We start from the raw sequence: 112,974 nt of genomic DNA, 5'->3' as shown, positions 1-112,974 counted from the left end.
CAGGCCGACGACTCGTGCACCGAAACGTTCTTCCCAGCTGCGCAGCACCGCGCTGAACTGCGCGGTGTCGTTTTCGTAGTTCAACGGGCCACCCCACGCCAGATCGGCTGGGGCGTCGGCACCGCGGGCACTGGCACTGAGCCCGAGGCGCGGTGCGGTCAGCCACGACTCGGCGACCAGATGGTCCGCGAACTCGGCAGCCCGAACCGCGGGGTCTTCCTGCAACGTTCCGGCAGGCGCGAGCCCAGGCCACTGATCGCCGAACGGCGCCGTGACGGCCAGCTGCTCCGGCGCGCTGAGCGTGTCGTCGTCCTCATCCACCGTCGTGTGGGCGGACCACCACCCAGCCAGCAGCACGGCGGCGTCATGATCGCCCGGCCTGGACTTGATCAGACCCGGGAAGAGTTCACCGGTCGTCCAGGGGCTACCCGGGTCGTACGAAGCCCCTCCGAGCAGCAGGGGCCACAGACCCGTCTGGCCATGGCGCGCCTGAAGTGATCCCCACAGACCCGGGTCCGGACAGGTGTCGCTGATCCACAGGACCGGCTCGTCGAGGACCCCAGCGTCGGTCTCGTGCACGGCCCGCCCCGGCGGAAGGTCAAGGCTGAGGGAACCGCCGCCCGGGTCGTGTCGAAGGTACGTCAACGGATTGCGTGCCATGGGGCGCAGGGTACAGACCCGCCAAGACAATCAGGGTCAGTCGCCTCGTCGCGAGCTGTCGGTGCTGGACCCAGTTCGCTTCACGAGATCCCCGGAGAACTCGTGAACGTATGCCGAGATTGCCACATCGCGATCATCCGGTAGGACGCTGGCGAGTGCACGGATGGCGTCGGTTTCTGGCCTCGGTGCGCCACACCGGGGCATGCGGCAGGCGGGGCAAGTCAGTGACGGGCAGCCAGTGAACGTCCTCGCCTATCGCTCCGTGCGGCAAAGATGTCCGCATTCCGAACAGTGCGGATCGCACCCTTGCGAGGGCCCTAGGTAGACAACGGTGGCGCTTGTTTCCTCAGCCAGCTGAGTCGCCAGCGATCGGCCGTGCTCCCGCCATTGGTCCCACTCCGCGTCGGTTGCCGATGGAACCGGGTTCTTCGGCGGGGCGCCGGCGGTTTGCTGATGGGCATCCTGCCAATCCGCCCAGCTCTGAAGTGCTACGGCGAGTGCGGCCGTGAGCCCAAGAGCGCCGGGGCCGATGCACCCGTGCGCCTCTCTGGCCGGGTGCCCGCCGTGGGCTGGCAGGCTGAACCAGCCCCACACCGGGAAGGCTCCGCAGTCGCCGCGTACATCGAGCCGCCGACCCGCGAGACGCCCACGCGGACAGGCGGGCGCATGCAGAAGAGGGTCTCCCGTGGACTCCATCGAAGAACGGTAGCCGACACCCCGCACCGGACGTTCGCGACGCTTGAACCCGCGCCATTGCGTCAAAGGACGAGTTTCATCCGCGGGGCCGAGGTCTTCGTGAAGCCGAGCTTTTCATAGAGGCGCTGGCCCTCCGGCGTGGCGCTCAGGTCGACACCGCATCCGCGGGGGGCTCGCCGAGCAGGAGCGCGGCGACGGCCTCTGGGGCTTCGTGCATCGCGTCGTGGCCGGTTGGGAGGTCGTGGACCTGCCAGTCGGGATCGGCGTCGAGTCGGGCACGCAGGTCTGCGAAGGGTGTTCTGCTCCATCCGGAGCAGTAGATGAAGTCGCGGCGGCGGACCTGTGTGAGCGTGCCGGTGAGCCGGACCGTTTGCAGGAACGAGGCGAGGGGGTGGGGACGGCGGCGGGGATCGCCGCCGTTTGGCGGCTGGACGGCGTAGCCGGTGGCCGCGGCGCCGGCGGCGAACACTTCTCGGAAGTATTCGTTCGTTGAGGACCAGCACGACTCGCCGTCACGCGGTACGTAGGCGTCGAGATGTACGAGTCGTGAGATCCGGCCGTTGGCGCGATCGGCTGCGGCGGCGATCACCATCCCGGCGTAGCTGTGGCCGACCAGCGTCGCGTTGGTGATATCGGCGCGGTTGAGGAGCCGCAACACGTCGTCGGCGTGGGTGTCCAGGTTGGCGGTCGCGACCGTCGCGTTGTCGTCGGCTGGCCGTAGACCGGTCAGGGTCAGGGCGTGAACCGTGTGACCGGCACGCTCCAGTAGCGGAACTACCGCCTCAAACGACCAGGAGCCTTTCCAAGCGCCGGGCACAAGGACGAACGTCGCCATGTGTTTCTCCTTCTTTCCCAAGCCGCGCGGCTGAACCTCCGCGTGGGGAAAGTGTCGCCAGATCACGGGATGGCTTGCTACCGATACGTTGCCAGCCGATACCCGTTCGCCGCCAATGAGGTCACAAAGCGACCCACGCGGTTGATCCACGGGCCGTTCATGTCGATGGCGTGCGGTCGCGCCTTCCACGCCTGGCCAGGAGTCCGTTCGGGCGCACCGACAGGACCGGTGACGGGCGTGCCGCGTGCCGAGCGAGGATCTCGTTCGCGGCGAGCAGGCCCGACGAGGCGGCGCGTTCCATCAGCGCGCACGGGAAGGGCATGCGAACCCAGTCGCCGGCGAGGTAGAGGCCGGCGACGTCGGTCTGGACGGACGGGCGGGTGGTGTCGCTGCCCAGGTCGAAGGCGGGGGCGTCGTGTCCGACCCGGTGGTCGCTGTCGACTATCGACAGGTTGCGCATCTCCGGCCAGATCGTGGTGAGTTCCGCGTGCATGCGATCGGCCAACGTCGCGGCGTCGACCTGGGTCGGTGCCGCGTACGCGTGAAGTTCCAGGACGCTTCCGCCGGTGCGGGCCGCCCATTGACCCGATTCCCGTTCGGCCCGGTGGTAGAGGGTGACGGAGTCGAGGGTGGCTTCCCCCGAGATGCTCGTGAACGGGGCGCGGTCGGCCGCGACGTCGCCGTCCAGCCAGATCCGGGCAACCGCGTACGGTGCGGCGGTGCGCAGCGCGGCGACCCGCGCGGCGAACCGGGGGCTGGTGCGCACGACGTCTGGTGACGCGGCGACGATCTCGCGCGCTGCGGCGGGGTCGACAGCCAGCACGACGTGCTCGGCCGCGATCCGCGAGCCACCCGTGAGGCAGACCTTCCAACCTGGCTCGAGGTGATCGACCGGTGAATCCGTGCGCACATCCGCGCCCAACGCGGTCAACCGTGCCGCCAGCGGTGACCAGATCGCGGTCTCGTAGTCGCTGTCGGGGGCGTCCATATCCAGACCTTCGGGATTGCGAAGGAAATAGAAGTGGAACTGCATGATCATCTCTGCTGCCGACATCTCGGCCTGATGGTTGAAGAAGGAGTGGGCGAAGACGTCGAACAGCATCGCGCGCGCCCGTTGGGGAAGGCCCAGACTGTCGAGGAAGGTCGCGGCGGACATCGAGTCGAAGAGCCGGTAGGTCTCCTCGCGGCCGAACGCGAGCAGGGGGAGGGCGGCTCGGCTGTCCATCTGGCGCAGGTCGCGCCACCGCAGGCTCGGCGACCGGGCGAGCAGGGACAGGAGGTTGATCGGCGGCATACCGAACAGGCCCGTGAAATCCTCTTCGGGCCACTGGCGTGAAACGACGGGATAGCGGCCGAGCGGGCGCAGGAATGCCAGTTCCGGGTCGACGCGGCGCAGAACGTTCCGCCAGTTGTAGTACTGGCGGAAGAATCCGTGGAATCCATGCTCGACCACCTGCGACGAGCCATCGCGAAGTCGTTTTGGCCACGTGGTGAGGCGACCGCCCAGTCGGTGCCCGCGTTCGAGCAACGTCACGGCCATGCCACGTTCGGCGAGCGTCAGTGCCGCCGTGACACCGGCTATGCCACCACCGATGACCACCGCCGTAGCGCGTCGGTCGACGGAATAGCTCAGGCCGTTTCGGCTGGTGTCGAACCGGTGGGGAGCATTGCCGGTGATCCGGCGAAGAAACGTCGACCGCTTGGCCATGCCGCTGACTCCCGGCCTCTTTGTCGATGATCGGCGGTCAAGCGCGCGGCCGCAGGGTCATGGAGCCTGGCGTCCACTTGCTCGTCCCGTGCGATCGAGACTGCCACGTCGCTGCCCGCCGCGCAGCGGTGGCGCGCGCTCGCGGCCAGATCGGCAATGCGTCCGGAACGGGACGCCGCCGAAACTCCGGTCGCTCTACGCTGCCCGGCATGGAACGAGGCAGGACCTGGCTGCGCGGCCCGATGTCGCTGGGTCGCCACGTCGCGGTCGTTCTGCTCGCCGCGGTCTTGGTGTTCGTCATAGCGGCCGCGGCGCTCTGGCTCGCGGTCGGTGCACCCCGCCTGCCTCAAGGCGCGGCCTTCACGGTCACCAACCAGCTTGAGTTGATCAAACTTGCGCTGGCGGTCGTGGCCGGGGTCGGCGGCGTGGTGGCACTGGTCGTGGCATATCGGCGGCAGGCAGTGGTCGAGAAGGAGAACGAGCGTGCCGTGGCGGCCGCCCGCCGAGACGACACGCGTCTGTTCAACGAGCGGTTCGGCAGCTCGACGACCCAGCTCGGCCACGAGCGGCCGGCGGTCCGGGCCGCCGCCGTCTACGCGGTCGCCGGCCTGGCCGACGACGCACCGAGCCAGGAGCTACGCCAGACCTGCGTGAGCGCGTTGTGCGCCTACCTGCGGCTGCCGTATGAGCCGGACCCGTCGGCGGCCGGCTGGATCGCGGGGGAGGACGAGATCCGCCGGGCGATCATCGGTTCGATCCGGGCCCACCTCGCGCCTGGTCCGCTACCGAGCTGGAACGGCTGCTCGTTCAACCTGCGCAACGCGGTGCTCGACGCGATCGGGCTGCCCGGCATCCACCTGACCGACGGCACCCACCTCAACTTCACCGGTTGCCGGGTCGTCGGCGGCGCGGTCGACCTGCGCGGTGCCCGGCTCGCCGGTGGCCGGATGACGTTCACCGGCCTCGAACTTGTCGCAGGTGCCCGGTTCGTGTTCGACGGTGCGGTGGCCGAGGGGACGCGGTTCGAGGGCGACCCGCTCCCGGCCGACGTAGCAGCGTTCCTCGCCGGATGAGCTGGCTCGTGAGCCCGGCACGGTTATGGACGTGCGGTCGCGATGATCTGGTCAGTATCAATTGACGGATCTATGAGTATCTTGGCGTGCGTGCCGGGCTTCGCCAGCGCCGTGAAGGCGGTCGCGACGGCGGACAACCCAACGCGTCCGGTCACGATGGGGGAGACCTCGAGGGTTCCGTCGGCGAGCGCGTGGAGACTGTCGCGGAACTCCAGCGGTGAGTATCCGACGACGAACCTGAGGTCGAGTTCCTTGTTCACGGCGAGCGCGGGTCGGAAAGCGTCGGCGCCCATGCAGACGCCGACCACGACGATCCTTGAGTGCAACGGCGCTGCGGCGACAAGGCTGTCGATCATTCCGGTTACGCCGACGCACTCGAACACGACCGGGCGTTTCGGCCGGGTCGCGCCGATCCGGTCCAGCAGTCGCCACGCGGCCCACCGACCCAATGGCAGCCGTGCCATGCCCTCGAGGGCGTCGATGCCGGCGTTGTATTCGCTGGGCATCGCGGTCACGAACCCGCGGTCGGCGCACGCGTCCCACGGCGACTCGGTGGCCGGGTCGACGACGATGTCGGCGCCGCAGCGTGTGGCCAGGGACCGTCGGCCGGCGGAGAGGTCGCTGGCCACCACCGTCGCGACACCGCGTGCCTTGAGCACGGCGATCACGGCGAGGCCCACGGGGCCGCAGCCCAGCACGATCGCGACATCTTTTCTGGTCATCTCGGCCCGGGCGACGGCGTGCCAGGCCACCGCCACCGGTTCGGTCAGCGCGGCGAGGTCCGGGCCGAGCCCGGTGGGCACGGGTAGCGCCAATGCCTCCTGCACCACGACGTACTCGGCGTATCCACCGGGCGCGTCGGCTGACAGCCCGATGCCATCGACCTGGCGGTCCCGGCGAACGAGCGGGATGGCCACCACGGGCGTGCCCGGCTTTATCCGGCCGGCGGTCGCCGGACCGCGGTCGACGACCTCTCCGTAGAGCTCGTGGCCCAGCACCACGCTCTCGTGCGAGCGCAGGTAGCGCGGATAGCCGCACAGCTCGAGCACGTCGGCCAGCTCGTCGGCGTGGTGCCGGGCGTGCAGGTCCGAGCCGCAGATTCCACATCGGACGACCTTGAGCAGTAGCTGACCAGGACCGGGTCGCGGCGTGGGGAGGTCGGCGAGGTCGAGCCGCCCGCCCGTGAGAGTCACCGCCTTCATCGGGCATCGGCTGACTGCCGTCGTCCCGTTGTCAGGCGGTAGGCATCGGCTCTCCAGCGCACGGCCTGGCGCCGGTAACGGAAGGTCCAGTCGGGGTAGATGGTGGCGTTACGGCCGTTGGCGTCCTGGTAGAACGTGCGGCAGCCGCCCACCTCCCAGACCGTGGTCGCCATCCGGCGGTCGATGTCGGCGTTGTAGGCGTCGTACACCTGCTGGGTCACCTCGATGGTCGTCGCGCCGGACCGGTCGAGCGCGCTGATGGCGTTCTTCACGTGTTCGGCCTGGGCTTCGATCATGTAGACCATCGAGCTGTGCCCAAGGCCGGAGTTGGGGCCGAGCAGCATGAAGTAGTTGGGAAAGCCGGGCACGGACACGCCGAGGTAGGCGCGCGGTGATCCCGCCCAGACGTCGTTGAGCGGTGTGCCGGCGCGGCCGTGGACCTTGTCGGCGAACGGCATGTCGGTGACGTGGTAGCCGGTGCCGAAGATGATCGTGTCGACCTCGCGTTCGATGCCGTCGGCGCCGACGACACTGTGCTCGCGGAGCTCGGCCAGGGCGTGCGGCACGAGCTCGACGGAAGGCTTCTGGAGAGCCGGATACCAGGTGTTCGACGGTAAAATCCGCTTGCAGCCGAGGGTGAAGTCCGGCGTGACCGCCTTCCGTAGCGCCGGATCGCCGACCTGCCGTTCCATGTGCCTGCGCACGGGACCCTCGAGCATCCGCATGAGCCTGGGTCGCTTGGCCATGCCGAGGACGAACGCTTCCTTGGCGGCGTACACCTTCGCGCGTTGGATCTTCTGGCGGATCGGCCGGGACCGGAAGGCGTGTCGCTCGGCGTCGGTGATCGGTCTTTTGTCGTGCGGTGTGATCCACGGGGCGCTGCGTTGGAACACGAACAGTCGGCCGACCTCGTCGGCGATCTCCGGAACGTATTGGATGGCCGAGGCGCCGGTTCCGATGGACGCCACCCGTTTGCCGGCCAGGTTGTAGCTGTGGTCCCAGCGGGCCGAGTGCATGATCTTGCCCGCGAACCGGTCGATGCCCGGCACGTCGGGAAACTTCGGCTCGGTCAGCGGGCCGACGGCGCTGACCAGCACCGAGGCCGTCCACTCTCCCTGACTGGTCGAGACGTGCCAGCGTTGGTCGCCGTCGACCCAGCGCGCCGCCGTGACCTCGACGTTGGCGCGCAGGTGCGGACGCAGCGCGAACCGGTCGACGCAACGCCGCAGATAGTCCTGGATCTCGGGCTGGGGTGAGTAGGTCGAGGACCAGTCCGGGTTGGGCGCGAACGAGAACGAATACAGGTGTGACGGGACGTCGCAGGTGCAGCCCGGATAGGTGTTCGACCGCCACACTCCGCCGACGTCGGGTTCCCGTTCGAGGATGACGAAGTCGGTGCGTCCGGACAGCCGCAGGGCTCGCCCCAGTGCGATGCCGGAGAACCCGCTGCCGATGATCAGCACGTCAATGTTCCGCGCGGTCATGCCGCGGCCTCGCCGGCGAGCATCGTTTCGCGGTCGCCCTTGACGAAGCGGGCGGCGAGGAACATGCCGAGGGCGGCGACGGCGAACGCGGCGGGAACGGCGATCATCATCGCCGTCTGCAAGCCCTGCGCTTCCGCGTCGGCGGAGGACGAGGACCCGGCCGCCAACGCGTCGCTGAGCATGCCGACCACGATCGGCCCGCCGGCGCCGCCCAGCAGGTATCCGATGGCGAACATCAGGCCCAGCGCCCCCGATCTCTGTTCGGGTCGGATGACGTCCGCCAGGACCGGAACCGCCGCGGCCAGATAGACGATGCCGAGCAGGTAGCCGAGGCTGAGGAACAGCACCAACTGCCACAACATCCGCGGGCCGGCCACGAGTCCGGCGAGGGCGAACACGGCGGCGGCGCCGAGGCTGACGGCGGCAACCCGCACCCGCGCCGCTGGGGAGCGCCTGGCTGCTCCGTCGAGCACGCGGCCGCCGAGCAGGAGCCCGATCAGGCCGGTGACGCCGATGACGACTCCGCCGACCAGGCCTGCGGCGACCAGTTCGAGGCCGTAGTAGCGCTGCAGCACGGGGGTCAGGAAAGTGCCGATGGCGTACGCCGCGAAGTTGTAACCGGCGAACGCGAGGATCAGGCCGTACATCGAGCGGACCTTCAGCAGTGACCGCAACGAACCCGCGCGCGTGGCGGCGGCCGTGACGGTGATCGGGTCGGCCGCCCCGCGCCTCGGTTCGCGGATCCGCAGCACGAGCAGCGCCACGATGACGCCGGGAACGGCCGCGATCAGGAACGGCGCCCGCCAACTGTCGAACGCCTCCGCGAGCGCACCCGCGGTGAGGAAAGCGAGCAGCGTGCCGATCGGGAAGCCGAGCATGAACAGGGCATTCGCCCGGGAACGTCGCTCGCTCGGATAGAGGTCGGCGAGCAGCGACCCGGTCGCCGGCGCGTAGCTGGACTCCCCGACACCGACACCGACGCGCGAGGCCAGAAAGCCCCAGAAGTTGGTCAACACGCCGCCCGCCGCGGTGAACACACTCCAGACGAACAGGCCCCAACCCGCCACGGTACGACGCGCCACCCGGTCGGCAAGGCGGCCCAGCGGAACGCCGGCGATGGCGGCGACCAGGACGAAGGCCGACGCCAGAATGCCGACCTGGGTGTCGTCGAGGCCGTACTCGTCCTTGATCGGCTCCAGCACGACCGACGGCAACGCACGGTCGTAGAAGTTCAGGAGATTGCCGATGAACAGCAGCGCGAGCACGTAGCCCGCCGACGAGCGGGACCGCGGCGCGTCGACCGCGGGCTCTCTGACAGAACGTGACACCGTGGGCGCCCTTTCTCTCGTAGCCAGCGACAACTTCGCCATGAGGTGCGTCACAGTGTCGTGCCGCGGAGGTGCCATGGACTACGGAGCGAACGCCAAGGTCTCCGCCGCGACTTTGTTCTCCGGAACAAATACGCTCTGTCGATGACGAGCGCGATCCCCACGGCGTGGCCGCCGCGGCGGCGGATGCCGGACCTGGCCACCCTCGACGAACCGACCCGCCATCTGGTGACGACGGCCGTCGAGCGGTTGCGCGCCAAGCAGGACGCCTTCGGTGCCCGGTTCCTCGCCCTGGCCCGTGCACATCTGCCCGGCTACGACGTGCTCACCGACGAGGAGATCCGCGCCAGTGCACAGCAGTTCATGGACACCCTCGTCGCGGAGCTGTCCGCACTCCGGGTGCCCGACGGCGCGCTGCGTGGCCTGCTCAACACGTTCGCCGTGGAGCGCGCGGGCCGCGGGATCCCACCCGAGGTGCTGGCCGTCGGCTACCAGATGGGCTCCCGCGAAATGCTCGCCCTGCTCGACGAAGTGGGCGTCGACGTCGGTCTGCCGCCTGAGCTTCTGCTCGCGATCCACGACAGCACCTGGGAGTTCTCCAACGAGGCCGCGTCGATGTTCGCCCGCGTCCAACACGACCTCGCGCTCGAGCGGGCGCAGTTCGACGCCGAACGCCGGTCCACCTTCGCCAGCGGCGTCCTCGGCGGAACGATCCCCGCGGAACAGATCAACCGCGACGCCCACCTGTTCGGACTTGACCCGCGGTCACTACACGTTCCTCTCGCCGCGCGTGCCGCGTCGCCGGTTGCCGCCGACGCGGTCCGTCGCGCCATCGCCTCCGCCCTGCACATGCCCGCCGACCGGCTGCTCTTCGCCGAAGTCGGCGCCAGCCTGGGCTTCATCGCGCCGAGCTCGCCGGAGCGCATCGCCGGACACCTCGTCGCCGTCGGCCTGCCCGTCGCATTGAACGACCTGCACAGCGGGTTCGCCGAGGCAGTGCTGGCGTTGGAGACAGCGGAATGCTTCGCGCTGACGGGCATCGTGCGACTGGCTGACCTCGGACCCCGACCCCTTGTCCTGTCGGCCCCACGGACCGCTGACCGCCTGTCCGCACGACATATGCGAGCACTCGACGGTCAAGGCCGCGCCAACCACGACATCGAACAGACCGCTCGGGTCTACCTCGAATGCGATCAGCGGGTACGCGAGACTGCCGGCCGGCTGGCGGTCCACCAGAACACCGTGCGATACCGCGTCCGTCGGTTCGAGGAGCTCACGAAGCTCGACCTCAAGCGCACTGAAGATCTGGTGACCGCGTGGTGGCTACTCAACCGTCGCGCGGTGAACCCTCCCGGCTCCTAGTCGAAAGCCGTCGTTATTTCGTCATCGTCCAACTCGGATGATCAGCCGAGCGTACTCACCTGTTCTGGCTAATTGGCCATTGATCCGGAGTCGTCGATCTGGTGCGATCCGTTCGCACACCGATCTTGCAGACCCATCCCTTTGACACCGGAGACGGTTATGTCCTTCACTGAGTCGCTCAAGTCTGTCTTTTCCCAATACGTTGGATTCTCCGGGCGCGCTCGCCGGTCCGAGTACTGGTGGTTCGCGCTCTTTGCCATCCTCCTCAACGTCGTAGCCAGGATCCTCGACAGCGTCCTGTTCGACACCAGCACCGCATCCACGGGCATCTTCGGCATCATCGTCGGCCTGGCGCTGTTCCTTCCGGGGCTGGCGGTCGCGGTGCGCCGCCTGCACGACACCGACCGCACGGGTTGGTGGGTGCTGATCGGGCTGGTGCCGCTCGTGGGTGCCATCGTCCTGCTGGTGTTCATGGTCTCGGACAGCAAGCCCGGAGCGAACCGTTTCGGCGCCAGCCCGAAGGAGCAGGCGGTCGGCGCGCCGGGCTTCGCGTGACGATCGCCGACTGACTGGCGGTTGGTGTGCTGGCCCATCCCGGCCAGCCACCACCCCGGGCGCCTCGCGCCGATCGCCCGTCGCTGCCGATCCGGTCGGTGGTCCAAATTGGATCAGGTGCGCTCGGCGCGGGCCAGGTTGGCGGCGAGTTGGTCGGCGGTCTGGTGCGCCACGGTGTAGGCGGGATCGCCGTCGCGGTCGAAGCGCCAGCTCGTGTCGAGGCCGCCGGAGCTCACCGTGTCGTAACCGAACTCGTCGTAGAACGCGGTAATGAACGCGATGGCCTCGGGGTAGTCGCTGGCCGTCGCGAGTGCCCGCCGGTTGGGTGTGCCCTTGGGCGTGCCATCGGTCGTGATGTCCGGTGCCAGGATGAGATTGAACGCCTTGACGACCTTGCTCTCGGGCAGGTGCTCTTGGAGCAGGCCGGAAACCGTCGCGGTGCCGTGGTCGATCGCGTCGATGTGGCCATCGCGGTCGGCGTCGTAGTTGTTCGTGTCAACGACGAACTTGCCGGCGAGCTGTTCGGCAGGCACCTGTTCGTAGTTCTTGAGCGGCACGGCGACCACGGCGAAGTCCGCTGCCGCTGCCGCTTCAGGTGCGGTGGCCGCCCGGGCGGACGGGCCGAGCTCGTTAACCAGCTCGGTGAGCGTTTCCGGGCCACGCGAGTTGCTGATCACGACGTCATAGCCGCGCCGCACGGCTCCGCGGGCGATCTGGCTGCCGATCTGTCCGGCGCCGATCATTCCAATCGTCGTCATGCTGAGACCTCCATGTCCAGACTAGGTAGCCGGCGGTGGCGTTTTGGGTGATCCCGCGGGCGACGCTTGAATAGAAAGGCGCACGCCGCACCACATCGTCGAAGGAGACCTAAATGTCCACCTGGTTGATCACCGGATGCTCCACCGGACTGGGCCGGGCGCTGGCCGAAGCCGTCCTCGACGCCGGCGACCAGGCGGTCATCACCGCCCGCAGCGCCGCGTCGGTCGAGGACCTGGCCGGCAAATACCCGAACACCGCACTGGCGCTGGCCCTGGACGTGACCGACCAGGAGCAGATCACCGACGTGGTACGCCGGTCCGAGGCCCGGTTCGGCGGCGTCGACGTGCTCGTCAACAACGCCGGGTACGGCTATCGGGCAGCGGTCGAGGAAGGCGACGACGCGGACGTGCAGCGGTTGTTCGCGACAAACTTCTTCGGCCCGGTCGCGCTGATCAAGGCCGTGCTGCCGGGCATGCGCGCCCGGCGCGGTGGAGCGATCGTCAACGTCTCGTCGATCGGCGCCCGCATGTGCCCACCGGGCTCCGGCTACTACGCGGCCGCCAAGTCCGCGCTGGAAGGGATGACCGGGTCGCTGCGCAAAGAACTCGAGCCGCTCGGGATCACCGCGATGGCGGTCGAGCCGGGCGCGTTCCGCACGGACTTCTCCGGTCGGTCGTTGACCCAGTCGGCAACCGTGATCGCCGACTACGCCGGCACCGCGGGCAAGCGCCGCAAGGAGGTCGACACCGTGCACGGCACCCAACCGGGCGACCCCGCCAGGGCCGCCCGCGTGCTCATCTCCGCCGTCAACTCCGACCGGCCGCCCGCACTTCTGCTGCTCGGCACCGACGCGGTCACCGCCTTCAGCGGCGTGCTCGACGCCCAGCGGGCCGAACTCGACTCCTGGCGCCAGCAGAGCACGAGCACCGACCTCACCGCTTGACGGCGCCCGTACCCGAAACGATTGAAGATCATGGAGTGGGGCCGAGCCAGAGGAACGAGTCATGGCGAACCTTCTGCACGAGGCGCGCCGACAACACCGTGAGTGCGGCACCGGCCAGCCAGCCCAGCCAGTAGAGGGACGAAGCGAGCGATGGTGTCAGGCTGGCCAGGTGTGGCAGCGAACCCAAGGTCGCCAGGATGCTGATGCCAGGAAACGAGATGAACAACGGGTTGAAAGGATGATGTCGCCGCGGAATGGCCCGGTGCGATCGTAGCCATTCTTCCCAACCCAGGCCGCCCTCGACGCGAGGGCTCAGCTCGGACCTTATGTAGGTAGCGATGCTGAGACAGGCGTAGCTGTGCGCGACATGGCGTCCGGCGAGCATGAAGGTAATCAGCGGCAGGATCAGAAGCACCGCCGACCGTCCAGGGCTTGATAATGCAAGGCTGAAGACCGCTCCGGAAACCGTCAATTGGATGGACAGGAGCTGCTGGGTGTTCGTCTGGCGACCCATGATCTCGGCACGCAGCGCGTTGAACTCGGCCAATGCCGATTCCTGCCCCAGCGCTGTGTCCTCGGACATGCGATCCCTCTCCGGCGCTGGCGGCTAGGTCGGAAGGCCTTTCTGAATGATGGGGCGTGCAGGCGAACAACCAAAGAGTCGCAGGACAAGCACTCAGTCGAAAGTCCATGATTTTGCACCGGGACCGGTCTTGTCGCAGTCCTGGGTGGACCGCGGTTATCCTGACCGCATGTGCCGGTACGCCGAGACCCCCTACAAGGTTCACTACGTGTGTGTGCCGTGCCGCAGCAGCAGCAAGCAGCCGTGGGACGGGGTGGCGCATCCGTGTACCCGCTGCCGTGCACCCATGGTGCTCGCCGGCCACGACTTCGCCGCTCCGAGGCGCCGGGACGCCTCGGGCTGGACCGCCGTGGCGGCCGTGCTTGCTGCGGGACTGCGCTACGAAGGGTTCGAGGTCTGCGGCTGCGGGCGCGAGCCGAAATTCCGGCCGCGTAGCAGCGCACAGGTGCGCCAGCGCCGCCGACTGGCCGTCCGTCGCGGCATCCCGATCGCGGACATGCTGGCGACCCGCGATCCCTATGGCGCTTCCTGAGGCCTTCCTTGCGCGCCTTGGCGATGCTGACTGATGGCGCGCCGAGCCCGGCGCGGAAGCACCGCCGGGCTCGGCGCGCTGGTTCAGTGGCTGCTGTTGGTGGCCCACCGGGGCGTCAGCTTGCCCGTGGGCGCCTGCTGGTAAATGATAAGGTTGCCGTCTTCCTGGACAGCCAGGATGGCGTCGGCGAAGCAGCAGGTGTCGGTTGCCGCCACCGGCCAACCCCAGTCGTCGTACGCGACGAGGTTGCCGTCGAAGCCCTGGAAGCCGTAGTGCGCTGCGTTGTTGAAGACCCGCGACGACCGCCAGCTCATCGCCCACCGGGCGACGCGCCTCTCGTCGTAGAGGACGAGGTTGCCGTCCGGCTGCATCTCGAGCCGCGCCAAGCCGATCTGGCAGACCTCGCCGCTCCACAGTGAACCCTGGCGGACGAACCAGGCCTTGACACCGAAGGCCGTGGTCAATTCGATGGCGGTGTCGTAGACGTTGAACATGCAACTCGGGGTGTAGTACGCCACGGACGCGGCGGCCGGCGAGGCCACGCCGGCCATCGACGCGACCACTGCGATCGCGGTGGCAGCGGCGACCCGGAGGCGCAGGCCTCTCCGGATGCCGCCCCTGGTGAAGCGGCGCGCCGACGGCGCGTGACCGGATGCCTGGACAGAAGGCGGATTCGCGTGGGGCATGATTCTCCTTCTCGGGGTAGCTGATGGAGGCGCTCAGCCAGGCAGGTTTCCGCCCAGATTCTGGTTGTAGACCCACTGCCCGGAGCCGAAGTTGAACGCCCAGTACCGCAGCGTCTGGTCGGCGCCCTCGGCGAAGACCTGGAGGTTTCCATCACTGGACGTCGTCGTGGCGATGACGTCGCCGATCACGTTGCCGCCCATGGCCTCGTTCGTGACGGTCCAGGAGCCGCGCGGGAAGTCGAACGCCCAGCGCTTGAGCGTGCCGTCGTTACCGCGAGCGAAGACCTGCAGGTTGCCGTCGTTCGACGACGTGGCCGCCGGCGTGGCGGTGATAAGACCGCCGAGGCTCTCATTCCCCGACCACCTACCCAAACCGAAGTTGTACGCCCAGTGCCGGAGGGTCTGGTCACTGCCACGCGCGAAGACCTGGAGGTTCCCGTCGCTGGAGGTGGTGACCGTCGGGCTGCTACTCAGCGAACCGCCGAGGTTCTCGTTGAGCTGCCAGCCCCCGCCGCGGAAGTTGAAAGCCCAGTGGCGCAACGTCGCGTCCCCGTCGCGGGCGAAGACCTGGAGATTGCCGTCGCTGGAGTTGGTGGCCACCGGATTGCTACCGAGGTTGCCACCGAGGTTCTCGTTGGACAGCCAGCGGCCGAGTCGAAAGTCGTAGGACCAGTGCCGCAGCGTGTTGTCCGATCCCCACGCGAACACCTGGAGATTGCCGTCGCTGGAGTTGGTGGCGGTTGGGCTACCGATGATCGAGCCGCCGAGACTCTGGTTCGAGATCCACCCACCGCCGTTGAAGTCGAAGACCCAATAGCGCAGGGTGCCATCGGTGCCGCGGGCGAACGCCTGCAGGTTGCCGTCCGAAGACGTCACCGTCGCCACGGCACCGGAGACGGAGCCGCCGAGGTTCTCGTTCAAGGCCCAGCGGGAGTTGGCGAAGTCGTAGGCCCAGTGCCGCAGCGTCCGGTCAGCACCGACCACGAACTCCTGTAGGTTGCCGTCCTTGGAGTTGTTCGCCGATCCTGCCACCGGTGCCCGGTCGACGATGTACTTGTAGCGCTTCGGCGTGTAGTTGCGCCAGTTGAAGTTGGTCGGCACGCCTTCGATGGTGTTGTCCGCCGATCCGGTCTCCTGGATCACGACAACCTTGCTGTGCGCGGTATCGGCCCATCGCACGAAAATCGCGACGTGGCTGCCGTCGGAGGTGCCGTCGTGATACAGCAAAGCGTCACCGGCGCGCAGATCGGCGGCCGCGATCGTGTAGCTCGCGGAGCCGAGGTTGCCGGTCCACCAGTCGGCGCCGTCGCCACCCAGTCCCCAGGCCATGCTCACCATGCCCGAACAGTCACGGCGGTAGCTTCCGTACGCGTTGGAGTGGCAGCCGTTCTGGCTGTACGGCGTCTTGCCGATCCAACTTCGGGCCCGGGCGACAACGTCGGCGCGCGAGGTCCATTTGCTCGAACCGTTGGCGCCGCAGCGCAGATCCTGTGCCACCGCTGACGAATCGGCGTAGTAGCTTCCGTCCGAACCGGATGGTTGAGCGTGGGCTGGCCCTGCGGCGAACGCACCGGCCAATGCGACGACCGCCAACAGTACGGCGCCGAGCGATATGCGGGAGCGGAACGGCTTGGGTACGGGCATCGGGTGTCCTTCCAGGTTTAGGGATACGCCGGCCGCCCGTGTGCCACCGCGCGGTCGGCGTGGTCAGCCTCCGGCGGCGATCTATTCAGGACCTATTGGTGGGCGTCCTCATAGGCGCGGCGCAGCTGACCGAGACAGAGCCGCCTCAACAGCCAGCCGCACCCGAACACGGCCCATGCACACCACTGGCGCCAGCCGGCGCAACTATCCGAATCTGCTCGTGCGGGAACCGCGCTCGGGATCGGCTGCGAGTGGTGAAGAATGGTGGATGTCATGGGAATGGACGCGCGCCGTCTTCGGCGCGGCGAGTTGGAGCCGCTGGCAGACCTCATGGCGCAGGTCGGACTGGCCGGGCGGTTCAGCGGTGAGGCGACCATTTTCGGGTCGGATCCGGTCATCCGCTCGCCGCACCGCCTCGCGGAGGCGTCCTGCACCGCACACCTGTTGATCGCCGCCGCGGGCGCGGCGATCTGGGAGCACCGCGGCGGCGAGCCCACCGACATTTCGATGGACGTCGTCCACGGTCTGCATCATCTGCACCCGACCCATTTCGTCGAGCAGGCCGGCTACTCCAGCAACGTCGGAGCCGAGTTCGTGCAGGTCAACGGCGTTTTCCCGACCCGCGACGGCCACCACGTGATGCTCGAGGCGGGGCCGCCCTACCAGAAGCTGCTCAACGGCTACCTCAACTTCTTCGACTGCGGCAACAACAAGAGGTCCTTCGCCCGCGAGGTCGCCACCTGGGACGCGGACGATCTGGTGCAGGCACTCTCGGACGCCGGACTCCCGGCCTGCCGGGCCAGGACCCGTGCGGACTGGCTCACCCACCCGCAGGGTCAGGCGCTCGCCGCGGTGCCACAGATCGAGATCGTCAAGCTCGCCGATGGCGACCCGGTTCCCTTCGCGGACAACCCGATCTCACCCCTGGATGGCGTACGCGTGCTCGACTTCACACACGTGTTGGCGGGCCCCCGTAGCGCCCGGACGCTCGCGGAGTACGGCGCCGACGTACTCCACATCAGCTCGCCGTGGTTCGCCGACTCGCTCGCGCAGCACCTCGGCGTCGACGCCGGCAAGTACGACGCCTACCTCGACCTGCGCTCCGACGACGACCTGGCGACGATGCGCCGGCTGGCCGCGACAGCCGACGTTTTCGCCTGCACCTACCGCCCCACCGTCATCGAGCGTTTCGGCCTGGGGCCGCAAGCGCTGGCCGCCGCCAGCGAACGCGGGATGGTCTACATGTCCGCCAACGCCTACGGCCACGCGGGCCCATGGGCGCGCCGGCCCGGGTTCGACCAGAACGGCCAGGTGACGTCAGGGTTCGCGCTGGAGGAAGGCCAGGGCGGCCCACCGAAGTTCTCTCCCGTCTTCTACGTGGCCGACCTGATCACCGGCTACTGCGCCGCCGCCGGAATGATGGCGGCCCTGCTGCTGCGCGCCACGGAGGGCGGCTCCTACCAGGTGAAGCTGTCGTTGACCCGCAGTGTCATGTGGGTCCAGGATCTCGGCCTGCTCGACGTGAGGACCCAGGACGAGGTCCCCGAAACCGACACCTACCCGGCGGAGACGTTCTCCGTCGACACCACCTACGGTGCCGTGACCTTCCTGGCTCCGGCGGTCACGTTCACCAACCTGACCCTGCCCGCAGCCGACCGCTTGGTGCCATACGGCGCCGACCCGCCGGCATGGCCGTCGGCCTGATCCTCTACCACAGCCGCTGGGTTGAAGCCGTCCGGCCAGGTGGTGGTCTCGTCAGCTACTACGCGGCCAGAGTGGAGTGCCGCAGGACAGCACGGGTGAGGTCGAGATCTTCCAAGTCGGCCGCCCGCAGGTCTACATCCTCCAGCAGGGACACCGCGCCGCCGACGATCATCAGGCGGCGGCCGAGAACCGCTAGTGCTGTGCCCACGTCGTCGGGCAGAGCGCCCTGGAGGCGGGCCCGGTCCAGGGCCAGTTCCTCCTCGGGGCGCACCGGTGGCCAGGGCGCGCGTTGACGAACGCTGTGATCAGTGCGCGCACGTGGCCGCGGTGGCGTGGGGAGAGCTGTTCCAGGGCGTACATCCCACCGTGGCGCACCGAGATCCGCTCGCTCGCGAGCTGCTCGATAGCCCTGGTGAACAGGTCGATGAGCTGGCCGTCGCGGCTGGCCCGCACCTGGCGGAGAGTCATCGCCGCGCCGAGCGCGACGCCACCGAGGGCGAGCAGCCCGACGAGGGTCTGTAGCAGGGTGGGGCACACGTCGTTCTCCGCCCGCAGGCGTTCAGCGGCGCTTAGGCACCGCGCGACGCAGGGTCGCACCATCCGACGACGCAGGAGAGGTAACACTCTTCCGGCGCTTCGTGAGGGGCTGGCCGTCGCGGGTGGTCGCCCGGCTGCGTCGGCGCCAGGGGTGCGTCACGGCAATGAGGTCAGGATCTCGAGCAGCGCGGTAGTGGCGGGCGGGTCCGGCGGGTCTCCGTACGTCGCGGCGTAGATCCGGCGAGGGCTGTCCGTGAGCGGTGTGGCATGGACGCCCGGCGCCCGGTGCGCCCGCAACGCGAGTCCGTTGACGATCGCGACACCCATTCCGGCGGCCACCAGCGCCTGGGTGATGACGGTGTCGTCGCAGAAGTAAGCGAACCGTGGAGCGAAGCCGGCGCGTTCGCATGCGGTGATGGTGGCGGCCCGACAGCGTTCGCAGCCGCCGACCCACGCGGACTCGCGGTGGTCCTCGAGGCGCTGATCGGAGTGGTCGCTGACCAGGTAGAGGGGGTCGTCCAGCAGGTGGGTGAGCCGGAACCCCTCCTCCTCGTCCGGAGGAGTGTCGGCGTTGCGGAAGATCAAGGCGATGTCGACGGTTCCCGACCGCAGCATCCGCAGGCCGTCGGCCGGATGGGCGTCGATCAAGTTCAACTCGATGCCCGGGTACGACCGGGAGAGCGCGGCGGCCGCCTTCGGCACGAGGGTGCTGAGGACCGTCTGGAAACCGGCGAGCCGTACCCGTCCGGCACGAAGCCCCACGCGGGCGGCGAGCTCGAAAGACGCGGCGTCGAGTCGCCCCAGGATCTCCGCCGCCCGTCGTGCCAGCAGCTCTCCTTCGGGGGTCAGCCGGATGCCGCGGCCCACGCGTTGGATCAGCTTGGCTCCGGTGGCGGCTTCCAGCCGCGCTAGGTGGTGACTGACCGACGGTTGCGAGTAACGCAGTTCCTTCGCGGCCTCGGTCACCGAGCCGTGGCGGGAGACCGACTCCAGCACCTTGAGCTGAGTCAGGTTCAACATGCATCAAGTTTATCTATGAGATATGAGCGAACTTGGCATTGGACGTCATGACAATGAGGCTGCAAACATCGCTGATGACCGCGAAATGACCCCCGGCGACCGAAGGAGCACCAACCATGTCCCGCGTACGCGTCCAGAACTTCTCCATCTCACTCGACGGCTTCGGCACCGGCGAGGGTCAGAGCCGCGACGCACATTTCGGTCACGCCGGAGACAGGCTGCACGAGTGGATGTTCGCCACCAGGTCGTGGGACCAGGGCGGTAGCAGCGGCGTCGACGACCTCTTCGTGCAACAGTTCGAGTCCGGGATCGGCGCCGAGATCATGGGTGCCGGAAAGTTCGGCCACCCCGGATGGCACGAGGACCCGGATTGGAAGGGGGCGTGGGGCCCCAACCCGCCGTTCCACACGCCGGTCTTCGTCCTGACCCACCACACCCGCCCGTCGATCGAGATGGAGGGCGGCACGACGTTCCACTTCCTCGACGCGTCGCCGGCCGAGGCGCTCAAGACGGCCCGCGAGGCCGCCGGCGACCGGGACATCCGCCTCGGGGGAGGGGCCACCATGATTCGCGAGTTCGTCGTTGCCGGGCTGGTCGACCATATGCACGTCGTGGTGGTCCCGATCCTGCTCGGCCGGGGCGTACGCCTCTGGGACGGGCTGGAGGGCATCGAGAAGGACTACCGGGTCGAGGCCACCTCCTCGTCCAGCGGAGTCACCCACGTGACGTTCACCCGCAACGGCGCCTGAACCGCTGTGTGTGCCGGGTAGACCAAGACTAGGGACAGTTCACCGTTGATGTACTCGTTCTCCTCGTAGACAAGGCCGATGTCGACCCGGCACCCCGCGGGCATTTGGGCATGGGCAGGATCGCCACCCAGCACTAGAGCCATGCCGGCCAGTAGCACAGCCACCAGGCCTCGGACCACAACCTTTTTCACTGGCATCCCCGATCTTGTCGTTGTGAGCCGCTGTGGTCTGTCCCGATAGATCGCGACCACGGTCAGCGGCCCGCACTAGCCGTCGACGCGGGCCGTCCGGTGCCAACGGAAACGCTGATCGACCGGGTGTGGGGGGAGCAGCCTCCGCCTCGGGTTCGGTCGGCCGTGCACGCCAACGTCACGCATCTGCGCCGGCTGCTCGTGGTGACCGGGGCGGAGCTGCACGAGCAGGCCCGACCGGTGTTGGTGCGTCAATCCGGGGGCTACACACTTCACGTCGATCAACACCAGATAGACCTGCATCGGTTTCGGACACTGGCCTCGCGCGCCCGGCATCGCAGTTGTCCGGATTCCGAACGTGCGACGATTCTGCGTGAGGCGCTCGATCTGTGGAGCGGCCAGGCCCTGTGCGGCGTCGCAGGACAGTGGCCGACACTCACCCGCAGCCGGTGGAGCATGGAACGACTGGACGCGGCCGTCGCGCTGCTGGCCGATTTCCCCTTCGCCGAGCCCCTCATCGTCGTGTTGATGCGAGCGCTTCACGCGACCGGCAGAAGGGCCGAGGCACTCGAGCGTTACGCAAGTACGCGCACCCACCTCGTTGACGAATTGGGCGCCGACCCTGGTCCAGAACTACAGGCCCTGCACCACGCGATCCTGCGCGGGGACGCGGACCCGCCCGCCTTCGGGTCCGCGCCGGTGGCCGTCCCGGCGCTGCTGCCCATGAGTATCCGAAGCTTCATCGGTCGCCGACGCGAACTCGCCTTGCTTGATGCGGCACACGCCACGTCCGGTGCGCACCCCACCGCAGTGACCGTCGCGGCCGTGTCGGGCGCGGCGGGCGTGGGCAAAACGGCCTGGGCCCACCAGCTGTCGCCATCTGCCGCACGAGCGATCTTCGGCACGGGCTCGGGCACGCCCTGAACGCGGTCGGTTGGCATCATGCGCAGCTTGGCGGCTACCACGAGGCCCTGACCCACTGCCGAGAGGCGATCGAGGTCACCCGGAACCTCAACGACCGGGCCGGCCAGGCCAACGCCTGGGACACTCTCGGGTACGCCCAACACCACCTCGGCGAATACGCATCGGCGGTCACCAGCTTCGTCGGGCTATCGACCTATTTCACGACCTCGGCGATCGATACTACGCATCCATGGCCTGGACCCACCTCGGGTCCAGGCCTGGGGGAGCGGCGAGCAGGCACGGACGGGCGAGAGGGCGTAGAAGCAAGGTCCTCAGGCGGCCCGGCGCGCGCCTTCGCGTGGCGGCAACTCGTCGTCGTATTCGCCGAGCGGACCCCGGTAGCGCCGGCCATCGCGGTACGGCCACGCGTTGGCGGTGCACCCGTGCAGGCCGAGCGTCTGCTGCTGCATGACCGGCGCCGGCTGGCCGGGTCCTGGGCACCTCTCGTGGCCCAGACCGAGCCGGTGCCCGACCTCGTGGTTGACCATGTATTGCCGGTAGGTGTTCACGCTGGCCCCGTAGCCAGGCACTCCCTTGACCCAGCGCGCGACGTTGAGCACCACCCGGTTGGCGTTGCGACACGAGGTGTAGCCGTCCGGAATGTCCTGGCACAGCTTGTCGCGGGTGCCGGGGGTGGCCAAATAGATGGTGAAGTCGGCTGGTTGGTCGAGGCCAACCCGGCGAAGTTGCCAGCTTCCGCCGGCGGTCCACCCTCGCGGGTCATTCAGCGTCGCGGTGACCGCTGCGGCCACGTCGGCCACCGGCAGTCCGGTTATGTCGCGCTCCACCGCCACGCGGTAGCGCAGCAGCTGGCCGCGGCCGGGCCGGGTCGGTGCCTCGGCGGCAGCGGTCGACCAGCGGTTGCGTCCGGTGGCGGGGTAGCTGATGGCGGCGACCGGTGACCTGGACAGCCTCGCGGCTGGCGCGCGGGCGGCCTCTTTCCGGGGCTGCCCGGCCGCCGGCGTCGTGGGGTGCGCGCCTGCCGGCGCCCCACAGCCGCCGAGCAGCATCGCTAGCAGCACCGCCTCGGTCGCCCGGCGCCGACGCGTACCCTTGCTCAGCATGTCTCTCCCTTCGCGGCGCCGTCCTACGGCTGCGCGGGAAGGGAGACGGGTGACCAGGTCGGAAAGTTGATCTCGCGGAGACTCAACCTTTCACCGTCCCCACCCGTCTCTTCCCGCGTGGAACGGGAAAGGGGCCGCGGTGACCGGGGTGACACGGAGTTCATCGAGTTCGCGCGGGCGGCGTCCGCGCGTCTGGTGCACGCCGCGTTCCTCATGACCGGCGACCACCACCGGGCCGAGGACGCGGCGCAGACGGCACTGGTCCGCACCTACGCGTCCTGGTCGCGCATCCGCGACGGTGACGCCTACGGGTACGCCCGCAGCGTCCTGGTCAACCACCTGGTCGACGGGTGGCGGCGGCCGATTCGGGAGTACCCGACCGACGAGGTCCCGGAGCAGCGGCGCGGGGACGTCGCCGACGAGGTCACCACCCGCCTCTGGCTGGTGGCGGTGCTCGGCGCGCTCAGCCCGCGAGAACGGGCCATCGTCGTGCTGCGCTACTACTTCGACCTCGCGGAGGCGAAGGTGGCCGAGGAACTCGGAGTTTCGCTCGGCACGGTCAAGAGCACCAGCTCCCGTGCCCTGGAGAAGCTGCGGGCCGCCAGCATCCGAGAGCCGCAGACCCAGGAAACGTGCCCATGAGCGAGCTACAGCGGCTGCGCGACGCCATGCGCGCGACCGAGCAGCCCACCGCCCTCGACCTGGCCACAATCATGCGCGACGGGCGGCGGCTGCGCCGGCGCCGCCGACTCGCCCGCACCGGAGGGGCGACGGTGGCCGTCGCGTTGGTCGTCGCCGTCGCGCTGGTTGCCGTCGGCAGGGACGGTCTGCCACCGCACGAGCACCGCCAAAGGCCAGCCGCCGTCGCGCCCACACCAACACCCACGGCCACCTCCGAGTCGCGCGTGCCGGTCGGCGCGGTGGTCGACACCGGCATCCGCTACGGCGCCGACCAGCGGGTCTACTACTTCGTCCCAGTCGAGGTGCCCGGTCACCCCGGAGTGACGATCGGGCTGGTTGGCGGTCGCCGGCTGGCGGGTGGCGCGCTGACCACGGACTACCTGGTCAACGACGTCGAGGGCACCGACCGCAGCGCCGGCTTCCACGCGATTGGCTGCGACGAGTCGGGCGCACCGCGGACATTCCCCCCCGTTCCGACCTTTGGCTACTTCGTCGGCCCGGCCCAGCGAATCGTCGGCACGGTCGACGGCCGGCAGGTAACCGCCCAACTGGCGCGGTGGAGCGAGGACCCGCAAGTGGTGATCTTCTGGTTCGATCCAGCCGACCTGGCGCCCGGCGTGCCGCTGGACGGGATCGTCGCCCGCGACATCCACAACCGCCGGTTGTGACGCCGGCCCGGCGGCGAGCGTGCCGTGCGAGTGCCGGATCGGGGTGGTGGTGTTCGTTGCAGGGATGGGGCCGGCCACCAGGGGCGGCGCAAGCAAGGACCGCCGGAACGGATTCGAGCGCGGCGGTTAGGCACTCGGGCGCGGCGACGACGAGACCACCGCGTTCATCAGCCAGCCCTACGAGCGCGCCGACGCGTTCCTGCTCGGCCGGCGCTCTCTCCCAGGACGAGCACTACCGAGCGCCGGAGCAGTCCGAGGCGAGGGTGCACCCCGATGACCGCCGACGACTAACTCTGCACGCTCTTCATGCGCCGACCGCGTGGCGCAGCGAGAAGATCCCGCATGGTCTGGGCGAGGTCACGACTGCCATCCGTCAATTGCATCCAGAGGTAGCGAAACGGCGCCGAGAGATGCACCCGGAGGCGCTCAGGACATCGAGGGCCTGGTGGGGTCGCCGGCGGGTGGGCCGATCCAGGTCCAGGTCGAGGCCGATGTCCGAACCCGAGGGGATCTCGTTGGCGGAGATCGTCACGAACCGGCGTCGGCAGCGCGGAGACGCTGACGTCGACAAGCAGGCGCGAGGACGTTGGTGCGGTCTGATCAGCCACGCTGCCGCGCAATTTCTGGGGCGGGCTGGTCGTGCCAGCAGACATCGGTGGTGTGGCAAGATCGCAGACCCACACCCACCGGCAGGGAGACTCGATGGCTACACCGAATCTGTCCAACAATGCGCTTCAGAAGGGTGATCGCTGGGCTGCATTCCGCGGGCTCAGTTGGTGGCAGCTCATCCTGTCGCTGCTGCCGCTGGTCCTCATTGGGCTCGGTGGCCTCGTCGGCGGTGCCGTTGGCGGCGCGGGCGCGTGGTTGAACCTGAAGGTGGCGCGCAGGTCGCTGCACCCGGCGGTCAAGGCGTTGGCCATGATCGCCGTGGTGGTAGCCACCTACGTCGTGTGGTCGTTCGTCGCCATCGCACTCAAGACGTTGGTTGCCAGCTAGATTCCGTCTCGTACGGGCGTAGATACCGCCACACGTCGCGTGCGCGACAAGGGCATCGTGAACGCGAGCGCTTCCGCGATGCCCTTGTCGAGGAATGCCGGCCGCTCCTCCGCCCTCGCCAGCTCAGACGCCGGCGTGTTGGCAACCTGGGTGAAAGTAGGCGAACCAGACCATTGCCCGGCGGGTGTTGGGGCCGTAGATGCCATCGGCAGCGGTGCCCGCGCGGCGCTGCGCCGAGACGAGCGCCGACCGGGTGCGGGGTCCGAACTGGCTGTCCACCGTGAGGCCGGCGGTGTAGCAACGGTTGAGGTTCTCCTGCAGCCAGCGGACGCCATCGCCCGTGTTGCCCTGCCGGAGCTGACAATCCCAGCTGTCCTCCCACGTGGGCCCGGAAATGGCCCACAGCGGCACGGCGCTCGCATAAGGAGTGGGGCTGGCTGTGTTGCAGGTCGGCAGCGCCGCGAAGCTGGGCGACGCGGGCACCACCACCCCGGCAACGCCGAGCGCGGCCGCGGCGATGATGCCGAGAGTTCGTGACTTGATTGACACGTGGCTACTCCGTTCCCCGAAACAGAGCGCTAGATCGCGCATTCCGGAGCGGAAGTTAGTCGATGGATATCGAAGTATCAAGGCATTCCGTTGGCGGCCTTCGCCATTCGCGAAGCGAGCAGCGCTGTGTGGGGCAGCGCTGGATTGATGGCTCAGCTGGTGCCGTCGCGCACCGGATAGTGGATGACGATCGCACCGCCGGTGGCGTAGTTGGCGACATCTGCGGCGACCTGCCGGCCTTGCGGAGACGACCTCGACGCGGTCATTGCCGCAGCGTCGGCGAACTCCGCTTCGAAGACCGCGAAGTAGGGCGGCTGTCCCTGCGTCGCGGCCACGTCGAAGCTGTAGCGCCACGCGAGCAGGCCGGGCATGAGTGCGACCAGCGGGAGGTGGTGGGTCACGTAGTAGTCGCGGAAATGGTCGGGATCGGCGGGCTCGGGATACAGGACCACCAACTTGTGCATGTTCGGTTCCTTTGCTCGCGGGTGCGTGCTATCCAGTTCGGGCTGGCGATGGCGGGCGAGCGTCAGGCTGGTCAGTGCCGTGATCGCCATCGCGGCGATGCCGACCAGTGCTGCCGTCGTGTAGGCGCCGTCGTTCGGGAAGAGCCGGCCGGTGCCGGCGCCCAGGATCAGGCCGCCTAGAGCGCTGCCCAGGGCGTACCCGACGCTGCGTACCACGTAGTTGAAGCTCATGGCGCTTGATGTTTCGCTCTTGGGGGTGACGGCCAGGATGACGCCGGGCATGGCGGCCGAGAAGCTGCCGACGCCGAAGCCCAGCACGCCCATGGCCGTGAGCAGTTCGGCTAGGTTCGACCGTTCGGCGGCGAACAGCACGAACCCGCTGCCGACCACGACGGCGCTGCCGGCCAACAGCAGGGGCGCGTCGATCCGTTCGCGGACTCGCGGCGTGAGCTTGCCGGCGACGGAGCCCAGCACGGAGAACGGCACGAGGACCAGCCCGGCTTCAAAGGTGGTCAGCCCGAATCCGTAGCCGGCGCTGTTCGGTGTCTGCGCATACCGGGTGATGAGGGTGAGCAGCAGATACATGCCGCTCCCGCCGACGAACATGGCGATGTTCGCCCCGGCGACTGCCGGGTGCCGCAAGGCCCGGACGTCGACCAGCGGTGTCCTGCTGCGCAACTCGGAGGCGACCCAGACGCACAGCAGGAGCACAGCGCCGATGGCGAGGACCACCGCCACCCGGAGGTGATGGCTCCACAGGCTCCGCTGGCTTGCCAGGAACAGGACCAGGAACAGACCCGCCGCGAGTACGAGCGCACCCGCCACGTCCACGCGAGCGGAGCGGCCTTCGGGAGCCTTGGGGATGGAGCGCCACGCGACCAGGAGTGCGGCGGCGGTGACGAACAGGCCCAGGCTGTAGGCCGCTCGCACACCGCCGAGTTCGGCGAGCAGCCCGGCGAGCGGGTAACCGACGCCAGCCCCGATGATCGAGACCACCGAGATCAGGGCGATCGCAGCCGCGCTGCGCCCCTCGGGAAGATGGTCACGGGCTACGCCCATCATCAGCGCCGTCAACCCGAGTCCGGCGCCCTGGGCCGCCCTGCCGGCTAGCAGCCAGGCGAATGGCAGCGGCAGCACGGTGAGCGCGCTGCCAGCGACAACGAGCGCCAACGTGGCGAGAATCGTGGTCCGCCGGTGTGGGCCGGCGCCGAGCCGGCCGAGGACGGGCGTCGCGACGGCGCCGCTCAGCAGCGCGATGGTCAACGTCCACTGCGCACTGTCGAGCGAGACGTGCAACGTGGTGGCCACGCTGGTGACGAGCGGCGTCCCCAGACTGCCGACCGCCGCGACGACCAGGGCTATGAACATCAGGGCGGGGACCAGCGGCCGTGCTTTGGAACTCGGCAAGACGGTCACTGATTCTGGTCTTCGAGCTCGGCCAGATGCAGCAGCGCCGGAAGGGCGCCCTGCAAGGCGTTGACTTCTTCGCTGGTGAGTTCGTCGATCAATCGCGCGAACGCCTCGACGCCGGCCTGGCGCCGCGTCCGAACATAGGACGCGCCCGCCTCGGTCAGCCACACCAGCGTCACCCGCTTGTCGGACGGGTCGCCTCTGCGCTCGACCAGCCCGGATTCCTCCATCACCCGAACCAGGACGGTCATCGCGGGTTGGGTGACACCTTCGTTCACGGCCAGGTCGGTGATCCGTCGCGGGCCGGTCCGATCCAGGGTGGCCAGGGTGGCCGCGGAGGTGATGCTCATGTCACGTGGAAGACGTCTCACGGCCCTGGTGGCCAAGCTGTAGAGGGCTGACCCGATCTCAGCGGACGCGCCACGAGCGGCGTCTTGACGGCTCATGGTCGAAGCATAGCACTTTTATATGAACCGTTTATGTATCTCGGCCCGACAAGGCGAAGGCCTGGCCAGCCGGGCTCAGGCGAACCTGAGCCTGGCTGGCCAGGCCACGTGGGCTAGTCGCGGCCGGACCCTGCCCCGGGCAGTGTCCGCACGACGGTCAGCGTCACATCGCCGTGCCGATAGGACACCCTGAACAGGTGGCGGCCCGCGTTCAGGACCCGCCGTTCCGGCAGGGAGTGGAAGTGGCCCTTGACCGAGTCGCCGCTCATGATCGTCAGAACCGTGCCCGGCGTGAGGCGCGCGCGAACGTCCAGGTCGAGTTCCCCGCCCAGCACCAGGTCACCCTCGGCCCGCACGCTCGTGTAGTCGTGGTCACCGGAGATGGTGATGGCCAGCCGACCCGCTCGGCTGACGGTCACGTCGCCGCCGACCTTCAGGACGTTGCCTGGCCCGATGTCGGTGAAGGTGAGGGACGCCGCGGACGCCGCTTCACCGGACGACAGCCCGGGCTCCAGCACACCGCTGTCGACGTCGATGCTGCGTGCCACGAAACCGGTGCCGCCGAGCGTGCCGCCCTTGACCTCGATCGAGCTCGCGTGCGAGCCGGTGATCGAAAGCTTCCCGCCTTCAACCCTCGTGCCGCCCTCGTAGGTGTTGTCGCCGGTCATGACCAGCGTCCCGCGGCCCCGCTTGGTCAGCGAAGCCGTGTAGAGGTGCTTGTCGATCTTGTGTTTGATGTACGCCGCGCGGGCGTCCATCCATTCCTTGCGCCACTTGACGGCGTCCTTGTAGCGGACCTTGTCGTACAACTCGGGATGGCCGTCAGTGAGAGCCTGGATGTAAGGATCGGCCAAAATGCCCTGAAGCACGAAGGCCTGTTCGTCAAGCGTGCCGTCCGGGTGCAGCACGTTGGGGCTGAACTCACCGGCGTAGGCGATGCCATGCCGCTTGTAGCCGGCCAGCCACTCCCGATCTTCCTTTTCTCTCGCCTTGATCGCGGTCTGGCTGATGTCGTTAGACCAGACGTCAAGAGGCGCTTTGTTCATGGTGTAGGTCATGGGGCTCAGGAACTGGCCGGGACCATACATGCCCTTGGCCAGGTCGGGAATGCCCCAGCCCCAGCGTTCGTCCGGAAGACCGTCGGGAGCGGTCCAGGCGATGGATGCCCCGGTGGGGGAGGTCTGCCCGGTGCCGAGGAATCTCACGCCGTCGGACATCTTGTTGTTAGCCGTGGTGAACATCAGTTCACGCACCTGCTTGGCGTCCATGTTGGGATAGCGGGAGAGCAGGACCCCCATCACCGCGGTGCCAACGGGCGTTGCCGGTGATGTGCCGCTCGAGTTCGAATAGTTGGTGTCGCCGGCGCTGCTCGTGGTCCGAACGCTGTTTGACGGGGTCGACACGGTCCACCATCTGGCGAGCCCGGCCTCGTTGAACCCGAACTGCTTTGTGTATTCGGAGTTGGTCGCGCTGGGCGGTTGCACCCCGCCGACGGCTACGAACTGATTTTCCGCCCAGGGATTGAAGAGGGGATACGACGGGCGGAAGAACGGGTTGCTCCAGTCGTTGTTGCCGGACGACCTTACGTTGACGGTGCCGCTGTCCTTGATGGCATCCCAGATGGCGTCCATAAAGGAACGTCCAGGGTACCTCGGATTGTATTGTTCGCCGCCTTCCGAGTAGCAGATCTTGAAGAAGAAGTACTGGTACTCCAGGTCCTTCAGATACTCGTTGGGGAGAATGGTCGCCATTGCCGTGGGACTGACGCTGTCCTTGCCGGCCACCTCGTAAGCGTTGGCGAGGTTGCCGTTGACTCCAAGATCGTTTCCGCGACCGTCGAAGCGGGCTCTGTCGATGGTCTGGACAAAAGAGCCCCAACTGCTGTTGATGACCTGGGCGCCGGCGTCGACCAGGGCCTTGTTGGCTGTATGCCAGTAGACGTAGTCGTGGAAGGGGCCGTGCGACTGGGTATCGGAGCCACCGGTCTTGGCAACATAGATCTTCGATCCAAAGGCGATGCCGTGTTGTTCTTTGCCGTCGCGGATGCCGGAGGTGACCCCGAGCATGCCGGTCCCGTGGCTGTAGTCAGTTGTTCGCGCCTGATCGGCGGCCACCGTGAACGGCTCGCCCGCGGTAAACGGGTTCCCCGGAGTTGCCGCGTTTCGATACCCGAAGCCGGACGTGCCGTAGACCCCCTCCGCTCGCACCGGAACGATCAGCCCGGTCTGAAACGCTTCGTGGGTGGGCCGGTAGCCCGAGTCCATCATGCCCAGTTCGACGCCCTGCCCGAAGTAGCCCAGGGCGTAGGCGGTGGACGCGTTTACCGCGACGAGCTGCCATGGTGAATCGATCGCGGTGCCGGGGTTAGCAGGGTTGTGCCCGGTGTAGTAACCATATTCCGGCGTTTCCCAACTGGCTTTGGCGGCAGCAAATTCCTCCGGACGCGTGGCGACAAAGCCGGGGTCTCCCGGGTAGGTCGTCGGCCGGCCACCAGGATGATCAGGCGTCAGTGTCGGACCGGTCTTGGGCGATGCCGAGGCGAACCCGGCCGGAAGGAACGCGATGCCTGCTCCGGCAGCAAGAGCGCCTCCCACTCGTCGCAGAAACTGTCGCCGACTCGTGAACCTCATGCTCATTCCGGCTCCTTCCTGAGGGGTCGAGCTATAGCGGACTGGGCGGCCTGCACGTCACACGAGGTGGATCGACCGCACCTGGGTGTTGCCCTTGGTTTCGACGTACACCTGGTAATCGCCGACTGTGTAGGTGCCAGCAGCGTTGTTTTTGATGGTGAACGAGGCCGTCACGGGTGTCTCGCTGCCATCGACATGGGTCTGCTTCACCGTGATGGTCAACGCGTTCGTGTTGCCCGTCAGCTTCTTCACCACCGCCGACGGCTTCGCACCGACGACCGCGTTGGCGACTGTCACGTAGACGGCGTCGGGAGAGGAGAACTCCGCGTTCTTCTGCCCGTCACCGAACTGGAAGAAGCCCCGCTGTTGGATGGCACCGCGGCCGGGGAACGGATCCGGGTTCGAGGCCAGGTAGGTCGGATTGACCGTGTAGAGGTCCGTCTTGGAATCCGCGAGGATGGGCTGCACCCCGGTGTAGGGCGCATCGGTGATCGCGAGGTTCACCGACAAGTAGATGGCGTCGGGGTTGTTGGCCGAGGTGCGCGAGGAGAAATACTTGTCGGCACTCTGCCCCGCGGGAACTGCCAGCGGCACAACCGTGTCGCCGACGAGAATGTTGAACTGGAAGTCGCCGTAGCCGCCGGCGACGAACTTCGCCCAAGCCGGGTCCGACATATAGCCGGGGCGCTCCACCTTGAACTCGAGCCGCATCGGCGCCACGTACGTGCTGTTCAGATACTCGGTGTCGGTCAGTGGCAGGTAGACCCCGCCCGGGGCGTGCCCCAGCGCGAAGGCCGACGCCGTCGGGGCCGAGTTTCCGCGTGCGTTCCACATCGGAACGTTGAATTTCGTGGCGCCGAGCAGGGCCTGGCTGCCCAACTGGCTCGTGCCGACCGCGGCCGACGCGTCCTTGAAGGTGCCGATCGTGACGTCGAGCAGGTCGAGGTCCGACCGGTCGGCGTTCAGCCCCGGGATGTTGGCCGACATGAACTTGGCACCGGCGGGCCCGGAGTAGCGGGCCATCTCCAGCATGCCGTCGGCCATGATCTTGGTCATCTGCACCGCCGAGTCGACCTTCATGCGCTCGTTGGCCGTGTGCCACCAGCGCTCGTTACCCGGGATCACGGCGCCGAAGGCGGTCATCTTGTTGCGGTAGCTACTGGCCAGGGTGCCGCCGGTCGTGCCCTGCGGATAGACCACGTCCTTGAGGGAGTTCGGATCCGCGAACTCCTTCGGGTTGCCCTCGACCGAGGCTCGGTAACTCCCGAACTGAAGCGCCGTCAGCGGGTTGTCGTGATCGACGTACAAGCCGGCGCCGATCGGCGAGCCGAGGTCACCGATGGTGAACCCCTTCGCCTGGAAGGCGGCCGTGACCGCCGCCGTCGCCTGGCCGGAGTCAGCCGCGGTGACGTGCATGCTGCGCACGAACATCGGCATGCTGAGGCTGCCGGTGGCGTCGGTGTAGAAGCTCGTCGGGGTCTCTGAGTTGATCCCGCCCATGAGGGCGAAGGTCAGGTTCGGCGTGCCGTTGCTCGGGTTGCGCAACAGGTTCGCCGGGATGCCCATGTACTTGCCGATATACGCTTCGCCTTCGACACCGTCGCGGAAGAACAGGTCGGCGATGCCGTCAGCGGCCTTCTTCAACTGCATGTCGGCGGCCGTGATCCCCACGGTGCCGAGGCCCTGGGAGAGCAGGAACATTCCCCACACGACGGCGTTCCTGCCGTATTGCGGTGTCGGCATCTCCATCGCCACATCGGTGTTGACCTCCAGCGTGAGCGAGTCGCCAGTGATCGTGGTCTGCACCTTGGGCGTGGTGTGGCGGGCGGCGGGGAGCCAGCCCTTCGTCTTCGCGGCACCGGTGATCGCCGACACGAACCGCTTACGCTGGGCGGAGCTGGCCCCCGCCACATCGAGGGTGAAGATGGCCCGCGAGGCGACCTGCGTGGTGCTGCCGTACGCGATGTCCTTGAGGGTCGGGTCGCATTCGCGCAGGGTGACGCCGGCGGTGGCACCCGTCAGCCGGAAGGCCTTGGAACTGTCCGCGGACAAACTCATCGCCACTGACGGGGTCACCGCTCCGGAGTTGCCGACGATGACCGGGAACCGCGAGTCCGAGGTGTAGGCCGCGATCGGGATCTCTTCGCGGTTGAGGTTCTTGTAGGCCCAGTTGTCATAGAAGGTCGGGTTCGAGTTGTAGGGGATGGACTGGAAGGTGGCCGTGTTCGTCGTCGAAGGCGTGCCGGGACCGCCGTCTTCGTAGATCCCCATGACGATGCGGATGCGTCGGTCGAGGGGCAACCCCGCCTCGAGCAGCGCCTTGGCCGCGAGCAGCGTCGCCAGCGTCGGGCCGCTGTCGTCCTGCATGCCCGCTCCGTAGACCCAGCCGTCCTGGATGTAGGGGGAGTGGTAGGCACCAGGAGTGCCGAGGTTGCCATCGGCGTCCCGCCAGCGTGCGAGCTGCGCCGGCGACACGGAGGCCGTCGGCGAGTCGAGGTGGCTCAACGCCATGACCATCTCCGGGGCGTCCGGGTCACCGATCTCCGCGTAGACGTACTTGTCGGGTTGGCGTTGCACGACCACCGGGAACCCCAGGTCGGTGGCCAGCTTGACCACCCAGGCGAGCTTGGCGACCTTGCGGTCGTACTCGTTCTGGTTGGCTTCGGTGTTGCTGACCGGGAAGGGGTAAGCGGTCGCGGCCGTGCCGCCTCGGGAGATGGAGTCATAGCTCGACCCGTCCAGCATCGCCCCGATCAGAGTGAGCGGGTCGTAGCTGCCGTCCCCCGCCCGCGCGCTGTTGACGCGTCCAGCCAACGCCTCGACTTCCGCGTGGATCGCGTCGCGCTCGGCGTCGGTCACCGACAGGTCGTAGGTGACACTCGGCTGGAAGCGCTCCTTGCCGGAGCTGGTCGCGGACGCGTTAGCCGGCACACCCATGGACAGGAGCAATGACATGGCAAGTGTCAGAGCAAGAGGCTTCTTCCGCATCTCCGCGATCTCCCTGAAATGGTCAAACCCAAAAACATCGGATGATCTTCGTCGTACGCGGCGCTGCCGGGTTCGGTGCGTCACCGGGGCCGGTCTGTCCATCGTGGACGACAACGTCAGCCTGTCGCGCTACAGAATGGACACCTCCACCCAACCCCAGACGAGCCCGCGTGGTTGGCCTCGATGCTAATGATCATTGGCGATTCTGTATCCCGGAGTTATCTCGCCGTTACCTGTGCTCACGCTGGGTGGTCGCGGACAAGATGCCGCCGGCCAGGTTGTGGGCAGTCCGAGGCTGTGCGTCTTCTAACATCCCCATTTCTCGGCGAGGGCCGAGGACGGGAGCGTGGCGCCGTCGACGAGGACCTGGTCGTGCTTGAGCCCCTGGGCCATCGACTGCTCGATGCCGCTGACGGCCGTCCTTCGCGAGGTGGTGATCGACAGCATGAACATTGCCGGTAGGGGTCCCGTGAGCGGTACGGCTTCAGATTTCCACGGTCCCGCATCCCCGATCACGAACGGACCCGTCGACCTCTGCTTCCTGGCTCCGCTCACGCTCCACAGCACGCGGCTTGTCGGCTGCACGGAGACGTCTTCTTCGTAGGGGTATTCCTCGATGGTCAGCCCCGCGACGTATTCGTCGCCGCATTGCGGAACGACTGCCGCGACCTGCCCGTCGACCGATACAACGCCCGCCGGGTCCGCCGTTGGATCGCCCATGTAGCAACCAGCCAGCAGGAGCGACGCGGCGACGGCGGCTGCCAGCAGTCGCAATGTGCGGAGGTCCAGCACCGGTAGCCTCCTCGCCTCGCCTGGGGCACTCGGGCTATGCATCGACCTTGATCACCTCGTGTCTCGACAGCCAGGCAGCCAGCCGCGAAATGAAGTCGGCAATTGCCGTCCCGCGGTCCGGGTGAACTCGCACGTTGCTCCTCACGCCGCTGAACCATCCCACTTCGGTCCCCCGCTTCCTCGAACCCCGGGTCCGCGAAGTGGCGGTCGGCTAGCTGAAGGAGCAGGACAAACGCTGACTCAGACCTGTGTTCGACGATCGAGGCAACGCGGGCAGCCGCTGCGCCAATGGCCTGCTCGGCCGTACTTTCCGTATCCATATGCACATCTTGGCTCGGCCGTCATGACCTGTCCAATGTGGATGACAGCATCTTTTGGACGAGGCACCGATGGCCGCTCTGGTCCGGTGGTCAAAAAGGTGCGGCGAATGGAGGCGGCGGCCAATATCCTGGTGGGCTGTCCAACGGAAGGCTGACCACATTGACCACGGACCGGGTCCACCTGCCCGATTTTCGGCTGCTTGCCTGGCGTGACGCCGACCCCGCCAGCCGCCCTGACTTCGACCCGGCAGCCGTCGCTGAGCTGGTGCGGTCGCTGCCGCCGGCCGCCGAGGTTCCGCAAGCCGGCACCGACTGGCGGCTCGCCGATTTCTGGTGGGATCGGATGACGGCGGCCATGGTCGAGCGCTTCGGCGCGTGGGCGGTCGGTTGGCAGCACACGGTGGTGATGGAGGACTATCCGGGCCGCGGCGTCATCCCGATCTGGTGTGACGTGGAGCTGACGATCACGACACCGGCCGAGACCCTGAACCGCCTCGCCCGAGCCCTGGTGGCCTGGCATGAACTGACCGTCGAGCTCGCCACCGACGCCCGCGGCCGGTTCGCCGCGGCAGCGCCGGCCATGACTGACAACACCGACGAGCCGGTGGCCTGGCGGGCGGTGAAGGCGCCCGGCATCAGCCGCTTCAACCCCGCGCGCTTCGCCCGCAGTGTTCCCCACCCGGAGAGCCTGAGCTGGGCCGACGTCGATCCGCGAGGGCGGGACTTCGACCGGGCGACGGTTGCGGCAATGGTCGCCGAGCTGGTCACCGCCACGAATCTCCCGGCGCAGGAGGCGGACTGGCGTTTGCGAGACCTCTGGCTGGAGAGCGTATCGATCGGCTTCACCGAACGGTATGGTCTGTGGGCGGTCGGCTGGCGCTGGTCGGTCGGTGAGGGTGACCTCGATGGCGGGCCGGTCGGCAACTGGTGCTGTTTCCGTCACTCGGTCACGACCCCGCAGGAGACCGCAGCCGTTATCTCCGCCTCGCTGATCGAGTGGCGCGACTGGTTGAACGAGCTCGCCGAACGGTTCGACCGTTTCCTCCCGCTGGCCGCCGACGACCTCGACGGCTGGGAACGCGCCGTCGCCCACCTGGTGACCGCGGTCGGTGACCGCACCCAGTACGACTCCGCCTGGTACAGCTGCTGCACCGCCGTCCTCCGCTGGTTCCTCGAAGCGGCTGGCATCGGCGCCGACGAGCACGGGAAGTTGCTCGACCACGCGGTCGGCGGCAGTTTCGCCAGCTGGGTCGAGCCGGACAGGGAACTCGTGGCTTCGGTCGCCGAACGCATTGCCAGGCGGGTGGCCGGTGCCTGACCAGCTCACAACCTGGCAGCGCGTCCGCGAGCAGGTGCGGTGGCGCGACGTCGTCCCGCACCCGCGAACCCCGCTTCGCGCTGTCCGGGACGGGTTCATCGCCCATGCGGCGATCGGCGAGGACCAACCACGGCGGCGACTGCTGCTGGCCGCGTACGACGATGTCCGGTCTGCGGCGGCGACCGGCGCCGATCTCATCCCGGACCTGACGGCCCGCTGGAACGCGATGCTGCGCGGCATCCCCGCCGCCGGTTTCCGCCGGGGCCCAGCTTTCGCCAAGAACGGCCGGGATCGATACGGGCTACACCCCGACACCCAGCAACGGTACGAGTCGTGCCTGTTGGAAGCCGCTGACCCGACGATCCCGGCGACAGCTCGCGCCGCCCGGGCCTATCTCGATGTCGCGTTCTTCCACCCTTACGACGACGGCAACGCCCGCCTGGGCGGCTTGGTCCTGCACTTCGTGCTGCTGCGTGCCGGCGTCGAACTCGACGAGGTGCGCCCCATCCTCACCACCGTTCGCCGAGCTGACGACGCCGACGGCGCAGCCGACTTCGCCCGCCTGGTGCACGGCATCGCCACCGCCACTCACCGCCGCTGGTTCCGCGCGGCATTCTCTGACCAGGGCCAACGGTCAGCGTCTGCCGGCGGCCAGGGCGACCAGAAACTGTCCGCCGCCCGCGTCGACGCTCGCGGTCACCGGCAGTCCGGGCACCAGCCGTGAGAACCGGTCGACCAGCCAGTCCGCCGCCTCCTGGGCGTCCTTCTTGCTGGGACAGCGGGCGACCAACTCGCGGCCACCCTTGCGTTCGAGCCGTTCGGCGACAGTGATCAGCGGCGCGGGCTCCACGACGTGCAGCCGCTCCGGCCAGGCGATGACCACCTTCACCGCGCCCTTGCGGGTGTTGCAGGCACGGTGCGCGAGCCGCTCGGCGACCTTGGCCTTCTTGTCGGCGGTGCGGCTGTCGACGCTGGGACCACGCGGGTCGTTCACCGACACGTCGCCGTCGACTGGCTCGTCGCACACCCAGCATCGCCAGCTGTCACGCTTCGCGACGTCATCGAGGAGACTCATCCGAGCAACCTAGCGTGTTGGCCCCCAGCGAACGACAGCGCCGCTCGGCGCGACCTGGCGACAGAGGCAGGGCGACTGCGCAGGTGCGTCTCGACGGCGGGATACAACCCACAACCGCGCACCGTGATACGGGTTTGTCGTTCAAGGTCGCGACGGGCATCCTCGAGTCGTGCAATGGACAGACGACATGACTGTGCGTCTCGCTCGTGGAACGTCGACGCGGGCTCTGGTCTCCTACCTGCGAGCGGCGGACGAGGCGGGGACGCGCCGGCCCGACGTCCTTGCCGTGTTGACCGAGCGGTTCGCCCTGCCCTTCGACGATGCGCGGCTCGCCATGGATCGTGTCGCCGGCGGAGTCGTTCGCGCCGCGTCCGGCAACCCCGCCAACGAGCCGGACCCGGTGAAGGACCCATTGGCGTGGACCTCGTACCGGATCGAGCTCGGGTTGCCCGTTGATGATGATGTTGTTGGACCATCGGCCAAGGAACGAGCGTCCGCGGAGGCGCTCCTTGAGCGAGCGAGGCGGGGCAAGCCCACGCGTGGCACGAAAGATGTCGCCGTTGCGCTCGAGGTAGCACGCTTGGCGGTCGCGTCGCAGGAGACCGGACGGACGCGCTTCCAACTCCTCCTCGAAGCGGCGACGTCACTATCGGTCGCAGCCGAAGCGTGCATCAAACGGTTGGGGCGGCGGCCTTGTGCCCCGGAGGGCTCCCAGGAATGGGTCGACGGCGTCGCGCTCGCCGAGGCCGCGCGTCAAGTCACCGCCAGTTTCGCTGCCGGGCCCGATGCGCAGCTCGAGGAGCGTGGCCTCGGGCTGGTCGGACGCATCGTCACGCGCCTGTTGGGCCAAAGTCACGCCTTCGTGGGACGAGCGATGATCGAGTCGGCACGGTGCATCCAGCGAAACGGCGACCCAGACCGGGCCGCCACCTTCGTCGAGCCGGTACTGGATGATTTCGAACCCCTCCTCGATCAGTTCCAGGACGACGCCCCATTCGACGAGTACGTCATCGCCCTTGAACACCTGCTGGCCGCGGCCGAGCTGATCATCGAGGTTAGAGGCAGTTCAACCGAGATCGAAGGACTTCGCGACCGCACCATGCAGGTGCTCGCCCGCGCATCGAGGGCAGAATCGCGTTACGGAACATGCTGACGAACTGTTCAAGTCGCTGTTCGCGTCCGAACTTCGGACCCAGCACGCCCGCTCATGCCGATGAGCGGTCGTGCCGACCGCTTCTGCCCTCCGCGACGAAACTTGGTCGAGCGGCGACCGGATTCTGTGTCAGGGTACGACGGTGATCGAAAAGCCGGATATCCCTGACTCGGTGCTGGTCGAGGGTGTGCACGACGGTTGGGGCCTGTTCGTCGATGAGGTCGTCTTCCTGCCGGTGGGTTTGGATGGGGCGGCATGGGCCTACGAAGTGCGCATTCTGGGTGGCGGGCGCCGGTTCTTGAAAGTGCGGACGGGAGAGTTCACCCGGCCAGCCCTACCTGTGCCGTCGTACCTTTTCGCTCACGGGCTGACACAGGTTGTCGCACCGATCGGCGGCGTCCACGCGGCGAGTGGGCTGCGGTTGGCGTTGTATCCGTTCATCGACGGCGAAAATTTATGGAGCCGGGGTCTGACCGATGCGCAGTGGACGGCATACGGCCGGTTCCTCGGCGCGTTGCACGCCGTGGAACTGCCGGACGAGGTCGCGGCGCTCCTGCCGATCGAGGCGTATGCGAGCACAGCACCGCACCGTGTCCGAGCGTTGGCCGACCAGGCGGCCGCCGATCCGGCGCTGGGACCGCTGTGGCGCCGGCATAGCGGGCAGTTGTCAGCCTGGGCAGACGAGGCCGAACGGCTGGAGTGTGAAGCGGCAGCTGCTCCCCGGCCGATCGTGGTATGCCACGCCGACATTCATCCAGGCAACCTCCTGGCCGACGGCAGCGACGATTTGCGCGTCGTCGACTGGGACGCGCCAGTCCGGGCCCCGAGGGAACGCGATTTGATGTTCGTCTTCGGAACCGAGTTCGGCGAGCATCCGATCAACGCTCGCAGGGAGGCACAGTTCCGCAGCGGATACGGCCCGCTCGACCTGGATGACAACATGCTTCGCTACTACCGACTGGAGCGACGGCTCGACGACGTGGCCCTATTCGCAGCGACGGTCCTCGACGAGTCGGCCACCGAGGCGGCCCGGGCCTACGAGCTTGAGTTACTCGCTCAGATCCTCGAACGCTGAGGTCCAGCCATGCGACACGATGATCCGGTGACACCCGGACCGAGCCCGGCCAACGGCGACAGGCAACCGGTCCATCGCGATCAACGAATACGGGCTGACGCTCGGGCTGCTGCCCTTGCTGGTAAGGCCACCAGACGAGGTGACCGCAACCGTCGCGCCGCAGGACCCGACGAACCCCCGATCCGAGCGCTGCTGCGGTTTGCGCTCGAAGTCCCGGGACCGATCGGGCACGCGCGTCCTGAGGCTTTCGAGTTTCGCCCAAAGAGCGTCGCGACCACCAGATCGGCGGCAGCATGGCCACGATTGCCTGGCCCGATCGCAGGGCCGACATCATCGCCGGCCTCGCGGTCCTCGTGACACTGCGCGCGCACAGTCTGATGCCCTGGCCCGGTCTGACCGAGGCGGTGCACTGGCTGGTCGACGACACCCACTGGGACCAGCTCCCACCCCTGCGCGACATCGGCACCATCCTCGCCAGCGCCAGCGAGGCCGACGCGACCACCGAGACAATCCAACCCCTGTTGGCCATTCTCGATGAGCTCGGACCCGCCGAACCTGACGTCGCGCGCGGCTGAAATGCGCCGAACGGGAACGGTCCGCTTGGCTGGCTTGACCTGCGCCGGGAGGCGATCCTCGCCCTCGAGAGGAACGGGCTATGTGCCGGCGGCCGCAGAATATCGATCCACCTGTCTGGTCAGCAGATCGGCTACGAAATCAGCGTCAGCGCTCATGAGCCCGCCCGTGCCGGACGAGATGAGTGTCGGCCCCACGATGGCGAATCCCTGTAGGACTGTCGCACCCTGCGTCTCGATGCGTACCCCGAGGCTGGCATCGCCCGCGTTCGGCAGGTTCATCAGCGCATAGGTGACCTTCTGCCCCTCCGAGGTGTCCTTCTTGCATGTCTGGAGGATCGCGGCCATCTTCTCGAACGAAGCTTTCGCCTGGTCGGCGTTGGCGTACTGCCGCAAGGAGATCACGGCGACCTCCGCATTCAGGCCGCCGCCCTTCTGGTACGAAGCAGATACTTCAATCTTCGCTGTGTACGGCTGCCGGTAATTGCAGAACGTCTTGTCGGGGCGGTCTTGGTCTTTGGACTGGTCCTCGCTGTAGCCGGTCGGCATCTCCTTGAGCGGGAGGAGCGCGTTGGTGAGGGCGGCCTTATCGAGGATTCTGTAGCTCGGTGAGGCAGGGGTGCCGGCAGGCGCCGAGTTCGATCTATCACGTGTGTTGCGTCGCCAGGAGCTGGCACTCGTCACCGCGGTGTATGAAGCTGGCGTCGACTTCGCCGAGATGACGAAGGTGCTCCCCGGGTGGCCACGTCTTTGCAGAGGGCCTTGACGCACCGGCGCTTGCCATGCTCCCGGACGGCCCGCTCCATGACGTCGGCCTCCGTCCTGAGCTGCGGCGCAACATTGTCACAACGGGTGCGCAACTGCCGGATTCTTCGATGCGGGGCAACAACGATCCCGCATCGAAGGTGAGGGCATGATGTTCAAGAGGATCGCGCGTATCGCGGCGGTCAGTGTCGTGGCGGTGGCCGGCGTTCTACACGTCGCCTCGGCGCCGGCGGCGGCCGCGCCATACGGCGGCTACCACGCGAGCTGTAGCACCGTGGTCAACCCGGGCAACGAGTACTGGTTCCACGACAAGAGCTGGTCGGAGTTCGTCGACCTCAGCGACTTCTATTTCGACAACGGATACCGGGTCACCGAGCTGGACGTGGTCGGCCATGACGTCACCGCGGTCTTCCGGCCCGGTTCCGGCGCTCAGTGGGTCCACGGCCACATGTCGATCGGCGAATTCGAGGACTGGGACGACACCTACTACGCCCAGGGCCTGCGGTTGGCCGAATTCGATCGGGACGGCGACGAGTTCTTCGCGGTGTGGCGTACGGGCAGCGGCGAGCGGTTCTGGCGGACCGCCATCCCGACGTGGACCGACTTCAAGAACCAGGACGACGTGTTGTGGGACCAGGGTTTCCGCCTCGTCGACATCGTCATCCGTGAGGATGGCAAGATCGGCGGGCTGTGGCGCTCCGACCAGGGCAGCTCGGGCCAGCGGTGGAACTACGGCATCCTGGCCGGCGGCGCTGACGCCAACAACGAGAGTGCCTTCCAGAAGCTCAACCGGGAGCGCAAGGAGGCGGGCTACGAGCTGCGGATCCTCAAGGCGTTCAACAACGACGCCTACCGGGTGGCCGTGTGGCGCTACCGGGGTGGCACCTTCAACCAGTCCACCGCGAACTTCATGACCACCGACGCCATGCGGGACTGGGAGAAGGCCTGCCGCGCTGGGGGCATGCGGATCGTGACCCTCGACGTCACCTAGGACCGTCACGCGGCACCGAGATACGTCAACACCGCGAGGACCCGCCGGTGGTCCTCGCGGTGTTGGCCAGGCGTACCTTGGCCAGGATGGAGAACCCAGACGTGGGTACGACTGCTACATCGCGGGTTTACGTCGACATGGTTGGAGACCTGTTCCACGCGGGCCACGTGTCGCTCCTGCGGGAGGCGCGCCGCCATGGTGACTGGTTGGTCGTCGGCGTGCTGGCCGACGACGCCGCAGCCTCCTACAAGCGTCGTCCCATCATGACCCTCGCGGAGCGTGTCGCCGTGATCGAGTCGTGCAGGTATGTCGACGAGGTGATCGAGGACGCCCCGCTCCAAGTGACCGAAGAGTTTCTTGCCCAGCACGGGATCACCACCGTGGTGCACGGCGACGACTTGTCGCCCGAGGGGGCCGAGTTCGTATATGGGCCCGCTATGGCAGCCGGCAAGCTCAGGTATGTTCGGCGCACGGGAGGAATCTCAACCACCCAGTTGATCCAGCGGGTGCTCGCGAGAGCTGGCGCAGGCGATTAGAACGGGACGGGCCCGCGGCCTGCCAACGACATCAACACCTGCGTGGCGAGTAGTTTGCGCATGCCGGTGACGGCGACTGTCCCCACCCGATCGTAGGGGAGTTCCAGTTGGAGCCCCTCGACGGCGTTGCGGAGGTCCGTCGTGATCTCGTCCGGACGGAAGGTGCCGCCCCAGCCGTTGAGTCCGCCGCGCTGGTTGGTGGTGAGGGAGGCCATGCCAGATATGCATGCGCCGTCGACCAGGATCAGCCTCGCAGGGCCCGAGTAGGTCGTCGTCATAGTCATGTCCTTCAGGGGTGTCGAGCCGGGCTCGTGAAACGCCGAACGGCGGCCCGCTCAACCGGGCGGGCCGCCGTTCGCAGAGCGTGGGTCAGAGCGGCCGGATGTTCTCCGCCTGCGGGCCCTTCTGGCCCTGAGTGATGTCGAACTCCACCTTCTGGTTCTCGTCGAGGCTGCGGAAGCCGCTCGCCGAGATCGCGGAGAAGTGGGCGAAGACGTCTGCGCCGCCGTCGTCGGGGCTGATGAAGCCGAAGCCCTTGTCGGCGTTGAACCACTTCACGGTGCCTGTAGTCATGTCTGCTCCTTCGCAGGCTGTTGGAGGCCGCACTGTGCGGACCCCTTACGCCGCCGCGTTGATCGCCCGCGTCGAAACGACACGAAAAACGAAAGGCGCCTGGATGGTTTCAAATACCCCATCAGGCGCCAGAAAACGTCTACGGAAATCAAAACTGCAACGCCATAAACCTAGCACATCCTCCGCCGTCGGCGCTGCCGAGGGACCTCCGGAAGGGGACGCCGGAACTACGATCAAGCGCACACATCCTTCCGCGCGGAACCGGAGGCACCGTGAAACTCCTGCTCACCTCAGGCGGAGTGACGAACCCGAGCATCCACTCGGCTCTCGTGCAGCTGCTCGGCAAGCCGATCGCCGACTGCCACGCCCTCTGTGTCCCGACCGCGCAGTGGGGGCACCCGATGTGCGGTCCGACATCCGTACGTGGCTTCGTCGCCGCCGATCCCGCGCCCGACTGGCAGTATCTGTCCGGCCTGGGCTGGGCGTCCCTCGGTGTCCTCGAGCTCACCGCACTGCCCACGATCGGCGCGGAGCGGTGGGTCCCCTGGGTCCGCGAAGCCGACGTGCTCCTGGTCGACGGCGGCGACGCCACCTACCTGTGCCATTGGATGCGCGAGTCCGGGCTGGCCGACCTGCTGCCTTCGCTGCCCGACAAGGTCTGGGTGGGCGTCAGCGCCGGAAGCATGGTGATGACACCCCGGATCGGCGGCTCCTTCGTCGAGTGGGCGTCGGCGCCGGACGACCGTACCCTCGGTGTCGTCGATTTCTCGATTTTCCCGCACTTGAACGCCTTCCCCACGAACACCCCGGCCGACGCGGAGCGGTGGGCCGCCGACATCGGCATCCCGGCCTACGCCATCGACGAACAGACGGCGATCAAGGTCGTCGATGGCTCCGTCGAGGTGATCTCCGAAGGCCAATGGAAGAAGTTCGGGTGACCGAGCCGACGTGGACGGCCGCTGACGTCGGTGGGTAGATGTACGCGCGAGCACGATGAGATCGGAAACGATGGCGACGGCACAGCGGGCGCACCTCGATCCGCCTGATGCCGGGCGAGTCGCGGCGCTGCGGGCGGTCGTCGGTTACCTGGGCGACCCGTCGGCCGCACCGGGTATCTACCTCCAGGGGCGGTCGGGCGTCGGGATGTCCACGGTGCTGTCGAGCGTCGTGCGTCGGGCCCGTCGGCGTGGGCAGCGGCCGATTGTGATCAGTGCGTCCTACGCGGAGCGTGACGTCGCCTTCGCCGGACTGCACCAGGTGCTGCACGCGTGCCGGCGGCTGACGGCCGCGCGCTCGGCGATCGAGGTGCTGACCACCGCGGTCGTCGGCGGGACCGTCGACTCGGCTGTTGTGGCGGCCACCGGATCCCTGTTCGGCGCGATCGCGGCTGATGGGCCCGCGCTGATCGTCGTCGACAACGCACACCGCCTGGATGCCCAGACGACCGAAACAATGGCCCGTACCCTCGCCGGCGTGCCCATACCGGGCTTGGCCGTGATCCTGGGCGGCCGCCAGGCGGGCGCGGTCGCCTGGCCGGCGCTGCGGATCCGGACGCTCCCTGGTCTGGGGTCGTCCGCAGCCGCGCGGCTGCTGCGGGCGCGGGCGCCCGGGTTGAACCCGTGGCTGGCCGACAGGATCCTCGACGACGCGGCCGGTCGGCCGCTCGCCCTGATCGAGCTGCCGATCGCCTGGCGCGACCGGCACACGCCCGGAGCCGATCTCCTTGAGCCGCACTCACCGCTGACCACGCGGCTGGCGCAGTCCCTGCTGGAAGACATCGCCGAACTGCCCGCGGCGGCCCGCAGGATCCTGCTGCTGGTCGCGGCCGGCGAAATGTGCCGGCCTGAGCACCTGCGCCGCCTGGAGGGTCCGTCGGCGACCGAGCACATCGACTCGCTGGTCGCGGCCGGCCGGCTGGCGAACGACACCGACGGCGTCCGGCTGGCGGATCCATTACTGGCCGCAGCGCTGGTGCAGGCCGCGGCGCCCGGCGATCTGCGCGTCACCCAGGAGCAGCTTGGCGGACCTCCGACCCACGACCACCGCGATGGGGTACGCCGCGCCTTGGCGTCGGCGCGTGCTGGCAGACGCGGTGAGCGGGCCGGCCGGGAACTCGTCGCGAGCGCGCTCGTCGCCATGGATCTCGGTCGCTTCGACGTTGTCGCTGCCTTGCTCGACGCCTTGCCCGCGGGGCTCAACCCGGTCGACGCGGTCCGGCGGGACATCTTGTCGCGGCGGATCGACGACGCGACGTGGCGGCGTTCGTCGTCGGCGGAGGCCGTGTGCGCGGTCGCCGACACCTGCCGCGCCGCCGGCGACTCGGCCCTGGCTCTGGACCTGCTGGCCGCCTTCGCCGAGACGGTCACCTGGGAAGACGTCGACGAGTCAGCGGGCCAACGGTTACTGACGTCCCTGAACGCACTCGAGGACCACCAACACGACCCGCGCTGGTTGTTGGTGTGCGCGACCGCCGACCCCGCACGGGCTGACGCGTCGGCCCGACTCACTCCCGGTGCCCTGGGCCGACTTTCCGACGACGACCTGGTGCATCTGGGGTTGGCGATGCGGCGGCTGGGCCGCCTCGAACGTGCTGCCGAGTTGCTCGGCCCGGTGGTTCCGTCGCTGACCCGAGACCGCCGATTCGGGGCGCTGGTGCCGGTGGTGGCCGCCCTGGCCGATGTCGAGCTGTTCCTTGGCCGGTGGGAGCTCGCCGACGAGCATCTGCGTTGCGCGACCGAGGCGGCCGAGCGCACCGGCCAGGTCGTTTGGCGGGCCTACGCACAGGCGACTACGGGGATGCTTCGCGCCGCAAGCGGGGATGTCGAGGCCGCCCGAAGCGTCGCCGGAGCGGCGGAGCAAGGGCTCGGCGATCGGCCGGTCTGGCCCGTGCGACTACGGGTGGCCGCCGCACGTGGAACGGCGTTCATGGCCGAGGGACGCTTCGCCGAGGCGGGTCTGGAATTCGAGGCGGTGCTCGGCGGACCGAGCGTCAGCGGGTACGCGATCGACCGCGCGATCGTCGGCAGCCTCTACGCCGAAGCCGTCAGCCGCGGCCGGCCACGCCGCGCAGGCATGGCGGTGCCCCCGGCAATCGGGGCGGCGCTGCGCCGCAGCGCGTCGGCCGATGGCGAGGCGCACCTGCGCTACCTGCGCACGTTGCTGCAACCGCCAACGGACCTGGAGGCGACCTTCACCGAACTGCTCGACCGGGCCCGGCGGCTGCCCTGGCTCCGGGCCCGGGTGCAGTTGAGCTACGGATCGTGGCTGCGACGGGAACGGCGCATCGCTGACGCGCGGGAGCACCTGGACAGCGCCCGGACCGTCTTCGCGACGCTGCCGGCGCGCGCCTGGCTTGACCACACCGAGCAGGAGCTACGCGCCGCCGGCGCGGTCGAGCCGGACGCACCACCATTGGGCGGCCTGCTCTCGCCCCAGGAGTTCGCGGTGGTCCAACTGGCCGCGACCGGTCTGTCCAACCGGGAGATCGCGGTGCGCCTGGCATTGTCGCGGCGCACCGTCGAGTCGCATCTCGCGCGTGCGTACCCGAAGCTGTCGGTCGGCTCCCGCCACCAGCTGCCGGCCCGATTGCGCGAACTGACGTGACCGGGTCGACCGTGGCGGACGAGCCGATCGAGCCGGCAGGTGGCGCTTCCGGATTGGTCGGCCGCGCTCGTGAGCTCGAGGTCATCGACGGCATGCTGGCCCGGCTGGACCAGGGCGGCGGTTCGCTGCTGCTGCGCGGCGAGGCCGGCGTCGGTAAGTCGGCTCTGCTGCGACGGGCCGCCGAGCTCGCCCGCCGCCGCGGGCACCTGGTGTTGACGGCCGGCGGCACCGACGGTGACGTCATGCCCTACGCGAGCCTGCGGCGGCTGCTGCCCCCGTGGATGATCGAGTCGGTCGAGCTGCCACCCGGCCAACGGGCGGCACTGTTCGCGGCCACCCGCCCGGACGACCCTGCCGTGGTGCCGGCGCCCTACCTGGTCGGCATGGCCGCGCTGACCGCTGTCACGGAGGCGGCCGAGAGTCGCCCGATCACGCTCGCCATCGACGATGCGCACTGGCTGGACGCCGAGTCCCGCTCCGTGATCGCCTTTCTCGGCCGCCGGCTGGCCGCCGACCCCGTGCTGTTGATCGTGGCTACCAGACCGGTCGACGATCCCGACGACGCGGTGGAAGCGACAACGACCATCACGGTCCCCGCGCTTCACGACGGCGCCGCGAACGCGTTGCTCGATGCCGTGGCGCCGGACCTGGATCCCTTCATCCGCGGCCAGATTCTGCACGCCGCGCGCGGCAATCCGCTCGCGCTGACGGAGCTGCCGCGCACCTGGGCGCACACGGCGCCCGCGCACAGGGCCGCCACCGCGAACGTCCCCGTCGGCGACCACATCCGGTCGAGCTTCGCCGGTAGCTACCGCGGCCTACCCGCTCTCAGCCGCGACGTCCTGCTGGTGGCGGCACTTGACGAGCATGCGCCGGTCGCGGAGATCCTCGAGGCCGCGGAGGTGTTCCATGGGGGACACGTGCCCGCCGAAGCGTTGGGCCCGTGTGCCGCAGCGGGCCTGATCACCGTCACACCCGCGGAGGTGCTGTTCCGGCATCCTCTGGTGCGGGCCGCCGTCGTCGGATCGGACGACGCCGAACGCGTGCGTGCCGCACACCGCGCCCTGGCGGTTGTGCTCGCGCGGTCGGACCGGCGGGGCGCCCTGGCCCACCGGGCCCAGGCGGCACACGGCACCGATGACGGCCTCGCTGACGACCTTGCCGAGGCCGCGAGGGCGGCTCACCAGCGGGCCGAGACGACCCCGGCAATCTGGCTGATGGAACGAGCGGCCCGGGTCACCGGCCAACCGGGTGTGCGCGGTCACCGGCTGCTGATGGCCGCCACCTGGGCATACGAGCTCGGCGACCGCCGGACGGTCAACCGGCTACGCGCCGCGGCGTGCGCCGATCCGCTGGACACGCTCGATCAGATCCGCGCGGCATGGCTCGCCGAGCTCTTCACCGGGCACGGCAGCGACGACGTCGGGCGCATCCTGGACCTGCATGATGATGTGCGGGTCGCGTGGCGTGCGGGTGACCTCGAACTCGCCTGGAACGTGCTCATGTCCATCGCGTCCCGCTGCTACTGGACGCGCCCCGACGCGCCGACCCGGCAGCTGCTCGCCACCACCGCGCTCGCCCTGCCGGTCGCCGGATCGGAGCATCGTCTGGTCTTCGCGTTGTCCGGCATCGACCAGGTGGGCCACACGCCCCGGATCCTGGCCGAGTGCCGGCGGGCGCTCACCCGCGACATCTCGGACGCCAACGCGCTGCGCATGTATGCGATGGGTGCCGTCGTCGTCGGTGACGCCCTGCTGGCACGAGCGTTCGCCGACGAGGCCGAGCGGCTGCTGCGGGCCCAGGGCCGGCTCGGACTTCTGCCGCACGTCCTGCTCACCCGGATCCAGGCCGACTGGTTCATCGGCCACTGGGACCGCGCCCGCACGGCGCTGGACGAGGGCCGCCGCCTCGCCGACGAGACCGGCCAGCCGACCTGGCGCAACTCGGCGCGGCTCAACGAGGCCCGGCTGGCCGCGTTGACCGGCGAGTCGCGCCAGCTCGAGCGGACGCTGGCGGAGATCAATGCCGAGGCGGTCAGACAGGGAACCACCAGCTTCCTGCCCCGGGTGCAGGTCGTGCTCGGCACGGCACTGGTGGCCCGCGGCGCGTACCAGGAAGGATTCGACGCCCTTCGCCCGGTTTTCGATCCGCAGGATCCGCTGTATGACCCGCGCAGCACGTTTCCCGCGGTGATGTTCCTGGCTGATGCCGCTGTGCACACCGACCGTCGCGCGCTGGCACGCCAGCTCATCGGCGGCGTCCGTGAAGTGCTCGGCCCGGTTGCTCCGGTCGACTTCAGCGTCGTGGACGGGTACGCCGACGCGGTGCTCGCCGACGACGACCGGGCCGAGGAGCGCTATGTGCGCGCGCTCGACGGTGACGCCACGCAGTGGCCGTGGGTGCGGGCCCGGCTCGGGCTCGCGTACGGCGGGTGGTTGCGCCGCCAACGCCGCGACCTCGATGCCGTGCCGCAGCTTCAGCTGGCCCTGGCCGGGCTGTCACGGCTGGGCGCGATGCCGTGGGTCGAGCAGGCCCGGCATCAGCTCCGCGCGGCGGGGGAGCACACCGCCCTACCCCGCGTCGTGGCACGCGAGGTGCTCACCGGCGAGCAGTTGCAGATCGCGAGCCTCGCCGCTGCCGGGCTCTCCAACCGGGAGATCGGCGAGCAACTGTTCATGTCGCCGCGCACCGTCTCGTCCCACCTCTACCGGATCTTCCCGAAGTTGGGGATCACCTCTCGCGGCCAGCTGGCCGCGGTGCTGGACGATTAGCACGTCGATCAGAAGTTGGTGTACGGGTTCACAATGGCGGCATGAATCTTGCCGCGGTCCGTGCGGACGTCGCCACCATCGACGAACTGCTGCGGGAGATCGCAGAGCGTCCGGTCGACCTGAGTGACCCGAACTGGATGGCCACGTTGCGGCAGGCGCCGGCGCCGGTGGAAGAGGCCGGGGTGACGGCCGAGGCGGCCGCCGCGTTGGAGTCGCTGTTGGACGCGTACGAGACGGGCGGTTCACCGACTCGTGCGGAGGTCCGGGACATCTTCCGGGATTACGGTTCTTTTCGGTGGGCTGCCGGCCTGCCGAACGAATGGGAGTCGGCGCGGGATTTCCGCCGCCGGCTCGTTCACGTCTCGGCGGTGGATCAGGGCTCCGATCCGCGCGACGAGCTGGTGACGATCTGGTCGCTGTGCAACCGGGCCCGCGAGCTCGGCATCGACGTCGAACCCGTGCTCCGCGAGGTGGCGGAGCTGTCATCCGATGCGGACCGCTACGGATTCGGGTCGATGCGGACGCTGATCATGCGCGGGTTGGAGGAACACGACCTCGACTAGCGGCGCCGAGCCGGCCACCCCAGGGGAAGGACCGGCTCGGCGACGCTTCAGTTTGCGGCGTGCCGCAGGGCCCAGTCGAGGGCGTGGTCGGCGACCTGTTCCCAGCCAGGTTCGGCGCAGGTCCAGTGGGAGCGGCCGGGGAACTCGTGGTAGTCGGTGACCGTACCCTCGGCCTTGTAGTGGTGGGCGTTTGATTTGTTGACCGACGGCGGCATGATGTGGTCGGCGCCGCCGGCGATGAAGAGCAGGGGAGCGCGGTCGGCGTTGCGGAAGTCGACCCAGGTTTCCTGTTTGCCCGGCGTGAAGTTGGCGAGCAGTCCGTAGGACCAGACCCAGCTGCCCGGCGCGGGGATCGCATAGCGTTCGTAGGCCGCGCGGGAGTCCTCTTCGGACAGTGTGTTGGTGAACGCGTAGTGGAACTGCTCGGGAGTGAATCCGGCGGCCTGGTGTCGCTTGGCCGGGTTGTTGAGGATCGGGAACAGCGACTTGATCTGCGATGGCGGGTTGACCCGGATGCCCTCCGGCGGCGCGGAGTCGATCACCACCCCGGCGGCGCCGTGGCCGCGGTCGAGGAGCAACTGGGTCAGCGCGCCGCCGAAGGAATGGCCCATGATGATCGGCTTCTCCGGCAGCGCCGTGATGATCTTCTCCAGGTGCGCGATGGTCTCCGGCACGGTCACGTTCGCGATCGGCGTGGGGTCGGCGCGCAGTGCCTCGACCTCGACCTCGAAGCCCGGGTAGGCCGGGGTCAGCACCTGGTGGCCCTTTGCCTCGTAGTAGCGCACCCAGTGCTCCCAGCTGCGCGGTGTCACCCACAGCCCGTGGACCAGGACGATGGTGCTCATGCGTCGTACTCCTTCAGGAAGGCGAGCAGGTCGGCGCCGAGTTGTTCCTTGTGGGTGTCGGTGATCCCGTGCGGCGCGCCCGGATAGACGATCAGATTGGCGTTCTTGACCAGCGCCGCCGAAGCCATGCCACCGACTTCGAACGGCACGACCTGGTCATCGTCGCCGTGGATGACCAGGGTGGGCATGTCGAATGCCGCGAGGTCGGCACGGAAGTCGGTGGCGGAGAAGGCGGCGATGCTCTCGTAGGCGTTGCGGTGCCCGGCGGCCATCGACTGGAGCCAGAACGCGTCGCGGATGCCTTGCGAGATGTTGGCGCCGGGCCGGTTGTGGCCGAAGAACGGGCCGTCGGCGAGGTCTCGGTAGGTCTGCGACCGGTCGGCGACCGACCCGGCCCGGATCGCGTCGAAGACCCCGATCGGGACTCCGTTCGGGTTGTCGGCGGTGCGCAGCATGAACGGCGGCACGGCGGAGACGAGCACCGCCTGCGCCACCCGGCCGGTGCCGTGCCGACCGATGTAGCGCGCCACCTCGCCGCCTCCGGTGGAGAAGCCGACCAGGGTGGCCTCGCGCAGGTTGAGAGCGTCGACGAGCGTCGCGAGGTCGTCGGCGTAGGTGTCCATCTCGTTGCCGTGCCAGGTCTGCGTGGACCGGCCGTGTCCGCGGCGGTCGTGTGCGATGACCCGGTAGCCGTTGGAGGAGAGGAAGAGCGCCTGCGCCTCCCAGCTGTCGGAGTTCAGCGGCCAGCCGTGCGACAGGACGACCGGACGGCCGGCGCCCCAGTCCTTGTAGAAGATCTGGGCGCCGTCGGTGGTGGTGACAAACATCGGGGTGGCTCCGTTCAGCGCGCGGCGGACTTGATGACGCCGAGAGTGGTGTGCGGCTGCGAGATCATCGCGACGTGCGAGGCGTTGACCTCGGTGGTGCGCGCCCCGGCCCGGTGCGCCATGAACCGCTGCGCGGCCGGGGGAATCAGATTGTCGTTGCGGGCGACGAGGTACCACGTCGGGATGCTGCGCCATGCCGGCGGCCCGGACGGTTCCAGCAGGGTGTGTACGTCGCCGGGGCGCTGCGTCGCCGCCATCACGTCGGTCGTCGCCTTCGGCAGGTCGCCCGCGAACACGTCACGGAAGACGGCGCTCTTCACATAGCCGTCGTAGCTTCCGGCGCCGTCCGCGGTCGGGTAGGGGCGCAGGTCGAGCGCGTCCTGGCCGAGTTTGCTGCCGGGGTATTTGAGCTGGAGTCCCTGTAGCGTCTCGCCTTCGTCGGGGGCGAACGCCGCGACGTACACCAGAGCTTTGACGTCCTGATTTCGGCCGGCGGCGTTGGTGACCACCATCCCGCCATAGGAGTGGGCGACCAGCACGGTAGGGCCGTCGATCGTGGCCAGGATGCTGGCGAGGTAGGCGGCGTCGGCGGAGACACCGCGCAGCGGGTTGGCCGGTGCGAGCACCGGATAGCCGTCGCGTTGCAGGCCACGGGCGACGTCAGCCCACCCGGACGCGTCGGCGAACGCACCGTGCACCAGCACGATGGTCGGCTTGGGGCCGGGTCGGTGGGTCTGCGCGGCGGCTGGTCGCGACCCGAGCAGAGCCCCGGTGGCGACCGCGGCAGAACCGGCGATCAAGGTACGGCGGTTGGTGCGCATGCTTCGTGTTGTCCCTTCAGCGGTGAGCCGTATGCCCACCACGCTCGGGGAAGGTGTCGCCGTTCGGTATCCGTAGGTTGACGGTGGTGGCCCGGCGCGCGCCAGCCACCCGGACATGTCGAGGGCAGCCCTGAGTGGACGGATCGGGGGCTCACCAGAGCGGTGAGCCCCCGATCTGATGGCGATCAGCCGGCGTGCACTGCGATGTTCGTCGCCCGTAGCAGCCCGACGACGCCCTTCACCGCCGCGAGGCCCTCCTGGTGGGTGCCGGCTTTGATCTGCCCGGACCAGTAGCCGTAGCGGTCGGCGAGGATGCCGCTCGCGGCCGATCCGGCCTGGATGACGCACGAACCGAGCGGATCGTCCGGCGCCTGCCCTGCCGGAGCCGCGACGCAGCCGGCGCCGAACCGCTCCTGCTGCGCCAGCGGACTCAGCCCGGACACGTCACCCTGGCAGGGGTCCCAGTCCACTTGTTGTTTGCAGCTGCCGTAGTTGGCCAACGCCCGCTGGTAGGCGTTGTAGAGGTGCAGCGACCCGGTGTTGTAGCTGTCCTGGCTGCGCGGCAGGCGATAGTCCGCCGGCAGCGACCGGTCGCCGAACAGCTGGCCGCGCAGCACGTCGTCCCGTTCCAGCGCCGACGACCAGCCCAGGTCCGAGAAGATCTGCAGCATCCGTACGGTGTCCGAGACCTTCTTGCCGGCGTCCCAGAGCTGCTGCGAGGGCGACCAGCTCCCCGCCGGCGGCCGGTCCACGCCGGTGCCGAGCGCCGCGACCCGGTAGAAGTAGCGCTGCTTGCCGGTCAGCATGGCCGCGGCCTTGGTGCGCGCCAGCGCGAGCGCGGCGGGGTTGTCGACCACCACGCCGTTGCTGTCCAGCTTCGCCCGGTAGGTGGAATTCCATTTGTCGTTGAGGTAGTAGTCGGTGTCCCGGCAGTACCCGGTCGGCGGGTTGCTCCGCTGGCTCCACAGGCAGATGTCGACCAGGTGGGTCTTCCAGGTCACCGTGCGCACGTCCTGCCAGTCACCCCCAACCCACTTGGCCTGCTGCCGGACGACCAGCTCCAGATCTCCGTTGGTCTGCTGGTAGCGGGGGCCGTCGTTCACCTCGACGTCGACGAACTGCGCGTCGAGGCAGGATCGCAGTTCCGGTCGGTAGCCGAGCGCCATCGCGTAGTTGGCGAGGTGGTAGACGTTCGGCAGGGCCGAGCGGTTGAGCTTGCTCGGGGTGTTGAGGTAGACCCCGGTCGTCGAACCGCAGCGCGCCATGTTGGGCACGTCCGCGATCCGGCCGGCGGCGGGGATGTCCTGGTCGACGCTGCCCCACATGTTGTAGTCGCGGTCGGTCTCCACCCAGCGCACCGCCCGGCCGACCTCGTCGAGGCCGGCCTTCCACTGGCCCATCGCCGCGCGGTAGTCGGCGGTCAGCCGCTGGAACAGGGCATTGGTGGCACCGTCCGCGGCCGGCGCGCTGAACTGCCGCACCCGACGGTTGACCGCGTCGCCGGCGGCGATCGTGCTCTGCGTCTCGGCCTCGTTGACCTGGGCGGCGTACTGCGGGTTCTGTAGTTGCAGGATCAGGTTCGCCCGAGCGCCCAGCAGCCACGCCGACGGGTTGGCCACTCCGGACGCGGGCTGGTCGCCGGGCGCGGGGGTGAGCGCGATGCCCCGGGCGCCCGCCCACTGTGCGAGGTAGTCGATCGCCCCGGCCGGCAGGTAGAGGCCGACCGTAGCCACCGGATCGGCCAGCGACGTGCCGGTCGGGACGACGTAGGGCGCCTGCTTGGCGCTGTCGGCCGCGAAGGTACGCGTCGGCGAGTCGGCCTGGTCGAAGTAGGTGGCGAACGAGTCGATCGTCGTGCCGGTGCGTGCCTCCCGGTGCACGTAACGGTCGACCGAGGTCTTCAGCGGCTGCTGGATGATCTGCTCGAAGGCCGCCTGGCTCGCCAGCGCGAGGCTGTCGACCCGCTGGTCGAGGACGATCAGCTGCCCGGCGATCACCGTGAGCTGGGCCCGCACCTCGGCGAGATCCCGGGACAGCGCGGTCAGTTGGGCGCTCAGCCCGTCATACATCGTGCCGAGCATCTTCTCGATCCGGTCGAACCGCTTGTCCATTCCCGCGGCCATGCGGTTGATCTGATCGCGGAGCGCCGCGATCTCGGCGCCGGTGGTCCCGTCGGCGCCGCCGCCCGAGCTGAACAGCGGTAGCAGGATCATCGCCGCGCCGACCAGGCCACCGACCAGGGTGAGGGTCGACATCGCCATGGCCGCCGCCGTGATGCCGGCCGCCGAGATCGCCGCGGTGTAGGTGGTGATCGCCGAGATGGCGCCGACCACGGCCTTGGCGATGGTCTCGATCTGCTTGCCGAACTGCTTGTCGACCATCCCGGCCAGCTTGCCGAGGACGGTGACGGCCTGGCCGAGCTTCTCGTTGAGCTTGCGGTCGGCCTCCGCCTTCTCCTTGGCCGCCGCCTCGTCCGCGCTGGTCGGCTTGTTCGGCCCGTCGACCGGGAACCGGTCGGACTGGGCGACCACGTCGGTCACCGCGGCCGCGGTCCGGTCGCGCAGCGCGGCCAGCGCCACGTCGAGTTGTGACTGGATCTCCGCCCGGTAGGCGTCCTTGTCGTGGCGCTTCGCGGTGATCGCCGACAGGTTGAGGCTTCCGCTCAGGTCGGGTAGCTGCGCGAGATCCTCCGCCGGGGTGTCCAGGCGCACGCCGAGCCGGGCGCCGAACGCCGTGTTCCACACCTCGGCGAGGGCCGGATCGGTCGCGGCCCGGGCGTGCAGCGTGCCCCACACGTCGGCCAGGGCGCCCCGGGACAGCATCTCCCACAGGTATTCCTGGGTGGCGCTGCGGACCTGCTCGATCGGCGGCACGATGCCGGCCAACTCTTCCCCGGTGGTGCTGCGCAGCAGTCCCTTGACCGCCGGGCCGCCGAGCCGTGCTTCGCTGCTGCCGGCCAGCTTCTCCATCGCCGCGCCCAGCAGGTGCAGCTTCCCGGGTGACTCGTCGGACGCCTTGACGGCCTGCCCGACGAGGGTGCTGACGGCGGTCAGGTGGGCGTTGAGCGCGGCGACGTCGGCCGCCGGGTGGGCGGCGCGCCAGTCGCTCAGCTCAGCGGCGAGCACGGCGTCGATGAGGCCGCGGGTGCCGCCCTCGCGGACCTGGACGACCGCCGCGAACAGGGAGTGGTGGACAGCCTGCTCGTCATACGGGACGGGGTCGGCGGCGACCGCCGGCCCAGCCAACGCGACCACCATGCTCGCGCTGGCCACGGCGGCGAGCCAGCGGCTCGTTCCCTTCGTGGTTCTCATGGATGTCCTTTCCTTCCGCGTCCCTGATGCGGGACGAGGTGCGGCCTTCCATGAGGCGGCAGCGGGGTTGGCGTGCCCTTAACGGCGTCTTGGCGGGCTGGTGGCGGCGGCCTGGCGGCGGATCACTACGGTTGCGGAGTGACGACGGTCGGTGTGCTGGGCCCGGTGCGGGCGATGCGCGGCGGCACTCCGATCGAACTCGGGGCACCGCGACAGCGCGCCGTGCTGGCCCGGCTCGTCGCCGGAGGCGGTCACGCGGTGTCGGTCGACCGGCTCATCGAAGACCTCTGGTCGGGCGACCCGCCGCCCCGGGCCCAGGCCGCCCTACAGGTGTACGTGTCGAACCTGCGCCGGGCGTTGGAGCCGGACCGCCCGCCCCGCCGTCCCGCCGGGATCCTGGTCACCGCGGCCCCGGGATACGCCCTGCGCCTGTCGACACCGGACGTGGACGCCTGGCGGTTCGAAGCGGCACTGCGGGCGGCGACGCGGGTCACCGAGACGCAGCCGCGGGCGGCGCTGGCCGGGCTCGACGACGTCCTCGCCGGCTGGGGCGGCGCCACCCCCTACGCGGAGTTCGTGGGGGAGCCTTGGGCAGACCGGGAGAGCGAACGACTGGGCCGGCTCCGGCTGACCGCCGTCGAACAGCGCGCCAAACTGCTGCTCGACCTGGACCGCGCGGATGAGGTGATCCTCGACCTCGATCCGCACGTCCGGGACCATCCCCTGCGGGAGCAGGCCGCGATGCTGCTCGCGGTCGCGCTCTATCGCCTCGGACGGCAGGCCGATGCCCTCGACGTGCTGCGATCGGTGCGCGCCGCGCTGATCGAGCAGCTGGGCATCGAACCCGGCTCCGAGCTGCGGAGCCTGGAGACGGATCTGCTTCGACAGAATCCTCGCCTGGAGCGACCTGCCTCTGCGGTCGCCCAACCCTCTGCTGTGGTCGGGCCGGGGGAGTTGCCGGCCGGCGTACCCGATCGACCGCCCGTGGCGCAGCCATTGCTCGGCCGTTCTGCCGAGCTGTCCCAGCTGCGCGCGGCGGCCGACCGCGCCACCGCGGCCGGTCTCGGCATCTGCTGGATCGGCGCCGAAGCGGGTGGCGGGAAGTCGACGCTGGCCCGCCACCTCGCCGGGTCCCTCGCCGGCGATGGCTGGACCACGGTGATCGGAACCTGTCCGCAGGTGGATGGCGCGCCGCCGGCGTGGGCGTGGCACGAGGTGGTCACCGCCGCCCGCGGACGCCTCCCGCTCGACGAGCAGGAGACCCGCGGCCTGGAGCTCCTGATCGGCACGGGCACCGCGACGTCTCCCGGCACCCGCGGACCCTACGACGAGTTCCACCTACGCCAAGCGCTGGCCGCCTACCTGTCCCGGCTGGCCGGTCATGGCCCGTTGCTCGTCGTGATCGAGGACGTCCATCGGGCCGACGGTGAGACCCTGCGTGTCCTGCGCCACCTCGCGACCGCCCTGGCAGAGGCGCCGGTCCTGGTGGTGGCCACCTTCCGCCCCGACGAGGTGACCGACGACGTCGTGGTGGCCCGGGCGGCGCTCACCGGCGTGCCGGCGGTGGAACTGAACCTCGGCGGCCTCGACGACGCGGCCGTCACCGACCTGCTGCGTCGTCATGGCGTCGACACAACCGACAGCGAACTGCCGCGCACCGTACGGGAACGCTCGGCGGGCAATCCACTGTTCACGATCGAGCTGGCCAAACTGATAGCGGCCGAAGGCCCCGGGTCAGCGCTCGACGGCATCCCCGCCGCGCTGGGTCACGTGCTGACCAGGCGACTGGCACGGCTGCCGGCCACCACCCAGATGGTGCTGCGCCACGCCGCCGTCCTGGGCTCGGACGCCGAGGTCGACATCCTGATCGCCGTCGACGGCGGCCCGGAAGAGGCGGTCCTCGACGGCTTGGAGGCCGGGGTGACCGCGGGTCTGCTCGTCGAGCCCGAGCCGGGGCTGATCCGGTTCGCGCATGCCTTGATGCGGGACGCGCTCTACCTCAGCGTCCCGCTGCTGCGACGTACCCGAATGCACAGCCGGGTCCTCACGGTGCTGCGCGAGCAGCGCGTCAACGACGTCGCTGCGCTGGGGAGGCACGCACTCGCCGCCCTGACGCCGGCCACCGCGCAGGACGCGATCGGGCACCTGGCTGCCGCCGCCCGCCGGGCCGGTGACCTCGGCGCACCTCGGGAAGCCGCCGCGTACTGGACCGGCGCGTTGCGGGCGGCCGACCTCGCCCCAGCGGTTCCCGCCCCCGCACGGCTCGAGCTGCTCTGCGATCTGGCCACCGCGAGCGCACTCGCCGGTGACGTGCTGAGTGCCCGCGCCGCGCGCGCCGAAGCGGTGCGGCTGGCCACCGGGATCGGCGACCCACATGCCGTCCACTCCGCCCTGCTCTGCTTCGACGCCCCGGTGACCTGGACCATCCGACCCGACCGCGCCGTCGACGAACCGCTGGTCCGGCTGCTGGAGCACACGCTGTCACTAGTGGGCGACGACAGCCCCGCACTCCGGTCACGGCTGTTGAGCACCCTCGCCTTCGAGATCGAAGGGGCCGATCTGCGGCGCGCCGACGAGGTCACCCGGGAATCGCTGGCGCTGGCCCGCAGGCAGGACGACGCGGCGGTGCTCTGCCGTGCGCTCAACGCCCGCTACTTCGTCACCGTCGCCCCCGCGCATCGGGCCGAACTGCCCGTGGTCGGGCGCGAGCTGCTGGCGGTCGCCGAGGCGGCCGGGCTCACCGCCTACACGTGCGAGGCCCACCACATCCTTTACCAGGCCGCACTCGCCGACGCCGACTTCGACCGGGCGCGCCACCACGTCGACCGGGCGATCGAGGAGGCCACGACCGGTCAGCTCGGCCTGATCCTCGCCGTGATGGGGTGGTTCACCGGCCTGCGCGCCCTCTTCGCCGGTGATCTCGATGCGGCGTCGCACCGCTACGCGGAGATCAGTGAACGAATGAGCCGCGTCGGTGGCCCCAACGCGGCGGCGATGGGGCTGCTGGGTCGGTTCACCGTGCTGAGCGCCGTCGGGCGTGGGCACGAGCTGGTCGAGGAGCTCCGGCAGCTACACGTACGGGTGCCGGACGACACGCACGACCTGCTGGCCCACGCGTTGCTCTCCGCCGGCGACCGGGAGGCAGCCCGAGCCGTCTGGCGGCCACAGACCCCGATCCGCCCCGACTATTTCTGGCTGTACTGGATGACGCTGCGCGGGCAGGTCGCGGCGCGGCTGGGCGACCGCCCGGCCGCCCAGCGCTGCTACCGCGAGCTGCTGCCGTGGGCCGGGCGGTTCGCCGGCCTGGAGTGCGGGTCGATCTCACTCGGCCCCGTGGATCAGACACTCGCCGAACTCGCCGCCGCGTTGGGCGACCCGACCGTCGCCGCCCACCGCGACGCCGGGCTCCGGCTGGCCCGCCGGGTCGGCGCCGTGCCGTGGAGCGACGAGTCCGCGTACGTGCCGGCGGTGCGGTGAACGGGGTCATCGGCCGAAGACGGTCGCCTCCCGCCGACGGAAACCCGGTCGCAGCGCCGCGAGCATCAGCCGCAGCACCGGTCCGGCGATCTTCTTCAGCTCCGCCAGTTCCTCCGGGCGGGCGTACCGCTCGATCCTGGGCAGTTCGAAGCGCAGCGCGCCGCCCTTGCGGACCGCCCGCTCCACGGTGTTCCAGTCGGCCACGGTGACGTGGCGCCGGATCACCGGGAAGATCAGCAGCTCCTCCTCTTCGATGTGCTCGTCGAGGACGTCGCGGAGCTGGGCCAGGACCGCGGCGAGGTGCGCTGCGACGGCGTGGACCCGCCCCGCGTCCGAGGTGAACGCGGCGGCCAGCTCGTCCGCCGCCACCCGCACCTCGTCCAGGACCGGATCGAGCGCGGCGTGGTCGTCACTGAGCTCCCGCAGGTCGATCTCCGCGCCCGCCGAACGTCGCAGCACCGGCCAGAGGACCTCGTCCTCCATCCTGTGGTGGTGATGGATGCCGTCACAGAGCAGCCGCACATACGTCCGCAAGGCCGTCGCCCGGCGGCGGTCGTAGGCGATCTGTCCGGCAGCCACGCCGCTCAGCAGCTCAGCCAGCCGGCGAGTGTCGGACCGCATCGTGCGGTGATTGATCCGGACGCCGATGAGATTCGGTTCGGGGTGGTGAGTCGTGATAGCCATGGCCTCGACTCTCCGGCACCGCGTCTGGCGGACACTTGGCGCCGACTTGGCGGACGCGCCTGGCGGGAGCCGCGCAGTTGGCCCGCTGCTCGCAAAGAGGTCTACGCCGGATCCGCTGGCGGTTCGGATTTCTTGCGCTTGAACGGTGTTGCGAACTTCCCGACAACGGTGGTCGCGGCGCCGGAGATGGCGCCGCCTACGCCCTTCACCGCGGTCAGCGCCTGTGGTTCGTCGGGGATGCCGTCACCGTCGAGGTCCACGCTCCGGAATGGACGGGTTACGGTGCCAGCCGCGGTTTCCACACCGGACCCGATGGCGTGCGCGGAGTCGCCGACCCAGCTTCCGGTTGAGCGTGCGGCGTCCTGGAGGGCGCTCAGTGCCCGGTTGGGCTCGTCGTCCTTCTCGGGCTTCTTCTTGGCCTCGACCGTGAGGTGCGACGGAAACTCGGCAGGCGGGTCGGCGAACGCCTCCTGTGCGGCGTCGACGACCGCGCGGCCGAACACGAAGCGGGTGACTCCGCCGACAAGGGCGCCCACGCCGTATTCCACGGCTGTCTGCTGCTTGGCGCCCAGCCCCGCGCGCACGTCTTCGAGCCGGCCCGTCTGCACGCCGCGGACGAGTTCCTGGGCGGCGCCCGCGGGCAGTGAGTGAGCGAGCGTGTTGGCCCAGTGTGACCAGTCTTTCTGGCCGGTCGCGATGTGCTTGCCGACATCCACCGGGCTCGACGACGACCGGGCGAGGTCGGCGGCCATCGCCGCGATCTGGCCTTGGCCGACGCGGCCGTTCGAGAGGCCGTAGACGAGGGCGCGCGCCTGGGTCTGGTCGAGGTTCATGCCGTGGATGTCGGCCAGCGCGAGAGCGTAGAGCGCGGTGATCTCGAACTGCAGTTGCTCGTCGCCGGCGGGCAGCATTTTCGCCACGCGCTGCGCACCCATTCTGGTCGCGCCGAGAGCGGCCTCTTTCGCGGCTGCCTTCGCCGCTTCCTTTGTCGCCTTCTTCGCGGCCTCGCGCGCCGCGCTCTTGGCACCCGTGGCTGCCGCGCCGGCGATGGGGATCAGGGCGATGCCGACATCCAGCGCGATGGCGCCGGCCGTCACCAGCCCGCCGGCGACACTGATCGCCGTGATGTAGTGGCGCTCGAGCACCCTGGTGACCTCTGCGGGCGTCGCATCGGGGTTGCGGCGGCGCACCCATCGCACATATTTCCGGGCGACGGAGTGACGCCCTTTGACCGCCGTCTCGATCTCGCGGTCTGCGGCCTCGCCGGTCAGCTCGGCCTCAAGGGTGATCGTTTCGATGTCGGTCAAGGCTCATCTCTCGGGCTCAAGATTGACTCGGTGGCTCAACCTAACTCTTGTTGCGGTGGCGATTCGAGATCCGGATCGGAAACGTGACTCTCGCGGGGCGTTCAGGGAGTCTGCACACCAGACTCCGCACAGGACGCTTCGATGGGGGAGGGCAAATGACGTTCAAGAACAAAGCGGTGGCTCTGGCGGCGACGGCCGTGGTCGCGCTCGGTGCAGCGCTCGCGGCATCTGCGACGACCGCGATGACCAGCTCCGATCGGCACCTCGCCGGCAACATCATGGGCAACTCGCAACCTGTCGACACACTGCCCTGAGCCCCCGGTCCGGGCACGCGACGGTGTTGGCGCCACTACGCTGAGTGCACGGAATTAGCGGGGAAAGTGGTGCGGCATGGCGAAATACCTGTTTACCGCGACGTACACCGCGGAGGGTTTGCGAGGGTTGCTCACCGACGGCGGGAGCGGGCGGGTCGCGGCCGCGCGGCATGCTGCCGAAAGCGTCGGTGGGCGCGTCGACGCGATGTATTACAGCTTCGGTGACTACGACGTCTACATCATCTGCGACCTGCCTGACCACCGGGCAGCCGCCGCCCTGTCGCTCGTCGTCGGCGCGAGCGGCGGCCTCGACACCAAGACCGTGGTCCTGCTGACGCCCGAAGAGGTCGACCAGGCGGCGCGGCAGGCGGTCGACTTCCGCGCCCCGGGCGGGTGATTCAGCGAACGACGACCGGAACCGGAAGCAGGGTGACCCGCACGGCCGTGCCGACCGCCAGGTCGGCCAGCCGGGCGCTGGAGACCTGCGCGACGACGAGCGTGTCGTCGGGCAGCGCCACGGTCACCCGCGAGAGCGGTCCGAGGAAGCTCACCGCGACCACCCGACCGGTGCCGGCAGGGTCCGCGGTCACGTCGACCGACTCGGGCCGCACCAGTGCGGTGACGGGACCAACCGGGCCGGCATTCATCAGCGGCAGCCGGGCGTCCAGCACGTCGACAACACCGTCCCGGACGTGGCCCGGGAACCGGTTGCTCAGGCCCACGAACTCCGCCACGAACGGCGTCGCGGGGCTGCGGTAGATGTCTTCCGGCGACCCGATCTGCTCGAGCTTCCCGGCGGACATGACGCCGACGCGGTCGGCCAGGGCCAACGCCTCCTCCTGGTCGTGCGTCACGAACAGGGTCGTGGTGCCGACCTCCAATTGAATGCGGCGGATCTCGTCGCGCAACTGGAGCCGCACCTTCGCGTCCAGCGCCGACAGCGGCTCGTCCAGCAGCAGCACCTGCGGCTGGATCGCGAGCGCCCGCGCCAGCGCCACCCGCTGCTGCTGGCCGCCGGAGAGTTGCTGCGGGTAACGGTCGGCGTGGGTGCCGATGCCCACGAGTGAAAGCATCTCCTGCGAACGCCGGCGGCGCGCGGACGCCGATTGCCGGCGCAGGCGCAGGCCGAACTCGACGTTCTCCGCCGCGGTCAGGTGCGGGAACAGGCTGTAGGCCTGGAACACCATGCCCATGTCGCGGCGGTTGACCGGCACGTTGGCGATGTCCTTGCCGCCCACCAGGATCCGGCCGGAGTCGGCGTCTTCGAGCCCGGCCAGGATGCGCAGCGCGGTCGTCTTGCCGCAGCCCGACGGGCCGAGCAGCGCGACCAACTCGCCCGGAGCCAGGTCGAGGTCGAGGTTGTCGAGGGCCTGGATGGTGCCGAAGCGGCGGCTGACCTTTTCCAGGCGCACCGCCACACCGGTGGACACGGCCGTTGTGGTCACGAGGTGGTCCTTTCCCGACGGTGTCGACGGCGCCCGCGGCCGGCGAAGGAGAGCAGGAACAGCAGGACGAAGGCGAGCACCAGCGCGGCCAGTGACACCGCGAACGAGATCGTGGCGCTGCTCTTGCCCAACTGGTTGATGGCGACCTGGAGGTTGTCGCGGTTGAGCAGCGACGCGATGGTGAACTCGCCGAGCACCAGGGCCACCGTGAGGAAGGCGGCGGAGAGCACGGCGGAGCGGATGTTGGGCAGCACGACCCGCCACATCACCGTGGCCCAGCCGGCTCCGAGGCTGCGCGCGGCCTCGGCGAGGGTGCGCACGTCGATCGCCGACAGGCCGGTGTCGATGGCCCGATAGGCGAAGGGCAGGGCCAGGATGGTGTACGCGAACGTGAGCGTCAGCGACGAGCCGCCGATGAAGTAGACGACCCACGCGTATACCGGTGCCAGGCCGACGACCAGCACGATGGCCGGGATCGTCAGCGGCAGGAGGCAGACGAACTCCACCAGCCGGCGCAGCCGCGGCAGCCGCAGGCGCACCCACACGACGGTGGGCACCAGCAGCGCCAGGGTGAGCGTCACCGAGAGCAGCATGAGCCAGAAGGACGCCTTCATGCCCGTCCACAGCACCGGGTAGGTCTCGCTGAGTTGCTGCCAGTCGAAGAGCACCCGCCAGGTGTCCCACGACAGCTTGCCGCCGGCGCCGCGGGTCGTGAACTCCAGCAGCGCGAAGAGCGGGAGCAGGAACACGATTCCGAGGACGCCGACGACGACCCACCGCATGATCCGCTGGCGGCGGGCCCGGCGACGCACTAGTCCAACCATCGCGACGTCCTTCGCTGGAGGGCGGCGTAGAGCGACATGACGACCGCGACGACCACGACCATGCCTAGCGCCATCGCCTTGCCGATGTTCTCGCGGCCGAGGAGCACCTCGCTGGTCAGTGCGGAGCGGATCTGCAGCGGCACGATCGGGCTGCCCTGGCTGACCAGTGCGGCCGCGGTGGCGTACGCCGAGAAAGCATTGGCGAACAGCAACAGGGTGGAGCCGAGGAATGCCGGTGCCAACAGCGGGCCGGCGACGTGTCGCCAGTAGTACCAGGTCGACCCGCCGAGGCTCTCCGTCGCTTCGCGCCACTGTGGACGGATGCCGTCGAGGGCGGGCAGGAACACGATGACCATCAGCGGGATCTGGAAGTAGGTGTAGACGAGCACCAGCCCCGGCAGGTCGAAGAGCCAGACGCCGCCAGCGAAGATGTCGACGCCGAGCGAGTCGCGCAGGAACAGCGTGACGAAGCCGCTCAGGCCGATCGTGGCCATGAACGCGAACGCCAGCGTGACGCCGCCGAACTGGGCCAGCACGCCGCACGCCGAGGTGACCACCCGCCGGACCGTGCTGTCCGGGCCGGCGGTCACCACGGCGTAGCCGAGCAGGGCGCCGATCACTGCCCCCAGGATCGCGGTCACCGCGGACAGCAGGATGCTGCGGATGAACGCCTGGACGATGTAGCCGTCGGCCAGCGCCGTCACGTTGTCGAAGGTCACCCGATTGTCGGTGCCGAGGAAGGAACCGATCGCGACCACCAGGGTCGGGATGATCAGGAAGATACCCACGAAGACGAAGAACGGGACCACACCGAGGAGGTCACGACGCCTGCTCATCGGTGGTCAGCCGACTACTTTGGCCCAGTTGGCGGCGAGGTAGTCGTTGGCCGCCTTGGTCTGTGCCTCGGTGAGGAAGACGGGGGTGCCGGTGACCTGCGGCAGTGCGCCGAAGGCGGCGGTGTCGAGGGTGCCGGCCGTCTTCATGGCGTCGGCGCGGACCGGGCGGGCACCGCCCTTGAGCCACAGGTTCTGGCCCTCGTCGCTGTAGAGGAACTCCTGCCACAACCGGGCCGCGGCGGGATGCGGCGCGTCGGCGCTGATCGCCTGCACGTAATAGGAACCGACAACAGCGTTAGCGGGTACGACCGTCTTCCAGTCGACCTTGCCCTTCAGCTTCGCGCCCTGCGCCACGTTGAGGTAGTCCCAGTCGAACACGACCGGGGTCTGGCCCGACTCGACCGTCGCCGACGTCGGGTCGACGGGCAGGAAATTGCCGGCCTTCTTCAGCGCGCCGAAGAACTCGACGCCCTTGGAGATGTCGTCGGCGGAACCGCCGTTGCCCAGGGCGGCCGCGACAACGCCGTTGAACGCCGCGCCGGCCTGGGTCGGGTCACCGTTGAGGGCCACCTTTCCCTTGAACGCCGGCCCGAGCAGATCCGTGACGCTGGCGGGCGCCGGGACCTTCGACGAGTCGTAGCCGATCGACATGTAGCCGCCGTAGTCGTTGACCCACGTGCCGCTCGCTTCCTTGAGCGCCGCCGGGATGTCGTTCCACGTCGCGACCTGGTAGGGCGCGAACATCGACGTGTTGGCCAGCGCGACCGCCGTGCCGAGGTCGAACACGTCCGGCGCGCCACCCTGGCCCTTGAGCTGCTTGGCGGCGTTGATCTCGTCCTGGCTGGACGCGTCGGGCTGGGCCGAGTTCACCTTGATGCCGTACTTCGCGGTGAAGGCCTTGATGATCTCGCCGTAGTTGGCCCAGTCCGGGGGCAACGCGATGACGTTGAGCGTTCCTTCTTTCTTGGCCGCCTCGACGAGCTTGTCCAGCCCGCCCATGTCGGCGGCGGTCTTGGCCTTGGCGGCGTCGCTGGCGGCGGCCTCGTTGTTGCTCGATGGTGGGGAACAGGCGGAAAGGGCCACCAGGACGGCGGAAACCGCCACCAGGGCGGTCCGTCGGCTAATCGAGATTCGCACGGAATCCTCCTTGTGAATTCATTCGCTGCGCGTGCAGATCAGCGCTGCCAGTTCGCGCTCCAGGCCGGCGTCGCCGACGTGGTGGACCGTGAGTGGCAGGCCGAGCGTGTCGGCGGCGGCCTGCGCCAGCGCCGACAGCCGCGCGGTCGGCCGTTGGGCCAGCCAGACCGCGCGCCGGTAGTGCTTGAAATAGTCGTCGCGCAGCTCGGGCCAGCGATCGAGGCCCAGCTCCGCGACGACCGTCCGCTCGAACGAACGGACCAGAAAGTCGGTCAGCACATAGGTGCCGGGCTCGTCACGCAGCATCGCCCGCAGGCGGTCCGCGCCGGCCAGCACGTCGTAGCAGTGCGCGCCGCCGAGCCGGCGCAGCCCGAGCCGGCCGCAGACCTCGTCGAGGGCGCCGTAGGTGCCGCAGTCGGCGTAGGCGACGGCCACGGTGGGGTAGCGGCCGCGCACCGTGGTGGCGAGGTCGGCCACGGCCGGGGCGATCCGCTCCGGCCGGTTGTGCAACAGGGGCGGCAGCGGATGCACGTCCACCGGCCAGCGGCGCGAGGTGGCGACCCGGTCGACGTCGGCGGCGAGGGCACCGCAGGCGATGACCGCCGTGCGGGGCTCAGGGCGGGAAGGCGAGCAGATCGACGAAGCGGTCGTTGAAGTCAGACCGGTCGGAGAGCTCCACATATTCGACCTCCTCCAGCAACGTCGTGGCGCCGGCCCGCTCGCGCACGCTGAGCAGCGCCATCTTGGCTCCCTCGCCGGCCACGTTCCCGGCGCTGACGACGCGCAGCACGGGCAGCTTGGGCACCAGCCCGATCCGGATCGCGCTCGCCGGTGACAGGTAGCTGCCGAACGAGCCGGCCAGCAGCACCTGCTGGACATCGCCGACGTCGACCCCCAACTCGGCCAGCAGCAGCTGCCATCCGGTGGCGATCGCGGCCTTCGCGAACTGGAGCGCGCGGACGTCGCGCTGGGACAGCACGATGTCGTCGTGCAGGACGAAGACCCGCTCGCCGTCCCAGGTGGCGAACCGTGCCGCGAGCGTCGGTGCGATCCGGGCGGCGTCATCGACGGGCACGAACCGGCCGGTCGCGTCGATGAGCCCGGCGCCGACGAGCGCCGCGACGGCGTCGACGAGGCCGGAACCGCACAGCCCGGCCGGCTTCGCGTCGCCGATCACGCCGAGTTCCAGCTCGCCGTCGCGGATCCGGACCACCTCGATCGCGCCGTCGGCGGCGCGCATGCCGCACCGGATCGACGCGCCCTCGAACGCGGGTCCGGCCGGCGCGGCGGTCGCCACCAGCCGGTCGGCGTTGCCCAGCACGATCTCGCAGTTGGTGCCGATGTCGATGAACAACCGCATCCGCCGGTCGCGGTCCATCCCGGAGGCAAGCAGGCCGGCGACGATGTCGCCACCGACGTAGGCGCCGAGCGACGGGAACACCACCGCCCGGGCCCGCGGGTGCACCTGAACGCCGAGATCGGCGGCCATCAGCTCGGGGAACGCCCGGGTCGACATGATGAACGGCGCCACGCCCAGCGGCTCCGGGTCGATGCCCAGCGCGATGTGCACCATGGTGGCGTTGCCGGCCAGCGCCACCTCGTAGATCTCGTCCGGCGCGACCTCGCCGGCGGCGCACACCTCGCGGGTCAGCTCGTCGAGCGTCTCGTGGGCCAGCGCGCGCAGCCGGTCGAGGGCCGCCGGGTCGAGCATCGTGGCGCTGATCCGGGTGATCACATCGCCGCCGAACGGCTGCTGCCGGTTGAGCGCCGAGCGCACGGCCACGGGGGTGCCGGTGCTGACGTCGAGCAGGTTGGCGACGACGGTCGTGGTGCCCAGGTCGAAGGCGATGCCGAAGCAGCGGCCGGTGGTGTCGCCGGCTTCGACCGCGACCAGGACCTCGTCGACGATCACCGCCGTCACCCGGTAGTCGCTGACCCGCAGGGTCCGGCCCAGGTCGCGGAGCACCGCGAGGTCGACCCGCGGCTCGAGATCGTCGATCGCGCCGAGCACCCGCTGGAGGTCGGGGGTCTGGTCGCTCAGAGTCGGCTCGGTCAGCTCCAGGTAGCGCTTCTGGATGGCCGGCCGGAGGATGACCTGCCGGCCCACCCCGACCGTCGCCGCCTTCGGCCGGGTGACCAGTGGCGGCACCTCGACCCGCAGGTTCTCGGTGACGTGCGCGCGGCAGGCGAGCCGCCAGCCCTCGCGGAGCTGGTCGGCGCCGAACGCCCGGACGTCCAGTGAGGACACCGGAATGGTGCCGTCGTCGATGCGGACCAGGCATTTGCGGCACGTGCCGTGGCCGCCACAGGTCGAGTCGATGGCGATGCCGTTCCAGCTCGCGGCGTCGAAGACGGTCACGCCGGGCGGCACGCGGATGTCCCGGGCCGCGGGGCTGAAATGCACCCGCACCCGCCCGTGGCCGTCGTGGCTGACCAGGTCCGTCATGCGCCCTGCCGGGCCCGGAACAGGGAGATCCAGGTGGCGCCCCAGGCGTCGTTGCCGAGCAGCAGGTCGGCGGCCTTGACGGCGTCGACGACCTCGGGGGTACGCGCGTCCATGATGGCGCTGGTCAGCCCGGCGCGCATCGCCATCGGCAGGAAGGCCGCACCCAGCGCGTGCCGGCGCGGCATGCCGAAGGAGACGTTGGACGCGCCCAGCGTCATGTTCACCCCGAGCTCGTCTTTGATCATCGCGATGGTGTCGAGCGTCTTCGCCACGAGCGACGTGTCGGCGCCCACCGGCATGGCCAGCGGGTCGATCACGATGTCCTCGATCGGGATGCCGTAGCGGCCGGTCGCCACGTCGACGACCTTGCGGGCCAGTTCCAGCCGGCGGGCCGGGTCTTCCGGGATCTCCTCCTCGTCGTTGGGCAGCGCGATCACCGCGGCGCCGTAGCGCTTGACCAGCGGCAGGATCGCCGCGAGCCGGTCGTCTTCCGCGGTCACCGAGTTGACCAGGGCCTTGCCCTCATAGGCGGCCAGGCCGGCGTCGAGCGCCTCGACGACCGAGGAGTCGATGCACAGCGGCAGATCGGTCAGGCCCTGCACCATCCGGACGACCTTGGCGAGCAGTTCGGCCTCGTCGAGGAGCGGAACGCCCATGTTGACGTCGAGCACCATCGCGCCGCCGGCCACCTGCTCGGCGACGTCGACCTCGATGCGGGACAGGTCGCCGGCGCGGAGCTGGTCCTGGAAGATGCGGCGGCCCGTGGGGTTGAGCCGTTCGCCGATGACGCAGAACGGCTGGTCCGGGCCGATGACAACGGTCCTTCCCGCGGACCGGACAACGGTGTGCACGTCGCTACACCTCCTACGTCCCGGCCATGACCCGCCGGCGTTGCATCAGGTCCTTGGCCTTCTTGACCGCGGCGGACGCGTCGGCCGCGTAGCCGTCGGCGCCGACCGCGTCGGCGTATTCCTGGGTGACCGGGGCGCCGCCGACCATGACGATCACCTGGTCGCGCAGGCCCGCCTTGACCAGCGCGTTGATGTTGGCCTTGAACATCGGCATCGTGGTGGTGAGGAACGCCGAGAAGCCCACGATGTCGGGCTTGTGGGTCCGGATGGCGTCGACGAACTTCTCCGGCGACACCTGGACGCCGAGGTCGATCACGTGGAAGCCGGCGCCCTCCAGCATGATGTTGACCAGGTTCTTGCCGATGTCGTGGACGTCGCCCTTCACGGTGCCCATGACGAAGGTGCCGAGCGTCTGCACCCCGGTCTCCGCGAGCAGCGGCCGCAGCCGGGCCAGCGCGCCGGCCATCGCCCGGCCGGCGATGAGCATCTCGGGCACGAAGAAGTCGCCCCGCTCGAACCGGGCGCCGACCTCCTCCAGCGACGGGATGAGCGCGTCGAAGAGCAGCGTCTCCGGTGCCATCCCGGCGTCGAGACCGGCGTTGGTCAGGTCGAGAACCGCCGGCGCGTTGCCGACCAGGGTCTGGTCGTAGAGGCCTTGGAGGATCTCATCGGGAGTCATGCGCCCACCGCGCTTCGCGCGGGCATGACCCTGGCTACTGAGTCAAATGATTCGGTCGCAAGCTTCCTCATGCGGCGCCCTCCGTTCGTACGGTGTGGCCGAGGATCGATGACAGCGCGGCCGACTCGGTCACCAGCAGCGCGCCGATCTGCTCGGCCCGGCGGTCGGTGATCCGGGCGGTGGGGCCGGAGACGGAGATCGCCGCGACGACGCTGCCGTCCCGCGCGCGGACCGGGCTGGCCACGGCCACCAGACCGGGCTCGAGCTCCTCGCGGGCGATGGCGTAGCCGCGCCGGATCACCGTCGCGAGGTCGCGCTCCAGGTCCGTGCGGTCGGTGATCGTGCGTGGGGTGCGGCGCTCCAGGGTGCCGGTCGGCAGGGGGAGGGTCCGGAACGCGTAGAAGACCTTGCCGAGCGCCGAGCAGTGCGCGGGCACGCTCAGCCCGACCCAGTTGGTGGTGCCGAGCAGGTGGACGCTGTCGACCTGCGCGACCTGGACGACGGCGTCGCCGCGGGGCACCGCCAGGTTGATCGTCTCCCCGGTGCGCGCGCCGATGCGTTCGAGCGTCGGCGTGGTCAGCTCGACCAGGTCGCTGCCGACGCCCTGCCGGGCCGCGTAGACGGCGAAGACCGCACCCGGGCGGAACACGCCGCTGCGGTCGCGCTGGACGAGGCGGTGCCGTTCGAGCGCCTGCAACAGCCGGGAGACGGTCGACTTGGCCAGCCCGGTCTGCTCGACGAGCGAGGTGAACGTGCGCGGTCCGGCCGCCTCGACGACATGCGTCAGCAACTCGGCGGCGCGGTCGACCGCCTGGGTGCCGGTCTGCTGGGTAGCCACAATGAGTTCCACATCGTAGAACTACAGTTTCAATTGATGAGAGTAAAATCCCCTCGACCCCATCGCGTCAAGGGAGGCTTCGATGTTCGTCAACACGATGCCGCGCTACGAGATCCTGTCCGAGGACGCGATGGCCATCCTCGACAGAGGCTGGCGACGGCTGGTCAGCGAGATCGGCGTCGAGTTCGTGTCCGACCGGGCCCTTGACCTGTTCCGCGCGGCCGGGCAGACGGTCGAGGGCAACCTGGTCCGCTTCGATCCCGACTTCGTGCTCGAACAGGTGGCCAAGGCGCCCCGCGAGTTCGACGTGCAGGCCCGCAATCCGACCAACACCGTGCACATCGGCGGCGACCACATGGCCTTCGGCGCGGTCTACGGGCCGCCGTTCGTCCGCGACGGCGACGTGCGCCGCGAGGCGACGCTCGATGACTTCCGGCGGTTCACCAAGCTTGCCCAGCGGTTCCCGCAACTCGACTCCGCGGGCGGCGTGATCTGCGAGCCCAACGACGCCCCGCTCGACTCGCGCCACCTCGACATGGTCTACGCGTTGCAGACGCTCACCGACAAGATCTACATGGGCAACGTCGTGTCCGAGGTCAACGCCCGCGACACCATCGCGATGACCGAGATCCTGTTCGGCGGGCGGGAGGCGATCGAGCGTACCCCCGCGACGATCTCGCTCATCAACTGCAACTCACCGTTGCGCTGGGACGATCGGATGCTCGATTCCCAGCTCGAATACAGCGCCGCCAACCAGGCCGTCGTGATCACGCCGTTCCTGCTGATGGGCGCGATGTCGCCGGTGTCGGTGCCGGCGACGCTGGTGCAGCAGATGGCCGAGGCGCTGACCGGGATCGCGCTGTCGCAGCTCGTCCGGCCCGGGTCGCCAGTCATCTTCGGCTCGTTCCTGTCCAACATCGACATGCAGTCGGGCTCGCCGTGCTTCGGCACGCCCGAGTCGGCAGTGGGTCTGCTCTGCACGGGCCAGATAGCGCGCCGGTACGGCCTCCCGTTCCGCACCGGCGGCGGGCTGACCTCCAGCCAGACGGCTGACGCGCAGTCGGCCTACGAGGCGATGATGACCATGCTGCCGACATTCCTCGCCGGCACCAACTGGGTCATGCACGCCGCCGGCTGGCTCGAGGGCGGCCTGGTCGCCTCCTACGAGAAGTTCGTGGTCGACGTCGAGATCCTGCGGATGTTGCAGGTCGAGTTCACGCCGCTGGAGATCGACGAGGCCTCGCTGGCGTTCGACGCGCACGAAGAGGTGGGCCACGGCGGCCACTTCCTCGGCGCGGCACACACGATGGAGCGGTTCCGCACGTGCTTCTACCGACCGCTGCTGTCCTCGTCCGCCAACTACGAGCGATGGATGCGCAACGGCGGCCAGGACGCGGCGGCCCGGGCCGGCGAGATCTACCGCAAGCAGCTCGACGAATACGAGCAGCCGCCGCTCGACGACGCGATCCGCGCGGAGCTCGACGACTACGTGGTCCGCCGGCGCAAGGAACTCGGCGACTGAACCTTGACGGGCATCGACGCCCGTGCGGATACTGTCGCGAAATATCACGACTCAGCGGGGTAGGACAGACCACACCAGACTGCGGCAGACATCGAGGCAGCCATGCCAGAGCCCTTGATCAGCGCCGAACGGGTGGAGGCTGCCACCGGGCCGGCGCTGGCCGTCACGGACCTGTGGAAGGTGTTCGGTCCCCGCAGCGACCGGGTCGTCGGCACTCCGCTCGCCGACCTGTCGCGCGGCGACTTGATGGCGCGAACCGGTTGCGTGGCAGCCGTCCGCGACATCTCGTTCACGGTGCCGCCCACCGAGGTGTTCGTGGTGATGGGCCTGTCCGGCTCGGGCAAGTCGACCCTGGTGCGGTGCCTGACCCGGCTCGTCGAGCCGACGTCCGGGTCCGTGCTCGTCGACGGCGAAGACCTCCGCGCCGCCGACCCGCGGCGGTTGCGCGACCTGCGCCGGCACCGGTTCGCGATGGTGTTCCAGCACTTCGGGTTGCTGCCGCACCGGCGGGTGCTCGACAACGTCGCCTACGGGCTGGAGATCCGCGGCGTCGGCCGAACCGAGCGCTACCGGCGCGCCGGCGAGGTGCTCGACCTGGTCGGCCTGGGCGGGTGCGCCGACCTGTTTCCCGACCAGCTCTCCGGCGGCATGCAGCAGCGGGTGGGCCTGGGCCGGGCGCTCGCCGTCGACCCCCAGATCCTGTTCTTCGACGAGCCGTTCTCCGCCCTCGACCCGCTCATCCGGCGCGACATGCAGAACGAGGTCCTCCGGCTGCACCACGAGGTCGGCAAGACGATGATCTTCATTACCCACGACCTGCACGAGGCCCTGCGCCTGGGTGACCGCATCCTGATCATGCGCGACGGCGCGGCGGTGCAGATCGGCCGGCCCGACGAGGTGGTCGGTGCTCCCGCCGACGACTACGTGCGCGACTTCGTCGCCGACGTGCCCAAGTCGCACGTGCTGACCATCCGCTGGGTGATGCGCCCGGTCCGCGCCGACGATCCGCTCGACGGGCCGGAGTTGGGCGCCGGTGTCATCGTCCGCGACGCCGTCCGCGCGGTGCTCTCGTCGGGCGCGCCGGTCAAGGTGGTCCACGACGGCGAGTTGGTCGGCATGGTCGACGACGAGGCGATCCTGCGGGTGATCGTCGCGGAGGAGCCATGACGACGCTGACCGGCACTGCCGGAGCCGTCCGCCGCCGCGCCGGTGAGCTGCCCCGCAGCGCGCTGGTCGGTGCCGTGGTCGCGGTCTGGGTGCTGTTGTGGATCCCGCTGCACGGCCGGGCCACCCTCGCGCTGTCCACATCGGAGTTGAGCCCGCTGCACGAGCGGCTCAACGACCTGCGCGACGCCGTCAACAACACCCGGGGGAGCAGCCCGGTCTTCAGCGCCTTCTTCGACGTGATCCGCGAGGCCGTCGACGCGCTGACCGTGTTCCTGCAATCCCTGATCAGCCAGCCGGCGTACGGGCGGCCCGTCCCGCTGATCGGCTGGCTCGGCGTGGTCGCGGTGGCGACGCTCGGCGCGTACGCCGCCGGCAACCTGCGGGTCGCGGTGCTGACGGCGGCCGGGTTCACCTCGTTCGGCCTGCTCGGCTTCTGGCAGGAGAGCATGGACACGCTGGCGCTGACGCTGGCCGCGGTGCTCATCTGCCTGGCCATCGGGATCCCGCTCGGGATCTGGGCCGGGCTGTCGGACCGGTTGAACCGCCTGCTCACACCGGTCCTCGACTTCATGCAGACGATGCCGACGTTCGTCTACCTCGCACCGCTGACGCTGTTCTTCCTGATCGGCCCGGCCTCCGCGGTCATCGCGACGCTCGTCTACTCGCTGCCGCCGGTCGTGCGGATCACCGCACACGGCATCCGCAGCGTGGCACCCACGTCGGTCGAGGCCGGCACCTCGTTGGGCGCGACCAGGTGGCAGTTGCTGCGCACGGTCCGCGTGCCGCTGGCCAAGCGCACGATCGTGCTGGGCGTCAACCAGACGGTGATGTGCGCGCTGTCGATGGTGACCATCGCCGCGCTCATCGACGCGCCCGGGCTCGGCCAGGTCGTCCTGCGCGCGTTGCAGACCCTCGACGTCGGCACCGCCTTCAGCGCCGGGCTGGCCATCGTCATCATGGCGATCGTCCTCGATCGGGTCACCACCGCCGCTCGCGACCGGGTGGAGACGCGTTACCGGCTCGGTCCGCGGGCCCGCGGCCGTCGGCGCGTGCTGCTGGCCGGGCTCGGCGTCGGCACCGCGGTCGCGCTCTACCTCTCCTACACCTATGTCTGGGCGGCTTATTTTCCCGGCCCCGAAAGCGGTGGCGTCGTCGGTGCCCAGCTGGCCACCGGGGTCACCGACGTCACCGACTGGGTGCAACTGCACCTGGGCGCGGTCACCGACGCCATCCGCAACGCCATCAGCTACGGGCTGCTCAACCCGCTCCAATCCCTGATCGCAGAGTCACCCTGGTATCTGGTCTCCGCCGTCGTGCTGGCCGTCGCGTGGATCGTCGCCGGGCCGCGGATCGTGCCGACCGCCGCCGTCTGCCTGGCCCTGCTGGTCGGCACCGGCCTGTGGCAGGAAGCGATGGTGACGCTGTCGGCCACCCTGGTCGCCACCGTCATCGTGATGGCCCTCGGCCTCGTGGTCGGCGTCTGGATGGGGCGCAGCGACCGGGCCGACGGGCTGGTCCGCCCGACCCTCGACGCCGCCCAGGTGATGCCCGCGTTCGTGTATCTCGTGCCGTTCCTGGGCCTGTTCGGCGCCAGCCGGTTCACCGCCATCGTGGCGGCCGTCGTCTTCGCGGCGCCCGTCGCGATCAAGCTCGTCGCCGACGGGGTCCGCGGCGTCCCGGCCACGGTCGTGGAGGCGGCGACCTCCTCCGGCTCGACGGCCTGGCAGGTGATCACCAAGGTGCAGCTTCCGCTGGCCCGGCAGTCGGTGACCCTCGCCGCCAACCAGGGCCTCATCTACGTCCTCTCGATGGTGGTGGTCGGCGGTCTCGTCGGCGCCGGCGCGCTCGGCTATCTCGTCGTCGCCGGGTTCTCCCAGTCCGACCTCTACGGCAAGGGCCTGGCGGCCGGCGTAGCGGTGGTGCTGCTGGGAGTCCTGCTCGACCGCACCACCCAGGCTGCTGCCCGGCGGTTCGACGCCGGCACGAGAAGGGGGAAGGATTCGTGAGAAATATAGGCAGGTTCGTCGCGGCGATGACGGTCGGCGCGCTCGCGTTGACCGGCTGCGGTTCGAAGATCGAAGACTCCGGGTCGGCGACGCCTAGTCGCGCGGCCTGCGGCACCGTCAACATCGCGGTCAACCCGTGGGTCGGCTACCAGGCCGACGCGGCCGTCATCGCCTACCTCGCCACCAACGAGCTCGGTTGCAAGGTGGAGAAGAAGAACCTCACCGAAGAGGTGTCCTGGCAGGGCTTCGGCACCGGCGCGGTCGACGTGGTCCTGGAAAACTGGGGTCACGACGACCTCAAGAAGACATACATCGAGCAGCAGGGCGTGGCCGTCGAATACGGGTCGACCGGCAACAAGGGCATCATCGGCTGGTATGTGCCGCCGTGGCTGGCGCAGCAATACCCCGACATCACCGACTGGAACAACCTCAACAAATACGCGGACAAGTTCAAGACCTCCGAGTCCGGCGGCAAGGGCCAGTTGCTGCTCGGCGACCCGTCGTTCGTCACCAACGACGAGGCCCTGGTGAAAAACCTCGAACTCAACTTCAAGGTGGTGTACGCCGGCAGCGAGACCGCGCTGATCCAGGCGTTCCGCACGGCTGAACAGCAGAAGCAGTGGATGATCGGCTACTTCTACGAGCCGCAGTGGTTCCTCAACGAGGTGAAGCTGGTCCACGTCAACCTGCCGCCCTACACGGCGGGTTGTGACGCCGACCCGAAGACGGTCGCCTGCGACTACGCCCCCTACGACCTCGACAAGATCGTGAGCAAGAAGTTCGCCGACTCGGGCAGCCCGGCGGCCGCGCTGGTGAAGAACTTCCAGTGGACCAACGAGCACCAGAACGCGGTCGCCCTCGACATCGCCGTCAACAAGCTCTCCGACGACGACGCGGCCAAGAAGTGGGTGGAGGCCAATCGCGACGTCTGGCAGGCCTGGCTGAAGAACTGAGGGAGGGACCCATGGCAGCGCCGCGGGTCGTCATCATCGGCGCCGGCGTGGTCGGTGCCGCGCTCGCCGACGAGCTGTCGGCGCTGGGCTGGGTCGACGTCACGGTGGTCGAGCAGGGTGGGTTGCCACGGCCGGGCGGATCGAGCTCGCACGCGCCCGGCCTGGTGTTCCAGACCAACGCCGCGAAAGTGATGACGGGGTTCGCCCGATACACCGTCGACAAGCTGACCCGCCTGGGGTGCTTCTCGACCGTCGGCAGCCTGGAGGTCGCGACCAGCGAGGCGCGGCTGGCCGACCTGCACCGGCGGCACGGCTGGTTGACCGCGTGGGGTGGCGACGGGCAGGTGCTCGATCCCGCCGAGTGCCTGCGCCGCCATTCCCTGCTGGGCCCGGTCCTCGGTGGTCTCCATGTGCCGGGCGACGGGCTGGCCGACAGTGTCGGCGCGGTCGAGGCGCAGCTCGCCCGGGCACGGGAGCGGGGCGTCCGGGTCCTCGATCACCACGAGGTGCTCGACATCCGGGTGGCCGGCGAGCGGGTCCGTGGCGTCGTGACGTCTCGGGGCGAGCTGCCCGCCGACCTCGTCGTGTGCTGCGCCGGAATCTGGGGGCCGCGGATCGCCCGGATGGTCGGCGTCAACCTGCCGCTGACGCCGCTGGCCCACCAGTTCGGCTGGACCGGGCCGCTGCGGGCACTCGCCGACCAGCAGGCGGTCCGGCCGATCCTGCGGCATCAGGACGCCGACCTCTACGTGCGCGAGCGGTTCGACCGGATCGGGGTCGGCTATTACGGCCACCGCCCGATGCCGGTGGCGGCTGACGACATCGGCCGCGGTCCGACGCCGTCGGTGCTGCCGTTCACCGCCGTCGACTTCGAGCCCGGCTGGGCCGCCGCGCAGGACCTGCTGCCGGCCCTGCGCGAGGCCAAGGTCGAGGAGGGCATGAACGGGCTGTTCTCGTTCACCACCGACAACATGCCGCTGCTCGGGCCGTCGGCCGCGGTCGACGGGTTCTGGCTGGCGGAGGCGGTCTGGGTCACCCACTCGGCGGGCGTCGCGCGGGCCGTCGCCGAATGGCTCGTCGACGGGCACTGCTCCTCGTTCGACCTGCACGAGTGCGACGTCAACCGCTTCGAGCCACACCAACTCGCGCCCGACTACGTGCTCGCCCGCGACTGCCAGAACTACATCGAGGTCTACGACGTCATCCACCCGCTCCAGCCGATGGAGAAGCCTCGACCGCTGCGCACGACGCCGTTCTACGCCCGGCAGCGGGAGCTGGACGCGTCCTTCCTGGAATACGCGGGCTGGGAGCGGCCACAGTGGTTCGGCGCCAACGCCCGGCTGCTGGCCGGTCGCGACATCCCGACGCCGAACGACTGGGCCGCGCATTACTGGTCGCCGATCGTCGGCGCGGAGGCGCTGGCGACCCGCGAGACCGTGGCCCTCTACGACATGACGACACTCAAGCGGGTCGAGGTGACCGGCCCCGGCGCGGCGGCCTACCTGCAATGGCTCACGACCGGGAACGTCGACCGCGCCGTCGGCACTGTCACCTACTGCCTGCTACTCGACGTCGACGGCGGGATCCGCAGCGACATCACGGTGGCCCGGCTCGGCCCGCGCGAGTTCCAGGTCGGCATCAACGGGCCGCTCGACGTCGACTGGTTCGCCCGGCACCTGCCCGCCGACGGATCGGTGACCGTTCGTGACACGACGGCCGGCACCTGCTGCGTCGGCGTCTGGGGGCCGCGGGCCCGCGACCTCGTGCAGTCGCTGACCGCCGACGACTTCTCCAACGAGGGCTTCCGCTACTTCCGGGCGCGGCGCGCCTATCTGGGCACGGTGCCGGTCACCGCGCTGCGGCTGTCCTATGTGGGGGAACTCGGCTACGAGCTCTACACCACCGCCGATCTCGGGCTCAAGCTCTGGGACACGCTGTGGTCGGCCGGCCAGTCGCTCGGCGTCGTCGCCGGTGGGCGGGGTGCGTTCGCCAGCCTGCGGTTGGAGAAGGGATACCGGTTGTTCGGCACCGACATGACCTACGAGCACGATCCCTACGAGGCCGGCCTGGGCTTCGCCGTCAAGCTCGACAAGGGTGACTTCCTCGGCCGGGAAGCGTTGCTGGCACGCAAGGACCCGGCGCGCCGGCTGACCTGCCTGACCCTCGCCGACATCGTCATGGGCAAGGAGCCGGTCTACGCCGGCGACGACTGCGTCGGGCACATCACCAGCGCCGCCTACGGCTACACCGTCGGCACCGGGATCGCGTACGCCTGGCTGCCGGCGGAGCTGGCGACACCCGGCCAGAGCGTCGACATCGGCTACTTCGACCGCCGGATACCGGCCACCGTCACCGCGGAGCCCCTCTTCGACCCGCGCATGGAACGGCTACGCGGGTGACCGCCCACCCCGACTTCCTCTGGGCCGACCCCGAGCCGAAGCGCGGCTACGAAGTCGTCGTCATCGGCGCCGGCGGGCACGGCCTCGCCACCGCCTACTACCTGGCCCGCAACCACGGGATCAGCGACGTGGCCGTGCTCGAGCGCGGCTGGCTGGCCGGCGGCAACATGGCCCGCAACACCACCATCATCCGGTCCAACTATCTGTGGGACGCGAGCGCGGCCATCTACGAGCACTCGCTCAAGCTGTGGGAGGGGCTCTCCGACGAGCTCGACTACGACATCCTGTTCAGCCAGCGCGGCGTGCTCAACCTCGCGCACAGCCTGCCCGACGTGCGGGAGAGCGTCCGCCGGGTGAACGCCAACCGCCTCAACGGGATCGATGCCGAGTGGCTCACCCCGGCCGAGGTGAAGAAGCTCGTGCCGATCATCAACACCTCGCCCGAGCTGCGCTATCCCGTGCTGGGCGCCACCTTCCAGCCGCGCGCCGGCATCGCCAAGCACGACCACGTCGCCTGGGCCTACGCCCGCGCCGCTAACCGCCTCGGCGTCCACCTGATCCAGAACTGCGAGGTCACCGGCTTCCGCCGCGAGGGTTCACGGGTGACCGGGGTGGAGACGAGCCGCGGCACCATCGAGGCCGGCCGGGTCGCGCTGTGCGCGGCCGGTCACACGTCCGTGCTGGCGCAGGAACTCGGATTCCGGCTGCCGCTGGCCAGCCATCCACTTCAGGCACTGGTCTCCGAGTTGCTGGAGCAGGTGCTCGACACCGTCGTCATGTCCAACGCCATCCACGTCTACGTGAGCCAGGCACACAAGGGCGAACTGGTGATGGGCGCCGGCATCGACGCCTACAACGGCTACGGGCAACGCGGCTCGTTCCACGTCATCGAAAGCCAGCTGGCCGCCGCCGTGGAGCTGTTCCCCATCTTCGCCCGGGCACACGTGCTGCGCACCTGGGCCGGAATCGTCGACGTCTCCCCGGACGCGTCACCGGTCCTCGGCCTGACGCCGGTCGAGAACGTGTTCGTCAACTGCGGCTGGGGGACCGGTGGCTTCAAGGCCACCCCCGGTGCGGGCTGGGTCTACGCCGACACCATCGCCCACGCCCGACCACATCCGCTCGCCGCACCGTTTACATTGGACCGCTTCACCACCGGCGCACTCGTCGACGAGCACGGCGCGGCCGCGGTCGCGCACTGAGGGGGAGCGATGCTGAGTGTTCCGTGCCCCTGGTGCGGCCCGCGCGACGAGACCGAGTTCCGCTACGGCGGGCAGGCCCACGTGGCCTACCCGCCCGACCCGGCGGCCTTGTCCGACGCCGAATGGGCCGGATACCTGTTCCTGCGCGACAACCCGAAGGGCTGGTTCGCGGAGCGCTGGTTCCATGCGGCGGGCTGCCGGCGGTGGTGCAACACCGTCCGCCACACCGTGACCTACGAGTTCGGGGCGCCGTCGTGAGCCAGCCGTTCCGCCTCGCCACCGGCGGCCGGATCGACCGGAACCGGACCCTCACGTTCCACTTCGACGGCCGGGCCTATTCCGCGCATCCCGGCGACACGCTGAGCTCGGCGCTGCTCGCCAACGGGGTGCGGATCGTCGCGCGTGGCCCCTACACCGGTCGCCCGCGCGGCACCTACGGCATCGGCGCCGAGGAGCCCAACGCGTTCGTCCAGGTCGACTCCGGCCCGGGCGAGCCGATGGTGCGGGCCACCCAGCTCGAGGTCTACGACGGTCTGGTCGCGCGGTCGCTGGCCGGCAAGGGCGAGCTGCGCGGCGAGCCGGACGGCAGCCGCTACGACAAGACCTGGGCGCACTGCGACGTGCTCGTCGTCGGCGCGGGCCCGGCCGGGCTGGCCGCGGCGCACGCCGCCGCCGCTACCGGCGCGCGCGTCATCCTCGCCGACGAGAGGGCAGAACTCGGCGGCGAGCTGCTGGCCGGCCGAGCCCGCCTCGATGGCCGCCCGGCCATGGACTGGGTCGCCGACGTGCATGCCCGGTTGACCGGCCTGCCGGACGTGCGGGTGCTCACCCGCACGGCGGTGACCGGCGCCTACGACGGCACCTTCCTGGTGGCGGTGCAACGCCGCACCGAGCATCTCGGGCCGGCCGCACCGACACACGTGGCCCGGCAGCGGCTCTGGCACATCCGGGCCCGGCGGGTGGTGCTGGCCACCGGCGCACACGAACGCCCGATCCTGTTCCCCGACAACGACCGCCCCGGCGTCATGCTGGCCGCCGCCGCGGCGGGCTACGCCTGGCGCTACGGCGTCCTGCCCGGGCGGCGCGCCGTCGTGGTCGGCACGCACGACGGCGCACTGTGGGCCGCGGTCGACCTGGCGGACGCGGGCGTGGAGTTGGCCGCGGTGCTCGACGTCCGCCCGGGCGCGGCGCCCCACGCGCCGCGGGAGCGCGGCGTCGTCGACGCCGCCGGCTACGGCGGTGGAGGCCGGGCGCACGGCGCGCTGGGGGACCGGGGCGCCGGCCGTGACGTCGAAGGCCAGGCGCACCGCGCGCTGCGGGATCGCGCTGTCGTCGTCGCGGCATGCCACGGCGTGGTGGGCACTGACGCCGACGCTGACGGCGTGCTGACGGCGGTGTGGGTGGCTCCGCTCGACGGAGCCGGCGAGGCCCGCCGGGTTCCGTGCGATCTGCTGGCGGTGTCGGGCGGCTGGAATCCGGCCGTGCACCTCTACAGCCAGGCGGGCGGCCGGCCCCGATGGTCGCCCGACCACGCCGCGTTCGTGCCCGGCGATCCCCTTCCGGCGATCGCGTGTGTCGGCGCGGCCGCGGGGACCTTCGACCTGGCCGACGCGCTCGCCGAGGGCGCGGAGGCAGGCTGGCAGGCGGCCGCCGCCACCCACGGCGGCAGCGGTGAGGAGCCGCTGCCCCCGGCCACGGACTCGGTCGCCGGGGCGGGCGCGCCGGCGGCGTGCTGGGTCACAGGCCCCGCCGACGAGCGGGCCGACACGATCTTCGTCGACCTCCAACGCGACGCGACCCTGAGCGACGTGCGCCGAGCGGTCGGCGCCGGGATGCGCGCCAGCGAACACGTCAAGCGCTTCACCACGGCGGGCACGGCGGCGGACCAGGGCCGGACCACCGGCGTGACCACAGTCGGCGTCCTGGCCGGGCTGCTCGGCCTCCCGGTCGGAGCCGTAGGCACGACCACGTACCGTCCCCCGTACGCACCCATCTCGTTCGCCTTGCTCGCCGGTCGCGACCGCGGGCGCCTGCTCGACCCCGAGCGGCGGACGCCGATGCACGAGAGGCACGAGGCCGCGGGTGCGGCCTTCGAGGACGTCGGGCAGTGGAAGCGGCCGTGGTACTACCCGCGACCCGGCGAGAACATGGACCAGGCGGTGGAGCGGGAGTGCCGCGCGGCGCGGGAGGGCGTCGCGATGATGGACGTGTCCACCCTGGGCAAGATCGAGCTGCGCGGCCCCGACGTCGGCGAGTTCCTCGATCGCATCTACACCAACAGGTTCTCGACGCTGCGCGTCGGGCAGTGCCGCTACGGGGTGATGTGCCACGCCGACGGGATGGTCTTCGACGACGGCGTCACCGCGCGCATCGCCGACGACCACTACCACCTGACCACCACCACCGGGAACGCCGCGGCCGTGCTGGACTGGCTGGAGGAGTGGCTGCAAACGGAGTGGCCCGACCTGCGGGTGACCGCCACCTCCGTCACCGACCAGTGGGCGGCCGTCGCCGTCGTCGGCCCGGGCTCGCGCGAGGTGCTGAGCCGACTGGCGCCGTCGTTGGACGTCTCGGCCGAAGGGTTTCCGTTCCTGACGATCCGCGACGCGACCGTCGCCGGGATCCCGGCGCGGGTGTTCCGGATCAGCTTCACCGGCGAGCTGAGCTACGAGATCAACGTCCCGGCCTGGTACGGGCAGGCGCTGTGGGACGCCGTCGCCGCAGCCGGGGCCACCCCCTATGGCACCGAGACCATGCACGTCCTGCGGGCCGAGAAGGGCTTCATCGTCGTCGGCCAGGACACCGACGGCACGGTCACCCCGCACGACGCCGGGCTGGGCTGGGCCGTGTCCACCGCCAAGCACTTCGTCGGGCAGCGCTCGCTGACCCGGCCCGACACCGCCCGCGCCGACCGCAAGCGGCTCGTCGGCCTGCTCCCGGTGGACCCGTCACTGGTCCTCGCCGAAGGAGCGCAACTGGTCATCGACGCCGGCGCCCCGATGCTCGGTCACGTCACCTCCAGCTACCACAGCGCGGCGTTGGGCCGGTCGTTCGCGCTCGCGCTGGTCGCCGGCGGCCTCACCCGGCGCGGCGAGACGTTGTACGCCGTCGACGCCGGCCGGGCCGAGCCGGTCGTGGTGACCGAACCGGTCTTCTACGACGCCGAAGGAGCCCGCCGCGATGGATGACCTGCTCGCCCTGCGCCGCAGCCCCTTGGCGCACCTGGCCGACGAGTTGGCGGCCACCGGCATCATCCGCGAACTGCCCTACCTGACCTCCTACGAGGTGCGCGGCGATCCCGCCGAGCCGGCGATGACGGACCTGGCCGCGACCCTGTTCGGTGGCCCGCTGCTGGCCGCCGCGTGGCCCGCCGCCGGCCGCGCCGTCGGCCCAGGACCGCGCTACGCCCTGTGGTGCGGGCCCGGCTGGTATCTGGTCGTCGACGCGCCAGGCGCCACGCTCCCGATCGAGGCTGTGGACGTGTCAGCCGCCCGCACCGTGCTGGAGCTGACCGGGCCGCACGCCCGCGACGTGCTGGCCCACGGCTGCGCCATCGACCTGCACCCCCGCGCCTTCGGGCCGGGCTCGTGCGCCCAGACCAACCTGGCCAAGGCCCAGGTGATCCTGCACCGGACCGCGACCGCCTACCGGGTCTTCGTCCGCGCCTCCTACGCCGACTACCTGGCCCGGTGGCTCATAGACGCGGCCGTCGAATACGTCAGAGGGGAGCCCGCAGACCGATGAGCGACGTGGACTTTGTCATCGTGGGTGGCGGATCCGCGGGCAGCGTGCTGGCCAACCGCCTGTCGGCCGACCCGGCCAACCGCGTGCTGGTGCTGGAGGCCGGGCGCCCGGACTATCCGTGGGACGTCTACATCCACATGCCGGCCGCCCTGACGTTTCCGATCGGGAACCGGTTCTACGACTGGGGCTACTCGTCCGAGCCCGAACCGCACCTGCGCGACCGGCGCATCTACCACGCCCGGGGCAAGGTGCTCGGCGGGTCCAGCAGCATCAACGGAATGATCTTCCAGCGCGGCAACCCGCTCGACTACGAGCGGTGGGCCGCCGACCCGGGCATGGGGGCGTGGGACTACGCGCACTGCCTGCCCTATTTCCGGCGGATGGAAGACTGCCTGGCGGCCGATCCAGACGACTCGTTCCGCGGCCACGGCGGCCCGCTCGTGCTCGAACGCGGCCCGGCGACCAGCCCGCTGTTCCAGGCCTTCTTCGAAGCGGTCCAGCAGGCCGGTTACCCGCTGACCGACGACGTCAACGGCTACCGGCAGGAGGGCTTCGCCCCGTTCGACCGCAACATCCACCGGGGGCGGCGGCTGTCGGCGGCCCGCGCCTACCTGCACCCGGCGATGGGCCGGCCCAACCTCGAGGTGCGTACCCGCGTGCTCGTCTCCCGGGTGCTCTTCGACGGCGACCGGGCCGTCGGCGTCGAATACCGGCGGGGCTCGGGGCCGGTGCACCGGGTCAGCGCGGGCGAGGTCATCCTCTGCGGCGGCGCCATCAACACCCCCCAACTCCTCCAGCTGTCCGGCGTCGGCCGCGCCGAGGAACTGACCGCCCTGGGCATCGACGTGGTGGCCGACCTGCCGGCCGTCGGGGAAAACCTTCAGGACCATCTCGAGGTGTACGTGCAGCACGCGTCCACCCAGCCGGTGTCGGTGCAGCCCTACCTGAAGTGGCGACGCCGGCCCGAGGTCGGGCTCAAGTGGTTGCTCGGCCGCACCGGACCGGGCGCCACGAACCATTTCGAGGGCGGCGGTTTCGTCCGCGGCAACGACGACGTCGCGTACCCCAATCTGATGTTCCATTTCCTGCCCATCGCCGTGCGCTACGACGGCTCGGCGCCCGCCGGTGGCCACGGCTATCAGGTCCACATCGGACCCATGTACTCCGACGCGCGTGGCACTGTCAAGATCAGGAACGCGGATCCGCGGGTGCATCCCGAACTGCGGTTCAACTACCTGTCCACCGCCAAGGACCGGCGCGAATGGGTCGAGGCCGTCCGGGTCACTCGCAGCATCCTCAGCCAGCCGGCGTTCGCGCCGTTCGACGGCGGTGAGCTCTCGCCGGGCGCCGCGGTCGAGACCGACGAGCAGATCCTGGACTGGGTCAGCCGCGACGCCGAGACGGCACTGCACCCGTCGTGCACCTGCCGGATGGGTGCCGGTGAGGACTCGGTCGTCGACCCGGGCAGCATGCGGGTGCACGGCCTGACCGGCTTGCGCGTGGTCGACGCGTCCGCGATGCCCTACGTCACCAATGGCAACATCTACGCGCCGGTGATGATGCTCGCCGAGAAGAGCGCCGACCTCATCCTGGGCGCCACGCCGGCGCCCCCTTTGCCGGTGGAGTTCTACCGGCATCAACCTCTTGGCCGGGCAGCGGATGCGCGATGACCGTGCCGCGCTGACGCGACTGCTCTCGACCGTCCGCTACGAGGTGATCCCGACGGCGACCGTCGAGGACCGCGTCCGGGAGAGCGTGCCGCTGGACGTCACCGTGACCGTGACCGCCTCGCCGACCAAGGGCCTCGAACCCACGCTGGACCTGACCGAGCGGCTCGCCGCCGCCGGGTATCGGGTCGTCCCACACATCGCCGCCCGGCTGATCGCGAGCGAGACACACCTCGAGCGGATCGTGGCACGCCTCGTCCGCGCCGGCGTCGAGGACGTGTTCGTGCCCGCCGGTGACGCCGACCCGCCGGTCGGACCCTACGACGCCGCGCTGCCCGTGCTCGCCGCGCTCAGCGAGCGGGGCAACCCGTTCCCGCGGGTCGGCATCACCGGGTATCCGGAAAGCCATCCGTCCATCGAGGACGACATCACCATCCAGTCGATGTGGGACAAGCGCCGGCACGCGACGTACATCGTGAGCAATCTTTGCTTTGATCCCCGCGTCATCGCGCGCTGGGCGATCCGGGTCCGCCGCCGCCAGGTGTCGTTGCCGTGGTTCCTCGGACTCGCCGGCCCGGTCGACCGGGCGAAGCTCGTCGCCGTCGCCACCAAGATCGGCGTCGGCGAGTCGACCCGGTTCCTCACCCGCCACCCGTCGTGGTTCGCCCGGCTGGCCGTGCCCGGCGGCTACGCGCCGGACGGCCTGCTGCGCAACGTCACACGGGCGCTGCGGTCACACGACGTGAGCCTGACCGGTCTACACGTCTTCACGTTCAACCAGCTCGCCGAGACCGAACGGTGGCGCCAGGACCTGCTCGCCCGCTACCGGTAGGCGCCGCGGCGGGGCGATCGTCTCGCCCCGCCGTGCGCCTGTTGTCAGTTGCCGTCCGGCGGCGCGGTCAGTTCGGCGTGGCGGACCGTGTAGTCCCCGCGGGTCACCGTCGCGAACGCGGCCGGTGCGAGGCAGGTACCGATCCGAGACGGCCCCCATTCCCCCGCCTCGTTCTGGTCGGCGCTGGCCGACCACGTGAACCCCACCCGGTCGCGGCCGCGGCCGCCGTCCTGCACGCTGAAACCGACCCGCTTGCCCACGAAGTCGCGGGCCAGCGGGTCCGCCCGGGTGACGATGGCGGTCAGCGTGGCATAACCCGGGCTGGTGATCATGCAGTCGACCGCGGCTTCCCACCGCACCGTGATGTTGTCGGCGGCCACCCAGTGCGCGACCCGGACCGTTCCGGTCGCGTCGGCGGGCCCGCCCTGCTCGCCGCCCGGAAGGGGGAGCGGGCGGCTGTAGGGTGCCGACCGGGCGTCGAAGGCGAACGAGCGCACGTCGCTGTCCTGCCCATAGGGCAGAGCGAACTCCGCCGATCCGGTCACCCGTGCCGGCCCGCGGTTCGCGGCCCCGGCCGGCGCCGCCACCGCCACCGCGATGGCCGCTGCGGCCATGCCCCACCCGATTGTCCTGCGCATCATGGTCGTCCTCCCGATCCGGCCGCGGTCCCGCAGCCTCTGACCTTCACAGTCATCGATGCGGGACCGCACTTGATCCCCTCCGAGGGGGAACTCGCTCCCTCGCGCAGGGGAAAGCGGCGAGCGAGTCACGCGAGTGCCGCGCCGTCGTTTACCGGTGGTGGAACGGGATGTCACACGTCGGTCGGTGCTCGGCGCCGGGCTCGGGATCGGTGTCGCGGCGGCGGTCGGGGGACTGGGCACGCCAGCGGTCGGAGGCGATCCGGGGCGCACGCTCTTGAGAATGTCGACGCACACCCACTCGTCGTTCAGCGAGGGCGGGAGCTACGCCGACGGCGGCGGCGGGGCGAGCATGCTGGCCCAGCTCGAACAGGCGAGGCAGACCGGAACCGACGTCGTGTGGTGGACCGACCACGACTGGCGGATGGAGGCGTTCGGCTACTACGACACCATCAGCTTCGACGGTACGGACGAGGGCCAGCAACTGGCCTGGTATCCCCAGAACGAGGGCCCGATCACCGGTGCCCGGCACGCCTTCGCGGGTAATGCTCTGCGGGTCACCGCAACCGGCACCAGCGCCACGTCCTGGGGCGCCGCCTGGATGTGGGGCGATGGCGGCAACAGCTTCTACACCACCAACCTGACCGACACGACGCTCGTGCTCGACGTGCTCGCCGAGCGGACCGGTCCGGACGCGGAACTCGTGTTCCAGATCGAGACGTCATACCGCCCCGCGATCGCCGGCCGGCCCGCCGGGGTCTACGTCCTCGAATACCGGATCGGCAGCCAGGCGTCCCGGGTGATCGAGGCCGACTTGACCGGCGTCGTCACCGTGCGGGCGACCGGCACCTGGCAGACCCTGAAGATCCGCCCGCTGCGCGACCTGCAGCGGTTCTGGCCCGACCTCGTGGCCGAGGACTCGGCCCTGGCCCGGCTGCGCTTCGGCGTGCGGGCCCGCAACAACGCCACCGGCCAGGGTGCGTTCGGCCACCTGCGGATCAAGCGAACCCGAGACCAGCTCCGCTGGGCGGTCCGGGAACAGCGCGCGCTGATGGAGCGCCTCGGCAAGGGATACCCGGAGATCACCCAGCTCCTCGGCGCCGAGGTATCGATGGTGCGGCACATGAACGTCTTCATGGAGCACTTCGAGCTGTTCCCCTACCCGGACCGCGGCACGGCACCGGTGCTCGACAACAGCGTGGCGGCGGCGCAGGAGATGGTGCGCTGGTATCACGAGCGCGGCGCGCTGGTCCAATACAACCACCCGCCGCTCGACGCGGCCGAGCTGGTCACGAGCCGGGCGCTGGGCTGCGACCTGATGGAGGCACTCGACTCACGCGCCGACGTGACCGTCGCGAACAACCGGTTCAACCTCTTCGACGTCGCCGCCCGCAACGCGATCTTCCTGACCGCGACCAGCCAGAACGACGACCATGCGGGTCGGGACTGGGCCCGGAAGTTCTACTTCCACACGTCGGTCTGGTCGCGGTCACGATCGGCCAGGGACCTGATCGCCGCGCTGGCGGCCGGCCAGGTGTTCCTGAACCACCAGCGGCTGTGGCCGACGGGTTCGCTCGACCTGACCGTCGACGGGCGCAGCGCGATGGGCCAGGTCATCCTGACCGATCTTGCCGACCTGCCGGTCGAGATCCTGGCGGCGAACCTGCCCGCAGGTGCGACCGTCGACGTCGTGGTGGGCGTCTGCGACCGGTCGGGGGCGACCACCCGTCATATCGAGCGGCAATCCTTTCCTTCGTCGGCGTTCGCTGGCGGGTTGCTGCCGTTTCGGCTCGCCCGCGCCGAGGGACGCTACCTCCGGGTCGAGGTGTTCGACGCCGCTGGGGTTCCGCTGGGCTTCAGCAACCCGATGTGGCTGCTGCCGGACACCGATGACGTCGAGGTGCCGAAGGCGCGCCGTTTCCGCCTTGGCCGCGGATCGCATCGGCACTGACCGGCCGCACCAGGGGCCGGTGGCTGCCCAGCTAGGGTCGGCGGGGCGACGTCGAGGGCTGACGCTCGCGCTGGCAGCTGCTCGATAACCACGACATCCCGCTCAAGCTGTGAGTCCGGCCTTTGTCGATCTGGGGAGTGCCGATGCGATCTGTGTTGACCAGTGCGCGGTACCCATACCGCAGTCCGCGACCTTGAGACCGATGCGTTGATCGGCAATTGCGGCATGTTCGTTGGGCGAACGAGTCCGGCCGAGCCTGAGATCGGTTACATGATCCGCTGTAGCAGCCGGAGCCGCGGTTTCGGCTCAGAAGCGGCACAGCTTGTGCTGGACGAATGTCGACCGGCCGGGATCGGGCGAGTCCGGGCCAGCATCCGCCCGAACAACACGCCGTCGCGCCGCATCTACGTCATTCCCACTCACTGACGGTCGTGCCCGCTCCGCCAGAGGATCACCAGTGCGGTCGTGGCCAGGACCGTGGCAGTGGGCCAGTCACTTCACAGCACGCAGGTACGCCGAGATCAGCACGCCGGCGGCGCTCAGCGCCGAGATCGCAGCGACTGCGGCCAAGATGTCGGCAGCGCGGGTGCCGACGAGGAAAGCGAGCGCCAACAGGGCGGCGACGCACACCGCGGAGATTGCGACGATGAGCCGCGTTTCGTTCTTCGTCACCGGCGACATGCGGACGTCTTTCCCGGACCTCGCGGCTCGACACATGGCGCCGTCCTTCGGCCGGTCGGCTAGGCCGCCCGGGTCATGGTCAACCCATGTAGTTACGGTCACCGGGCATGGGTTGCACTGTGCGTCCCGCCGCGGTGAGGAACTGACGGATCTGGGCGGCGTGCTCAACGACGTGCAGCGGCAGGCTTCCGATAATCACCGCGAATGGCATCCCCTGGTAGCGATGCGCGCTCGGAAGTGGCCGAGCGGCCATCTCCTCGGTGAGGCCATCAAGGGTCTGGCGTACGCGGCCGCCGCACCAATCGACGTACCCGAGAAGGTCGGGCTTGGTGAACCTGCGGTTGGGGAAGCCGTAGGTGTTGTCGTCGAACGGCTGCGGCGGTGTCCACGACTCGAACTCGCCGGCCAGGTCATAGTCGAGCGTGCTCAGCGCGTGGTAGCCGAGGAACCAGGGAGCCGAGCCGTGCAGCCCCCCGTGCGGCGTCGGAGCCGTTGGCGCCTCATCCGGCCACAAGTCTGTCTGCCACAGCTCGTCGGGGCAGTCGGTCAGCGCCGCCTCCATCAGCCGCAGCGCCTGTTCGAAGTTATGGGCCATGCTCTGCACAAACGCGTTCGACACACTGCCGGTATAGCGCATCTCGGGGGATCTGGCACCGGCATCCGTCAACGGGTTGTGAGATCTGGCCGCAGGATCGGCAGTTTCGCCGAGCCGAAGGAACTCAGCACCGCGTTCGGTCCGGCGATGAAGGGGGCCACAGACGTGGCGGTCAACGAGCGAACGGAGACGCCATCATCGAATCCATTGTGGTCACACCCGGAGTAGCGAAGCACAATCTCCGTCAGGCCAACCGCAGACCGCACCAACAAAACGATGCCCTCGTCTCCGTACGCGACGCTCTGCGCACATTCCTCGGGATTGTTCGGGCCCCCACCAAGCGGCGCCTTCGCGATCTCCCGGATCGCGCGCTCGGCTGTGGAATCGTCCAACCGAAGGGCAGAAAGCAGGCGCGGCTCCGGGCGGTCGGGATCCGCAACCTGATATTTGCAAGCCGAGACGGCGGACACGCCACGGAGCGACGCCACACTCACCGCCTTTGCCGGGCGTTGGTCCGGTTTGGCGCCAACCGGGTGCGTCGCGGGGCAGCCGAAGCTGTCCACGCGCACAGGATGGATCGTCTCGACGATGCGCTCACGCAACGCTTGCGGAGCCTGCACAATGACCAAGACCCCATCGAGTCGTACGGTCGTGCGGTCGCCCTCGTGCTCGACGCCGTTGGAGCGGTCCTTGGTTCGATCGAAGCCAACCACCAAACCCGTGTTCGCGGTCAACGTGTCGGGCCTGGGCGTGCTGTCATCTCGCCCGGGGCAGCCGACCAGGGTGGTAGCGCTGGGGCGACCCACGATCGGTCGCGTGATCTCGTCCTTCGTGGCGATGCACCACTGACCCAGTCGCTGGCTGCCGCTACCCCAGCCCCACTCGCCGGGGACGCCGACCTGGACACCGCTGTAGGACTCCCACCGCCACCCGGTTGGCAGGGCAGGCTCCCGACCCGTCGGGCCTGCGTCGGATGGGGCCCCCACGTCCGCCGGCGACGCGCATGCGGAAACCGACAGAATGAGCAGCGCCGCCGTTGCGATGAATGCTGAACGGCGCATCGCATCCCACACCGTTGAACTCCCAGCCATGGATGTAGGACGCAGACGCCGTCCTCGCCGTTCCCGTAGCGGTTCGCCGTCCGTCGGGGCTCAGGAGAAGCTGCGTCACTGAAACAGCCGCCTCCCGCGCCTCACCGGCCCCATTTCTCGTCCTGTGGCGGTGGTTCATGATGGGAGGTGGACGTCGGCCCAGGTCAGGGGAGGTTGTCGTGGACGCACGGGTAGCGCTCGTCACGGGCGCGACGTCAGGCATCGGAGCGCAGGCGGCCCTGGCGCTCCGTCGGCGCGGCTTCGTCGTGTACGCCGCAGGTCGCCGTGGGGATCGCCTCGCGGATGCGGCGACGAAGGAACTGCTGCCGCTCAAACTCGACGTGACCGATGACGGGTCAATGGTGGACGCCATCGACCGGATCGTCGCCGACCGCGGTCGGATCGACGTGCTGGTCAACAACGCCGGATACGGGTCTCTCGGTGCGATCGAAGAAACGACGGCCGCTGAAGGTCGTAGGCAGTTCGAGGTGAATGTGTTCGGAGCCTTCCGGCTTATCCAACTCGTCCTGCCCCACATGCGTGCGCAACGGAGCGGGCGGATCATCAACGTCTCGTCCGCCGGCGGCAAGACCTACGGCCCGTTGGGCGGGTGGTACCACGGAACCAAGTTCGCCCTCGAAGGCATGAGCGACAGCCTACGGAGGCAGCGGACTGGCGTTGTGCACGCTGGCAACGAACAAATCCCTGGCGGTGCTGAGCCGCGTCGGCTTCTCGGGCGAAGACCTGGCAGCTGTCGCCGCGGCCGCCGCCCGTAACGCCTCCGCGAGCTGACCGACGAGGACGACTCCACATTTCAGCGGGCACTCAACCTGCCCATTAACCCTACGGCGAGAATCGCCTGACTACGTCCCGGCCCTAATCTCGACGTCCGCCCGGCGAAACTCCTTCGTCAGTACAGCTCTTGAAAGGCGGCGGTCAAGCGGCCAGCCCTGAAACACAGTCCACAAGACTCCTTAGGGCAATCCCACCGCCTCGCTGCCCCTCCTACATCTCGTCGTGACTGGCACGCCGCGCTGCCCAACCGCGCACATCGGAAGCACGCCAGATTCGGCCAACCGACAGATGCGCGATCGGTTCAGGGAAGTCAGGGCGGCGGGTAAGCCGGGCGACCCGTTGGCGAGAGACGCCGAGATAGTCGGCGATCTCCGCGGCGGCCACGACTTCCTCCACGGCGGCACCCTCCCGGCTGGTGGGGTTGTCAAGTTGCCAACCGGGGGGTTGTCTACAAGACAACGGTATGGCATCGTGGGAGTCCTGGCAGGCGGCACGACCAAACGATTCTCGCGATCCGCTAGCCCCACGTTGCCTAGGTGGATCAACTCAGGCAGGACGCTGAGCTCGACGGGTTTCGAAAATTGGAGCCAATGAGGAGGTCTCGTGCAGTCACGCATCGCGCATCCTTCGTGGTGCCGCGGGAGCGATTGTGTACGTGCGGGCGCCCACGAGTCGGCGCCCATAACAGCCAGCGCGCCTGGCGACCTGATGGGTATCGAAGTAACTCTCGTCCAGCTCGCTGATGACGGACCGCGTCTTGTCCGCCTGGCGCTTACTGACGACGACGTCACGACTGTGTTCGCGCTGCCCACGAACCAAGCGCTGACGTTGCACTACATGCTGGGCGAGCTGGTAAACAGCTGACCTGACCGAGCACCGCCGCAGCAACACTCCGCGGTACCGGTTGTTTCGCGCCGTCCATCCTGATGCGTGAGCCAACTGATCGCTCTCCATCGGGGTTGACCGGAGCGACACTCCTACGCCTCCAGGGTCACCCCAGTCTCGGACTCACAGCCGCACCTGGGCGATCGACCGCGGCGTACGCGCCGACGCAGGTCAACGACACCCAAATCCACCGCTGGCATCCGGTTGAGCCTGGCCACCACCCGCAACATCGTCGTGGATGCGGCAGGCGGCCGCGTGGGCGGGGCTGATGCGGGCCGGTCTCGTCGACGCTCCCGTCGTTGCGGCGGGGCACATGATCACTGCCGGGCGGCTACGAGCGCTCGTTGGCGACTACGTGCTCATTGTTGACCTGGGCGCCGGTTGCGAGGCGACCACCCCGCGGGGGGCTGTGGCGTGGTTCGAAATGCTGTCAACGCTGGATGATCCGGACGCCGGGGGAGTGGTCGTTGACGACCCGCACAAGCCCGTCGCGGTCCTGGGGACAGTCGTCGCCCTCGCGATTCTGACTGTCGGAGCCGTCGGTTTAGTGCGCGCGGAACGATTCGGGTTTCTTATGCTGTGGTTGGGGTTCGGTGCTGCGATCATCGGCCTCAACTTGTCGTCAGCGTTCGGGAAGAAGGGCGGGGCCCACCGCCGCGACCGCGAGGAATAGGCGAAAGATCGCTCGGGTGGCCGGGAGGCGGACTTCAGTGGCACCGGACACACTGGGTTACGACTTCGGGTCGATCTACACGAGGACCAAGACCTGGCGCTGTTCGAGAGACTCTCGTCCCGGTAGTGTCGTTCATTGACCCGCGTGGGCTGCTATGGCTGCGCCAGGGCGACGATCAGCCAGTACGAATCGTCTTGCCGGAACTCGGCCCGAACCAACGGCGCGGGCGGGCATGGCTTAAGTGGCTGTGGGCGGTGCCCACCTCCGTTGTCGTGGTCGTCAGTTTCGCTGCGGTGGTGCTTTCTTTGGCGGCGCTGCTCATGTAGGTCGCGGCGAGTGTTCGAACCGCGAGTACACCCCGTGGCGTTTGTCGGCTTCACACCCGGCCCAGCCAATTCGCTGCGCCCTTCGATAGACGCGGCCGCGGGGTCGTGTCCTCCCGCACGCGCACCGGCTCTATTCGCCACGAGGCGCGGCCGCCGGAGGACGCGTGAAGTCGGTCCACATCATCCGCCGCAGGTGGCGACAAACTCAGGGCTTTGCCCGGCGGCCATCTGGCGGAACATCGTGGCCCGCCGTGTGCGCCGCAGGCGTCCAATTTGGTGCGTGCGGTCCCACCTGGCATGGGTGTTGAAACGCTCCTGCCGTTCACGGTCGGCTGAACGCAAGCGAGGCGATTGCGCCGACGCGGTTCTCCTTGCCGATAGCTAGCCAGAACGAAGGCCACGCCAAATTGGCGGCCCTGAGCTGCCGGAACTGCGGAAGCTGTCAAGGGAGAGCCACCAGGAGAATGCTGTGGCCGCCTCGATCGTCCGCCGTTTGGGGTTCCCGCTGGCGGGCATATCCGCTGCCGTCACAGGAACTCGAGGCGTGACGTCGCCGCCGTCTACGTGGTCTATTTCGAAACCGGGGAACATCGTCATGGTTTGAGGACGACCTTGATGCAGCCGTCCTGCTTCGCCTTGAAGATCTCGTAGCCGTGCGGGCCCTCGGTCAGCGGGAGCTGGTGGGTGGTGAGGTCCTCGGTGCCCAACGGGTCGTCGTCGCCGGTCAGGGCGGGCATGATCTCGTCGACCCAGCGTTTGACGTGTGCCTGGCCCATCCGGAGGGTCACACCTTTGTCGAACAGGTCCATCATGGGCAGCGGGTTGGCCTGGCCGCCATACACACCGATGATCGAAACCGTGCCGGCCCGGCGGACGCTGCCCAGGGCGGTGTTCAGTGCCGCCATGCGGTCCACGCCGAACTTTTCGGTCGCCGCGCGGGCGAGGCTGTCGGGAAGCTTGCCGGCGGCGCGTTGCGCGAAATGTTGGAGAGGCGAGCCGTGTGCCTCCATGCCGACAGCGTCGACGACGCCGTCCGCACCACGTCCGTTGGTCAAGGTCATGATCGCATCGGGTACGTCGTCGACGGCTCTGGTGTCGATCACCTCGATGTCGTGCCGGCGTGCCATCTCGAGCCGTTCCGGGACGTTGTCGACGGCGATGACCCGCTCGGCACCGAGGTGGCGGGCGACGCGGGCGGTCAGCTGTCCGATCGGACCGAGGCCGATGACGGCGCAGGTGCCGCCGGGCGGGACGTCGGTGAAACGGAACGCCTGCCACGAGGTGGTGAGCACGTCGGAGAGGAAGAGGAACCGCTCGTCGGGGTGTTCGGCCGGAACCTTGATGGGTCCGAACTGGGCCTGCGGCACCCGCAGATACTCCGCCTGCGCGCCGGGGACGTGGCCGTAGAGCTTGGTGTAGCCGAACAGCGCCGCGCCCTTGCCCTCGTCGCGGACCTGGGTCGTCTCGCACTGCGCGAAATAGCCCCGTTCGCACATCCAGCAGTGGCCACAGGAGATGTTGAACGGCACCACCACCCGATCGCCGGGCGCGATGTGGGTGACCTCCGGGCCGACCTCCTCGACGATGCCCATCGGTTCGTGGCCGAGGATGTCACCGGGGTCGAGATACATCCCGAGGACGTCGTAGAGGTGCAGGTCCGAGCCGCAGATGGCGGTCGACGTGATGCGTACGATCGCATCGGTCGGCTCCTGGATCCGCGGGTCGGGAACCGTCTCGACCGAGACTTTCTCGGTGCCTTGCCACGTCAGCGCCTTCACCGTGGGCCTCCCGTCGTCACGGCGACCCGGTCGGCCGCGCCCATGGGGACAGGTGCCCGCCCGCGGCGCGGCTAACCCCGGGCGGTCCGTCCATTACGGCTACCGGGACACGGCCCCGCGTACCGGGCAAAAGTCCTTGGGCTTCGTCGAAATGGGTAACGTCGGTCGTAACGGGTAGCCCCATTGCATGGGAACAGGCGCACAAGATCGCCGGGTCGTCGTGATTACCGGCGCGTCGAGTGGGATCGGCCGTGCCACCGCGTTGGCGTTCGCCGACCGCGGCGATCGGCTTGTCCTGGCCGCGCGGTCGGACTCCGCGTTGCAGGCGGTCGCTGCCGAGTGCGCCGCACGCGGCGCCCAGGTCATCGTGGAGTCGGTCGACGTCAACGACGGCCGAGCGATTCGCGACCTGAGCGACGTGGCCGCCGGCGCGTTCGGCCGGATCGACGTCTGGGTGCACACGGCGGCCGTAATGGCCTACGGGCGCTTCGAAGACGTCCCCGCCGAGGTTTTCGACCGTGTGGTGCGGACGGATCTGCTCGGTTCAGCGGCGGTGGCGAGAGTGGCACTGGCCCGTTTCCGCGCCCAGGACGCCGGCGTGCTGGTGCTCGGCGGTTCATTGCTCGGCGTGATCGCTGCGCCATACATGAGCGCCTATATCACCAGCAAGTGGGGCCTACGAGGGCTGGCGCGGGTGCTTCGGCAGGAGACCCGGGATGCCCCTGGAATCCATGTATGTCTGGTCGAACCCGGTGGTGTCAACACGCCGATCTATCGCACCGCCGCCAACTACGCCGGCCGGGTCGGCCGGCCGCCGTCGCCCGTCGACCGTCCAGAGAAGGTGGCCGCTGCCATTGTCAAGGTGGCTGGACATCCGCGACGCTCGGTGTCCGTCGGATGGGCGAACCCGTTGATCCGGCTGGGGTTCTCGGCGACGCCGGGGGCCTACGACCTGTTGGTCGGTCCGCTCATGCGCCGGGGGGGGCCTGTCCCGCGAACCGGTCGCCGCGAACACCGGCAACGTCTTCGCGCCTTTGCCCGGACAGGCGGCCACTACCGCGTCCTGGGGCCGGCAGTGGCTCAGGCCCGTCGCCGCGTCGGCAGGCGCCGCGGCGCTGGTGGCGGGCGCGGTCGTGGGCCGGCGAATCCATCCGGCACCGACACGCTGACCCGTTTCCTCCTCCGTGAAGGCGAGCAGACCATGGCCCGAACCGAACACCTGATCGCCGCGACACGCGAGGACGTTTTCGCCGTCCTGGCAAACGGCTGGACCTACAGCGACTGGGTCGTCGGCACCGCACACATCCGCGACGTCGACGATGGCTGGCCCGAACCGGGTAGCCGGATCCATCACAAGGCAGGCCCATGGCCGCTGTCGATCCATGAGTCCACCGTCTCACTGGTCTGCGAACCACCCACCCGACTGGTGATGCGACCGAGGCTGTGGCCGTTCGGCGAGGCCACCGTCCACATCACCCTGAGAGAGATGGGGAAGCACACCCGGATCGTCATCGAAGAGCAGTTCAGCGGCGGACCCCTGCTCGTCCTGCGCAACCAACTCAACGACATGCTCCTCGGTCGTCGCAATCGGGAGTCACTGCGGCGTCTCGGCGACGTCGTCGAGCGGTCTGGCTGAACACCTGCTGGGTCAGCCGCCAGACTGGAGGTGCGGCGAGTCCTGATCCTGTGTCTTCTGCGGCAGGACTGACGTGTCCGACTTCTCGTCGGCCGTGCCCGCCCGCCGGCCAGCCTTTCCCTCGTCTGGCTTCCTCGATCCCGCGTCTCGCGAGCCTTTCTGGCCACGTTCCTCCTGTGGCTCCTCTGGCAGGCGCGCTCCGGGCTTCTCTTCCATGACCTAATCTCCCTCTTGTCCGCTTCGAAATAACTCACCCTTTTCGCACGTACGTATTTCCGGATCTCAGACTGCGAAACGTGGCCGCGCGATCGCTGCGTTTGCCGGTCGCGGGGCCGGGTACCGCCGGCCGCACTGCTTCACATCTCCTCTGGAGGATCCAATGTCGACGGACGCGATCGTTCTGCTCAAGCAGGACCACAAGGAAATCAAACGGCCGTTCAAGGCCTTCCAGGGAGCCGATTCGCCCAAGCGCCGCGGCGAACTGGTCGAGAAGATCATCGAAGAGCTGACGGTGCACACCTACATCGAGAACGAGTGCATGTATCCGGAGACCCGCCAGCTCCTGCCCGACCTCGAAGACGACATTCTCGAGTCATATGAAGAGCACCACGTCGCCGACGTGCTGTGCATCGAGCTCGCCGCGATGTCCTCTGACGACGAGCGCTTCGAGGCGAAGACCACGGTGCTCATCGAGAACGTCACGCACCACATCGAGGAGGAAGAAGAGGAGTGGTTCCCGAAGGTTCGCGAGGGCCTTGGCCGCAAGAAGCTCCAAGAGATCGGCGAGCGGATGCTGGAGCTCAAGGAGAAGGCCCCGCGCCACCCAACCTCGCCTGGCGCGCTGAAGAAGGCCATCGACGCATTGACCGCCTAAAGTTTCTCCGATGTTCGCTGCGGTAGCGCTTGGTCCATCGTCGACGGTGTCGACGCCTGCTGGTGGGTGCTGGTCATCACGTCGATCGATTCTCACGCGTCGTTTGATGGCGAACTTTGCGGGTACCTCCAATGCAGACGGAGTTACTCGAGCACGGGTACCGATGTCTACGACTGGTCGCGCTGCCTCGACGGCCGATCGCAGCCTCGCAATCGCCGACGCCGTCGTGCGCGAGGTGGAACCAGTCGACCTGGGCAGGTCCAATCAGGATCCGCCCGCCATTCTTTGGAGTTTTTATGACTACTTCCACTGCCGGATCGACGCGCCGTGACGCTGCCGTGATTGACGGACAGCCGGGCCGCCGCACCAACGAGACCAAGGCCGCCTATAAGACCACGGAGTTCATGGTCTACGTCGTCGCGGTCGTCGGCGTGTTCATCGCGTCCCTCGTCGTTGATGGGAACGGCAACGGCGACAACGGTGGTGACGGCGACTTCTTCCGCGCCGACCGCGCGTGGCTCTACATTGTTCTGCTGACCATCGGGTACATGATCAGCCGGGGGCTGGCCAAGGCCGGCAGCCGCCAGTCCCACAACGTCTGACCGATCCATCCATCATCGGCCGGCCCGCGCTTCGGGCCGGCCGATGATGCGATAGTCCCGGCCCGTGAGGGTAAGGACGGGGCGCAAGGGAACCAGGTAGAAGACAGCGATAGCCGCCGAACCCAAGACTCACGATGGAAGTGCCGATGTTTCTGATCTTTGGCCTCCGCACGAAGGCTCAACTATTGGGGCTCGTGTCGATGGCTTGCCACGTGTGCGGACAAACCGGCAGCCTCCAACTCGTCCGCGAATCCACCAAGCTCAGTCTTTTCTTCGTTCCTTTGGTGCCAATCAGAACGGGGTACGTGTTGTATTGCCCCAACCCCGTCTGTGGCGCCCGCGTCAAGATAGAAGCCGACGAGGCGCGCGGCCTGCTCGCTGCGGGCGTCGGCTCCCCGCGTTGACCGTTGATCATCTGGTCGGAGCGCCGCCGCGTAGCTGGTCTTTGGTTGCGGCTTCCTCGCGCGCGTCTTACGCTCACAGGAACGCATCTACAGGTGCCCTGGACCCCGGCATTCATGCATCGAAGACGCATGCTCGAATGCGAGGGCAGGGCAGATGGCGATCTTGCGGCACGACCTTGAGTTTTTCTCCCTCTGCCTGGACACCGACGGTGTCGAGGCGTTCCTGCGTCTGGATGGCGATATCGACGTCGACTGCGTCGAAGCCCTGAACGATGCCGTCGGACACCTGACCTGATCCGATACGCACCGCATCGGCTCTTTGTCGATCTGGGCGGTGTCTCCTTCGCTGGCGCTGCCTTGGTCAACTTCTTGGTCCGGGTCGTCGACGCGCTACCGGCCAGGTCAACCACCTTGTGCCGGCCAGGCGCCAAAACGGTCCGTCTGCTCCGGCTGACCTCGGCGGAGGGCATTGCCCAGATGCGGCAGGACCTACCGGAGTCGTGGCCTGCTCTCCCCGCCTGCGCGCCGACGGAAGCCCGTGCGGCCACAACTGGGGCCGGCGTGGTGGCGAAGGTACGGCCGTCGTCGCCTCGTGGAGGTGCAATCGACGGAGCGGTCGCCGCGGGGATGGCTGTCATCGACGCCGACGGCCTGTACCTCGGACTCCTGGCGTTGCCTGCGGCTGCCGCAGCGACATCGCTCGACGGACAGAGCGACTTCGAAATTGAGTGCCAGGCCCGCAATCGCCGATGGCACGCCGACTGGGCGCAGGTCATGTGGGTCGTCGATCACGCCGTGCGACTCAACGTGTCCGAGCGGGCGTTGGCCAGCTATCAGTCGATGCTTGCCAGGGTGACGAGTTCGTCGAAGGCGACCGCTGCGTGAGTTCGGGCGGCCGTACGCGCTCTTCGCGACAACGCTCCCGCTTAGCTAGGACGGCCGCCACCGTTTGATGTGGTCGCCTCCTGCGATGTGCTGCTCGTGGGCGTTACCGGCGAGGGCCGCGGTCCGGCGTCGACGCCGGCTGGTGGGAGCCCGGGTCCGTCGCGTTCTCCCCTCCCAGCGGCGCAGCCGGGTCGGAACGCTCTGTGATCTCCTCGGCGGTGGCCTGGTCGGGCTCGGTGGCTTCGGTGCCGGGCGGCTCCCGGTCGGGGGTGGGCTCGCCGGCGGGGTGGGCGGCAAGGTATCGCACGGCGGTGTTGCTGACGGCCAGCAGCGGGACGGCGACCAGGCCGCCGACGATTCCCGCGGTGACGACGCCGGTGGCGATGGCGAGGATGACCGCGAGCGGGTGCAGCGCGACGGCGCGCCCCATGATGAGCGGCTGCAGGACGTGGCCTTCAAGTTGTTGGACGGCGATCACGATGCCGAGCACGATGAGTGCGGTGACCGGTCCCTGGGTGACGAGGGCGACGAGGATCGCGACGGTCCCGGACAGCGTGGCGCCGACGACGGGGATGAACCCGCCGAGGAAGACCAGGGCGGCGAGGGGCAGCGCAAGGGGTACGCGCAGGACGGCGAGCCCGATGCCGATGCCGACGGCGTCGACGAATGCGACCAGGACAGTTGCCCGTACGTAGGACACCAGGGTGTGCCACGAGTAGTGCCCGGCCCGGGCGGCGGGAATCTGGGCGGCGCGGGGGAGGAGACGGCATAGGAATCGCCAGATCTGGCCGCCGTCGCGCAGGAAGAAGAAGAGGGTGAACAGCACGACGAAGAACCCGGCTACGACCTCGCCGAGAGTCGTCGCGGTGCTCAGCGCGCCGGAGGTGAGGGCGCCCTGGTTCTTTGTCAGGGTCTGCTCGAGGCGTTCGATGCCGTCGCTCAGCTGGGTTTGGGACAGGTGCAGGGGGCCTTGGGCAAGCCAGTTCTGCACCTCGTCGACGCCCTGACCGACCTGGGTGGAGAGGTCGTCGAACTGGCTGATGAACGTCTGCACGATCAGGGTGAGACCGCCACCGACGACGAGCAGACCGGTGACGAGTACGAGACCGGCGGCAAGAGAGCGACTGACGCCGCGGTTGCGCAGCCCGGCGGCGGCCGGTTCGAACAAGGCGGCCAGCAGTAGCGCCACCGCGACTGGGATGACCACGACGCTGAGCACGCCGATGAGCTTCAGCAGCAGGTACGCGGCGGCGATGAACAGGACCACCCGCCACGCCCAGGCGCCCGCAATTCGTACGCCGCGGGGAATGCCGTCGTCGACGGTCGGCGGGGCCTCCACGACCCGTGCGTAGTGGGCGGCCGTGCGGCCGCTGAAAGGTGGCATGGTGCGTTCCTGCCGAGCGGCGTCCAGACGCGTCCGCGTCCGATCACGTGCGTGCGTCAGCCAGCTCACCGGAATGCCTCTTCTCTAACGGTCGCCCGTCGGGTGGGTGCCGGTAGCCGCGTCTGCGATTCGCGATCAGCCATCAGCGTTGGGCGGACGCGACGAGGCGTCAAAATCGACGGCATTTCGGGCTACTGCCACAGGTCGGTACGGGGGAGATACCGCCGCCGGGGTCCAGGGCTGGCCGGTCAGGAGGTACCCAGTTCCGCGTACTCATAACGCGGGCGTGCGGCAGCTCCCGCTGACACCAGACGGGTGCCGCTTCCACCTTGAGCGACCAGAGGACTTTCAAGGCAGCCGAGGGCGTCGGCGCGAACAGCCTGCGGGCCTGGGATGACTCGGGCGCGCGCACCGGGGCGGCGACCTTATCACGCAGGCGTCGTACTTTCGGCTAGCTATCGATTAGCCGTTCGGATATGATTGTCGATAGACAAGTACTGCCGTAGATCGGCGGGTTCGCCTCCAGACCCCTGGGTGGACTGGCTTGAGCTCGAACCCTGTCGAGGAGAACGATGACCACCACCGTCGCGCGGCGACGCAGCACAGCTGATCCGGCTACTGACGCCGATTACGCGTCGACCGCGACCGCGCTACTCGCCGTCCTGACCACCATGCCCGTTGACCACCCTGGTCGCGCCAGAGCGCGTGAGCGGGCGATCGAGGCTTGGCTCCCGCTGGCCCGCCGCCTTGCCCAGCGGTACGCCGGTCGCGGCGAGCCGACCGACGACCTGGTCCAGACCGCGTCGCTCGGGCTGGTCATGGCCATAGATCGGTTCGACCCCGCCCGCGGCATCGACTTCCCGGGGTTCGCTATCCCGACCATCCTCGGTGGGATCAAGCGCCACTTTCGTGACCTCACCTGGGCGGTGCGTGTGCCGCGCCGGCTGCAGGAGTTGCGCATGGCGATCACCACGGCCGATGTAGCGCTGACTCGCACCCTCCATCGCTCGCCGACCGTGGCCGAGGTTGCCGGCTATCTGGGCGTCAGCGAGGAGGACGTCCTCGAGGGCCTCGAAGGGATCCGCGCCTACCGCGCCACGTCACTGTCCACACCGGTTGGTGACGACAGCGGTGCTACGGAACTCGGCGACATGTTGGGTGGCGTCGATCCTGACTTCGAGCTCACCGAGAACCGCCTGGCGCTGGGCCTGGCACTGCAGCGGCTCGACGACCGGGACCGCCGAATTCTGACCTTGCGGTTCTACGGCAATCTCAGTCAGACGGAGATCGCCGAGCGGGTAGGCATTTCCCAGATGCACGTTTCCCGTCTCATCACCGGGGCCTTGGCCACGCTGCGCCACCACCTCGACGGCGAGGATGCCTAACAAGCGATCGTCAAGTCGGCGAGATCGGCGACACAGTGGCTTGAAGGTTCGGCGGCCCGCCGACGGGTAACACCAATGTGGACGACTTCGAGACGCGGTGCCGCCCTGCCACCGCCCCTTAGCGCATTTCCTTGTAGGAGTACCTGATCACTATCGTTCGCCAGTGCGAGTCCGCCACCGCCCGTCGCGGTGAAACGGATGACGTCTCTCGAGATCACATCATTTCCGAACGCGTGAGCGGCACGCTGGCCTATACGATCGCGGGCAGGGGAGAGCCCCTGCTGCTCGTTCACGGCCTCGGCGGCAGCCGCCACACCTGGCGCCACCTCATCGGCACCCTGGCCCAGACGCACACCGTGATCGCACCGGACCTACCCGGTCACGGCGACTCCGCCGCGCCCGACGGGGACTACTCCCTCGGCGCCCACGCCACCGCCCTGCGTGACCTGCTCGTCTCGCTGGGCCTGACGTCAGCGACCATCGTCGGCCACAGCCTGGGCGGCGGAATCGCCCTCCAGTTCGCCTACCAGTTCCCCGAGCGGACCGATCGTCTCGTGCTCATCAGCAGCGGAGGCCTCGGACCCCAGCTCACCCCGGCGTTACGGGCGGCCACCCTGCCGGCCGCGGGCACCGTCGTCGCGGCGTTGGCGCGGATCCCTTCCTTCCTGACCAGGCGGGTGCTCTCCGAGATGCCGGCGCTGATCGCCCGCGAGGACGCACAGCCCGTGGCGGACGGTCTGCACGACCTCGCCGACGCACGGCGGCGCCGTACGTTCATCCGCACCGCGCGCACGGTCATCGACTGGCGAGGGCAGACCGTCAGCGCCATCCGGCACCTCCAGCTGTTGGTCGGCCTTCCGGTCCTGGTGGTGTGGGGCAGCAACGACAAGACCATCCCGCCCCAGCACCACGAAGCGATCGCGGCGGCGACACCCGCCTTTTACACCGCTGAGATCGCCGACGCCGGGCACTACCCGCACGAGACCGCACCGGACCGCGTCGCTGCCGCGATCCGGGCGTTCCTACGTACCACCCGGCCCTTTCGATATTCGGAGGCTTCGTGGCGTGACGTCATCGAAGCGACGTCGAAGGCTGCCGGCAGCGACGGACCGGAAGAGCAGATCGTGGCCGCCGCATAACGCACTCGGCCAGGATCACTAGCGGTGAAGAGACGAGGAATTCATGGGACCCGACCAGAAGGCCGGGGGCGCGGCCGGACGAAAGGCGGCCCTTACCGCGCCCGCCGATGGGGACGGCTTCAGCAGCAGCTGGGAACGGGTGGGAGCCGAACGGCTGCACCTCCGTCAACGTAACAACAGCAACGCCACAGCTCCCGTCGTGATGCTGCATGGCCTGGCCTGCTCGCACCGACACCTGGTACCCACCGCCTACGCCGTCCGGCGCCACCCGGTCTTCCTCCCCGATCTCCTTGGTTTCGGCCTGTCGGACAAGCCCGCCGCAGCACTCGACGTCGGTGAGCACGCGCAGGTCATCGGCGCTCTTCTGGACCATTTGGCCATCCCGCCGGTCGGCTTGGTCGGCTGCTCGTTCGGTGCGCAGGTCGCGGCCGAGTTGACGGTCCGTCGGCCGGACCTCGTCGCCAGCCTGATCCTGGTCGGGCCGACCACCGACCCGACCGCGGCGAGCGTCCAGGGTCAGCTCCGGCGGCTGCTGCTGGACCTTGTCGGTGAAGATCCGCGGCAGGCCCGGATCCTGGCGGCGGACATCCGTGACGCCGGGGTACGCCGGATCCTGGCGACGCTGCGGCATGCGGTCCGCCATCCGATGACCGCCACGTTGGGCGCGATCACCGTGCCCACCTTGCTGGTCCGCGGCAGCGCCGACAGGATCGCTCCGGACACGTGGCTCGCCAAAGCCGGCGCGCTGATGCCGCAGGCGCAACGACTCACGATCGACAGAGCCGCCCACAACGCGGTTACCACTGCCGGCCTACGACTGGGCGCGGCCGTCGAGGCGTTTCTGGGCACCGGTACCGACCGTCCTCCTCCCCGAGCCGCCCGCGTCGCGGCCTAACTCTGAGCCACGCGACGATTGACATCTGTGAGAGGAAGCCAACCTGTGATCGGCGTAGGGTTGGCTGAGGTAGAAATCGCTGCCCCGGTCCTCGGCAGTGCCGACGACTGACAGAAGGTGCGGCCGCCAATGGCATCAATCTGGCTCGACGTTACCTTGGCAACCAGTCCGCACCCGCGCCCAGTCAGGTTGCAACGATGAGCGGGGCAGCGGACCGCTGGGCGCGAGCTCACGAGTTGATCGCTGAACAGTCCGGCCACCTCGACCGGCCGGGCAATGTCGCCGATGTGCTACGGAGGATCTGCGGTGCCACAGCGACGGCGCTGACCGCTTCCGGCGTCGGTGTCGGTGTCAGCGTGGTGACGGGCGACCGAGAGTGGGGCTTCGCGATCGCATCGAACCCGGTCAGCCAACTACTGGAAGAGCTGCAGTTCACACTCGGGGAAGGTCCGTCTGTAGACGCGCTGGCGACCGGGCGCCCGGTCCTGGTCGCCGATGTGACAGACGGTGTGGCCGGCCGCTGGCCGATCTACAGCTCGGCGGTGCGGGAGAAGGGGGTCCGGTCGGTGTTCGCGTTTCCGTTGCTGGCCGGGTCCGCAAGCCTGGGCGTCCTCGACGTGTTCCGCGGACGCCCCGGCGCGATGAACGAAGAGGACATCGCGCAGTCGCTGACGTTCGCCGAGATCGCGCGGACCGCCGTCCTCGACGGCCAGCACGAAGCGCCGGTCGATGAGGTGCCGGGCGGCTTCGACGAGAGTCCGGGCTACCGCGCCGAGGTCTTCCAAGCGCAAGGGATGGTGATGGTGCAGCTCGGCGTCACGCTGGCCGAGGCGCTCCTGCGGCTCCGCGCCCACGCCTACGCCAATGACCGCACGCTTGCCGACGTCGCCCGGGATGTGGTCGCCCGCACACTGCGGTTCGATAGGAATCAGGCATGAACGACCACGTGACGAAGAGAGCAACAGGGGAACGGAGGTTGCCGTGACCACTCTTTCCGCGCAGCGACTGGCCGAGGTGTTCGTTGAGGTCTCCGACACCCTCGTCGACGAGTTCGACCTCGTCGAGTTCCTGCACGTCCTGACCATGCGCACCGCGGAGATCGCATCGGCCGGCGTCGTCGGGCTGGTCCTCGCCGACAAAACCGGTCACTTGCGTTTCATGGCGGCCTCGCGCGAGGATGCCCGGTTGCTGGAGCTCTTCCAGCTCCAGAACGACGAGGGTCCGTGCCTCGACGCGTTCCGCACCGGCACCGCGGTGATCAACACCGACCTGCGCGAAGACGGCGGACGCTGGCCGCTGTTCGCGCCGCACGCCACGGCGGCCGGATTTCGGTCGGTCCACGCGTTCCCGCTGCGGCTGCGGGCGCAGACGATCGGGGCTCTTAACGTGTTCGGCACGGCGGAGAGCTTGAGCCTTGACCCTGACGATGTGCCATTGGTGCAGGCGTTGGCCGACCTAGCGTCGATCGCGCTCGTGCAGGAACGCACCATCCGGCAGGGGCAGGCGCTGGCCGAGCAGCTTCAGGGTGCCCTCAACAGTCGGGTCATCATCGAGCAGGCCAAGGGAGCGGTGGCGCAACACCGCGGCGTCAGCGTCGACGAGGCGTTCGCCCTGATCCGTGGTTATGCCCGAGGCAACAACCGCAAGCTCGGCGACGTGGCCCGTGTGGTGATCGGCAACGCGGACGGCATTGCCGGTCTTACCCGTCCGTGAGCGGCCATCAACGGCCGAACCATTCACGGCACGTTTGGTGCCAGTGCACCAGAGATGCGGTGGCGCAGTTCGATTGTTGTGCTGCCCGGTCGGGTGTAGGTCCGGACCAGGTCGCACAGGGCGTTGACGATGAGTAGCCCGCGTCCACCGGTCAGCTTCTCCGGCGCCGCCGGGAGTCGGCCGGCAAGCGGGTCGATGATGTGGCCCGTGTCGGTGAGCTGGCAGACCAGGTCGTCGTCATCGGTCCAAACCGCCAGGACGCCGTCTGCACGGGTGTGGCGGATGGTGTTCGCGGCGAGTTCGTCGACGGCGAGCGCCACATCGGCCGCGCGCTCTGCACTGCGGCCAAGCGAGGTGGCATGGATGGTCGCGAAACGGCGGACGGAGGCAACGCTGTCCGGGTAACGTCAATCGTCGCGGCGTGCGCCGGTGGTGGCGACAGCGGTTGGTTGAACCTGGCGACGGTATATACCGGGTCGCCGTAGCTTGGACTTCGAAAACGGCGGGAACCCGTCCAGACCTCGGGATGGGTTCGGAGGGCGTCCTCGATCCAGGCCGGATCCATCCGCTGCGTGTCGTATGGGCAGACGATCGTCGCGGGGCGGCCGGCGAAGGCTAAGTTGACGAGCGCCTCGTGTTGGGCACAGGGCCAGATACTCGCTAGCGGTGCGGCCATGCCAGATGGGTTCGCCGATGATGCGGACCAGCTGCCCCTCGTGGGCGGCCGTGAAGGCGAGCAGGAGTTGCGGATTTATTCGTCCAGGGTTGCGGCCCGGCACGGCCATGTCGTGTAGTTCGACTCGGCCGGCGTCGTCGCCAAGCGCGCGACGGATGAGGTCGAGGTTGTCTGCGGGCGCTGCTACGAGGACAGCCTCGTCGGCGTCCAGGCCGGCACGGATGAACGGCAGCGTAGCGGCGAGGTACTGGTCGACCCCTGAGTAGAACAGGGCCGGGTGGGCGAACCGATCGGGTCCGTGTGTTCGTGCCTTCATGGAAGGTCGACCTCCCGTGGGGCAGTCACCGCCAGGTCGCGGCAGTGGGCTTGCCGTAGCCGTCACCGTACAGGCACGCTGATCGACCTAACCCCTAGGTTTGGGGGACAGACTCGCCGACGTGCTGCTTGCGCGCGCACCTCCGACGTGTCAAAGGATTACGTTGAACACCACGGTCAGGATGATGGATGCAATGACAGAGATTGCGATCATCAGCAGGCAGCCGATTCCGCCGCCCAGCGGCCGGACTTCCGTGTTTCCGAGTCTCATTTGTGTCTGGTACCCAAAGGTGGGGGGAGAACGCGGCTCGTGCATCAGGTCTTCGCGAGTTGTTCGACGGTGATCGGCCGTTTCTGCTGAAGTGAGATGCGGTACGCGGTGGCCAACGCGAGTCAGCCGCTAGATCTGGCTGGTCGCCTGATTGAGCAGCCGCTGGTGCTCTTGGATGACCGGAGCGGCGGCTGCAGCGTCCTATTTGACCGCGGGGTCCGAGCCCTTTGCGATCTCGCGCTGGCTGTTTGCCGACGCAGCCGTGTTGGCTCCCTGCTGCACCGGAATCCAGACCCGGTCGTATTGGCTGTCCGGCACCTTGTCCAGCCGCGCGGTCGCCTGGCGTGCGGCGTCCGCCGGGCCCAGCGCCACGCCGACTGACGATGCGGTTTTCTGGAGGGACTGGTCCAGCCGGGTGTTGTCGGTGACGAGCCGCCCACCGAGGTCCTTGACCTGCTGGCTCTGCCCCTTCTGCTGAGCCTGTTGGCCGGTGGCGATCTCCAACAGGTTGAACTGATGTGCGGCCTGGAGATAGGCGACGTCCTGCGCGGACGGCGCCGCGGTGGGTGAGCTTGCCGCCCCGGCAACGGCAGGACCGGCGCCGAGCGCGGCCACGAGAGCGGCGGCTACCCCGAGTGTTCGCAATGCCATGGCGGTGGTCCCCCTCGCAGGTCGTCGCCTGCCCCACTACCCGCGCATTTCAGCCCTAATCGCATCGGTCAAGCGGTCGCGTACGCCTACCCGCGGGTTCAGCGGACCGATCGGGTGATGTCGGCCGAGGCCGTGTCGTTTCGGCAGGTCACCGCCATCGTGACGAATGTTTTGCCGTGCCGGAAGGTGACCGATGCGAGGTCGGTCGGTCCGGCATCGACATGGTCGGTTGCATAGCTCTTGGCGGGTGTCCAGGAATCCAGGCGGACCTGGCCCGTGTCCGCGCAAGCCGCGTCCACGCTTCCGCCCTCGGAGGACAGTCGTTGCGCGGTGCCCCAGACGGGCGGCTCTGCCGCCGGGGAACTCGGCGGCGGCTGGGTTGGCTGTGGTGGCAGTGCAGCCGGGGGCGAACCGCTCGCGGGTGCCCCAGAGCTCCCGTTGCCGGATTGAGTCCGGTCGACGGTTGGGCCGGGCAGGGTCGGGCTGCCCGTCGACGGCAGCGTCGTCGCCGCCGGTATGCCAAGTTGACCACGGCCCAGCCCCGCTGGTGCCGTCGATGGCCGCAGGGAGCCGTCGACCGGTGACCGTGCGGAACCGTCCGGACCGAGCAGCCACCATGCACCGGAACCCAGCAATACAACGGTTGCCGCGGCAACCGTCATCGCCCGTCGCCGCGTCCGTCCGGCTGGCGGAACCGGTGCGACGGAGGGTGGCGCCGCGCTGCGCGCCACGAGCGGGAGGTCGTCGTTGACGGTGTGTAGGCCGGCGGCTCGGGCCAGGGCCGCGGCGACAGCGGCGGCTGCGGGCCGCGCGGCTGGATCCCTTGCCAGGCAGGCGTGACAGAGGTCCCGCACCGCGGGCGGGACAGCATCGAGCGGCGGCAGCGGGCTGGGGTCGGTGAAGACATGCTCGGTCATCAGGCCGGTTTTGGTCTCGGCCGCCCAGGGCATCCGACCTGCGAGCAGCTTGTAGAGCACGACGCCGAGGGAGAAGACGTCCGAGGCGGGTTCGACCGCATCGCGGGTGATCCGTTCCGGCGCCAGATAGGCAGGCGTGCCGTAAAGCTCACTGTCCGGATCGGCCAGGCCGCCCGGCCGCACCGGAGCTGCGATTCCGAAGTCGACGACCACGGCGCCGTGTGGAGTCACCATGATGTTGGCCGGCTTGATGTCACGATGCACCAGCCCCGCCTCGTGGGCGGCGGCGAGGGCGGCGGCGACCTGCGCACATAGCCGGAATGCCTGGCCTGGAGAGACCTCGGTGGCCGCGCGGTGCAACGCCAACGACCGACCCGCCACCAGTTCCATCACCACGTACGGAGCCCGTTGGTCGTCGTCGGCCTCGCCGAAGTCGTAGACCTGGGCGATATGCGGGTGCGACAAGGCAGCGGCCATCCGCGCCTCGTCACGGATCCGCTGCCGGGACGTCGCGTCGATCGTCTGTCCATCGGAGAGCACTTTGACCGCGACCGTACGGCCGAGCACGTCGTCGCTTGCCCGCCAGACGACCGCGGTGCCACCGTCACCGAGTCGTTCGAGCAAGCGGTACCGCCCGTTGAGCACTCGCCCTTCCTCCACGCGGCCCAGTCTGCCCAAATTGATGAGCGACTACACGTCGATCATCCGAATGCAGCCGACCATCTCGCAGCGGTAACTCCAACAACTCTGAACAACGAGCGCACCAAAACCCGTCGAATTCGGCCGATTTACGTTTAGCAGGGCCGAGCTGCGGTAAGGCGGTGCTGGTTACACAATCTGTCGTCAATCCTCACGGAACAGGACGTAGTGATGACGCAGACCGCGGGTATGAACGACCAGCGCACTGGCGCCGAGCGCGACCCTGAGCACGCGCGGCGTATTCGCGATGGTGGGAATGACGGTGGCCGGATCACGGTCGCTGATGGTGTGGTTGAGAAGATCGCGGCGATGGCGGCGCGGGAGGTGCCTGGGGTGTTCGCCATGGGCACCGGGGCGTCGCGGACCCGCGGCGCGATAAGGGACATGGTGCCTGGCACTTCGGCGAGCTCCTCGCAGGGCGTCGGGGTCGAGGTGGGCGAGAACGAGGCCGCCGTCGATCTGGACCTTGTGGTGGAGTACGGGGTGTCGGCCAACGAGCTGGGCCGGGGAATCCAGCGCAATGTGAAGTCGTCGGTCGAGCGGATGACCGGCTACGACGTCGTCGAGGTCAACGTCAACATCAACGACATCCATCTGCCGAACGACGGGGGAGACGGCTCGAGCGGTGAGTCGCGGGTGTCATGAGCGCGCAGCCCATGGCCGACGAGTCCATCGTCGACGGTGTCGATGTCGACAGGCTCGCGGCCGCCGCGGAAGACTGCCCGGCCGTCGACGCGCTCGTCGACGGTCCACCAGCGGGTGCTGCCACGTATCTTCCCCGGCGCCGGGTCACCGGGATCCGGATTGAGGACGACGTGGTGACCATCCAGGTGCGGCTCCGATGGGGGTCGACGGTCGGGCAGCTGGCCCAGCAGGTCTGGTCGGCGGTACCGCCGCTGGTCGGCCGGCACCGGGTCGACATCGTGGTCGCCGATATCACGGAGCCAGCCACGAGGGGTTGAGAGCAATGACCAAGACGATTTTCGGTACGGCGATCGGAGTCGCACTCGGCTTCGCCGTGGCGTTCGGAAACTTCGGCGACCTCGCCCTGGTCGGCCTGTTCGCGCTGGTCGGCTACGGCGTCACCAAGGTCGTGACCGGCAGCATCGACGTCGGCGCCACGATCCAGCCCCTGCGCGACCGCTTCCAGCGGAGCAACGCGGGCCGCGGCAACGTGGGCCGAAGCAACGTGGTGCGGAGCAACCAGTGACCGACGAGCGACCGGTGTCCGCGGAGGAGCCGAGGATGACGCCGGCGACCGAGCCGAGTGTCGCGGTGGCATCGCCTCCGCCCCCGCCTCCTCCGACGAGACGCCAGGACCCGGACTATCTGGGCCGGGTGGTGATCTCCGAGCGGGTGGTGGCCAAGCTCGCGGCGCAGGCGGTCTACGAGACGCCGCGCGCCGGTGCGGCCGCGCCGCGGGTGTTCGGCAGCATCATGCCGGGCGCCGGGCATATGGGCATCCGCGCCTCCGACCTCGCCGCTCCACCCAAGGTCAACGCGCAGATCGACGCGTCGGTGGTCTACGTCGACATGGCGATCAGCGTCCGCTGGCCCGATTCGCTCAGCGAGGTCACCGAGCGGATCCGGGACACGGTCGAAGACCGGATCAAAGCCTGGACCGGGCTGACCGTGGCACGGGTGCGAATTTCCGTGACCGACCTCGTCGTCGACGGAGTGTCCTGACATGAGACAAGCCAACCGGATCCTGGCGATCATCTTCGCGCTCGGATTCATGTTCCTGGCCCTGCTGATCGTGGTCGAGCTGATCTTCGAGCGGTCCGGGGCCGGGCCGGCGATCGTCAACTGGCACAGCATCTACGACTGGATGGGCAGCCGGACCTGGGACTCGCGGAGCGTACGCGTCATCGGCGGTTTGTGTGTCCTGGGTGGTCTGGTGCTGCTCGCGCTTCAGCTCATTCCGCGCAAGAAGCCACGGTTGCGGGTACGCGGTGCCGACGACGAGATCGACGCCGCGATCGACCGCAACAGCGTGGTGCGCACGGTGCAGCAGGCGGTCGGTGACATCGACGGGATCAGCCGGGCCCGGGTCGCACTGCACGGCAACAAGGTGACGGTGGACGCCCGCCGGCGGGCCGAGCAGTCGGAGGGCACCACCACCGAGACGGTCGCCGCCGCGACCCACCGGGCGGTCGACGCGCTGCACCTGCGCCGACCACCCCGGATCAGCGTCAAGCTCGACACGGCCAGGGAGCGCTGACGGAGTCCAGAGCAGATGCCACGGCAGTGCTCGACACGTCCGAGCGCCAGCACCAGCCGCATGCGCACGGGCTGGTTCGAAACTGGTAGGGGACCAGCGTTGAAGGTCGGCCCGGTCTGCGCTCTCGGTCCCGGTCGGTCGCGGTTGCGGCGCTGGTCCTTCGGCGTTTCGGCCTCGATGGGCTCCTTGCGCACCTTGCCCGTGACTCGCTGCGCGTCGTTGGGTCCGTTTTGCCTGGCCGCCTGCGGGTAGACGGTGAAAGATCGTGATGACGCGGGGAAACCATCATGAATTCGGGTGGGAGTTGGGCCCGCTGTCAGCGCCGGGTATGTCATCGGCCAGGCAATAAGGTGCTGGGCAGTGCTGGTTGCTCGGCGCTGCAGCTGCGGTCGGCCGACTGATCGGCCGTCAGTCCGGCCGCCATCGGGTGACCAGGACAACGGCCTCGGCGCGGGCCGCCGGGCGATGATCGTTGGTGCCGACAAGTCTGTCCCGTCGGCGCGCTGGCGCGCTCCGCCCACCGGACTGGGCCGGGTCACCGAGGCCGCAAACATCGATGCGCGGGAACGGAATTTCCGGAGGGGAAGACAAGTGAGCCATGGTGCGAACGGGAACGGCGGCCCGGTCACAGGGAAGCTGTTAGAGGCATTCAAGAGCCTCGCCGGTGCTGCGGAGGACGCCGCCAAGTCAGCGGTCAAGGACAAGCTGACCCAGTATGCGGGTGGCGGCGGCGGTCCCGGCCAGGCGGCGGTGGCGAAGGGGATGGAGGCGCTCCAGCAGGGTGAGTCGCCGGCGAAGGCCGCGCTTGGCGCCGGGATGACTGGCGGCAAGGAAGGGGTTAAGCAGACGTTCGGCAAGCTCGGCGGCGGTGGCGGGAGTGGCGGTAAGAACAGCCTCAAGGTCACCAACATCGTCGAGTCGATCGAGGTGGGTGTGCCGGTTTCGGTCGCCTACAACCAGTGGACCGAGTTCAAGAGCTTCCCCAGCTTCATGAAGAAGGTCGAAGACATCGACCAGGAGTCTTCCGAGAAGATGAAGTGGAAGGCCCAGGTCTTCTGGTCGCACCGCACGTGGGAGTCGACGATCACCGAGCAGGTGCCCGACGAGCGGATCGTCTGGACCTCGAAGGGTGAGAAGGGCTCGGTCGACGGCACGGTGACCTTCCATGAGGTCGCCCAGGACCTCACCCGCATCCTGGTGGTGCTGGAGTATCACCCGCAGGGCTTCATGGAGGGGACCGGCAATCTGTGGCGGGCGCCTGGGCGCCGGGCGCGGTTGGAGCTCAAGCATTTCGTGCGGCACGTGATGCGCGAGACGATCCTGAACCCCGACGACGTCCATGGCTGGCGCGGCGAAATCCGCGACGGCGAGGTCGTCCAGGAGGACGAGCGCTCGGGCGACGAGGGCGACGACAGCGGGCAGCAGGAGGAGCCGAAGTCCCAGCGCGAGGAGGACAAGGCCGACGAGGGCGCGAAAGATGGCGAGGCCGACAGGACTGAGGAGGAGAAGCAGTCCGCTGGCGCCTCTGGTTAGCGCCGCCGGC

107 protein-coding genes and 3 pseudogenes (1 of these 110 running past the window's edge) are annotated in these 112,974 nt (G+C 69.0%); 59 read left to right on the top strand and 51 right to left on the bottom strand.

Features of this window, described 5'->3' with window-relative positions:
• The 3 genes from DFJ67_RS35740 to DFJ67_RS35725 all read right to left on the bottom strand — a co-directional run.
• A protein-coding gene (locus DFJ67_RS35740) for a DUF4253 domain-containing protein (protein ID WP_116073182.1) crosses the window boundary here: on the bottom strand, positions 1–660 show its 5' portion. The gene continues 183 nt to the left of window position 1, outside the view; the window shows 660 of its 843 coding nt (coding positions 1–660); the start codon lies at positions 658–660; its stop codon lies off the left edge, out of view.
• An 841-nt stretch (positions 661–1,501) separates the two neighbouring features.
• Complete coding sequence (locus tag DFJ67_RS35730; RefSeq protein ID WP_116073180.1) at positions 1,502–2,191, bottom strand: alpha/beta fold hydrolase; 690 nt, start codon at positions 2,189–2,191, stop codon at positions 1,502–1,504.
• Between the two features lie 157 nt (positions 2,192–2,348).
• Positions 2,349–3,899 (bottom strand): hydroxysqualene dehydroxylase, encoded by a 1,551-nt coding sequence (locus DFJ67_RS35725; protein ID WP_116073178.1) that lies wholly within the window; start codon positions 3,897–3,899, stop codon positions 2,349–2,351.
• Between the two features lie 209 nt (positions 3,900–4,108).
• Between DFJ67_RS35725 and DFJ67_RS35720 the strand changes: the two genes are divergently transcribed.
• Complete coding sequence (locus tag DFJ67_RS35720) at positions 4,109–4,972, top strand: hypothetical protein (RefSeq protein WP_147315746.1); 864 nt, start codon at positions 4,109–4,111, stop codon at positions 4,970–4,972.
• A gap of 23 nt (positions 4,973–4,995) precedes the next feature.
• Here the strand turns inward: DFJ67_RS35720 and DFJ67_RS35715 are convergent, their stop codons facing one another.
• The 3 genes from DFJ67_RS35715 to DFJ67_RS35705 are packed head-to-tail and all read right to left on the bottom strand — an operon-like array spanning position 4,996 to position 8,986.
• Entirely contained in the window at positions 4,996–6,174 is a 1,179-nt protein-coding gene (locus DFJ67_RS35715) for a zinc-binding dehydrogenase (RefSeq protein ID WP_116073174.1), read from the bottom strand.
• Complete coding sequence (locus DFJ67_RS35710) at positions 6,171–7,658, bottom strand: flavin-containing monooxygenase (RefSeq protein WP_116073172.1); 1,488 nt, start codon at positions 7,656–7,658, stop codon at positions 6,171–6,173. The genes DFJ67_RS35715 and DFJ67_RS35710 overlap by 4 nt, the downstream gene beginning before the upstream one ends.
• Positions 7,655–8,986, bottom strand: coding sequence for a spinster family MFS transporter (locus DFJ67_RS35705; RefSeq protein WP_170216131.1), 1,332 nt, complete (start codon positions 8,984–8,986; stop codon positions 7,655–7,657). Before DFJ67_RS35705 ends, DFJ67_RS35710 begins: the two co-directional genes overlap by 4 nt.
• 144 nt (positions 8,987–9,130) lie before the next feature.
• Between DFJ67_RS35705 and DFJ67_RS35700 the strand changes: the two genes are divergently transcribed.
• Both DFJ67_RS35700 and DFJ67_RS35695 read left to right on the top strand, forming a co-directional pair.
• A complete protein-coding gene (locus DFJ67_RS35700; RefSeq protein ID WP_116073168.1) occupies positions 9,131–10,348 on the top strand; it encodes a PucR family transcriptional regulator in 1,218 nt (405 codons plus the stop codon).
• A 159-nt stretch (positions 10,349–10,507) separates the two neighbouring features.
• A complete protein-coding gene (locus DFJ67_RS35695; RefSeq protein ID WP_116073166.1) occupies positions 10,508–10,903 on the top strand; it encodes a DUF805 domain-containing protein in 396 nt (131 codons plus the stop codon).
• Positions 10,904–11,016: 113 nt separating this feature from the next.
• Here the strand turns inward: DFJ67_RS35695 and DFJ67_RS35690 are convergent, their stop codons facing one another.
• Complete coding sequence (locus DFJ67_RS35690) at positions 11,017–11,661, bottom strand: NADPH-dependent F420 reductase (RefSeq protein ID WP_116073164.1); 645 nt, start codon at positions 11,659–11,661, stop codon at positions 11,017–11,019.
• Positions 11,662–11,774: 113 nt separating this feature from the next.
• Between DFJ67_RS35690 and DFJ67_RS35685 the strand changes: the two genes are divergently transcribed.
• Positions 11,775–12,605, top strand: coding sequence for an oxidoreductase (locus DFJ67_RS35685; RefSeq protein ID WP_116073162.1), 831 nt, complete (start codon positions 11,775–11,777; stop codon positions 12,603–12,605).
• Between the two features lie 28 nt (positions 12,606–12,633).
• On the opposite strand, the gene DFJ67_RS35680 is transcribed toward DFJ67_RS35685, so the two are convergent.
• On the bottom strand, positions 12,634–13,188 hold the full coding sequence (locus DFJ67_RS35680) for a hypothetical protein (RefSeq protein WP_116073160.1): 555 nt from the start codon (positions 13,186–13,188) through the stop codon (positions 12,634–12,636).
• Positions 13,189–13,357: 169 nt separating this feature from the next.
• Between DFJ67_RS35680 and DFJ67_RS35675 the strand changes: the two genes are divergently transcribed.
• On the top strand, positions 13,358–13,720 hold the full coding sequence (locus DFJ67_RS35675; protein ID WP_239097070.1) for a hypothetical protein: 363 nt from the start codon (positions 13,358–13,360) through the stop codon (positions 13,718–13,720).
• A gap of 83 nt (positions 13,721–13,803) precedes the next feature.
• Here DFJ67_RS35675 and DFJ67_RS35670 read toward each other — a convergent pair whose 3' ends face one another.
• Both DFJ67_RS35670 and DFJ67_RS35665 read right to left on the bottom strand, forming a co-directional pair.
• Positions 13,804–14,406: a hypothetical protein gene (locus tag DFJ67_RS35670; protein ID WP_147315745.1), complete on the bottom strand. Its 603-nt coding sequence runs from the start codon at positions 14,404–14,406 to the stop codon at positions 13,804–13,806.
• Positions 14,407–14,439: 33 nt separating this feature from the next.
• Positions 14,440–16,050 (bottom strand): DUF8189 domain-containing protein, encoded by a 1,611-nt coding sequence (locus DFJ67_RS35665; RefSeq protein WP_147315744.1) that lies wholly within the window; start codon positions 16,048–16,050, stop codon positions 14,440–14,442.
• A gap of 273 nt (positions 16,051–16,323) precedes the next feature.
• On the opposite strand from DFJ67_RS35665, the gene DFJ67_RS35660 reads away from it, so the two are divergent.
• Positions 16,324–17,754, top strand: coding sequence for a CoA transferase (locus DFJ67_RS35660; RefSeq protein ID WP_170216130.1), 1,431 nt, complete (start codon positions 16,324–16,326; stop codon positions 17,752–17,754).
• A gap of 58 nt (positions 17,755–17,812) precedes the next feature.
• Here the strand turns inward: DFJ67_RS35660 and DFJ67_RS43050 are convergent, their stop codons facing one another.
• The 3 genes from DFJ67_RS43050 to DFJ67_RS35650 form a co-directional block, all read right to left on the bottom strand.
• Complete coding sequence (locus tag DFJ67_RS43050; protein ID WP_170216129.1) at positions 17,813–17,962, bottom strand: pentapeptide repeat-containing protein; 150 nt, start codon at positions 17,960–17,962, stop codon at positions 17,813–17,815.
• Positions 17,947–18,291 carry a hypothetical protein gene (locus DFJ67_RS35655; protein WP_116073150.1) on the bottom strand — a complete coding sequence of 115 codons (345 nt, stop codon included), beginning with the start codon at positions 18,289–18,291 and terminating at the stop codon, positions 17,947–17,949. The genes DFJ67_RS43050 and DFJ67_RS35655 overlap by 16 nt, the downstream gene beginning before the upstream one ends.
• Positions 18,292–18,447: 156 nt before the next feature.
• Positions 18,448–19,311: a LysR family transcriptional regulator gene (locus tag DFJ67_RS35650; RefSeq protein WP_116073148.1), complete on the bottom strand. Its 864-nt coding sequence runs from the start codon at positions 19,309–19,311 to the stop codon at positions 18,448–18,450.
• 116 nt (positions 19,312–19,427) lie between these two features.
• Here DFJ67_RS35650 and DFJ67_RS35645 point away from each other — a divergent pair, with 116 nt between their 5' ends.
• Together DFJ67_RS35645 and DFJ67_RS35640 are read left to right on the top strand one after the other, a co-directional pair.
• Complete coding sequence (locus tag DFJ67_RS35645; RefSeq protein ID WP_116073146.1) at positions 19,428–20,060, top strand: dihydrofolate reductase family protein; 633 nt, start codon at positions 19,428–19,430, stop codon at positions 20,058–20,060.
• Positions 20,061–20,416: 356 nt separating this feature from the next.
• Entirely contained in the window at positions 20,417–21,175 is a 759-nt protein-coding gene (locus DFJ67_RS35640) for an AfsR/SARP family transcriptional regulator (protein ID WP_170216128.1), read from the top strand.
• A gap of 311 nt (positions 21,176–21,486) precedes the next feature.
• Here DFJ67_RS35640 and DFJ67_RS35635 read toward each other — a convergent pair whose 3' ends face one another.
• Positions 21,487–22,278, bottom strand: a complete 792-nt coding sequence (locus tag DFJ67_RS35635) for a DUF3152 domain-containing protein (RefSeq protein WP_116073142.1) — start codon at positions 22,276–22,278, stop codon at positions 21,487–21,489.
• A gap of 117 nt (positions 22,279–22,395) precedes the next feature.
• On the opposite strand from DFJ67_RS35635, the gene DFJ67_RS35630 reads away from it, so the two are divergent.
• From DFJ67_RS35630 to DFJ67_RS35620, 3 genes are all read left to right on the top strand, one after another.
• The gene (locus tag DFJ67_RS35630; RefSeq protein ID WP_116073140.1) at positions 22,396–22,920 is read left to right on the top strand and encodes a SigE family RNA polymerase sigma factor; all 525 of its coding nucleotides are present in this window, start codon (positions 22,396–22,398) and stop codon (positions 22,918–22,920) included.
• On the top strand, positions 22,917–23,627 hold the full coding sequence (locus DFJ67_RS35625) for a hypothetical protein (RefSeq protein WP_116073138.1): 711 nt from the start codon (positions 22,917–22,919) through the stop codon (positions 23,625–23,627). Before DFJ67_RS35630 ends, DFJ67_RS35625 begins: the two co-directional genes overlap by 4 nt.
• A 702-nt stretch (positions 23,628–24,329) precedes the next feature.
• The gene (locus DFJ67_RS35620; RefSeq protein WP_116073136.1) at positions 24,330–24,623 is read left to right on the top strand and encodes a hypothetical protein; all 294 of its coding nucleotides are present in this window, start codon (positions 24,330–24,332) and stop codon (positions 24,621–24,623) included.
• A gap of 123 nt (positions 24,624–24,746) precedes the next feature.
• On the opposite strand, the gene DFJ67_RS35615 is transcribed toward DFJ67_RS35620, so the two are convergent.
• From DFJ67_RS35615 to DFJ67_RS35590, 6 genes are all read right to left on the bottom strand, one after another.
• Positions 24,747–25,172 (bottom strand): peptidoglycan-binding domain-containing protein, encoded by a 426-nt coding sequence (locus DFJ67_RS35615; RefSeq protein ID WP_203783342.1) that lies wholly within the window; start codon positions 25,170–25,172, stop codon positions 24,747–24,749.
• 152 nt (positions 25,173–25,324) lie between these two features.
• Positions 25,325–27,052 (bottom strand): MFS transporter, encoded by a 1,728-nt coding sequence (locus DFJ67_RS35610; RefSeq protein ID WP_203783343.1) that lies wholly within the window; start codon positions 27,050–27,052, stop codon positions 25,325–25,327.
• Positions 27,049–27,396: a MarR family winged helix-turn-helix transcriptional regulator gene (locus DFJ67_RS35605; RefSeq protein WP_116073132.1), complete on the bottom strand. Its 348-nt coding sequence runs from the start codon at positions 27,394–27,396 to the stop codon at positions 27,049–27,051. Before DFJ67_RS35605 ends, DFJ67_RS35610 begins: the two co-directional genes overlap by 4 nt.
• Before the next feature lie 209 nt (positions 27,397–27,605).
• Positions 27,606–30,128: a S8 family serine peptidase gene (locus tag DFJ67_RS35600; protein ID WP_116073130.1), complete on the bottom strand. Its 2,523-nt coding sequence runs from the start codon at positions 30,126–30,128 to the stop codon at positions 27,606–27,608.
• 51 nt (positions 30,129–30,179) lie between these two features.
• A complete protein-coding gene (locus DFJ67_RS35595; RefSeq protein ID WP_170216127.1) occupies positions 30,180–33,077 on the bottom strand; it encodes a M20/M25/M40 family metallo-hydrolase in 2,898 nt (965 codons plus the stop codon).
• A 339-nt stretch (positions 33,078–33,416) separates the two neighbouring features.
• Positions 33,417–33,902: a hypothetical protein gene (locus DFJ67_RS35590; protein WP_147315743.1), complete on the bottom strand. Its 486-nt coding sequence runs from the start codon at positions 33,900–33,902 to the stop codon at positions 33,417–33,419.
• A 480-nt stretch (positions 33,903–34,382) separates the two neighbouring features.
• Here DFJ67_RS35590 and DFJ67_RS35585 point away from each other — a divergent pair, with 480 nt between their 5' ends.
• Positions 34,383–35,540 carry a hypothetical protein gene (locus DFJ67_RS35585; protein WP_116073125.1) on the top strand — a complete coding sequence of 386 codons (1,158 nt, stop codon included), beginning with the start codon at positions 34,383–34,385 and terminating at the stop codon, positions 35,538–35,540.
• Positions 35,533–36,264 (top strand): Fic family protein, encoded by a 732-nt coding sequence (locus DFJ67_RS35580; RefSeq protein ID WP_116073124.1) that lies wholly within the window; start codon positions 35,533–35,535, stop codon positions 36,262–36,264. Before DFJ67_RS35585 ends, DFJ67_RS35580 begins: the two co-directional genes overlap by 8 nt.
• On the opposite strand, the gene DFJ67_RS35575 is transcribed toward DFJ67_RS35580, so the two are convergent.
• The gene (locus DFJ67_RS35575) at positions 36,175–36,615 is read right to left on the bottom strand and encodes a hypothetical protein (RefSeq protein WP_116073123.1); all 441 of its coding nucleotides are present in this window, start codon (positions 36,613–36,615) and stop codon (positions 36,175–36,177) included. The genes DFJ67_RS35580 and DFJ67_RS35575 overlap by 90 nt on opposite strands.
• A gap of 187 nt (positions 36,616–36,802) precedes the next feature.
• Between DFJ67_RS35575 and DFJ67_RS35570 the strand changes: the two genes are divergently transcribed.
• The 3 genes from DFJ67_RS35570 to DFJ67_RS35560 all read left to right on the top strand — a co-directional run bounded on the left by DFJ67_RS35570 (position 36,803) and on the right by DFJ67_RS35560 (position 39,418).
• Complete coding sequence (locus tag DFJ67_RS35570) at positions 36,803–37,768, top strand: hypothetical protein (RefSeq protein WP_147315742.1); 966 nt, start codon at positions 36,803–36,805, stop codon at positions 37,766–37,768.
• A 142-nt stretch (positions 37,769–37,910) separates the two neighbouring features.
• Positions 37,911–38,843 carry an aminoglycoside phosphotransferase family protein gene (locus DFJ67_RS35565; RefSeq protein WP_116073120.1) on the top strand — a complete coding sequence of 311 codons (933 nt, stop codon included), beginning with the start codon at positions 37,911–37,913 and terminating at the stop codon, positions 38,841–38,843.
• A gap of 293 nt (positions 38,844–39,136) precedes the next feature.
• Positions 39,137–39,418, top strand: a complete 282-nt coding sequence (locus DFJ67_RS35560) for an SCO4402 family protein (protein ID WP_116073118.1) — start codon at positions 39,137–39,139, stop codon at positions 39,416–39,418.
• A gap of 78 nt (positions 39,419–39,496) precedes the next feature.
• Here DFJ67_RS35560 and DFJ67_RS35555 read toward each other — a convergent pair whose 3' ends face one another.
• Positions 39,497–39,964 carry a hypothetical protein gene (locus DFJ67_RS35555; protein WP_116073116.1) on the bottom strand — a complete coding sequence of 156 codons (468 nt, stop codon included), beginning with the start codon at positions 39,962–39,964 and terminating at the stop codon, positions 39,497–39,499.
• A 364-nt stretch (positions 39,965–40,328) separates the two neighbouring features.
• Here DFJ67_RS35555 and DFJ67_RS35550 point away from each other — a divergent pair, with 364 nt between their 5' ends.
• The gene (locus tag DFJ67_RS35550; RefSeq protein ID WP_116073114.1) at positions 40,329–41,171 is read left to right on the top strand and encodes a hypothetical protein; all 843 of its coding nucleotides are present in this window, start codon (positions 40,329–40,331) and stop codon (positions 41,169–41,171) included.
• A 47-nt stretch (positions 41,172–41,218) separates the two neighbouring features.
• A complete protein-coding gene (locus DFJ67_RS35545; RefSeq protein ID WP_116073112.1) occupies positions 41,219–41,707 on the top strand; it encodes an adenylyltransferase/cytidyltransferase family protein in 489 nt (162 codons plus the stop codon).
• Here the strand turns inward: DFJ67_RS35545 and DFJ67_RS35540 are convergent.
• Both DFJ67_RS35540 and cspE read right to left on the bottom strand, forming a co-directional pair.
• Positions 41,704–41,985, bottom strand: a complete 282-nt coding sequence (locus tag DFJ67_RS35540) for a hypothetical protein (RefSeq protein WP_170216126.1) — start codon at positions 41,983–41,985, stop codon at positions 41,704–41,706. The genes DFJ67_RS35545 and DFJ67_RS35540 overlap by 4 nt on opposite strands.
• 91 nt (positions 41,986–42,076) lie before the next feature.
• The gene (cspE, locus tag DFJ67_RS35535) at positions 42,077–42,280 is read right to left on the bottom strand and encodes a transcription antiterminator/RNA stability regulator CspE (protein ID WP_013283833.1); all 204 of its coding nucleotides are present in this window, start codon (positions 42,278–42,280) and stop codon (positions 42,077–42,079) included.
• Between the two features lie 272 nt (positions 42,281–42,552).
• Between cspE and DFJ67_RS35530 the strand changes: the two genes are divergently transcribed.
• The 4 genes from DFJ67_RS35530 to DFJ67_RS35515 are packed head-to-tail and all read left to right on the top strand — an operon-like array spanning position 42,553 to position 49,217.
• The gene (locus DFJ67_RS35530) at positions 42,553–43,218 is read left to right on the top strand and encodes a Type 1 glutamine amidotransferase-like domain-containing protein (protein ID WP_116073109.1); all 666 of its coding nucleotides are present in this window, start codon (positions 42,553–42,555) and stop codon (positions 43,216–43,218) included.
• Positions 43,219–43,273: 55 nt separating this feature from the next.
• Positions 43,274–45,883 (top strand): helix-turn-helix transcriptional regulator, encoded by a 2,610-nt coding sequence (locus DFJ67_RS35525; protein WP_147315741.1) that lies wholly within the window; start codon positions 43,274–43,276, stop codon positions 45,881–45,883.
• Positions 45,880–48,654, top strand: a complete 2,775-nt coding sequence (locus DFJ67_RS35520) for a helix-turn-helix transcriptional regulator (RefSeq protein ID WP_147315740.1) — start codon at positions 45,880–45,882, stop codon at positions 48,652–48,654. The genes DFJ67_RS35525 and DFJ67_RS35520 overlap by 4 nt, the downstream gene beginning before the upstream one ends.
• A 41-nt stretch (positions 48,655–48,695) precedes the next feature.
• Complete coding sequence (locus DFJ67_RS35515; protein ID WP_116073103.1) at positions 48,696–49,217, top strand: hypothetical protein; 522 nt, start codon at positions 48,696–48,698, stop codon at positions 49,215–49,217.
• 47 nt (positions 49,218–49,264) lie between these two features.
• Here the strand turns inward: DFJ67_RS35515 and DFJ67_RS35510 are convergent, their stop codons facing one another.
• From DFJ67_RS35510 to DFJ67_RS35495, 4 genes are all read right to left on the bottom strand, one after another.
• Positions 49,265–50,062, bottom strand: coding sequence for an alpha/beta hydrolase (locus DFJ67_RS35510; RefSeq protein WP_116073101.1), 798 nt, complete (start codon positions 50,060–50,062; stop codon positions 49,265–49,267).
• Positions 50,059–50,889: an alpha/beta fold hydrolase gene (locus tag DFJ67_RS35505; protein WP_116073099.1), complete on the bottom strand. Its 831-nt coding sequence runs from the start codon at positions 50,887–50,889 to the stop codon at positions 50,059–50,061. The genes DFJ67_RS35510 and DFJ67_RS35505 overlap by 4 nt, the downstream gene beginning before the upstream one ends.
• 14 nt (positions 50,890–50,903) lie before the next feature.
• Complete coding sequence (locus tag DFJ67_RS35500) at positions 50,904–51,710, bottom strand: alpha/beta fold hydrolase (RefSeq protein ID WP_116073097.1); 807 nt, start codon at positions 51,708–51,710, stop codon at positions 50,904–50,906.
• A 185-nt stretch (positions 51,711–51,895) separates the two neighbouring features.
• Positions 51,896–55,021, bottom strand: coding sequence for a hypothetical protein (locus DFJ67_RS35495; RefSeq protein ID WP_147315739.1), 3,126 nt, complete (start codon positions 55,019–55,021; stop codon positions 51,896–51,898).
• 138 nt (positions 55,022–55,159) lie between these two features.
• On the opposite strand from DFJ67_RS35495, the gene DFJ67_RS35490 reads away from it, so the two are divergent.
• A complete protein-coding gene (locus tag DFJ67_RS35490) occupies positions 55,160–58,498 on the top strand; it encodes an ATP-binding protein (RefSeq protein WP_116073093.1) in 3,339 nt (1,112 codons plus the stop codon).
• Positions 58,499–58,504: 6 nt separating this feature from the next.
• Here the strand turns inward: DFJ67_RS35490 and DFJ67_RS35485 are convergent, their stop codons facing one another.
• The gene (locus DFJ67_RS35485) at positions 58,505–59,182 is read right to left on the bottom strand and encodes a hemerythrin domain-containing protein (RefSeq protein WP_116073091.1); all 678 of its coding nucleotides are present in this window, start codon (positions 59,180–59,182) and stop codon (positions 58,505–58,507) included.
• Positions 59,183–59,283: 101 nt separating this feature from the next.
• Positions 59,284–60,489 carry a hypothetical protein gene (locus DFJ67_RS35480; RefSeq protein WP_116073089.1) on the bottom strand — a complete coding sequence of 402 codons (1,206 nt, stop codon included), beginning with the start codon at positions 60,487–60,489 and terminating at the stop codon, positions 59,284–59,286.
• 155 nt (positions 60,490–60,644) lie between these two features.
• On the opposite strand from DFJ67_RS35480, the gene DFJ67_RS43040 reads away from it, so the two are divergent.
• Together DFJ67_RS43040 and DFJ67_RS35475 are read left to right on the top strand one after the other, a co-directional pair.
• Positions 60,645–60,803 (top strand): hypothetical protein, encoded by a 159-nt coding sequence (locus DFJ67_RS43040; RefSeq protein WP_170216125.1) that lies wholly within the window; start codon positions 60,645–60,647, stop codon positions 60,801–60,803.
• 76 nt (positions 60,804–60,879) lie between these two features.
• Positions 60,880–61,200 carry a GYD domain-containing protein gene (locus DFJ67_RS35475; protein WP_116073087.1) on the top strand — a complete coding sequence of 107 codons (321 nt, stop codon included), beginning with the start codon at positions 60,880–60,882 and terminating at the stop codon, positions 61,198–61,200.
• A gap of 1 nt (position 61,201) precedes the next feature.
• Here DFJ67_RS35475 and DFJ67_RS35470 read toward each other — a convergent pair whose 3' ends face one another.
• The 9 genes from DFJ67_RS35470 to DFJ67_RS35430 form a co-directional block, all read right to left on the bottom strand.
• Positions 61,202–62,248 carry an ABC transporter ATP-binding protein gene (locus tag DFJ67_RS35470; RefSeq protein ID WP_239097071.1) on the bottom strand — a complete coding sequence of 349 codons (1,047 nt, stop codon included), beginning with the start codon at positions 62,246–62,248 and terminating at the stop codon, positions 61,202–61,204.
• Positions 62,245–63,072, bottom strand: coding sequence for an ABC transporter permease (locus DFJ67_RS35465; RefSeq protein WP_116073085.1), 828 nt, complete (start codon positions 63,070–63,072; stop codon positions 62,245–62,247). The genes DFJ67_RS35470 and DFJ67_RS35465 overlap by 4 nt, the downstream gene beginning before the upstream one ends.
• On the bottom strand, positions 63,060–63,908 hold the full coding sequence (locus DFJ67_RS35460) for an ABC transporter permease (protein WP_116073083.1): 849 nt from the start codon (positions 63,906–63,908) through the stop codon (positions 63,060–63,062). The genes DFJ67_RS35465 and DFJ67_RS35460 overlap by 13 nt, the downstream gene beginning before the upstream one ends.
• 6 nt (positions 63,909–63,914) lie before the next feature.
• Positions 63,915–65,045, bottom strand: coding sequence for an ABC transporter substrate-binding protein (locus DFJ67_RS35455; protein WP_239097072.1), 1,131 nt, complete (start codon positions 65,043–65,045; stop codon positions 63,915–63,917).
• Between the two features lie 18 nt (positions 65,046–65,063).
• The gene (locus DFJ67_RS35450; protein ID WP_116077029.1) at positions 65,064–65,726 is read right to left on the bottom strand and encodes a DUF1638 domain-containing protein; all 663 of its coding nucleotides are present in this window, start codon (positions 65,724–65,726) and stop codon (positions 65,064–65,066) included.
• A complete protein-coding gene (locus DFJ67_RS35445) occupies positions 65,659–67,491 on the bottom strand; it encodes an ASKHA domain-containing protein (RefSeq protein WP_116073081.1) in 1,833 nt (610 codons plus the stop codon). Before DFJ67_RS35445 ends, DFJ67_RS35450 begins: the two co-directional genes overlap by 68 nt.
• A complete protein-coding gene (locus DFJ67_RS35440; RefSeq protein ID WP_116073079.1) occupies positions 67,488–68,342 on the bottom strand; it encodes a dihydropteroate synthase in 855 nt (284 codons plus the stop codon). Before DFJ67_RS35440 ends, DFJ67_RS35445 begins: the two co-directional genes overlap by 4 nt.
• Positions 68,343–68,355: 13 nt before the next feature.
• Entirely contained in the window at positions 68,356–69,021 is a 666-nt protein-coding gene (locus DFJ67_RS35435) for a corrinoid protein (RefSeq protein WP_116073077.1), read from the bottom strand.
• A 67-nt stretch (positions 69,022–69,088) separates the two neighbouring features.
• Positions 69,089–69,871: an IclR family transcriptional regulator gene (locus DFJ67_RS35430; RefSeq protein ID WP_211333983.1), complete on the bottom strand. Its 783-nt coding sequence runs from the start codon at positions 69,869–69,871 to the stop codon at positions 69,089–69,091.
• 70 nt (positions 69,872–69,941) lie between these two features.
• On the opposite strand from DFJ67_RS35430, the gene DFJ67_RS35425 reads away from it, so the two are divergent.
• The 11 genes from DFJ67_RS35425 (at position 69,942) to DFJ67_RS35375 (ending at position 85,351) form a co-directional block, all read left to right on the top strand.
• Positions 69,942–71,381: a trimethylamine methyltransferase family protein gene (locus DFJ67_RS35425; RefSeq protein ID WP_116073075.1), complete on the top strand. Its 1,440-nt coding sequence runs from the start codon at positions 69,942–69,944 to the stop codon at positions 71,379–71,381.
• Positions 71,382–71,483: 102 nt separating this feature from the next.
• Entirely contained in the window at positions 71,484–72,548 is a 1,065-nt protein-coding gene (locus DFJ67_RS35420; RefSeq protein ID WP_116073073.1) for a quaternary amine ABC transporter ATP-binding protein, read from the top strand.
• Positions 72,545–74,554 carry an ABC transporter permease gene (locus tag DFJ67_RS35415; protein ID WP_116073071.1) on the top strand — a complete coding sequence of 670 codons (2,010 nt, stop codon included), beginning with the start codon at positions 72,545–72,547 and terminating at the stop codon, positions 74,552–74,554. The genes DFJ67_RS35420 and DFJ67_RS35415 overlap by 4 nt, the downstream gene beginning before the upstream one ends.
• A gap of 26 nt (positions 74,555–74,580) precedes the next feature.
• Positions 74,581–75,507, top strand: coding sequence for an ABC transporter substrate-binding protein (locus tag DFJ67_RS35410; RefSeq protein WP_116073069.1), 927 nt, complete (start codon positions 74,581–74,583; stop codon positions 75,505–75,507).
• A gap of 11 nt (positions 75,508–75,518) precedes the next feature.
• The gene (locus DFJ67_RS35405) at positions 75,519–77,906 is read left to right on the top strand and encodes a GcvT family protein (RefSeq protein WP_116073067.1); all 2,388 of its coding nucleotides are present in this window, start codon (positions 75,519–75,521) and stop codon (positions 77,904–77,906) included.
• Complete coding sequence (locus DFJ67_RS35400) at positions 77,903–79,108, top strand: sarcosine oxidase subunit beta family protein (RefSeq protein ID WP_170216124.1); 1,206 nt, start codon at positions 77,903–77,905, stop codon at positions 79,106–79,108. Before DFJ67_RS35405 ends, DFJ67_RS35400 begins: the two co-directional genes overlap by 4 nt.
• 9 nt (positions 79,109–79,117) lie before the next feature.
• Positions 79,118–79,366, top strand: coding sequence for a sarcosine oxidase subunit delta (locus DFJ67_RS35395; RefSeq protein WP_116073063.1), 249 nt, complete (start codon positions 79,118–79,120; stop codon positions 79,364–79,366).
• Positions 79,363–82,296 carry a 2Fe-2S iron-sulfur cluster-binding protein gene (locus DFJ67_RS35390; RefSeq protein WP_203783345.1) on the top strand — a complete coding sequence of 978 codons (2,934 nt, stop codon included), beginning with the start codon at positions 79,363–79,365 and terminating at the stop codon, positions 82,294–82,296. Before DFJ67_RS35395 ends, DFJ67_RS35390 begins: the two co-directional genes overlap by 4 nt.
• On the top strand, positions 82,289–82,852 hold the full coding sequence (locus DFJ67_RS35385; protein WP_116073061.1) for a sarcosine oxidase subunit gamma: 564 nt from the start codon (positions 82,289–82,291) through the stop codon (positions 82,850–82,852). Before DFJ67_RS35390 ends, DFJ67_RS35385 begins: the two co-directional genes overlap by 8 nt.
• Complete coding sequence (gene betA / locus DFJ67_RS35380) at positions 82,849–84,522, top strand: choline dehydrogenase (protein WP_116073059.1); 1,674 nt, start codon at positions 82,849–82,851, stop codon at positions 84,520–84,522. The genes DFJ67_RS35385 and betA overlap by 4 nt, the downstream gene beginning before the upstream one ends.
• Positions 84,512–85,351: a methylenetetrahydrofolate reductase gene (locus DFJ67_RS35375; protein WP_116073057.1), complete on the top strand. Its 840-nt coding sequence runs from the start codon at positions 84,512–84,514 to the stop codon at positions 85,349–85,351. The genes betA and DFJ67_RS35375 overlap by 11 nt, the downstream gene beginning before the upstream one ends.
• Before the next feature lie 44 nt (positions 85,352–85,395).
• Here the strand turns inward: DFJ67_RS35375 and DFJ67_RS35370 are convergent, their stop codons facing one another.
• Positions 85,396–85,992 carry a hypothetical protein gene (locus DFJ67_RS35370; protein ID WP_239097073.1) on the bottom strand — a complete coding sequence of 199 codons (597 nt, stop codon included), beginning with the start codon at positions 85,990–85,992 and terminating at the stop codon, positions 85,396–85,398.
• A 280-nt stretch (positions 85,993–86,272) separates the two neighbouring features.
• On the opposite strand from DFJ67_RS35370, the gene DFJ67_RS35365 reads away from it, so the two are divergent.
• Both DFJ67_RS35365 and DFJ67_RS44835 read left to right on the top strand, forming a co-directional pair.
• Entirely contained in the window at positions 86,273–87,940 is a 1,668-nt protein-coding gene (locus DFJ67_RS35365) for a CehA/McbA family metallohydrolase domain-containing protein (RefSeq protein ID WP_147315738.1), read from the top strand.
• 162 nt (positions 87,941–88,102) lie between these two features.
• Positions 88,103–88,366, top strand: coding sequence for a GNAT family N-acetyltransferase (locus tag DFJ67_RS44835; protein ID WP_116073053.1), 264 nt, complete (start codon positions 88,103–88,105; stop codon positions 88,364–88,366).
• 66 nt (positions 88,367–88,432) lie between these two features.
• Here DFJ67_RS44835 and DFJ67_RS35355 read toward each other — a convergent pair whose 3' ends face one another.
• From DFJ67_RS35355 to DFJ67_RS35345, 3 genes are all read right to left on the bottom strand, one after another.
• Positions 88,433–88,621 carry a hypothetical protein gene (locus DFJ67_RS35355; RefSeq protein WP_116073051.1) on the bottom strand — a complete coding sequence of 63 codons (189 nt, stop codon included), beginning with the start codon at positions 88,619–88,621 and terminating at the stop codon, positions 88,433–88,435.
• A 79-nt stretch (positions 88,622–88,700) separates the two neighbouring features.
• Positions 88,701–89,258 (bottom strand): DinB family protein, encoded by a 558-nt coding sequence (locus tag DFJ67_RS35350; protein ID WP_116073049.1) that lies wholly within the window; start codon positions 89,256–89,258, stop codon positions 88,701–88,703.
• A 26-nt stretch (positions 89,259–89,284) separates the two neighbouring features.
• A complete protein-coding gene (locus tag DFJ67_RS35345) occupies positions 89,285–90,289 on the bottom strand; it encodes a hypothetical protein (protein WP_147315737.1) in 1,005 nt (334 codons plus the stop codon).
• Positions 90,290–90,486: 197 nt separating this feature from the next.
• Between DFJ67_RS35345 and DFJ67_RS35340 the strand changes: the two genes are divergently transcribed.
• Positions 90,487–91,083 (top strand): SDR family NAD(P)-dependent oxidoreductase, encoded by a 597-nt coding sequence (locus tag DFJ67_RS35340; RefSeq protein WP_116073045.1) that lies wholly within the window; start codon positions 90,487–90,489, stop codon positions 91,081–91,083.
• A gap of 229 nt (positions 91,084–91,312) precedes the next feature.
• Here the strand turns inward: DFJ67_RS35340 and DFJ67_RS35335 are convergent, their stop codons facing one another.
• Positions 91,313–91,498 (bottom strand): helix-turn-helix transcriptional regulator, encoded by a 186-nt coding sequence (locus tag DFJ67_RS35335; protein ID WP_170216123.1) that lies wholly within the window; start codon positions 91,496–91,498, stop codon positions 91,313–91,315.
• 207 nt (positions 91,499–91,705) lie between these two features.
• On the opposite strand from DFJ67_RS35335, the gene DFJ67_RS42440 reads away from it, so the two are divergent.
• From DFJ67_RS42440 to DFJ67_RS35325, 3 genes are all read left to right on the top strand, one after another.
• A complete protein-coding gene (locus DFJ67_RS42440) occupies positions 91,706–91,966 on the top strand; it encodes a hypothetical protein (protein ID WP_147315736.1) in 261 nt (86 codons plus the stop codon).
• Between the two features lie 259 nt (positions 91,967–92,225).
• Positions 92,226–92,660 (top strand): hypothetical protein, encoded by a 435-nt coding sequence (locus tag DFJ67_RS35330; protein WP_116073043.1) that lies wholly within the window; start codon positions 92,226–92,228, stop codon positions 92,658–92,660.
• A gap of 125 nt (positions 92,661–92,785) precedes the next feature.
• Positions 92,786–92,986, top strand: coding sequence for a hypothetical protein (locus tag DFJ67_RS35325; RefSeq protein ID WP_116073041.1), 201 nt, complete (start codon positions 92,786–92,788; stop codon positions 92,984–92,986).
• Between the two features lie 593 nt (positions 92,987–93,579).
• Here DFJ67_RS35325 and DFJ67_RS35320 read toward each other — a convergent pair.
• Positions 93,580–94,764, bottom strand: a complete 1,185-nt coding sequence (locus DFJ67_RS35320) for a zinc-dependent alcohol dehydrogenase (RefSeq protein ID WP_116073039.1) — start codon at positions 94,762–94,764, stop codon at positions 93,580–93,582.
• Positions 94,765–94,951: 187 nt separating this feature from the next.
• On the opposite strand from DFJ67_RS35320, the gene DFJ67_RS44610 reads away from it, so the two are divergent.
• From DFJ67_RS44610 to DFJ67_RS35290, 6 genes are all read left to right on the top strand, one after another.
• The gene (locus tag DFJ67_RS44610; protein WP_308442593.1) at positions 94,952–96,400 is read left to right on the top strand and encodes an SDR family NAD(P)-dependent oxidoreductase; all 1,449 of its coding nucleotides are present in this window, start codon (positions 94,952–94,954) and stop codon (positions 96,398–96,400) included.
• A gap of 379 nt (positions 96,401–96,779) precedes the next feature.
• Positions 96,780–97,274, top strand: coding sequence for a hemerythrin domain-containing protein (locus DFJ67_RS35305; RefSeq protein WP_116073035.1), 495 nt, complete (start codon positions 96,780–96,782; stop codon positions 97,272–97,274).
• Positions 97,275–97,612: 338 nt separating this feature from the next.
• Positions 97,613–97,876: a hypothetical protein gene (locus DFJ67_RS35300; protein WP_116073033.1), complete on the top strand. Its 264-nt coding sequence runs from the start codon at positions 97,613–97,615 to the stop codon at positions 97,874–97,876.
• 134 nt (positions 97,877–98,010) lie between these two features.
• A complete protein-coding gene (locus tag DFJ67_RS35295; RefSeq protein WP_116073031.1) occupies positions 98,011–98,280 on the top strand; it encodes a zinc-ribbon domain-containing protein in 270 nt (89 codons plus the stop codon).
• Between the two features lie 154 nt (positions 98,281–98,434).
• Positions 98,435–98,575, top strand: a complete 141-nt coding sequence (locus DFJ67_RS43035; RefSeq protein WP_170216122.1) for a hypothetical protein — start codon at positions 98,435–98,437, stop codon at positions 98,573–98,575.
• Between the two features lie 332 nt (positions 98,576–98,907).
• Positions 98,908–99,165, top strand: coding sequence for a hypothetical protein (locus tag DFJ67_RS35290; protein ID WP_116073029.1), 258 nt, complete (start codon positions 98,908–98,910; stop codon positions 99,163–99,165).
• 103 nt (positions 99,166–99,268) lie between these two features.
• Here the strand turns inward: DFJ67_RS35290 and DFJ67_RS35285 are convergent, their stop codons facing one another.
• Positions 99,269–100,549, bottom strand: coding sequence for an AI-2E family transporter (locus DFJ67_RS35285; RefSeq protein WP_116073027.1), 1,281 nt, complete (start codon positions 100,547–100,549; stop codon positions 99,269–99,271).
• 572 nt (positions 100,550–101,121) lie between these two features.
• Between DFJ67_RS35285 and DFJ67_RS35280 the strand changes: the two genes are divergently transcribed.
• From DFJ67_RS35280 to DFJ67_RS35260, 5 genes are all read left to right on the top strand, one after another.
• Positions 101,122–101,934, top strand: a complete 813-nt coding sequence (locus tag DFJ67_RS35280) for a SigB/SigF/SigG family RNA polymerase sigma factor (RefSeq protein WP_116073025.1) — start codon at positions 101,122–101,124, stop codon at positions 101,932–101,934.
• Positions 101,935–102,167: 233 nt separating this feature from the next.
• Positions 102,168–103,073 carry an alpha/beta fold hydrolase gene (locus tag DFJ67_RS35275; RefSeq protein ID WP_239097652.1) on the top strand — a complete coding sequence of 302 codons (906 nt, stop codon included), beginning with the start codon at positions 102,168–102,170 and terminating at the stop codon, positions 103,071–103,073.
• A gap of 43 nt (positions 103,074–103,116) precedes the next feature.
• Entirely contained in the window at positions 103,117–103,968 is an 852-nt protein-coding gene (locus DFJ67_RS35270) for an alpha/beta fold hydrolase (protein ID WP_116073021.1), read from the top strand.
• A gap of 197 nt (positions 103,969–104,165) precedes the next feature.
• On the top strand, positions 104,166–104,906 hold the full coding sequence (locus DFJ67_RS35265) for a GAF and ANTAR domain-containing protein (RefSeq protein WP_116073019.1): 741 nt from the start codon (positions 104,166–104,168) through the stop codon (positions 104,904–104,906).
• Positions 104,907–104,949: 43 nt separating this feature from the next.
• Positions 104,950–105,681, top strand: coding sequence for a GAF and ANTAR domain-containing protein (locus tag DFJ67_RS35260; RefSeq protein ID WP_203784501.1), 732 nt, complete (start codon positions 104,950–104,952; stop codon positions 105,679–105,681).
• Between the two features lie 23 nt (positions 105,682–105,704).
• Here the strand turns inward: DFJ67_RS35260 and DFJ67_RS43470 are convergent.
• From DFJ67_RS43470 to DFJ67_RS35245, 5 genes and pseudogenes are all read right to left on the bottom strand, one after another.
• Positions 105,705–106,070: pseudogene (locus DFJ67_RS43470) on the bottom strand (ATP-binding protein); the annotation flags it as partial.
• Positions 106,071–106,264: 194 nt separating this feature from the next.
• Positions 106,265–106,357, bottom strand: a pseudogene (locus DFJ67_RS44830) (hypothetical protein); the annotation flags it as partial.
• A pseudogene (locus DFJ67_RS44825) lies at positions 106,344–106,673 on the bottom strand (MEDS domain-containing protein); the annotation flags it as partial. The pseudogenes DFJ67_RS44830 and DFJ67_RS44825, both read right to left, overlap by 14 nt.
• Before the next feature lie 471 nt (positions 106,674–107,144).
• On the bottom strand, positions 107,145–107,594 hold the full coding sequence (locus DFJ67_RS35250) for a DUF4142 domain-containing protein (RefSeq protein WP_116073015.1): 450 nt from the start codon (positions 107,592–107,594) through the stop codon (positions 107,145–107,147).
• Between the two features lie 98 nt (positions 107,595–107,692).
• On the bottom strand, positions 107,693–109,171 hold the full coding sequence (locus DFJ67_RS35245; RefSeq protein ID WP_170216121.1) for a serine/threonine-protein kinase: 1,479 nt from the start codon (positions 109,169–109,171) through the stop codon (positions 107,693–107,695).
• A gap of 210 nt (positions 109,172–109,381) precedes the next feature.
• On the opposite strand from DFJ67_RS35245, the gene DFJ67_RS35240 reads away from it, so the two are divergent.
• The 6 genes from DFJ67_RS35240 to DFJ67_RS35215 all read left to right on the top strand — a co-directional run bounded on the left by DFJ67_RS35240 (position 109,382) and on the right by DFJ67_RS35215 (position 112,964).
• Entirely contained in the window at positions 109,382–109,855 is a 474-nt protein-coding gene (locus DFJ67_RS35240; protein WP_116077020.1) for an Asp23/Gls24 family envelope stress response protein, read from the top strand.
• Positions 109,852–110,172, top strand: a complete 321-nt coding sequence (locus tag DFJ67_RS35235) for a hypothetical protein (protein ID WP_211333982.1) — start codon at positions 109,852–109,854, stop codon at positions 110,170–110,172. The genes DFJ67_RS35240 and DFJ67_RS35235 overlap by 4 nt, the downstream gene beginning before the upstream one ends.
• Positions 110,173–110,177: 5 nt before the next feature.
• The gene (locus DFJ67_RS43460) at positions 110,178–110,420 is read left to right on the top strand and encodes a hypothetical protein (RefSeq protein ID WP_203784567.1); all 243 of its coding nucleotides are present in this window, start codon (positions 110,178–110,180) and stop codon (positions 110,418–110,420) included.
• A 35-nt stretch (positions 110,421–110,455) separates the two neighbouring features.
• Positions 110,456–110,896 (top strand): Asp23/Gls24 family envelope stress response protein, encoded by a 441-nt coding sequence (locus DFJ67_RS35225; RefSeq protein WP_170216078.1) that lies wholly within the window; start codon positions 110,456–110,458, stop codon positions 110,894–110,896.
• Position 110,897: 1 nt separating this feature from the next.
• A complete protein-coding gene (locus tag DFJ67_RS35220; protein ID WP_116073009.1) occupies positions 110,898–111,431 on the top strand; it encodes a DUF6286 domain-containing protein in 534 nt (177 codons plus the stop codon).
• Positions 111,432–111,791: 360 nt separating this feature from the next.
• Positions 111,792–112,964, top strand: a complete 1,173-nt coding sequence (locus DFJ67_RS35215; RefSeq protein ID WP_244940449.1) for an SRPBCC family protein — start codon at positions 111,792–111,794, stop codon at positions 112,962–112,964.
• The last annotated feature ends 10 nt before the right edge of the window (positions 112,965–112,974 follow it).

This window comes from Asanoa ferruginea (assembly GCF_003387075.1).
In the GTDB taxonomy this organism is placed as follows: Bacteria; Actinomycetota; Actinomycetes; order Mycobacteriales; family Micromonosporaceae; genus Asanoa; species Asanoa ferruginea.
Note: the sequence above shows the minus strand (reverse complement) of the source record. Positions and strands in the feature narration are given on the sequence as shown.

What these genes read in the sequence shown, in the direction of transcription:
- DFJ67_RS35730 (WP_116073180.1), bottom strand. Translation starts at nt 2,191, where the DNA reads ATGGCGACGTTCGTCCTTGTGCCCGGCGCTTGGAAAGGCTCCTGGTCG.
- DFJ67_RS35725 (WP_116073178.1), bottom strand. Translation starts at nt 3,899, where the DNA reads ATGGCCAAGCGGTCGACGTTTCTTCGCCGGATCACCGGCAATGCTCCC.
- DFJ67_RS35720 (WP_147315746.1), top strand. Translation starts at nt 4,109, where the DNA reads ATGGAACGAGGCAGGACCTGGCTGCGCGGCCCGATGTCGCTGGGTCGC.
- DFJ67_RS35715 (WP_116073174.1), bottom strand. Translation starts at nt 6,174, where the DNA reads ATGAAGGCGGTGACTCTCACGGGCGGGCGGCTCGACCTCGCCGACCTC.
- DFJ67_RS35710 (WP_116073172.1), bottom strand. Translation starts at nt 7,658, where the DNA reads ATGACCGCGCGGAACATTGACGTGCTGATCATCGGCAGCGGGTTCTCC.
- DFJ67_RS35700 (WP_116073168.1), top strand. Translation starts at nt 9,131, where the DNA reads ATGACGAGCGCGATCCCCACGGCGTGGCCGCCGCGGCGGCGGATGCCG.
- DFJ67_RS35695 (WP_116073166.1), top strand. Translation starts at nt 10,508, where the DNA reads ATGTCCTTCACTGAGTCGCTCAAGTCTGTCTTTTCCCAATACGTTGGA.
- DFJ67_RS35690 (WP_116073164.1), bottom strand. Translation starts at nt 11,661, where the DNA reads ATGACGACGATTGGAATGATCGGCGCCGGACAGATCGGCAGCCAGATC.
- DFJ67_RS35685 (WP_116073162.1), top strand. Translation starts at nt 11,775, where the DNA reads ATGTCCACCTGGTTGATCACCGGATGCTCCACCGGACTGGGCCGGGCG.
- DFJ67_RS35680 (WP_116073160.1), bottom strand. Translation starts at nt 13,188, where the DNA reads ATGTCCGAGGACACAGCGCTGGGGCAGGAATCGGCATTGGCCGAGTTC.
- DFJ67_RS35675 (WP_239097070.1), top strand. Translation starts at nt 13,358, where the DNA reads ATGTGCCGGTACGCCGAGACCCCCTACAAGGTTCACTACGTGTGTGTG.
- DFJ67_RS35670 (WP_147315745.1), bottom strand. Translation starts at nt 14,406, where the DNA reads ATGCCCCACGCGAATCCGCCTTCTGTCCAGGCATCCGGTCACGCGCCG.
- DFJ67_RS35665 (WP_147315744.1), bottom strand. Translation starts at nt 16,050, where the DNA reads ATGCCCGTACCCAAGCCGTTCCGCTCCCGCATATCGCTCGGCGCCGTA.
- DFJ67_RS35660 (WP_170216130.1), top strand. Translation starts at nt 16,324, where the DNA reads ATGGGAATGGACGCGCGCCGTCTTCGGCGCGGCGAGTTGGAGCCGCTG.
- DFJ67_RS35650 (WP_116073148.1), bottom strand. Translation starts at nt 19,311, where the DNA reads ATGTTGAACCTGACTCAGCTCAAGGTGCTGGAGTCGGTCTCCCGCCAC.
- DFJ67_RS35645 (WP_116073146.1), top strand. Translation starts at nt 19,428, where the DNA reads ATGTCCCGCGTACGCGTCCAGAACTTCTCCATCTCACTCGACGGCTTC.
- DFJ67_RS35635 (WP_116073142.1), bottom strand. Translation starts at nt 22,278, where the DNA reads ATGCTGAGCAAGGGTACGCGTCGGCGCCGGGCGACCGAGGCGGTGCTG.
- DFJ67_RS35625 (WP_116073138.1), top strand. Translation starts at nt 22,917, where the DNA reads ATGAGCGAGCTACAGCGGCTGCGCGACGCCATGCGCGCGACCGAGCAG.
- DFJ67_RS35620 (WP_116073136.1), top strand. Translation starts at nt 24,330, where the DNA reads ATGGCTACACCGAATCTGTCCAACAATGCGCTTCAGAAGGGTGATCGC.
- DFJ67_RS35605 (WP_116073132.1), bottom strand. Translation starts at nt 27,396, where the DNA reads ATGAGCATCACCTCCGCGGCCACCCTGGCCACCCTGGATCGGACCGGC.
- DFJ67_RS35600 (WP_116073130.1), bottom strand. Translation starts at nt 30,128, where the DNA reads ATGAGCATGAGGTTCACGAGTCGGCGACAGTTTCTGCGACGAGTGGGA.
- DFJ67_RS35595 (WP_170216127.1), bottom strand. Translation starts at nt 33,077, where the DNA reads ATGTCATTGCTCCTGTCCATGGGTGTGCCGGCTAACGCGTCCGCGACC.
- DFJ67_RS35575 (WP_116073123.1), bottom strand. Translation starts at nt 36,615, where the DNA reads ATGAGTCTCCTCGATGACGTCGCGAAGCGTGACAGCTGGCGATGCTGG.
- DFJ67_RS35570 (WP_147315742.1), top strand. Translation starts at nt 36,803, where the DNA reads ATGACTGTGCGTCTCGCTCGTGGAACGTCGACGCGGGCTCTGGTCTCC.
- DFJ67_RS35560 (WP_116073118.1), top strand. Translation starts at nt 39,137, where the DNA reads ATGGCCACGATTGCCTGGCCCGATCGCAGGGCCGACATCATCGCCGGC.
- DFJ67_RS35555 (WP_116073116.1), bottom strand. Translation starts at nt 39,964, where the DNA reads ATGCCGACCGGCTACAGCGAGGACCAGTCCAAAGACCAAGACCGCCCC.
- DFJ67_RS35550 (WP_116073114.1), top strand. Translation starts at nt 40,329, where the DNA reads ATGATGTTCAAGAGGATCGCGCGTATCGCGGCGGTCAGTGTCGTGGCG.
- DFJ67_RS35540 (WP_170216126.1), bottom strand. Translation starts at nt 41,985, where the DNA reads ATGACGACGACCTACTCGGGCCCTGCGAGGCTGATCCTGGTCGACGGC.
- cspE (WP_013283833.1), bottom strand. Translation starts at nt 42,280, where the DNA reads ATGACTACAGGCACCGTGAAGTGGTTCAACGCCGACAAGGGCTTCGGC.
- DFJ67_RS35525 (WP_147315741.1), top strand. Translation starts at nt 43,274, where the DNA reads ATGAGATCGGAAACGATGGCGACGGCACAGCGGGCGCACCTCGATCCG.
- DFJ67_RS35515 (WP_116073103.1), top strand. Translation starts at nt 48,696, where the DNA reads ATGAATCTTGCCGCGGTCCGTGCGGACGTCGCCACCATCGACGAACTG.
- DFJ67_RS35510 (WP_116073101.1), bottom strand. Translation starts at nt 50,062, where the DNA reads ATGAGCACCATCGTCCTGGTCCACGGGCTGTGGGTGACACCGCGCAGC.
- DFJ67_RS35505 (WP_116073099.1), bottom strand. Translation starts at nt 50,889, where the DNA reads ATGTTTGTCACCACCACCGACGGCGCCCAGATCTTCTACAAGGACTGG.
- DFJ67_RS35500 (WP_116073097.1), bottom strand. Translation starts at nt 51,710, where the DNA reads ATGCGCACCAACCGCCGTACCTTGATCGCCGGTTCTGCCGCGGTCGCC.
- DFJ67_RS35495 (WP_147315739.1), bottom strand. Translation starts at nt 55,021, where the DNA reads ATGAGAACCACGAAGGGAACGAGCCGCTGGCTCGCCGCCGTGGCCAGC.
- DFJ67_RS35485 (WP_116073091.1), bottom strand. Translation starts at nt 59,182, where the DNA reads ATGGCTATCACGACTCACCACCCCGAACCGAATCTCATCGGCGTCCGG.
- DFJ67_RS43040 (WP_170216125.1), top strand. Translation starts at nt 60,645, where the DNA reads ATGACGTTCAAGAACAAAGCGGTGGCTCTGGCGGCGACGGCCGTGGTC.
- DFJ67_RS35475 (WP_116073087.1), top strand. Translation starts at nt 60,880, where the DNA reads ATGGCGAAATACCTGTTTACCGCGACGTACACCGCGGAGGGTTTGCGA.
- DFJ67_RS35465 (WP_116073085.1), bottom strand. Translation starts at nt 63,072, where the DNA reads ATGGTTGGACTAGTGCGTCGCCGGGCCCGCCGCCAGCGGATCATGCGG.
- DFJ67_RS35460 (WP_116073083.1), bottom strand. Translation starts at nt 63,908, where the DNA reads ATGAGCAGGCGTCGTGACCTCCTCGGTGTGGTCCCGTTCTTCGTCTTC.
- DFJ67_RS35450 (WP_116077029.1), bottom strand. Translation starts at nt 65,726, where the DNA reads ATGTGGAGCTCTCCGACCGGTCTGACTTCAACGACCGCTTCGTCGATC.
- DFJ67_RS35445 (WP_116073081.1), bottom strand. Translation starts at nt 67,491, where the DNA reads ATGACGGACCTGGTCAGCCACGACGGCCACGGGCGGGTGCGGGTGCAT.
- DFJ67_RS35435 (WP_116073077.1), bottom strand. Translation starts at nt 69,021, where the DNA reads ATGACTCCCGATGAGATCCTCCAAGGCCTCTACGACCAGACCCTGGTC.
- DFJ67_RS35425 (WP_116073075.1), top strand. Translation starts at nt 69,942, where the DNA reads ATGTTCGTCAACACGATGCCGCGCTACGAGATCCTGTCCGAGGACGCG.
- DFJ67_RS35420 (WP_116073073.1), top strand. Translation starts at nt 71,484, where the DNA reads ATGCCAGAGCCCTTGATCAGCGCCGAACGGGTGGAGGCTGCCACCGGG.
- DFJ67_RS35415 (WP_116073071.1), top strand. Translation starts at nt 72,545, where the DNA reads ATGACGACGCTGACCGGCACTGCCGGAGCCGTCCGCCGCCGCGCCGGT.
- DFJ67_RS35410 (WP_116073069.1), top strand. Translation starts at nt 74,581, where the DNA reads ATGACGGTCGGCGCGCTCGCGTTGACCGGCTGCGGTTCGAAGATCGAA.
- DFJ67_RS35405 (WP_116073067.1), top strand. Translation starts at nt 75,519, where the DNA reads ATGGCAGCGCCGCGGGTCGTCATCATCGGCGCCGGCGTGGTCGGTGCC.
- DFJ67_RS35395 (WP_116073063.1), top strand. Translation starts at nt 79,118, where the DNA reads ATGCTGAGTGTTCCGTGCCCCTGGTGCGGCCCGCGCGACGAGACCGAG.
- DFJ67_RS35385 (WP_116073061.1), top strand. Translation starts at nt 82,289, where the DNA reads ATGGATGACCTGCTCGCCCTGCGCCGCAGCCCCTTGGCGCACCTGGCC.
- betA (WP_116073059.1), top strand. Translation starts at nt 82,849, where the DNA reads ATGAGCGACGTGGACTTTGTCATCGTGGGTGGCGGATCCGCGGGCAGC.
- DFJ67_RS35375 (WP_116073057.1), top strand. Translation starts at nt 84,512, where the DNA reads ATGCGCGATGACCGTGCCGCGCTGACGCGACTGCTCTCGACCGTCCGC.
- DFJ67_RS35370 (WP_239097073.1), bottom strand. Translation starts at nt 85,992, where the DNA reads ATGATGCGCAGGACAATCGGGTGGGGCATGGCCGCAGCGGCCATCGCG.
- DFJ67_RS35365 (WP_147315738.1), top strand. Translation starts at nt 86,273, where the DNA reads ATGTCGACGCACACCCACTCGTCGTTCAGCGAGGGCGGGAGCTACGCC.
- DFJ67_RS35355 (WP_116073051.1), bottom strand. Translation starts at nt 88,621, where the DNA reads ATGTCGCCGGTGACGAAGAACGAAACGCGGCTCATCGTCGCAATCTCC.
- DFJ67_RS35350 (WP_116073049.1), bottom strand. Translation starts at nt 89,258, where the DNA reads ATGCGCTATACCGGCAGTGTGTCGAACGCGTTTGTGCAGAGCATGGCC.
- DFJ67_RS35330 (WP_116073043.1), top strand. Translation starts at nt 92,226, where the DNA reads ATGCGGCAGGCGGCCGCGTGGGCGGGGCTGATGCGGGCCGGTCTCGTC.
- DFJ67_RS44610 (WP_308442593.1), top strand. Translation starts at nt 94,952, where the DNA reads ATGGGAACAGGCGCACAAGATCGCCGGGTCGTCGTGATTACCGGCGCG.
- DFJ67_RS35305 (WP_116073035.1), top strand. Translation starts at nt 96,780, where the DNA reads ATGTCGACGGACGCGATCGTTCTGCTCAAGCAGGACCACAAGGAAATC.
- DFJ67_RS35295 (WP_116073031.1), top strand. Translation starts at nt 98,011, where the DNA reads ATGGAAGTGCCGATGTTTCTGATCTTTGGCCTCCGCACGAAGGCTCAA.
- DFJ67_RS43035 (WP_170216122.1), top strand. Translation starts at nt 98,435, where the DNA reads ATGGCGATCTTGCGGCACGACCTTGAGTTTTTCTCCCTCTGCCTGGAC.
- DFJ67_RS35290 (WP_116073029.1), top strand. Translation starts at nt 98,908, where the DNA reads ATGGCTGTCATCGACGCCGACGGCCTGTACCTCGGACTCCTGGCGTTG.
- DFJ67_RS35285 (WP_116073027.1), bottom strand. Translation starts at nt 100,549, where the DNA reads ATGCCACCTTTCAGCGGCCGCACGGCCGCCCACTACGCACGGGTCGTG.
- DFJ67_RS35280 (WP_116073025.1), top strand. Translation starts at nt 101,122, where the DNA reads ATGACCACCACCGTCGCGCGGCGACGCAGCACAGCTGATCCGGCTACT.
- DFJ67_RS35270 (WP_116073021.1), top strand. Translation starts at nt 103,117, where the DNA reads ATGGGACCCGACCAGAAGGCCGGGGGCGCGGCCGGACGAAAGGCGGCC.
- DFJ67_RS35265 (WP_116073019.1), top strand. Translation starts at nt 104,166, where the DNA reads ATGAGCGGGGCAGCGGACCGCTGGGCGCGAGCTCACGAGTTGATCGCT.
- DFJ67_RS35250 (WP_116073015.1), bottom strand. Translation starts at nt 107,594, where the DNA reads ATGGCATTGCGAACACTCGGGGTAGCCGCCGCTCTCGTGGCCGCGCTC.
- DFJ67_RS35240 (WP_116077020.1), top strand. Translation starts at nt 109,382, where the DNA reads ATGACGCAGACCGCGGGTATGAACGACCAGCGCACTGGCGCCGAGCGC.
- DFJ67_RS35235 (WP_211333982.1), top strand. Translation starts at nt 109,852, where the DNA reads ATGAGCGCGCAGCCCATGGCCGACGAGTCCATCGTCGACGGTGTCGAT.
- DFJ67_RS43460 (WP_203784567.1), top strand. Translation starts at nt 110,178, where the DNA reads ATGACCAAGACGATTTTCGGTACGGCGATCGGAGTCGCACTCGGCTTC.
- DFJ67_RS35225 (WP_170216078.1), top strand. Translation starts at nt 110,456, where the DNA reads ATGACGCCGGCGACCGAGCCGAGTGTCGCGGTGGCATCGCCTCCGCCC.
- DFJ67_RS35220 (WP_116073009.1), top strand. Translation starts at nt 110,898, where the DNA reads ATGAGACAAGCCAACCGGATCCTGGCGATCATCTTCGCGCTCGGATTC.